Origin of the sequence: Clostridium sp. BIOML-A1, assembly GCF_009874105.1 — a bacterium.
In the GTDB taxonomy this organism is placed as follows: domain Bacteria; phylum Bacillota; class Clostridia; order Lachnospirales; family Lachnospiraceae; genus Coprococcus.
Map to the genome: position 1 here is coordinate 57,672 of NZ_WWTL01000002.1, position 115,343 is coordinate 173,014.

The 115,343-nt window shown below is 39.1% G+C and carries 114 protein-coding genes and 1 tRNA gene (2 of these 115 cut by a window edge); 39 read left to right on the forward strand and 76 right to left on the reverse strand.

Annotated features, from left to right (window positions below):
* The 27 genes from GT641_RS01785 to GT641_RS01915 all read left to right on the forward strand — a co-directional run.
* Nucleotides 1-385, forward strand: the 3' portion of a protein-coding gene (locus GT641_RS01785) for a DUF177 domain-containing protein (protein WP_161116690.1). Its footprint begins 131 nt before the window's first position; 385 of the gene's 516 nt are visible here — the last part of the coding sequence; its start codon lies off the left edge, out of view; the stop codon is at nt 383-385.
* Between the two features lie 13 nt (nt 386-398).
* Nucleotides 399-581: a 50S ribosomal protein L32 gene (gene rpmF / locus GT641_RS01790; RefSeq protein ID WP_008400890.1), complete on the forward strand. Its 183-nt coding sequence runs from the start codon at nt 399-401 to the stop codon at nt 579-581.
* 235 nt (nt 582-816) lie between these two features.
* Entirely contained in the window at nt 817-1,833 is a 1,017-nt protein-coding gene (plsX, locus tag GT641_RS01795; RefSeq protein ID WP_008400889.1) for a phosphate acyltransferase PlsX, read from the forward strand.
* Nucleotides 1,834-1,835: 2 nt separating this feature from the next.
* A complete protein-coding gene (gene rnc, locus GT641_RS01800; RefSeq protein ID WP_008400888.1) occupies nt 1,836-2,528 on the forward strand; it encodes a ribonuclease III in 693 nt (230 codons plus the stop codon).
* 3 nt (nt 2,529-2,531) lie between these two features.
* Nucleotides 2,532-6,089 (forward strand): chromosome segregation protein SMC, encoded by a 3,558-nt coding sequence (gene smc, locus GT641_RS01805; protein WP_161116691.1) that lies wholly within the window; start codon nt 2,532-2,534, stop codon nt 6,087-6,089.
* Between the two features lie 13 nt (nt 6,090-6,102).
* Nucleotides 6,103-7,077: a signal recognition particle-docking protein FtsY gene (gene ftsY / locus GT641_RS01810; protein ID WP_008400886.1), complete on the forward strand. Its 975-nt coding sequence runs from the start codon at nt 6,103-6,105 to the stop codon at nt 7,075-7,077.
* A 108-nt stretch (nt 7,078-7,185) separates the two neighbouring features.
* The gene (gene ilvA / locus GT641_RS01815) at nt 7,186-8,415 is read left to right on the forward strand and encodes a threonine ammonia-lyase (RefSeq protein ID WP_021943901.1); all 1,230 of its coding nucleotides are present in this window, start codon (nt 7,186-7,188) and stop codon (nt 8,413-8,415) included.
* Entirely contained in the window at nt 8,415-9,815 is a 1,401-nt protein-coding gene (locus GT641_RS01820; RefSeq protein ID WP_008400883.1) for an ASKHA domain-containing protein, read from the forward strand. The genes ilvA and GT641_RS01820 overlap by 1 nt, the downstream gene beginning before the upstream one ends.
* An 86-nt stretch (nt 9,816-9,901) precedes the next feature.
* Nucleotides 9,902-10,705, forward strand: a complete 804-nt coding sequence (locus GT641_RS01825) for an MBL fold metallo-hydrolase (protein ID WP_008400882.1) — start codon at nt 9,902-9,904, stop codon at nt 10,703-10,705.
* A 114-nt stretch (nt 10,706-10,819) separates the two neighbouring features.
* Complete coding sequence (locus GT641_RS01830; protein ID WP_008400881.1) at nt 10,820-11,092, forward strand: ACT domain-containing protein; 273 nt, start codon at nt 10,820-10,822, stop codon at nt 11,090-11,092.
* Between the two features lie 36 nt (nt 11,093-11,128).
* Nucleotides 11,129-12,493 carry a PFL family protein gene (locus tag GT641_RS01835; RefSeq protein ID WP_008400880.1) on the forward strand — a complete coding sequence of 455 codons (1,365 nt, stop codon included), beginning with the start codon at nt 11,129-11,131 and terminating at the stop codon, nt 12,491-12,493.
* A gap of 20 nt (nt 12,494-12,513) precedes the next feature.
* Nucleotides 12,514-14,382: a TIGR03960 family B12-binding radical SAM protein gene (locus GT641_RS01840; RefSeq protein WP_161116692.1), complete on the forward strand. Its 1,869-nt coding sequence runs from the start codon at nt 12,514-12,516 to the stop codon at nt 14,380-14,382.
* The gene (locus GT641_RS01845; protein WP_161116693.1) at nt 14,357-15,055 is read left to right on the forward strand and encodes a TIGR03936 family radical SAM-associated protein; all 699 of its coding nucleotides are present in this window, start codon (nt 14,357-14,359) and stop codon (nt 15,053-15,055) included. The genes GT641_RS01840 and GT641_RS01845 overlap by 26 nt, the downstream gene beginning before the upstream one ends.
* Nucleotides 15,055-16,221, forward strand: coding sequence for a ribonuclease E/G (locus GT641_RS01850; RefSeq protein WP_161116694.1), 1,167 nt, complete (start codon nt 15,055-15,057; stop codon nt 16,219-16,221). The genes GT641_RS01845 and GT641_RS01850 overlap by 1 nt, the downstream gene beginning before the upstream one ends.
* A 104-nt stretch (nt 16,222-16,325) precedes the next feature.
* Nucleotides 16,326-16,634 (forward strand): 50S ribosomal protein L21, encoded by a 309-nt coding sequence (gene rplU, locus GT641_RS01855; RefSeq protein ID WP_008400876.1) that lies wholly within the window; start codon nt 16,326-16,328, stop codon nt 16,632-16,634.
* 6 nt (nt 16,635-16,640) lie between these two features.
* The gene (locus GT641_RS01860) at nt 16,641-16,967 is read left to right on the forward strand and encodes a ribosomal-processing cysteine protease Prp (protein WP_119963684.1); all 327 of its coding nucleotides are present in this window, start codon (nt 16,641-16,643) and stop codon (nt 16,965-16,967) included.
* A 5-nt stretch (nt 16,968-16,972) separates the two neighbouring features.
* On the forward strand, nt 16,973-17,260 hold the full coding sequence (gene rpmA, locus GT641_RS01865) for a 50S ribosomal protein L27 (protein WP_004850948.1): 288 nt from the start codon (nt 16,973-16,975) through the stop codon (nt 17,258-17,260).
* A gap of 94 nt (nt 17,261-17,354) precedes the next feature.
* Entirely contained in the window at nt 17,355-18,644 is a 1,290-nt protein-coding gene (gene obgE / locus GT641_RS01870) for a GTPase ObgE (RefSeq protein WP_119963682.1), read from the forward strand.
* A gap of 66 nt (nt 18,645-18,710) precedes the next feature.
* Nucleotides 18,711-19,001 (forward strand): ribosome assembly RNA-binding protein YhbY, encoded by a 291-nt coding sequence (yhbY, locus tag GT641_RS01875; RefSeq protein WP_008400872.1) that lies wholly within the window; start codon nt 18,711-18,713, stop codon nt 18,999-19,001.
* A 16-nt stretch (nt 19,002-19,017) separates the two neighbouring features.
* Nucleotides 19,018-19,638: a nicotinate-nucleotide adenylyltransferase gene (gene nadD / locus GT641_RS01880; RefSeq protein ID WP_044945062.1), complete on the forward strand. Its 621-nt coding sequence runs from the start codon at nt 19,018-19,020 to the stop codon at nt 19,636-19,638.
* 89 nt (nt 19,639-19,727) lie between these two features.
* On the forward strand, nt 19,728-20,327 hold the full coding sequence (gene yqeK, locus GT641_RS01885) for a bis(5'-nucleosyl)-tetraphosphatase (symmetrical) YqeK (RefSeq protein WP_161116695.1): 600 nt from the start codon (nt 19,728-19,730) through the stop codon (nt 20,325-20,327).
* A gap of 71 nt (nt 20,328-20,398) precedes the next feature.
* Nucleotides 20,399-20,752: a ribosome silencing factor gene (gene rsfS, locus GT641_RS01890; RefSeq protein WP_021943889.1), complete on the forward strand. Its 354-nt coding sequence runs from the start codon at nt 20,399-20,401 to the stop codon at nt 20,750-20,752.
* Between the two features lie 19 nt (nt 20,753-20,771).
* Nucleotides 20,772-21,959, forward strand: a complete 1,188-nt coding sequence (locus GT641_RS01895; RefSeq protein ID WP_161116696.1) for an HD-GYP domain-containing protein — start codon at nt 20,772-20,774, stop codon at nt 21,957-21,959.
* A gap of 14 nt (nt 21,960-21,973) precedes the next feature.
* Nucleotides 21,974-22,735 carry a hypothetical protein gene (locus tag GT641_RS01900; protein WP_161116697.1) on the forward strand — a complete coding sequence of 254 codons (762 nt, stop codon included), beginning with the start codon at nt 21,974-21,976 and terminating at the stop codon, nt 22,733-22,735.
* 273 nt (nt 22,736-23,008) lie between these two features.
* The gene (locus GT641_RS01905) at nt 23,009-23,389 is read left to right on the forward strand and encodes a hypothetical protein (RefSeq protein ID WP_161116698.1); all 381 of its coding nucleotides are present in this window, start codon (nt 23,009-23,011) and stop codon (nt 23,387-23,389) included.
* Nucleotide 23,390: 1 nt separating this feature from the next.
* On the forward strand, nt 23,391-23,921 hold the full coding sequence (locus GT641_RS01910; RefSeq protein WP_119963670.1) for a HEPN domain-containing protein: 531 nt from the start codon (nt 23,391-23,393) through the stop codon (nt 23,919-23,921).
* Between the two features lie 2 nt (nt 23,922-23,923).
* A complete protein-coding gene (locus GT641_RS01915; protein WP_161116699.1) occupies nt 23,924-24,208 on the forward strand; it encodes a hypothetical protein in 285 nt (94 codons plus the stop codon).
* 119 nt (nt 24,209-24,327) lie between these two features.
* Here the strand turns inward: GT641_RS01915 and lexA are convergent, their stop codons facing one another.
* A complete protein-coding gene (lexA, locus tag GT641_RS01920; protein WP_161116700.1) occupies nt 24,328-24,951 on the reverse strand; it encodes a transcriptional repressor LexA in 624 nt (207 codons plus the stop codon).
* Between the two features lie 282 nt (nt 24,952-25,233).
* Here lexA and GT641_RS01925 point away from each other — a divergent pair, with 282 nt between their 5' ends.
* Nucleotides 25,234-25,560 carry a LysM peptidoglycan-binding domain-containing protein gene (locus tag GT641_RS01925; RefSeq protein WP_008400861.1) on the forward strand — a complete coding sequence of 109 codons (327 nt, stop codon included), beginning with the start codon at nt 25,234-25,236 and terminating at the stop codon, nt 25,558-25,560.
* Nucleotides 25,561-25,736: 176 nt separating this feature from the next.
* On the opposite strand, the gene GT641_RS01930 is transcribed toward GT641_RS01925, so the two are convergent.
* Nucleotides 25,737-26,492, reverse strand: coding sequence for an ATP-binding protein (locus GT641_RS01930; RefSeq protein ID WP_161116701.1), 756 nt, complete (start codon nt 26,490-26,492; stop codon nt 25,737-25,739).
* A gap of 510 nt (nt 26,493-27,002) precedes the next feature.
* Between GT641_RS01930 and GT641_RS01935 the strand changes: the two genes are divergently transcribed.
* The 6 genes from GT641_RS01935 (at nt 27,003) to GT641_RS01960 (ending at nt 34,725) form a co-directional block, all read left to right on the forward strand.
* Entirely contained in the window at nt 27,003-27,773 is a 771-nt protein-coding gene (locus GT641_RS01935) for a PD-(D/E)XK nuclease family transposase (protein ID WP_161116702.1), read from the forward strand.
* A gap of 365 nt (nt 27,774-28,138) precedes the next feature.
* Nucleotides 28,139-28,825 carry a TnsA endonuclease N-terminal domain-containing protein gene (locus GT641_RS01940; RefSeq protein ID WP_161116703.1) on the forward strand — a complete coding sequence of 229 codons (687 nt, stop codon included), beginning with the start codon at nt 28,139-28,141 and terminating at the stop codon, nt 28,823-28,825.
* A complete protein-coding gene (locus GT641_RS01945) occupies nt 28,806-30,725 on the forward strand; it encodes a Mu transposase C-terminal domain-containing protein (protein ID WP_161116704.1) in 1,920 nt (639 codons plus the stop codon). Before GT641_RS01940 ends, GT641_RS01945 begins: the two co-directional genes overlap by 20 nt.
* Before the next feature lie 13 nt (nt 30,726-30,738).
* On the forward strand, nt 30,739-31,764 hold the full coding sequence (locus GT641_RS01950; RefSeq protein ID WP_161116705.1) for an ATP-binding protein: 1,026 nt from the start codon (nt 30,739-30,741) through the stop codon (nt 31,762-31,764).
* A complete protein-coding gene (locus GT641_RS01955; RefSeq protein ID WP_161116706.1) occupies nt 31,730-33,109 on the forward strand; it encodes a hypothetical protein in 1,380 nt (459 codons plus the stop codon). Before GT641_RS01950 ends, GT641_RS01955 begins: the two co-directional genes overlap by 35 nt.
* A 560-nt stretch (nt 33,110-33,669) precedes the next feature.
* Nucleotides 33,670-34,725 (forward strand): tyrosine-type recombinase/integrase, encoded by a 1,056-nt coding sequence (locus GT641_RS01960; protein ID WP_008400858.1) that lies wholly within the window; start codon nt 33,670-33,672, stop codon nt 34,723-34,725.
* Between the two features lie 299 nt (nt 34,726-35,024).
* Here GT641_RS01960 and GT641_RS01965 read toward each other — a convergent pair whose 3' ends face one another.
* From GT641_RS01965 to GT641_RS02235, 54 genes are all read right to left on the reverse strand, one after another.
* Entirely contained in the window at nt 35,025-35,639 is a 615-nt protein-coding gene (locus GT641_RS01965; RefSeq protein WP_044944971.1) for a cytidylate kinase-like family protein, read from the reverse strand.
* Nucleotides 35,640-35,881: 242 nt separating this feature from the next.
* Complete coding sequence (locus GT641_RS01970) at nt 35,882-36,799, reverse strand: RluA family pseudouridine synthase (RefSeq protein WP_161116768.1); 918 nt, start codon at nt 36,797-36,799, stop codon at nt 35,882-35,884.
* A gap of 4 nt (nt 36,800-36,803) precedes the next feature.
* Nucleotides 36,804-37,319, reverse strand: coding sequence for a signal peptidase II (gene lspA, locus GT641_RS01975; RefSeq protein WP_119963313.1), 516 nt, complete (start codon nt 37,317-37,319; stop codon nt 36,804-36,806).
* A 99-nt stretch (nt 37,320-37,418) separates the two neighbouring features.
* Complete coding sequence (locus tag GT641_RS01980) at nt 37,419-38,162, reverse strand: DivIVA domain-containing protein (protein WP_119963314.1); 744 nt, start codon at nt 38,160-38,162, stop codon at nt 37,419-37,421.
* Nucleotides 38,163-38,224: 62 nt separating this feature from the next.
* On the reverse strand, nt 38,225-38,821 hold the full coding sequence (locus GT641_RS01985; RefSeq protein WP_008400853.1) for a cell division protein SepF: 597 nt from the start codon (nt 38,819-38,821) through the stop codon (nt 38,225-38,227).
* A gap of 12 nt (nt 38,822-38,833) precedes the next feature.
* Complete coding sequence (locus GT641_RS01990) at nt 38,834-39,529, reverse strand: YggS family pyridoxal phosphate-dependent enzyme (protein ID WP_161116707.1); 696 nt, start codon at nt 39,527-39,529, stop codon at nt 38,834-38,836.
* A gap of 13 nt (nt 39,530-39,542) precedes the next feature.
* A complete protein-coding gene (locus GT641_RS13095) occupies nt 39,543-40,934 on the reverse strand; it encodes an HlyD family efflux transporter periplasmic adaptor subunit (protein ID WP_243104442.1) in 1,392 nt (463 codons plus the stop codon).
* A gap of 69 nt (nt 40,935-41,003) precedes the next feature.
* Nucleotides 41,004-41,423 (reverse strand): hypothetical protein, encoded by a 420-nt coding sequence (locus tag GT641_RS02000; protein ID WP_008400848.1) that lies wholly within the window; start codon nt 41,421-41,423, stop codon nt 41,004-41,006.
* A 72-nt stretch (nt 41,424-41,495) separates the two neighbouring features.
* Nucleotides 41,496-42,467, reverse strand: coding sequence for a serine hydrolase (locus GT641_RS02005; protein ID WP_008400846.1), 972 nt, complete (start codon nt 42,465-42,467; stop codon nt 41,496-41,498).
* A gap of 15 nt (nt 42,468-42,482) precedes the next feature.
* Nucleotides 42,483-42,878, reverse strand: a complete 396-nt coding sequence (mgsA, locus tag GT641_RS02010) for a methylglyoxal synthase (RefSeq protein ID WP_008400845.1) — start codon at nt 42,876-42,878, stop codon at nt 42,483-42,485.
* A 10-nt stretch (nt 42,879-42,888) separates the two neighbouring features.
* Nucleotides 42,889-44,025 (reverse strand): FtsW/RodA/SpoVE family cell cycle protein, encoded by a 1,137-nt coding sequence (locus tag GT641_RS02015; protein ID WP_044944964.1) that lies wholly within the window; start codon nt 44,023-44,025, stop codon nt 42,889-42,891.
* Entirely contained in the window at nt 43,973-44,296 is a 324-nt protein-coding gene (locus GT641_RS02020; RefSeq protein ID WP_161116708.1) for a cell division topological specificity factor MinE, read from the reverse strand. The genes GT641_RS02015 and GT641_RS02020 overlap by 53 nt, the downstream gene beginning before the upstream one ends.
* 19 nt (nt 44,297-44,315) lie before the next feature.
* Nucleotides 44,316-45,107, reverse strand: coding sequence for a septum site-determining protein MinD (gene minD, locus GT641_RS02025; RefSeq protein ID WP_008400842.1), 792 nt, complete (start codon nt 45,105-45,107; stop codon nt 44,316-44,318).
* A gap of 55 nt (nt 45,108-45,162) precedes the next feature.
* Nucleotides 45,163-45,915 carry a septum site-determining protein MinC gene (locus tag GT641_RS02030; protein WP_133302410.1) on the reverse strand — a complete coding sequence of 251 codons (753 nt, stop codon included), beginning with the start codon at nt 45,913-45,915 and terminating at the stop codon, nt 45,163-45,165.
* Nucleotides 45,916-46,006: 91 nt separating this feature from the next.
* On the reverse strand, nt 46,007-48,844 hold the full coding sequence (locus GT641_RS02035) for a penicillin-binding transpeptidase domain-containing protein (RefSeq protein ID WP_161116709.1): 2,838 nt from the start codon (nt 48,842-48,844) through the stop codon (nt 46,007-46,009).
* A 43-nt stretch (nt 48,845-48,887) separates the two neighbouring features.
* Entirely contained in the window at nt 48,888-49,394 is a 507-nt protein-coding gene (mreD, locus tag GT641_RS02040; RefSeq protein WP_119963319.1) for a rod shape-determining protein MreD, read from the reverse strand.
* Nucleotides 49,395-49,411: 17 nt separating this feature from the next.
* On the reverse strand, nt 49,412-50,269 hold the full coding sequence (gene mreC, locus GT641_RS02045; protein ID WP_008400838.1) for a rod shape-determining protein MreC: 858 nt from the start codon (nt 50,267-50,269) through the stop codon (nt 49,412-49,414).
* Nucleotides 50,266-50,964 carry a DNA repair protein RadC gene (gene radC / locus GT641_RS02050; protein ID WP_008400837.1) on the reverse strand — a complete coding sequence of 233 codons (699 nt, stop codon included), beginning with the start codon at nt 50,962-50,964 and terminating at the stop codon, nt 50,266-50,268. Before radC ends, mreC begins: the two co-directional genes overlap by 4 nt.
* 83 nt (nt 50,965-51,047) lie before the next feature.
* Nucleotides 51,048-52,334 (reverse strand): methionine gamma-lyase family protein, encoded by a 1,287-nt coding sequence (locus GT641_RS02055; protein ID WP_008400836.1) that lies wholly within the window; start codon nt 52,332-52,334, stop codon nt 51,048-51,050.
* A gap of 20 nt (nt 52,335-52,354) precedes the next feature.
* On the reverse strand, nt 52,355-53,296 hold the full coding sequence (miaA, locus tag GT641_RS02060; RefSeq protein WP_161116710.1) for a tRNA (adenosine(37)-N6)-dimethylallyltransferase MiaA: 942 nt from the start codon (nt 53,294-53,296) through the stop codon (nt 52,355-52,357).
* 31 nt (nt 53,297-53,327) lie between these two features.
* Nucleotides 53,328-55,373 carry a DNA mismatch repair endonuclease MutL gene (gene mutL, locus GT641_RS02065; RefSeq protein WP_161116711.1) on the reverse strand — a complete coding sequence of 682 codons (2,046 nt, stop codon included), beginning with the start codon at nt 55,371-55,373 and terminating at the stop codon, nt 53,328-53,330.
* A gap of 9 nt (nt 55,374-55,382) precedes the next feature.
* Nucleotides 55,383-57,980, reverse strand: a complete 2,598-nt coding sequence (mutS, locus tag GT641_RS02070) for a DNA mismatch repair protein MutS (RefSeq protein WP_008400833.1) — start codon at nt 57,978-57,980, stop codon at nt 55,383-55,385.
* Between the two features lie 48 nt (nt 57,981-58,028).
* A complete protein-coding gene (miaB, locus tag GT641_RS02075) occupies nt 58,029-59,480 on the reverse strand; it encodes a tRNA (N6-isopentenyl adenosine(37)-C2)-methylthiotransferase MiaB (protein WP_192919784.1) in 1,452 nt (483 codons plus the stop codon).
* A 75-nt stretch (nt 59,481-59,555) separates the two neighbouring features.
* A complete protein-coding gene (locus tag GT641_RS02080; RefSeq protein ID WP_161116712.1) occupies nt 59,556-60,131 on the reverse strand; it encodes a 5-formyltetrahydrofolate cyclo-ligase in 576 nt (191 codons plus the stop codon).
* The gene (locus GT641_RS02085; protein WP_008400829.1) at nt 60,128-60,349 is read right to left on the reverse strand and encodes a DUF896 domain-containing protein; all 222 of its coding nucleotides are present in this window, start codon (nt 60,347-60,349) and stop codon (nt 60,128-60,130) included. Before GT641_RS02085 ends, GT641_RS02080 begins: the two co-directional genes overlap by 4 nt.
* A 103-nt stretch (nt 60,350-60,452) precedes the next feature.
* Nucleotides 60,453-61,310, reverse strand: a complete 858-nt coding sequence (gene proB, locus GT641_RS02090) for a glutamate 5-kinase (protein ID WP_161116713.1) — start codon at nt 61,308-61,310, stop codon at nt 60,453-60,455.
* Between the two features lie 15 nt (nt 61,311-61,325).
* Nucleotides 61,326-62,963, reverse strand: a complete 1,638-nt coding sequence (locus GT641_RS02095) for an FAD-dependent protein (RefSeq protein ID WP_161116714.1) — start codon at nt 62,961-62,963, stop codon at nt 61,326-61,328.
* On the reverse strand, nt 62,947-64,224 hold the full coding sequence (locus GT641_RS02100) for an aminoacetone oxidase family FAD-binding enzyme (RefSeq protein ID WP_161116715.1): 1,278 nt from the start codon (nt 64,222-64,224) through the stop codon (nt 62,947-62,949). Before GT641_RS02100 ends, GT641_RS02095 begins: the two co-directional genes overlap by 17 nt.
* 36 nt (nt 64,225-64,260) lie before the next feature.
* Nucleotides 64,261-64,701, reverse strand: a complete 441-nt coding sequence (locus tag GT641_RS02105; protein ID WP_161116716.1) for a hypothetical protein — start codon at nt 64,699-64,701, stop codon at nt 64,261-64,263.
* Nucleotides 64,702-64,810: 109 nt separating this feature from the next.
* Nucleotides 64,811-65,896, reverse strand: coding sequence for a DUF3048 domain-containing protein (locus tag GT641_RS02110; protein ID WP_161116717.1), 1,086 nt, complete (start codon nt 65,894-65,896; stop codon nt 64,811-64,813).
* A complete protein-coding gene (ybeY, locus tag GT641_RS02115; protein WP_008400821.1) occupies nt 65,883-66,395 on the reverse strand; it encodes an rRNA maturation RNase YbeY in 513 nt (170 codons plus the stop codon). Before ybeY ends, GT641_RS02110 begins: the two co-directional genes overlap by 14 nt.
* Before the next feature lie 9 nt (nt 66,396-66,404).
* Complete coding sequence (locus GT641_RS02120; RefSeq protein WP_119963367.1) at nt 66,405-67,433, reverse strand: PhoH family protein; 1,029 nt, start codon at nt 67,431-67,433, stop codon at nt 66,405-66,407.
* A gap of 22 nt (nt 67,434-67,455) precedes the next feature.
* On the reverse strand, nt 67,456-68,673 hold the full coding sequence (locus tag GT641_RS02125; RefSeq protein WP_161116718.1) for a sporulation protein YqfD: 1,218 nt from the start codon (nt 68,671-68,673) through the stop codon (nt 67,456-67,458).
* A 360-nt stretch (nt 68,674-69,033) separates the two neighbouring features.
* Nucleotides 69,034-69,216, reverse strand: coding sequence for a hypothetical protein (locus tag GT641_RS02135; RefSeq protein ID WP_119963328.1), 183 nt, complete (start codon nt 69,214-69,216; stop codon nt 69,034-69,036).
* A 343-nt stretch (nt 69,217-69,559) separates the two neighbouring features.
* Nucleotides 69,560-69,736, reverse strand: a complete 177-nt coding sequence (gene rpsU, locus GT641_RS02140; RefSeq protein ID WP_008400815.1) for a 30S ribosomal protein S21 — start codon at nt 69,734-69,736, stop codon at nt 69,560-69,562.
* A gap of 141 nt (nt 69,737-69,877) precedes the next feature.
* Nucleotides 69,878-72,511 (reverse strand): alanine--tRNA ligase, encoded by a 2,634-nt coding sequence (gene alaS, locus GT641_RS02145; protein WP_192919788.1) that lies wholly within the window; start codon nt 72,509-72,511, stop codon nt 69,878-69,880.
* Between the two features lie 45 nt (nt 72,512-72,556).
* The gene (gene hisIE / locus GT641_RS02150; RefSeq protein ID WP_008400812.1) at nt 72,557-73,819 is read right to left on the reverse strand and encodes a bifunctional phosphoribosyl-AMP cyclohydrolase/phosphoribosyl-ATP diphosphatase HisIE; all 1,263 of its coding nucleotides are present in this window, start codon (nt 73,817-73,819) and stop codon (nt 72,557-72,559) included.
* A 9-nt stretch (nt 73,820-73,828) separates the two neighbouring features.
* Nucleotides 73,829-74,422, reverse strand: coding sequence for an imidazoleglycerol-phosphate dehydratase HisB (gene hisB / locus GT641_RS02155; protein WP_008400811.1), 594 nt, complete (start codon nt 74,420-74,422; stop codon nt 73,829-73,831).
* Between the two features lie 110 nt (nt 74,423-74,532).
* Complete coding sequence (hisD, locus tag GT641_RS02160; RefSeq protein WP_161116720.1) at nt 74,533-75,822, reverse strand: histidinol dehydrogenase; 1,290 nt, start codon at nt 75,820-75,822, stop codon at nt 74,533-74,535.
* A gap of 2 nt (nt 75,823-75,824) precedes the next feature.
* Nucleotides 75,825-76,472, reverse strand: coding sequence for an ATP phosphoribosyltransferase (hisG, locus tag GT641_RS02165; RefSeq protein ID WP_008400808.1), 648 nt, complete (start codon nt 76,470-76,472; stop codon nt 75,825-75,827).
* A gap of 67 nt (nt 76,473-76,539) precedes the next feature.
* Nucleotides 76,540-77,796 carry an ATP phosphoribosyltransferase regulatory subunit gene (hisZ, locus tag GT641_RS02170; protein ID WP_044944955.1) on the reverse strand — a complete coding sequence of 419 codons (1,257 nt, stop codon included), beginning with the start codon at nt 77,794-77,796 and terminating at the stop codon, nt 76,540-76,542.
* Nucleotides 77,797-77,923: 127 nt separating this feature from the next.
* Complete coding sequence (locus tag GT641_RS02175) at nt 77,924-78,457, reverse strand: Holliday junction resolvase RecU (protein ID WP_008400805.1); 534 nt, start codon at nt 78,455-78,457, stop codon at nt 77,924-77,926.
* Nucleotides 78,458-78,515: 58 nt separating this feature from the next.
* Entirely contained in the window at nt 78,516-79,502 is a 987-nt protein-coding gene (locus GT641_RS02180) for an RluA family pseudouridine synthase (protein WP_161116721.1), read from the reverse strand.
* 9 nt (nt 79,503-79,511) lie between these two features.
* A complete protein-coding gene (locus tag GT641_RS02185; protein WP_161116722.1) occupies nt 79,512-80,087 on the reverse strand; it encodes a hypothetical protein in 576 nt (191 codons plus the stop codon).
* Between the two features lie 78 nt (nt 80,088-80,165).
* Nucleotides 80,166-80,924 carry an SDR family NAD(P)-dependent oxidoreductase gene (locus tag GT641_RS02190; protein WP_243143670.1) on the reverse strand — a complete coding sequence of 253 codons (759 nt, stop codon included), beginning with the start codon at nt 80,922-80,924 and terminating at the stop codon, nt 80,166-80,168.
* A complete protein-coding gene (locus GT641_RS02195) occupies nt 80,921-82,303 on the reverse strand; it encodes an RsmB/NOP family class I SAM-dependent RNA methyltransferase (protein ID WP_161116724.1) in 1,383 nt (460 codons plus the stop codon). The genes GT641_RS02190 and GT641_RS02195 overlap by 4 nt, the downstream gene beginning before the upstream one ends.
* Before the next feature lie 3 nt (nt 82,304-82,306).
* Nucleotides 82,307-83,107, reverse strand: coding sequence for a GTP pyrophosphokinase family protein (locus tag GT641_RS02200; protein ID WP_008400800.1), 801 nt, complete (start codon nt 83,105-83,107; stop codon nt 82,307-82,309).
* A gap of 27 nt (nt 83,108-83,134) precedes the next feature.
* Nucleotides 83,135-83,965, reverse strand: coding sequence for a hypothetical protein (locus GT641_RS02205; protein WP_161116725.1), 831 nt, complete (start codon nt 83,963-83,965; stop codon nt 83,135-83,137).
* A 15-nt stretch (nt 83,966-83,980) separates the two neighbouring features.
* Nucleotides 83,981-85,159 carry a phosphoribosylaminoimidazolecarboxamide formyltransferase gene (locus GT641_RS02210; protein ID WP_008400796.1) on the reverse strand — a complete coding sequence of 393 codons (1,179 nt, stop codon included), beginning with the start codon at nt 85,157-85,159 and terminating at the stop codon, nt 83,981-83,983.
* Nucleotides 85,160-85,186: 27 nt separating this feature from the next.
* Nucleotides 85,187-85,900, reverse strand: a complete 714-nt coding sequence (locus tag GT641_RS02215) for an IMP cyclohydrolase (protein WP_161116726.1) — start codon at nt 85,898-85,900, stop codon at nt 85,187-85,189.
* Nucleotides 85,901-86,014: 114 nt separating this feature from the next.
* Complete coding sequence (gene trxA, locus GT641_RS02220) at nt 86,015-86,332, reverse strand: thioredoxin (protein WP_008400794.1); 318 nt, start codon at nt 86,330-86,332, stop codon at nt 86,015-86,017.
* 333 nt (nt 86,333-86,665) lie between these two features.
* Nucleotides 86,666-89,155, reverse strand: coding sequence for a ferrous iron transporter B (locus GT641_RS02225; protein WP_161116727.1), 2,490 nt, complete (start codon nt 89,153-89,155; stop codon nt 86,666-86,668).
* Nucleotides 89,156-89,252: 97 nt separating this feature from the next.
* Nucleotides 89,253-89,474, reverse strand: coding sequence for a ferrous iron transport protein A (locus GT641_RS02230; RefSeq protein ID WP_008400791.1), 222 nt, complete (start codon nt 89,472-89,474; stop codon nt 89,253-89,255).
* A 161-nt stretch (nt 89,475-89,635) separates the two neighbouring features.
* The gene (locus GT641_RS02235) at nt 89,636-89,848 is read right to left on the reverse strand and encodes a FeoA family protein (RefSeq protein ID WP_117807586.1); all 213 of its coding nucleotides are present in this window, start codon (nt 89,846-89,848) and stop codon (nt 89,636-89,638) included.
* 261 nt (nt 89,849-90,109) lie between these two features.
* Between GT641_RS02235 and GT641_RS02240 the strand changes: the two genes are divergently transcribed.
* On the forward strand, nt 90,110-90,256 hold the full coding sequence (locus tag GT641_RS02240; RefSeq protein ID WP_008400788.1) for a FeoB-associated Cys-rich membrane protein: 147 nt from the start codon (nt 90,110-90,112) through the stop codon (nt 90,254-90,256).
* A 79-nt stretch (nt 90,257-90,335) separates the two neighbouring features.
* Nucleotides 90,336-90,713, forward strand: a complete 378-nt coding sequence (locus GT641_RS02245; RefSeq protein WP_008400787.1) for a metal-dependent transcriptional regulator — start codon at nt 90,336-90,338, stop codon at nt 90,711-90,713.
* A 48-nt stretch (nt 90,714-90,761) separates the two neighbouring features.
* On the opposite strand, the gene GT641_RS02250 is transcribed toward GT641_RS02245, so the two are convergent.
* The gene (locus tag GT641_RS02250; protein ID WP_008400786.1) at nt 90,762-92,459 is read right to left on the reverse strand and encodes a S8 family peptidase; all 1,698 of its coding nucleotides are present in this window, start codon (nt 92,457-92,459) and stop codon (nt 90,762-90,764) included.
* A 762-nt stretch (nt 92,460-93,221) separates the two neighbouring features.
* Here GT641_RS02250 and sigE point away from each other — a divergent pair.
* Nucleotides 93,222-93,959: an RNA polymerase sporulation sigma factor SigE gene (gene sigE, locus GT641_RS02260; RefSeq protein WP_008400784.1), complete on the forward strand. Its 738-nt coding sequence runs from the start codon at nt 93,222-93,224 to the stop codon at nt 93,957-93,959.
* Between the two features lie 7 nt (nt 93,960-93,966).
* Here sigE and GT641_RS02265 read toward each other — a convergent pair whose 3' ends face one another.
* The gene (locus tag GT641_RS02265; protein WP_243104444.1) at nt 93,967-94,188 is read right to left on the reverse strand and encodes a hypothetical protein; all 222 of its coding nucleotides are present in this window, start codon (nt 94,186-94,188) and stop codon (nt 93,967-93,969) included.
* Between the two features lie 76 nt (nt 94,189-94,264).
* Here GT641_RS02265 and GT641_RS02270 point away from each other — a divergent pair.
* Nucleotides 94,265-94,348 (forward strand) — tRNA-Leu (locus GT641_RS02270).
* Between the two features lie 237 nt (nt 94,349-94,585).
* On the opposite strand, the gene GT641_RS02275 is transcribed toward GT641_RS02270, so the two are convergent.
* The 8 genes from GT641_RS02275 to ruvA all read right to left on the reverse strand — a co-directional run bounded on the left by GT641_RS02275 (nt 94,586) and on the right by ruvA (nt 103,477).
* A complete protein-coding gene (locus GT641_RS02275) occupies nt 94,586-95,476 on the reverse strand; it encodes a class B sortase (protein WP_243143671.1) in 891 nt (296 codons plus the stop codon).
* Nucleotides 95,477-95,576: 100 nt separating this feature from the next.
* A complete protein-coding gene (locus tag GT641_RS02280; RefSeq protein ID WP_008400781.1) occupies nt 95,577-96,029 on the reverse strand; it encodes an NUDIX domain-containing protein in 453 nt (150 codons plus the stop codon).
* Nucleotides 96,030-96,173: 144 nt separating this feature from the next.
* Nucleotides 96,174-97,655: a penicillin-binding transpeptidase domain-containing protein gene (locus GT641_RS02285; RefSeq protein ID WP_243143672.1), complete on the reverse strand. Its 1,482-nt coding sequence runs from the start codon at nt 97,653-97,655 to the stop codon at nt 96,174-96,176.
* Nucleotides 97,597-98,982: an FtsW/RodA/SpoVE family cell cycle protein gene (locus GT641_RS02290; RefSeq protein WP_161116728.1), complete on the reverse strand. Its 1,386-nt coding sequence runs from the start codon at nt 98,980-98,982 to the stop codon at nt 97,597-97,599. The genes GT641_RS02285 and GT641_RS02290 overlap by 59 nt, the downstream gene beginning before the upstream one ends.
* The gene (locus tag GT641_RS02295; protein ID WP_161116729.1) at nt 98,982-101,363 is read right to left on the reverse strand and encodes a U32 family peptidase; all 2,382 of its coding nucleotides are present in this window, start codon (nt 101,361-101,363) and stop codon (nt 98,982-98,984) included. The genes GT641_RS02290 and GT641_RS02295 overlap by 1 nt, the downstream gene beginning before the upstream one ends.
* Nucleotides 101,353-101,754 (reverse strand): cell division protein ZapA, encoded by a 402-nt coding sequence (locus GT641_RS02300; protein WP_008400777.1) that lies wholly within the window; start codon nt 101,752-101,754, stop codon nt 101,353-101,355. The genes GT641_RS02295 and GT641_RS02300 overlap by 11 nt, the downstream gene beginning before the upstream one ends.
* 100 nt (nt 101,755-101,854) lie before the next feature.
* Nucleotides 101,855-102,856, reverse strand: a complete 1,002-nt coding sequence (gene ruvB / locus GT641_RS02305) for a Holliday junction branch migration DNA helicase RuvB (RefSeq protein ID WP_044945030.1) — start codon at nt 102,854-102,856, stop codon at nt 101,855-101,857.
* Between the two features lie 18 nt (nt 102,857-102,874).
* Nucleotides 102,875-103,477 carry a Holliday junction branch migration protein RuvA gene (gene ruvA / locus GT641_RS02310; protein WP_008400775.1) on the reverse strand — a complete coding sequence of 201 codons (603 nt, stop codon included), beginning with the start codon at nt 103,475-103,477 and terminating at the stop codon, nt 102,875-102,877.
* A 210-nt stretch (nt 103,478-103,687) separates the two neighbouring features.
* Between ruvA and GT641_RS02315 the strand changes: the two genes are divergently transcribed.
* Nucleotides 103,688-104,752: a ribonuclease H-like domain-containing protein gene (locus GT641_RS02315; protein ID WP_161116730.1), complete on the forward strand. Its 1,065-nt coding sequence runs from the start codon at nt 103,688-103,690 to the stop codon at nt 104,750-104,752.
* Between the two features lie 150 nt (nt 104,753-104,902).
* Here GT641_RS02315 and GT641_RS02320 read toward each other — a convergent pair whose 3' ends face one another.
* The 10 genes from GT641_RS02320 to GT641_RS02365 all read right to left on the reverse strand — a co-directional run.
* On the reverse strand, nt 104,903-106,855 hold the full coding sequence (locus GT641_RS02320) for a bifunctional 4-hydroxy-3-methylbut-2-enyl diphosphate reductase/30S ribosomal protein S1 (protein WP_161116731.1): 1,953 nt from the start codon (nt 106,853-106,855) through the stop codon (nt 104,903-104,905).
* Between the two features lie 20 nt (nt 106,856-106,875).
* Nucleotides 106,876-107,529 (reverse strand): (d)CMP kinase, encoded by a 654-nt coding sequence (gene cmk / locus GT641_RS02325; RefSeq protein ID WP_044944949.1) that lies wholly within the window; start codon nt 107,527-107,529, stop codon nt 106,876-106,878.
* A gap of 26 nt (nt 107,530-107,555) precedes the next feature.
* Complete coding sequence (locus GT641_RS02330; RefSeq protein WP_161116732.1) at nt 107,556-108,806, reverse strand: NAD(P)/FAD-dependent oxidoreductase; 1,251 nt, start codon at nt 108,804-108,806, stop codon at nt 107,556-107,558.
* Nucleotides 108,803-109,450: a TrkA family potassium uptake protein gene (locus GT641_RS02335; RefSeq protein ID WP_044944946.1), complete on the reverse strand. Its 648-nt coding sequence runs from the start codon at nt 109,448-109,450 to the stop codon at nt 108,803-108,805. Before GT641_RS02335 ends, GT641_RS02330 begins: the two co-directional genes overlap by 4 nt.
* A gap of 10 nt (nt 109,451-109,460) precedes the next feature.
* Complete coding sequence (locus GT641_RS02340; RefSeq protein WP_008400769.1) at nt 109,461-110,843, reverse strand: potassium transporter TrkG; 1,383 nt, start codon at nt 110,841-110,843, stop codon at nt 109,461-109,463.
* Nucleotides 110,844-111,014: 171 nt separating this feature from the next.
* Nucleotides 111,015-112,421 (reverse strand): oxaloacetate decarboxylase subunit alpha, encoded by a 1,407-nt coding sequence (locus GT641_RS02345; RefSeq protein ID WP_008400767.1) that lies wholly within the window; start codon nt 112,419-112,421, stop codon nt 111,015-111,017.
* A gap of 39 nt (nt 112,422-112,460) precedes the next feature.
* Nucleotides 112,461-113,591 carry a sodium ion-translocating decarboxylase subunit beta gene (locus GT641_RS02350; RefSeq protein WP_008400766.1) on the reverse strand — a complete coding sequence of 377 codons (1,131 nt, stop codon included), beginning with the start codon at nt 113,589-113,591 and terminating at the stop codon, nt 112,461-112,463.
* Nucleotides 113,592-113,629: 38 nt separating this feature from the next.
* A complete protein-coding gene (locus GT641_RS02355; protein WP_161116733.1) occupies nt 113,630-114,013 on the reverse strand; it encodes a biotin/lipoyl-containing protein in 384 nt (127 codons plus the stop codon).
* Between the two features lie 18 nt (nt 114,014-114,031).
* The gene (locus tag GT641_RS02360) at nt 114,032-114,964 is read right to left on the reverse strand and encodes an OadG family protein (RefSeq protein WP_161116734.1); all 933 of its coding nucleotides are present in this window, start codon (nt 114,962-114,964) and stop codon (nt 114,032-114,034) included.
* A gap of 16 nt (nt 114,965-114,980) precedes the next feature.
* Nucleotides 114,981-115,343: the end of a carboxyl transferase domain-containing protein gene (locus GT641_RS02365; protein ID WP_008400763.1), read on the reverse strand. Its footprint extends 1,050 nt past the window's final position; only the last 363 of its 1,413 coding nucleotides appear in the window; its start codon lies off the right edge, out of view; it ends in the stop codon at nt 114,981-114,983.

Sequence of the window (115,343 nt, forward strand, 5' to 3'; positions counted from 1 at the left end):
TACCGCCAGAAATGAAGGAAAGAGAAAAGCAAGTCTTAAGGGTGGCTGTGTTGTTACACTTAAGATGTTATGTGACCGTTGTCTGGATGAAATTACAGAAGATTTTGAAGTGGACATAGACGAGATGATCGATATGGCTATCTTTGAAACAGATAAAGTTGATGAGATCGAGGAATTAGATTATCTGGAAGATCACATTATTAATATGGACATGCTTTTACAGAAGGAACTAATGACTTTAGTCCCGATGCAGATATTATGCAAAGATGATTGCAAAGGTCTGTGCAAAGTGTGTGGAGCAAATTTAAATCATGAAACATGTGATTGTGATGATTTTGTTCCGGATCCAAGATTATCAGTTTTTGCAAACATCTTGAAAGGTTGAGGAGGTGTGATTAATGTCAATTTGTCCAAAGAATAAGAGTTCAAAGGCCAGAAGAGATAAGCGTAGAGCTAACTGGAAGATGACTGCTCCTGCATTAGTAAAGTGCAGCAAGTGTGGCGAATTAATGGTTCCACATAGAGTATGTAAGAATTGTGGTTCATACAACAAGAAAGAGATTATCTCAGTAGGTGAGTAATTATAAATAGAGCTTTCCGAGCGATCGGAAGGCTTTATTTTTTTGCGCCGATATCCCCTGTTGACTTTAAGAAAGGCAAAATATATAATAGCTTTGTGTATTTGTACGGTCAGAGCAGAGTCCTATTCCGACAAGCTTTCGGGCTGGTCTGCGTAGGAGTCTGGACTCCGATTCGTATAATAAGAAATATGGAAACACCGGAAAAGTTCCGGTGTAGAAAGGAAACAGGAATAAGATGAGCGAAGTAACAAGAGTAGTCGTAGATGCCATGGGTGGAGATTACGCACCGGAGTGGATCATAAGAGGTGCCGTAGAAGCAATCAATGAAGGCGCAAAGGCACAGGTAATACTGACCGGTAAAGAAGATGTAATAAAAAAGGAACTTGCAAAATATACTTACGATCAGTCAAAGATCGAGGTTGTAAATGCAACAGAGGAGATCACCTGTCATGAAGCCCCGGTACAGGCTGTCAGAAGCAAGAAGGATTCTTCACTGGTGGTTGGTCTGAATATGGTAAAGAACGGAGAAGCTGATGCGATCATTTCAGCCGGAAGCTCAGGTGCGATCCTTGCAGGAGGTCAGTTAGTAGTCGGACGTTCCAAAGGTGTAAAACGTTCACCGCTTGCTCCATTACTTCCTACATCAAAGGGTTATTCCCTTCTGATCGACTGTGGAGCGAATGTCGATGCGAGACCGGAGCATCTGCTACAGTTTGCCAAGATGGGTTCTATCTATATGGAGAATATTGAGCATGTAAAGAATCCAAGAGTTGCGATCGTAAATATCGGTGATGAAGAAGAAAAGGGAAATGCTCTAGTAAAAGAGACATATCCATTATTAAAAGAATGCAAGGACATTAATTTTGTCGGCAGTATCGAGGCAAGAGAGATTCCAAATGGTGCAGCGGATGTCATTGTCTGTGAAGCCTTTGTCGGAAATGTTATCTTAAAATTATATGAAGGTCTTGCAAAGATGCTCCTAGGTGAGATTAAGAATACGATCATGTCATCACTTAAGACCAAGATCGGAGGCCTTCTGATCAAGAGTTCATTAAATGGCTTAAAAGAGCGTTTTAATGCAAAGAACAAAGGTGGCGCACCTTTGCTTGGCTTAAAGGGCCTTGTTGTAAAGATCCATGGTAATTCTCATAACGAAGAGGTTAAGAGCGCTATTTTCCAGTGTATCGATTTCAAGGAAAATGGTGTAAATGAAAAAATTGCCGAGAATATTGGAAAAGAAGTGGCGAAGTAATTATGAATACAGAACGATTTCATAATATAGAAGATATCATTGGGTATACCTTTCGTGATCTGGATCTGCTTGTAACGGCATTAACACATAAGTCATATGCAAATGAACGCAAGATCAATAAGGTAGAATCCTATGAACGATCGGAATTCCTTGGAGATGCGATCCTGGAATTCGTTGTCAGTGAATATCTTTATCAGAATTATCCGGAATATCCGGAAGGAAAATTAACAAAGCTCCGAGCAAGTCTGGTATGTGAATTTACCTTATCCCAGATATCCAAGGAACTAAAGTTTGGACATTATGTTCTGCTCAGCAAGGGAGAAGATCTGACCGGAGGGAGAAATCGGAACTCGATCATGTGTGATCTGTTTGAGGCGGTTCTCGGTGCGATCTATTTGGATGGCGGATTAGATGAAGCAAAGAAATTTGTTCACCGGTTTCTACTTGATGATGTAGAGACTCATTCACTGTTTTATGATGCCAAGTCAACCTTGCAGGAGCTTGCGCAGAAAGAAGAAAAAACCCTTACTTATGCCTTGTTAGAGGAAAAGGGGCCGGATCATAATAAATCTTATGTATCCGAGGTGTGCATTAACGGGGAGCATGTTGCGACAGGTGAAGGAGCATCCAGAAAGGCTTCGGAGCAGACGGCAGCATATAATGCACTGTTACAAATAAAGAAAAAGCAGGGTTAATATATGTATTTAAAAAGTATTGAAGTAAACGGCTTCAAATCATTTGCAAATAAAATCGTATTCAAATTCAATCATGGAATAACCTGTATCGTTGGACCGAATGGTTCGGGAAAGAGTAACGTGGCGGATGCTGTCCGCTGGGTACTTGGTGAACAGAGCGCAAAGAGTCTACGAGGCTCTAAGATGGAGGATGTAATCTTCTCCGGTACACAGCTTCGTAAGCCACAGGGTTCTGCTTATGTAGCGATCACGTTAGATAACAGTGATCATCATCTGCCGATTGATTATAATGAAGTAACGGTTGCCAGACGTGTGTATCGTTCGGGAGAAAGTGAATATCTTATTAATGGTACAGTCAGTCGTTTAAAGGATGTAAATTCGCTGTTCTTTGATACCGGTATCGGTAAAGAGGGATATTCCATTATCGGACAGGGTCAGATTGAGAAGATCTTAAATGGTAAACCGGAGGAACGACGGGAACTGTTCGATGAAGCAGCAGGAATCGTAAAATTTAAAAAGAACAAAGCGGCAGCCGAGAAATCATTAGAAGCAGAGCGTGACAATCTAAGTCGTGTCAATGATATTTTATATGAGTTGGAAAAGCAGGTCGGTCCATTACAGAAGCAGTCAGAAACAGCGAGAAAATATCTGCTGTTTAAGGACGAACTGAAGAAACTGGATATCAATGCCTTTTTCCTTGAAATGGAGCATTTAAAAGAGATTCTTGATAAAGATACAGAGAATCGGGAAATCTTAAATAATGATCTCACGCAGAATAAAGAAGAACTGGAGCATACAAAGGAAGAATATGAGCGTATTGAGCAGGCATTAGAGGAGATCAATCAGGCAATCGATGCATCCAAGAATCAGGTGCATGAGCTCCGGTTAAAGAATGAACGTTTGGAAGGTGAGATCAATGTTATCAACCAGCAGATCTTGAACTCCCGACAGAATGATAAGAATATACAGGAACAGATCGACAGGATCAACCGTCAGCGGGAAACTGACCGGAAAGAGATGGAGAATTATCAAGGACAAAAGGATGCCCTTGGAGATCAGGTTTCAACCATTTCCGGTTCTCTGGATACTGCAAAAGGAGAAAGCAGCCGCTTGGATGCCTATATCCATGAATGTCAGGATAAGATCGAAGAATGTAAATCCGACATCATCGAATATATCCATGAGAGTGGAAATCTTCAAGCGAAGGTCGGAAGATATGATGCGATGCTTGAGAACATCAACTTCCGTAAGACCCAGTTAAACCAGAGATATCTGCAATTTAAAAGTGATGATAATAACGACCGGAAGGAACATGATGAGTTACAGGCAAAGCTATCTGTATTGGATCAGAATGTATCCGGCATTATCAAGGAACTCGAAACTGCAGAAAAGGATCTGGAAGAAAATCAGAGCAGAAATAAAGTCAATCGTGAGCGGATACATAATACAAACGAAGAATTATCAGCAACCAGATCCAAGATGGAAGCACTCCGGAATATTACAGAACGCTATGATGGCTATGGCAACAGCATCCGTCGTGTTATGGAGCAGAAAAAGAACAATCCGGGCATTATCGGAGTTGTTGCTGATATAATCGATGTCGATAAGAAGTTTGAGGTTGCTGTCGAGACAGCACTTGGCGGAAGTATTCAGAATATTGTTACAGAGGATGACAGCACGGCAAAGAAGATCATTCAGTTCTTAAAACAGAACAAATATGGTCGTGCAACATTTCTTCCGTTGAATACGATCACAGACCGTGGTCAGGTTCGAAATGAAGTTCTGTCAGAACAGGGTGTGATCGGTATCGCATCTTCTCTGGTAAAGGCTGATGCGAAGTTTGACCGTCTTGTTAAGAACCTGCTTGGCAGGATCGTGGTTGTAGATAATATCGATCATGCACTTGCAGTTGCGAGAAAATACAATCAGTCTCTGAGACTGGTTACGATCGAAGGTGAACTGATCAATCCGGGCGGATCAATGACAGGTGGTGCGTTCCGTAATTCCAGTAATCTTCTTGGACGAAAGAGAGAATTGGATGAGATCAGGGAAAAGATCGATGAGTTAAATCTGATCGCAAAGGATGCAGCCGGACTGGATGAAGAATTAAAGACATCAAGAGATGCACTTCGTGCGCAGATTGAGACCTTAAATACAAGACTTCAGCAGGCATATCTTGAGAAGAATACATTGTCTTTAAATATGGAGCAGGTAGCATCCAAGCTTGCAGAATCCGAGAAAGCATTTGCGTCGATCCAGAAAGAAATCAATGAGTTGAACAGTCAGATAGCGGAGATCAATACAAATAAAGATCAGCTTGCTGATAATAATAAGAAGCATGAAGCTGCCAAGGTTCAGTGCGAAGAAATGATCAAGGAACTGGAAGCCAAGGCTATCGAAGCACAGAGTAAGCTTGCAGCAGCAAATACAAAGGTATCTGAATTATTGATCGAATATAACTCGGTAAAACAGAAGGATGACTTTATTCAGGAGAATATAAGACGTATCCGGCAGGATGATGAGAAATTACAGGAAGAACTGGCATCCTATATAACACAGGTACAGGCGACAGGCACAGATATCACGAAGTTAGAAGAACAGGCAGAGGCGATCCGTAAGACGATCGAGGAAGATTCCGATGAAGTATCTGATCAGGAAGAACAACTGGTAGCATATCATAAAGAACGGGATGATATGACAGCCAGTCATAAAGAATTCTTTGCAATCCGGGAAGAATTATCCGAGAAGATCGCAGGTCTGGAAAAGGCAGTATTCAAGCTTGATTCAGCGATTGAGAAGAATACAGAGAAGTCGGATGAACTGTCGAATTATATGTGGGCAGAATATGAATTGACATTAAATATGGCGGCAGAGTTCCGGGATGAGGAATTAAACGATCTTTCATCCTTAAAGAAAGAGATTACTGCAGTAAAAGCAAAGATCAAATCACTTGGTGATGTCAATGTCAATGCGATCGAGGACTATAAAGAAGTATCAGAACGATATGAGTTCTTAAAGGGACAGCATGATGATATCGTTCTTGCAGAGAAGAATCTGTTAGATGTGATCGAGAAATTGAATGTATCCATGCAGGAACAGTTCAATACGAAGTTCAAAGAGATCCAGGTTATGTTCGACAAGGTCTTTAAAGAGCTGTTCGGTGGTGGACGAGGCGCACTGGAACTGGTTGACGATACCAATCTGTTAGAGACCGGTATCCGTATCATTGCACAGCCGCCGGGAAAAAAATTACAGAACATGATGCAGCTTTCCGGTGGTGAAAAGTCACTGACTGCGATTGCACTGTTATTTGCGATCCAGAGTCTGAAACCATCACCATTCTGTCTGCTGGACGAGATCGAAGCAGCACTGGATGATTCAAATGTAAGACGATTTGCACAGTATCTGAACCGACTGACAAAGGACACACAGTTTATTGTCATTTCACATAGAAAGGGAACCATGGAAGCAGCCGATATCCTGTATGGTATTACGATGCAGGAAAAGGGTGTATCCACTCTGGTATCCGTAAATCTGATCGAGAACGATCTGGACAAATAAGGAGGTACAAGCTATGGCTGAGGAAAAGAAGGGATTTTTCAAACGATTAAAAGAAGGACTCAGTAAGACAAGAAATAGTATCGTAGACAGTTTTTCTTCCGTGTTCGGAGCATCCCATATTGATGATGATTTTTATGAAGAACTGGAAGAGACATTCATCATGGCTGATATGGGATATGAGACAACGGAAAAGGTGATTGAGAACCTGAAAGAACGTGTCAAGGAGGCCAGGATCAAAGAACCTGCGGCATGCAAGGAACTGATCATCAATATCATAAGAGATCAGATGATGGTGGATGAAAGTGCATATGATTTTGAAAAGAAAAAATCAGTTATACTTGTGATCGGTGTAAATGGTGTCGGTAAGACAACTACGATCGGTAAGCTGGCGGCCCAGTATAAGAAGAGCGGTAAAAAGGTTCTGATCGCAGCTGCTGATACATTCCGTGCAGCCGCGATCGATCAGTTAAAGACCTGGGCGGATCGTGCAGGTGTAGAGATGATCTCTCATAATGAGGGTGCAGATCCTGCGGCAGTTGTATACGATGCGGTATCTGCTGCAAAGGCAAGAAATACCGATATCTTATTGATCGATACAGCCGGAAGACTTCATAATAAAAAGAACCTGATGGATGAGCTGGCTAAGATGCGCCGCATCATTTCCAGAGATTATCCGGATGCAAATGTAGAATCCCTGATCGTGTTAGATGGAACGACCGGACAGAATGCATTAGAGCAGGCAAGACAGTTCAGCAATGTAACGGAGATTGATGGTATCGTGATCACAAAGTTAGACGGTACAGCCAAGGGTGGTATCGCGATTGCAATTCAGGCAGAATTGAATGTTCCGGTTAAATTTATCGGAATCGGTGAGAAGATTGACGACTTACAGCGTTTTGATCCGTCCGCATATGTGGAAGCACTGTTCTCAGGCTTTGACGAAGACCGAAGCGAGCTTGACATTCTTATGGATGGAGCTGATCTATAATTATGAAAATAGTGCAGTTTATTATAGTAGCTGTTTGGAAATAAAAAAGATATGACAATGGTGGATGATAACTGTCTGAATATGAAATACAGAAAAAGGAGACTGACAATGGCAGAAGAACTTACATTAGAGAAATTTGAAGAGGCATATAATATAATTAAAAAAGTTGTTTTACCAACAAAGCTGGTAGAGAGCGAATATTACAGCAACCTGACAGGAAATAAAGTATTTTTTAAACCGGAAAATATGCAGCTTACCGGAGCATATAAAATCCGTGGAGCATATTACAAGATCAGTACGCTGACAGACGAAGAAAGGCAGAAGGGTCTGATCACTGCATCAGCCGGAAATCATGCACAGGGTGTTGCATATGCAGCAAAAGCATATGGGGTAAAAGCAACAATCGTTATGCCATCGTCAACTCCTCTAATCAAAGTAAACCGAACCAAATCATATGGAGCAGAGGTTATCTTATATGGAGATGTATACGATGAATCCTGCGCATATGCATTAGAGCTTGCAGAAGATAAGGGTTATACCTTTATTCATCCATTCGATGATCTGGATGTTGCGACCGGACAGGGCTCTGTTGCAATGGAGATCATCAAGGAGCTTCCGTTTGTAGATTATATTCTTGTTCCGATCGGTGGTGGCGGACTGGCTACCGGTGTATCTACACTTGCCAAGATGATGAATCCGAATATCAAAGTGATCGGTGTAGAACCCGCAGGTGCAAATTGTATGCAGGTTTCTTTGAAAAATAAGAAAGTAACGACACTTCCAATGGTAGACACGATCGCAGATGGTACGGCAGTTAAGACTCCGGGATCAAAGATCTTCCCATACATTCAGAAGAATCTGGATGGCATCATCACCGTAGAGGATAATGAGCTGATCGTCTGCTTCCTTGATATGCTTGAAAATCATAAGATGTTGGTTGAGAACTCCGGCCTGCTTACCGTTGCGGCCTTAAAGCATCTGAATGTGAAAGGACAGAAGGTTGTCAGCATCTTAAGTGGCGGTAATATGGATATGATCACATTTGCATCCTTAGTACAGCACGGATTGATTGCCAGAAGCCGTATCTTCACAGTTTCAACCTTGCTTCCGGATAAGCCGGGCGCGTTGATGAATATTTCCAAGATCATTGCAGATTTACAGGGAAATATCATCAAACTGGAGCATAACCAGTTCGTATCGATCAACCGTAATTCGGCAGTTGAACTTGTGATCACACTGGAAGCATTTGGTCCGGAACATAAGCAGCTGATCATTAATACGCTTGCAGAACATGGTTACAGACCAAAGGAAAAAATGACAACAGGAATTTATAATTAATGATAAATGTAACTGTAAACGGAACAGAACAGATCAAATGTAATAAAGGAGATAATTTGTATCAGGTATTGACTGCGGCAGGACATGTCTTTGCAGGAAACTGCGGCATGAAAGGACGCTGTAACCGGTGTCTGGTATGGAATCAGGATACTGGCAGTTTTGTAAAAAGCTGCCAGTACATTGTAGATAGGGATATCTCGATACGGCTGGAGGAAGAACAGCTTACCGGTATCACAGGGCATAAGATGAATCTGCCAACCGAACAGAGAAAGAAGTCTGTTACTTCCGCATATGGCATTGCCATTGACATCGGTACGACTACGATCGGTATGGAGCTTGTGGATCTGAACGAGAAAGCGGTTAAATGCTCATTCAGTACGCTTAACTCACAAATTGCGACAGGTGCTGATGTCGTAGCGAGGATTCAGGCGGCAGATACAAAGGAAGGTCTGGAGCATCTGCGGTCACTTTTGTTTTCGGATATTCAAAAGGGTGTTGACCATATGCTTATAAATACGCCGAAAGCTGTAGATCATATCCGCAGATATGTTCTGGCAGGAAATGCAACGATGCTTTCGATCGCAGAAGGGCTTACGACAGAGAATCTGTTTGGATACCCGTTTACACTTAAGAATTCGGATATCCGGGTGATAGAACAGAATGACTTTATCGCTTCTCCATCTTTTGAGAATGCGGCTTCGGATGTTATCTGTCTGCCGAATATTGCGGCATTTTCCGGCGCAGATATTGCAGCAGGCGCAGTTGCCGCAGAGATTGATCGGGATTTCTCATATCGTATGCTGATCGATCTTGGAACAAACGGGGAGATCATTCTCTGTAATAAGGAATACGGAGTGGCGACCTCTGCTGCCTGTGGTTCGGCGTTTGAAGGATGTTTTCGAACAGCAAATATATTCGGATCGAATATATTTGACATGCTGGCATTACTGTTAAAACGGGGACAGATGGATGCAGATGGAGTGCTTGCGGAACCATATTTTGAATCCGGTATCTCGATGGGTAACAATATGAAGATCGACATGGAGACGATCCGGGCATTTCAGCTTGGAAAATCAGCGATCCTTTCAGGAATTCTGATGCTTGTAAGAGAGATCGGTATTGAATTTTCCGATATCGCTGAAGTCTGTATTGCGGGAGGTTTTGGATTTCATCTGAATCTGACAAATGCAGTTACACTGGGACTATTTCCGCAGAGCTTTCAGGGAAAAATGAAGGTTCTTGGTAATACTTCACTTGAGGGTGCATATTTGTCCTTGATTGAACCGGGTTTTATTGATACAATAAACAGGTTTAAAGAGAAGATACGTTATGTGGATCTGAGTAATCGTTCGGATTTTAATACAATATATATCGAGCATCTGCCGTTTCGGACATATTAGACCGGAATATGTATGGAAGATAGAATAAGCTGATATCCTGAAAGCTTTTTCATACATTTTGGAGATGTAGAGTTGAGGCGTAGAATATGGATTTACTGAGTATCGCCAGCGGTAGCAGCGGGAACTGCTATTATGTAGGCAGCGAAGAGACACATCTGCTTGTAGATGCAGGTGTGAGTGGTAAGAAAATTGAATCAGCGTTAAATGAGATCGACCGAAAGCCTTCGGATCTGAATGGAATCCTTGTGACACATGAGCATATCGATCATGTGAAAGGACTGGGCGTTATGGCGAGGAAGCATGGCATACCGATCTATACAACTGGGGGAACGATCTCAGAGATTAAGAAAATGTCATCCGTTGGAACGATTGATGACAGCTTGTTCCATGAGATCGAACCGGATGAACCATTCTTTATCAACGATCTGTCGATCGATGCATCAGCGATCTGGCACGATGCTGCTGATCCGGTATGTTACAGTATCAGTGACGGAAAAAGTAAATTTTCCATTGCAACAGATATGGGGAATTATGATGAATATGTTGTAAATAAATTAAAGAATTCCGATATCATGGTGATCGAAGCAAATCATGATATACGGATGCTTCAGGCGGGACCGTATCCGTATTATCTGAAGCAACGTATTCTGGGAAACCGCGGACATCTGTCTAACGAGCGTTCCGGGCAGTTGATAAAGGCGTTGTTAAACAGCCATATCAAAGCAATCCTGCTTGGTCACCTGAGTAAGGAAAATAATTTTGAAGAGCTGGCATATGAAACGGTAAAGCTTGAGCTTTCAGATAATGAATATGCATCGGATGTCAGGGAATTCGGTCTAGAGGTAGCGAGGCGCGACCGGCCCGGTGCTTTGCTCACAGTCGGAAATTAATAATAATGAATTGTTTTTCAGTCAAAAATACTATTTGAAGAAGATTCTTTTGCATATCAAAAGAATTAATTATAAAACCAAATAAATGGTGATATATAGGAGGATACATACATCATGAAAAAAAGAATTATTACAGTAGTTGGTAAAGACAGCATCGGAATCACAGCAAAGGTCTGTGTATACCTTGCAGAGAACAGTGTCAATATCCTTGATATTGCACAGACAATTGTAGGCGGGTACTTCAATATGATGATGGTCGTTGATATACAGGAATCTTCAAAGTCAACAGAAATTATCGCAAATGAGCTGAAAGAGATCGGTGATGAGATCGGTGTACAGATTAAGGTACAGCATGAGAAGATCTTTGAAACCATGCACAGAATCTAAGATTTAGAATAGAAATAGGCGAAAAGAGGTCACACTATGATTAGTATAAATGAAGTAATTGAAACCAATGCCATGATCAGCAAGATGAATCTGGATGTCAGAACGATCACAATGGGTATCAGCCTGTTAGACTGCGTTGGTGCGGATGTAGGAGAAACCTGTGAGAAGATCTACACCAAGATCACAACAAAGGCAAAGGATCTTGTATTTATCGGAAATGATATCGGAAGAAAATATGGTATTCCGATCGTAAATAAAAGAATCTCGATCACACCGATCGCATTGATCGGAAGCTCTGTTTGTAAGTCAACAGATGATTATGTAACGATCGCAAAGACCTTGGATAAGGCTGCAGATGCCGTAGGCGTAAACTTTATCGGTGGTTATTCCGCTCTTGTATGTAAGGGCATGACTCCATCCGATGAGCTTCTTATCCGTTCCATTCCGGAAGCACTTGCATGTACCGGTAAGGTATGCAGTTCTGTAAATGTTGGTTCTACAAAGACCGGTATCGATATGGATGCTGTAAAACTGATCGGTGAAATGGTAAAAGAGACAGCAGAGCTTACAAAAGAGGAAGATTCCCTTGGATGCTGTAAGTTCGTAGTATTCTGTAATGCACCGGATGATAACCCGTTTATGGCTGGGGCATTCCACGGCGTTACTGAGGGCGATTGCGTTATCAATGTCGGCGTCAGCGGTCCCGGTGTTGTTAAGAGTGCATTGGAAGAAGTTCGTGGTGAGAACTTTGAGGTTCTTTGTGAAACGATCAAGAAGACAGCATTTAAAGTTACAAGAGTTGGACAGCTTGTTGCAAAGGAAGCATCCGAGCGTCTCGGTGTTCCGTTTGGTATCGTAGATCTGTCACTTGCACCTACACCTGCAATCGGAGACAGTGTCGGTGAGATCCTTGAGGAGATCGGTCTGGAATATGCCGGTGCTCCGGGAACTACAGCAGCACTTGCCTTATTAAATGATCAGGTAAAGAAGGGCGGTGTTATGGCTTCTTCTTATGTTGGTGGTTTAAGCGGTGCATTTATCCCTGTCAGCGAAGATCAGCGTATGATCGATGCTGTATCAGCAGGAGCACTTTCCCTTGAGAAATTAGAGGCAATGACCTGTGTATGTTCAGTTGGGCTTGATATGATCGCAATTCCCGGTGATACATCAGCGGCTACCATTTCCGGTATCATTGCAGATGAGATGGCACTCGGTATGATCAATCAGAAGACAACGGCTGTACGTCTGATCCCTGTTATCGGTAAGGGTGTTGGTGATCAGGCTGAATTTGGTGGACTGCTTGGCTATGCGCCGATCATGCCGGTCAACCGGTTTTCATGTGAAAAATTTATTAACCGTGGAGGCAGAATCCCTGCGCCTATCCACAGTTTCAAGAACTAATATAAATAACGGAGAACAAAATGAGAAAGCTTGCATTATCAGATGAGATTTTAATGAGTATCGAAAAACCTGCCAGATATATCGGAGGGGAATATAACAGTGTCATGAAGGACAAGGAACAAGTCGATGTCAGATTTTGCATGTGTTTCCCGGATGTGTACGAGATCGGAATGTCCCATCTCGGCATCCAGATTTTATATGACATGTTCAACCGGAGAGAAGATACCTGGTGTGAACGTGTCTATTCTCCGTGGCCGGATCTGCATAAAGTTATGAAAGAACAGCACATTCCGTTATTTGCCCTGGAATCTCAGGATCCTTTAAAAGAGTTTGATTTTCTTGGAATCACTCTTCAGTATGAGATGTGTTATACGAATATTTTACAGGTGCTTGATCTGGCTGAGATACCGATCTGGTCGAAGGACCGGAAAAAAGGGGATCCGATCGTGATCGCAGGTGGTCCCTGTTCTTACAATCCGGAACCGATCGCTGATTTCTTTGATATTTTTTATATCGGAGAGGGCGAGACGGTGTATGGTGATCTGATCGAATTATATAAGATCTATAAACATTCCGATATGACAAGAGAAGAATTCCTGATCAAGGTGTCACAGATTCCGGGGCTTTATGTGCCGGCTCTTTATGATGTCACTTATCATGAGGATGGAACGATCGCATCATTTGGACCAAAATACGAAGAGGTTCCAAAGACGATTCTGAAGCAGGTAGTTACGGATATGTCATCTGCTGTCTATCCGGAGAAGCCGGTTGTTTCTTATATGAAGGTTACACAGGACCGTGTTGTATTAGAGATCATGCGTGGCTGTATCCGTGGATGTCGGTTCTGTCAGGCGGGTATGATCTATCGTCCGACCAGACCGAAGGATGTAAACGTACTGAAGCATTATGCAGAGGCTATGTTAGACAATACCGGTCAGGAGGAGATTACCTTCAGTTCGCTTAGTTCCAGTGATTATCAGTCACTTCCTGAGCTTACGGACTGTCTGATCGAGAAGATGGACAACAATCATGTCAATATCTCCCTTCCATCCCTCAGAATCGATGCATTTTCCCTTGATGTTATGCAGAAGATTCAGGATATCAAGAAGAATTCCCTGACATTTGCACCGGAAGCCGGAACACAGCGATTAAGAGATGTTATAAATAAAGGTCTGACAAAAGAGAATATATTAAACGGTTCGTTACAGGCGTTCCTTGGTGGCTGGAATAAGGTCAAGCTGTACTTTATGATGGGACTTCCGACAGAGACTTATGATGATATTACAGGTATTGCAGACCTCTCAGAGGAGATCAGTGAACTGTATTTTGCAAATATACCAAAAGAAAAACGGGATGGCCGTGTCATGGTATCAGCTTCCGCATCTTATTTCGTACCAAAACCATTTACACCATTCCAGTGGGCGCCGATGATAACACCGGAGGAATTCCAGAAGCGTGCGTATTTTGTTAAAGATAAATTCCGCGAAGCAAAGAACCACAAGAGTCTGAAATTCGCATATCATGAGGCGGATATTACGATCCTGGAAGGACTGCTTGCCAGAGGTGACCGCAAGCTCTGTCAGGTGATCTACGATGTCTATCAGTCAGGACAGATCTTTGATGCGTGGACGGAATATTTTGATAAATCAAATTGGGACAATGCGCTTGAAAAAAATCATATTGATATCGGCTTCTATACCTATCGTGACAGAAGTGTAGATGAGATCCTTCCGTGGGATTTCATAGATATCGGAGTGACAAGAAAGTTTATGGAAAAGGAATGGGAGCGCGCACAGGCAGAGGTCGTTACACCAAACTGCCGGATGCAGTGTTCCGGCTGCGGCGCAGCGAAGTTTGGAGGAGGTGTTTGTTTTGAAAATAAGAATTAAATACTCCAAGCTTGGGAATCTGAAATTTATCGGTCATCTGGATGTCATGCGATATTTCCAGAAGGAGATCCGTCGGGCGAAGCTGGATATCAGTTATTCCAAAGGTTATTCCCCGCATCAGATCATTTCATTTGCAGCTCCGCTTGCACTTGGGATTACATCGGATGGTGAATATTTTGACGCAGAATTTAATTCTGTGACAACTTCGACTGAGATGATTGAAGCTTTAAATGCGGTATCCGTTGGTGAGATACATGTTACGAAATGTGTGCAGATCCCGGAGGATGCAAAGAATGCTATGTCGATTGTTGCTGCATCGGATTATGAGATCACATTTCGGGAGCAGAATGATCTAAGCGAAAAGCTGCTTGCTTCTGTGGATGAACTGAATAAACAGGACGAGATCATTGTATTAAAGAAAACAAAAAAGAGTGAAAAAGAAGAAAATATTCGTCCGGGTATTTTAAAGCTGGAACGGAGAGGTGACGGTATCTACATGCTGTTACAGACAGGAAGTGTCTATAATCTGAAACCGGAATTAGTGGTAAAGGCATTATATGACCTTTGTGGTGAGACCTATGATTTCTTCCGAATCTATATTCACCGACTGGAAACTTATTATGACAAAGACGGCTCATTACAGCCGCTTTATATGGCAGGTGAAGAATTCTGATGAATAAGCTTGTAATAACAAATTATGAAGATCATATACTGGAAGCGGTTTATTCGGATGGGAAGCTGTCAGATCTGATGTTATTTGACCGTCAGTCCATTTTATCGAATATCTATGTCGGCAAGGTAGAAAATATCGTGGCCAATATTGATGCTGCTTTTGTCGATATCGGCACAGGGCTTCCATGCTATTACAGCATCAGTGATAATAAACATATATTTTTAAATGCAAAAAAAAATTCTGTGTTAAAAGCCGGAGATGAGATCCTTGTGCAGGTGAGCAAGGACGCGATCAAGACAAAGAATCCGGTCGCTACGTCGGAAATTGAATTGAAGACAGAAAATCTGCTTTTGAATACATCAGGCAGGATCGGTATATCCGGAAAGATCCGAAAGAAAGAGACAAGAGATCATCTGCACCAACTGGCGAAGAGGGTATTGCCGGATGGATTTGGCTGTATCTTGCGGACAGTATGTCAGGAACTGCCGGATGAAGCGATATTGTCTGATTTGAGCGAACTATCCGAACAATTAAAACAGATCATACAGACAGCAAAGACCAGAACCTGTTATTCCTGTCTGTATAAGAATGATGCAGAATATCTCGATTATTTTATATTAAAGCATAATGCCGGACTTCAAGAGATCGTAACAGATCAGAAGCTGGTATTTGATGAATTTGCAATGTATCTGTCGGAAAAACAGATCACGGATGTGAAGCTTACCATGTATAATGATAAGAACTGTAATCTGTTGACTTTATATAATCTACCAAGAGATCTGGAAAATCTGAAAAAGGAAAGGGTATGGATGAAGTCGGGTGCCTACCTGGTGATCGAACAGACGGAGGCAATGGTCGTGATCGATGTAAATACCGGTAAATCGGTCGATAAACATTCCTTTGAGGAGCATCTGCTCCGTATCAATTCTGAAGCGGCAGTAGAGGTGTGCAGACAGTTAAGATTGCGGAATCTGTCGGGGATCATTGTAGTTGATTTTATAAATATGAAGCAGCCGGGCTCGATGGATGTTATAAAAGATATTCTCGAACAGGAGCTTGCAAAGGATTCTGTTCCTGCAGCATTTGTGGATGTTACTAAGCTTTCCCTGGTGGAACTGACCCGAAAAAAAATTCGCAAATCGTTGAAAGAACAGTTGACAAAATAAAACCAAAATGGTAAAGTGTACTAGTGTGCCGCACAGTGAGGTATAAGTTTGCATATTTTTATGCGACACCACAACTGGCGAGTTTGATTAAGGAGGTAAACCCTATGTACGCAATTATAGCAACAGGCGGTAAGCAGTACAAGGTAGCTGAAGGAGACGTAATCAGAGTTGAGAAGCTTGGAGCAGAAGCTGGCAGCGAAGTAACATTTGACGACGTTATTTTAGTAAGTACTGATTCAGACGTTAAATGTGGTGATGCAGTTGCAAACGCAACCGTTACAGCATCTGTAATTGGTGATGGCAAGGCTAAGAAGGTAGTTGTTTACAAGTACAAGAGAAAGACTGGCTATCATAAGAAGAATGGTCACAGACAGGCTTATACACAGGTTGAGATCAAGTCAATCAACGCATAATCTGTTATGATAAAGGTAACCATTTATAAAAATGCTAATTCAGACACGATGGGATTTTATTTATCCGGTCATGCAGGATATGCAGATTCAGGATCTGATATCGTATGCAGTGCTGTATCGGCACTTGCGATCACAGTTGTGAATTCTGTTGAAAGCTTTTGTGAGGAAGCATTTCATGTAGACAGCGATCAGAAAAACGGAGATATGAAGTTTCTGTTTGATGAACAGCCGGGACATGATGCCTTACTGATCATGGGAGTGTTTGAGACAGGTATTACGGATATCAGTGAATCCTATAGTGATTTTGTTTGTATAACCTTTAAGGAGGTGTAATTGAAATGATGAAGATGGAACTTCAGTTTTTTGCTCATAAAAAAGGTGTTGGTTCTACTAAGAACGGCAGAGATTCCGAGTCTAAGAGATTAGGAGCTAAGCGCGCTGACGGTCAGTTCGTTAAGGCTGGAAACATCCTTTACAGACAGCGTGGAACAAAGATTCATCCAGGTCTTAACGTTGGTATCGGCGGAGATGATACATTATTCGCTACAGCTGATGGTATCGTTAGATTTGAGAGAAAGGGTAGAGATAAGAAGCAGGTTTCTATTTACCCTGTAGTAAATGAGTAATATTACTTAGTTTATGCATGTTATTAGCCGGAGTAAATATAGTTTATTCCGGCTTTTTCTTTACATACGGATGTATGTATAAAGGAGGAAAGCAATGTTTGCAGACAGAGCCAGAATATTTATCAGAGCAGGAAAAGGCGGAGACGGACATGTATCCTTCCGTCGGGAGAAATACGTGCCGGACGGAGGTCCGGATGGCGGAGATGGCGGCAAAGGTGGAGACGTGATCTTTGTAGTAGATGAAGGTTTGAACACCCTGACTGATTTCAGACATATAACAAAGTACAGAGCACAGGATGGCGAACCGGGCGGTAAGAGAAACTGTCATGGCGCAAATGGTGCAGATGTTGTATTAAAAGTTCCACCTGGAACTGTCATTAAGGATTCTGAGACAGGGAAAGTGATCCTTGATATGGCAGATAAGAAAGAGCCGGTCGTACTGTTAAAGGGTGGACGAGGCGGACGAGGTAACCGTAATTATGTTACGTCAACCATGCAGGCTCCAAAGTATGCACAGCCGGGACAGCCGGCAAAAGAATTGATCGTTGATCTGGAACTTAAGTGTATCGCAGATGTCGGTCTTGTTGGTTTCCCAAGCGTAGGAAAATCAACATTTCTTGCAAGAGTTACAAATGCAAGACCAAAGATCGCAGAATACCATTTTACGACACTGACACCGAATCTTGGCGTAGTAGATCTCGGAGAGCATAACGGATTTGTTATTGCAGATATTCCGGGAATCATCGAAGGTGCAGCAGAGGGTGTCGGACTTGGTCTGGAATTCCTGCGTCATATCGAACGTACAAAGGTGATCATCCATATTGTCGACGCAGCTTCGATCGATGGCAGAGATCCGGTGAATGATGTAAAGATCATTAATGAAGAATTGAAAAAATATAATAAAGATATCGAAAGCCGTCCAACGGTTATAGCGGCAAATAAGATCGATGCCTTAGACGAGATTGGTTATGAGACCGTGATCGAGATGTTAAAAGAAGAATTTGAAAAAGACGGTGTAAAGATATTCCCGATCTCAGCAGTATCCGGCAAGGGTATTTCCGAGCTTTTATGGTATGTCAACGACCTTGTAAAGAATGCACCGGATGATGTGGTTGAATTCGAACCGGAGGTTGATCTCGACTTCCATGATAACCCGGATCTTCCGTTTGAGGTAAGCTACAATGAAGAAGATGAAGTATATGTGATCGAGGGACCTCGTATTGAACGTATGCTTGGATATACGAATCTGGAATCAGAAAAAGGATTTGAGTTCTTCCAGAAATTCTTAAAGACAAATGGTATCTTAGACCAGCTGGAAGCACTTGGAATCGGCGAAGGTGATACCGTTCGTATGTATGGACTGGAATTTGACTATTATAAATAAAGATAAATGTGATAACAAACCGGCAGGCGATCCTGCCGGTTACAGGATATAAGTTAGGAGTATACTATGACAAGTAAGCAGAGAGCATATTTAAAAGGACTGGCAATGAATATCGATCCAATCTTAAACATCGGTAAGAGTTCCCTGACACCGGAATTTACACAGTCTGTAAATGAAGCGTTAGAGGCAAGAGAGCTGGTTAAGATCTCAGTATTAAAGAATTGTCTGGATGATCCGAGAGAAATGGCTGCCATGATCGCAGAACGAACCAAATCAGAAGTTGTTCAGGTTATCGGCCGTAAGATCGTATTCTATCGTCCATCCAAAGAGCATAAGAAGATTGAACTTCCAAAATAATATGAAAGATCAGAATATGAAGATTGGAATTTTAGGCGGCAGCTTTAATCCGGTTCATAACGGCCATCTGGAGCTTGCAAAACAGGCTCTGGAGCAGTTTGCACTGGATCAGATCTGGCTGATGCCGAATCATATCCCGGCATACAAGAAGTGGGACAGATCGGTTACAAATGAAGACAGACTCCATATGGTAGAACTTGCAGTAAAGGATCATGACGGACTTCGTTGTTCGGATCTGGAATTACAGCGTGGCGGAGTTACCTATACCGTTGATACACTGGCACAGCTACATGAACAGTATCCGGATACGGAATGGTATTTTATCATGGGTGGGGATTCAATCCTTGCATTTGACAGCTGGAGAGAGCCGGGCAGGATTCTTTCTCTCTCTAAATTGATCGTTACAACAAGAGATCAGATCCAGGCGGAAGATGTCGATGCTAAGATCCGGCATTTAAAGAAAATATATGCAGATGCGGATATCAGACAGATGCAGATCCATCCGGTTGATGTGTCATCGTCCGGCATCCGGGAAGCTGTTAAAACCGGACAGGATATATCAGGAGCCGTACCAATGGCAGTATGCCGCTATATTAAGGAATATGGGCTATATCAGACGGATGAAAACCTTGATTAAATCCTTGTTCAACAGACAAATAATTGACGCAGATTGGTAAAACAGTATAATATAGTGCAGGAATAGTTTACAGGAGAAGGGGCAGAACAATGAACAGACAGGAAATGAGAGAGAAACTTCAGAAAAAACTGACAGATCGAAGATTTGAACATTCATTAGGGGTAGAATATGTATCTGGCTGTCTGGCTATGGTACATGGTGTAAATGTAGAAAAAGCAATGACTGCCGGACTGTTACATGATTGTGCAAAGTGCCTTTCACCAGAAGAAAAGATCGAGCGTTGTACGAAGAATAATCTTCCAATCAGCGAATGTGAATATAATAATCCTGAACTCCTACATGCCAAGCTTGGGGCATTTTATGCAAGGGAAAAATATGACGTAAAGGATCCTGATATTCTGTCTGCGATCGCATGTCATACCACAGGAAAACCGGCAATGAACATGCTTGAGAAGATCCTGTTTGTTGCAGATTATATCGAGCCGAACCGGAAACCATTAAAAGAGATCGAGGAGATCCGGAAGGAAGCATTTGCCGATATTGACAAATGCATCGTTCATATCCTGAAAAATACTTTATCGTATCTTGATACTACAACGGATGATACCGATCCGATGTCGATCGATACCTATAATTATTATGTTGCTCACCAGGCGGTAGCGGATAAGCTGAAAGAAGTCGATATTTAAACAGGCAACAATAAATAAACGAATGGGATACAATATTAAAACCAATATACAGAGCAGGAGGAGCGTCATATATGAATACAGCACAGGAAATGGCAGCAATTGTTTATAAAGCCCTGGATGATAAAAAAGCCTTTGATATTAAGATCCTTGATATTAAAAAGATCTCTGCTGTAGCTGATTATTTTGTTATTGCAGACGGAACAAACAAGAATCAGGTACAGGCGATGTGTGACAGTGTGGAAGAAGAAATGCACAAAGCCGGATATTCCTTAAAAAGTGTGGAAGGATATTCACAGGGAGGATGGATTTTGTTAGATTATTATGATATAATTGTTCATATCTTTTCGGATGAGGCACGCAGATTCTATGATATCGAACGTATATGGAATGATGCAGCCGATGTAACAAAGGATTTACTTTCATAGATATGTTTTTGGGGTAGGTATGAACGATAACAGATTATTAAAAGACAATTATATAAAGATCAATCATATAGCAGCGAAGTGTATGCGTTTTTTTGTTGCACTGGTAGTTGCGTTATGGGCATTCGCATTTTTCAGCAGAGAATGTAACCTTGTGGTGGTTACGATATGTATGGTTCTCTGCTGTATTTTTTCGCTTATTCCGACGCTTGTTATTGACTTTTTCAAGCATGACAGGAATGAGGCGATCAAATATGTAGTCATATGTATCGCAGTTTTTAACTGTATGATATTGAGCTCTGTATTTTCCCATATGGCACTGGTTGTCTGGATCTTCCCGATTCTGCTGACATCATTATATTATAATAAGACGCTGGTCGTATTTACCGCGCTGATGTCTACTGTTGGTGTTATCCTTGCAGATTTTATCAATCTTACATACTGTGATTTCATGGTTGCGCCGATTTATATGGACTATACAGACAGCATGGTCTTGTCGGTATTTCCATGTGTGATCACAATCCTGATCCTGTCACTCGTTGCATACTTCATCGTATCCAGAAACTCTACGATGCTGAATTCTGTAATTGATAACGCAGAAGAAGTAAAGAGCAATCAGAAAGAGCTGATATTTGCATTTGCTGAATTATCCGAGAGTAAATCCAAATATACAGGAGAACACATCAAACGTGTAGCAGATTACATGCGGGTGCTCGGAAAGGCATCCGGTTTTGATGATGATTACGTTGATAAGCTGTCAACGGCTGCCATGATGCATGACATCGGAAAGCTTATGATCAGTGAGGAGATCCTGGATAAGCCCGGTAAACTGACAGATGAAGAATTTGCGATCATGAAAAGTCATGTTCTCTATGGTGATGCACTTCTGGAGCATTGTCCGGGTGAGATCATGCAGATTGCAAGAACAATTGCAAAGGAGCATCATGAACGCTGGGACGGAACAGGATATCTAGGTATGAAAGGTGAGGAGATTGCCTATATCAGCCGTTTAATGGCGGTATGTGACGTTTTCGATGCACTTACCTCTGAACGGTACTACAAGCGCGGATGGTCCGTAGAAGAGACGTATAATGAGATCGTAAGCCTGTCCGGAAAGCATTTTGATCCACAGGTTGTAGAGCTGTTCAAGCAGAACTTTGATGCATTCAAGGAGATCGCAGAGAGACAGCCGGATAAACAGGTATATTAAGAGAGAGGGATTTTATGAGAGGATTTAAAAGAACTGTTAGTTTATTAATTGTTATATGTGTGATGATCACATGTTGTTCTGTAAACACGAATACTGCTGAAGCTGCTGCAATTACAGTTAAAAAAGGCAGCGATATTTCGGAAATAAAAATTAATGAAACAACTCAAAAGGTTACTGCAAAGGAAATAAGCCATAAAGCCGGCTGGTATAAAAAGTCAGGTGTGCAGTATTATTTTAATAAGAATAAAACGACGGCATCTTATAAATGGGAGAATAAGACTCTTTATCAGTGGAAAAACGGTAGTTTTAAAAAATATAATGGTGTCTGTAAATTAAGTGATGGTAAATATTATTACTTTAAAAAAGGTAAGAAAACAGCATATTCTGTAAAAAGTAATAAATGGAAAAAAGATAAGAAATCAGGACAGCAGTATTTCTTTTATAAAAATTCAAAATCTGCGTCTTATTTATATGATTCAAATAAAAAGACTGTTAAGAAGTGGGATAAATCTAAAAAGCAATATGCCCTGTGTACCGGATATGTAACATTAAGCGATGGTAAACGCTATAAGTTTACCAATGGTAAAAAAGATGTAACAAAAGTTACTCCTGCAAAAAAATACAATGATCCAGGTCCTGTAAATAATATTTTAAATAGTGGAAGAGCATATGGTTCAACATATGATAAAAATGGCAATGTAACATGTCATGTAGATAATTATGGATATGTTTACGATAAAAATGGAAATTATGCTGGATTTAATGTATATTATTAAAGGCGTATTTCTGAATATTGATAAAATAAAATGGAAAGCAGCTATTTGAATTATTCGGATGCATTCCATTCTATTTGGATGTATTGAAAGAATATTAAAGATTAAATAGTTTTATCGAAAGCTAAAATTCATTTTTGAAAGCCATTATTAGAATTTATATAAATGTCTGGACCTTATATAAATGTCTGGACCTTTTGCAAATATCTGAATCTCTGTTATAAATAATATGAATAGTTTAAATATTATATCTGATGTGAATTTGAGGTGAATAAAATGCAGAATGATCATATAGATCTGGCAGAATTAATAAATGCGAACAATCCTAATCTATGGGATTTTGAAATCCTAGATGGCATCAGTTTTATGAATTGTAACCGGATTCACCCTTTAAAGCAAAAAGAAATCCAGAAATTAGTAAATAGCTGTGCCGAGGATAACGGACTTGATGCGTTAATTATATTTGGAAGTTCGGTTGAATTTCGTTGTAACTCAAAAAGTGATATAGACATGGTAGTTATACGAAATGATGGTTGTAAAAAAGTGCCGAATGTTTTTTTTGAAATAAATAGTGACGTCGATATTTTGTTTGATATTGGTGAACGTTTAAAAAAGATTTTATGGGAGCATGGTGTATTAGTTTACAGGAGGGGATAGTATGTGTGATATTCGATATTTCAGAATGGCACGACATCATTTTATATCAGCAAAAGAAGCATTAAAATGTTTTAGTTGGGATGAACTATTTATTAATGATACTGCTTACAAACTTCAACAGTGTGTGGAATTTACATTAAAAGCCTTTTTGGAATGTAAAGGTGTAACAGTGCCGGAAACTCATCAGCTAAATAAACTGATTCGTATGTCGAAGGATAACGGATCGGCATGTATAATAACAGAGTGGTTGGAGAAAAATGCAATTCAAATAACAGAATGGGAGAGTCAGACCAGATATAATTTTGATTACTATCTTGAATTACAGCAAATTCAGGAAGCAATATCTGAAATTGACAAATTTCTGAGCGTAAACGGCTTAACAGATATTAGGGATCCGGAAATAACGAAGGATATCGAAGAAAAATTGTTAAGCATAATTCCTAAAAATTACGCTCCTACAGACAATTTTGAATTAAATGTGTATTATCATATATTTAAGAAAAGATTGAGTCAGAAAAAGGTTGCTGAATAAAAATGCATTCAAAAAAATTAAAACGGCTATGTGAAGCAGCAAATGGTTCGGACTGGATGCCATGCCTGATGCAGGAACTGCCAACAGATACGGAACCATTTAACCTGCTTATGATCGTTACGGGTAAAACGGATGAGATATGCGGTAAATATTCCTATCAGCTAGATGATTATATGCATAAACGCGGTATCGAACATATCTTTTATGATACCACAGGCGGTCATCAGACGGTAGTATGGCAGAATGCCTTATATAATTATGCAAAGAAGCTGTTTGTAAATCAATAAAATGCACCTCTGAAATGATCAGCATTTATTATGCCGGTCATATTGAGGTGCATTTTTGATGTGCAAAATATATTTCTGTACTAATCGTTTTTATCCGGAAAGCACTTATCTAAATCAGATCAGATAAAATTACGGAACAGACCGATCACACGTCCGAGAATCTCACAATTTTCAACAATGATCGGGTCCATATAATCATTTTCCGGCTGTAAACGAATATAACCATTTTCTTTATAAAAGGTCTTAACTGTTGCAGAATCCTCGATCAATGCAACGACGATTTCGCCATTTCTGGCAGAAGAGCACTGCTCAACAATTACAAGATCCTTTTCATAAATACCTACATTGATCATACTGTCACCCTTTACACGAAGCATAAAGGTCTGGTTATTCGTATTATGAATATATTCCGGTGGAACAGGAAAGTAGTCTTCGATGTTCTGTTCTGCAAGGATCGGCTGACCACAGGAAACCGTTCCAACTATAGGAATATTTACCAGTTCCCGTTTTGTCAGTGAAAAATCATCGTCTATGATCTCAATCGAACGGGACTTTGTCAGATCCCTTCTGATATATCCCTTTGCCTCTAATGATGATAACTGAGCGTGTACAGAAGAAGTTGACTTCAGATCAACAGCCTGACAGATCTCTCTGATTGATGGCGGATACCCCTTTGCAAGAATCTCATGACGTATATATTCAAGGATCTGAGTTTGCTTATCCGTGAGCTTTTCTTTTCCCATATGTAAATCCTCCTAAATGTATTAAAAAAACTTATATGAATAATAGTAGCACATAATTGTTCGTTTTGCAAACAAATGTTCTCTTTCTTGTGTGCGTTTTTTTACTCATCCATACTGGTATTATAAAGAAGTCATCGGGATATGACGAATATATTTTCGAATAATCCATACAAATGTTCGGAAATATATTGACAAATGAACAACTGTTCGATATAATTTATTCAAACATTTGTTCAGAAGATTATATTACATATAGATTTTAATTCTAAGGAGGAAGAGAACATGAAGAACGTAGTAAGATTTATCAGTACAAAAAAGATTTTCATTATAGCAGGTATTATCCTGGTTACAGTATTATATATCCTTATATCCCATAAGGATTCACCAGCAACCAGCGCGTCGAACGCAAGTAAGAAATATTATAAATGTATCACCATAGAAGAAGGAGATACCCTGTGGGATATCGCAAATGAATATAAGACAGAAGAGTATGCTTCCACACAGGCTTATATCGATGAAGTGCTTGCGATGAATAATCTGAATACAGATGTCATCGTAGATGGAACTAATTTACTGATTCCATATTATAAAGTAAATGATTACGAATAAATAATAAAAAGTATCTGTTATAAAATGTTATATGGTTTATCTGTTTAAAACAGATTTGCCTTATAAGAGGATAAAAACAGATACTTTTTTATTCAAAATATAACTATATATATTTATAATACACAGAATTCGTGGTATAAAGAATCATAATTATCGAATTACATAATAGAATGTGCTCATTTGGCATCTTTATTGTAAAGTCTTGGATTGTCGATCTTTACAGGCCAGCCATCCGGAGTTCCCCGTTCGATAGCGGAAAAAATCCGCTGCTTGCAGCCGGGAGTTTCCTTTTCCAACTTCGCCAGAGTTTGTTTTGCATATTCACGTTTCGTATATCCATCGGCAGGACAAGGGCTCTTGATAACAGGAAGCTGCATATCATTTTTAAAAGAGATAATTTCACCTTCGTTTATATACATAAGAGGGCGAATAACCATCAATTCACTTTTATCCAGATATGTTTTAGGTGAGAATGTATGGATTCTGCCTTCATATAATAATGACATAAGGAAGGTTTCAATAAAATCATCCTTATGATGCGCATAAGCAATCTTGTTACATCCAAGATCATTTAATTTCTGATTTAATGCGCCTTTTCGCATTTTAGCGCATAAAGAACATGGATTTTTCTCTTTTCGGACATTGAATACAATATCATATATTTCTGTATCTACAATATAATAAGGGACATCCAGTCCTTTACATAATTGTTCGATCTTTGCAGTATCAAAATTATCAAAGCCGAGATTAACTGTAATAGCGATCAGATCAAATTTTTTTGGATAGAATCGTCGTAATTCAGCCAGAGCATAGAGTAAAGTCAGGCTGTCCTTACCACCGGAAATACCAACTGCAATTTTATCACCATTATCGATCATTTCATATGAATCGATGGCACGTCTTGTATAACTTAATAACTTTTGTAATTTCATATAATTACCTCAAAATGAAAAGATTTGTTTCATAACCGTGTATATTATACTTATAAAAGAAATTGGTTTCAAGAAAATATTGATGAAAGAATTGCTGTCGATTAAACTAATTTTGGGACAAAGCAGAAGATAATAATATCAAGAATATAGGTTATTTTCTGTTTGTCCAATTTTTTTGTCCTGAATTTAACTTAAATAAATAAACTCAAAGTCCGGACAATGTAGATTCATTTAAGTGAATTTGGGACAAAGTAGAAAAATTAAACCAAAGTCCGGACAAAGTAGAAGTATATCATATATTTAAGGTATTTAAAATAGTGTAACGGAAACTATTCATATGTTCTATTAATTATGGTATAATTAATATATAATTAATCATCCGAAATACGGAGTTATACAGACAGGAGTGGAATGATGGCAACAATGCCAAAACGGGCAAAGGCATTGTTAGGGTTTCCCTTCTTTGCTTTTATTACGGTTTGGCTTTTGTAATAAACGAAGGAGGAAAACATGGAAGATTTTAGGAAGGAAGTTTTGGAAACGGCAAGGGGATTGAGGTTGATGGATGATGTCTTTTTTCGCCTGATCGGAGAGAGAAAAGATGTTGTTGAAGAAATTCTCAGAACCCTACTAGATGAAAAGGATCTGGTTGTAATTGAGTGCAGCACACAGAAAGTAATATCCAATTTATTCAGAGGTGTTACCCTGGATGCATTATGCAAGCTCAAAGATGGACGGTATGTGAATGTGGAAGTCCAGAAAGATTCTGGTAATGATGATATTCGCCGATGCCGATTCCATCAATCTATTATTACAGCGAAGGTTACACCAAAGGGAACCAAATTCAAGGATATTCCGGATGTAATCGTTATATATATCACAGGATATGATGCATTAAAGAACGGTCAGGCAATAACCTGTGCTGAAATGTGTCAACTGGTAAATGGTATATATCAGCCGCTTGATGATGGCGCAAAAACCATTTATGCAAATACAGTCATAAATGATGGAACAGATCAATCTGAACTGTTGGCGTTGTTTGAAAAAAGAGATACTTTTAGCAGTGCAAAATTTCCGAAACTCAGTGAAGCAATTAAGTATTATAAGGATGATGAGAAAGGGGCTGGTAGTGTGTGTAATAGTGTTGAGGAACTTGCAAAATTATATGCAGATGAACGGATTATTGGTATTGTAAATAATCTTATCAAACAAGGTCTTACAGATGAACAGATAGCTTCTGCAACAGGGCTTACACCAGAAGCAGTTCACGATCTCAGATAAGGTGAATATTTATTGCAACTTAAAGACAGAGATATGGTAATACATATTTCTGTCTTTTTTTATTGCATTTTTTTGTATATTCATGTAGAATTAAACAAATTAAACCATATAAAAAGAACAGCTAAACTTTGGCCGGTTGCGCTGTTCTCCTTAAATGATATTAACTAAAAGGCATAGTCTGCCTTGTCGTTACTTTTTTATGACATAAATTATATGTAATAATTATCTGCTATTTATTATTACATATTAGTGTTACAATGTCAATCGTTTTTCTACGAAATTCCCCTGTAATTGTACAGTTAATATTCATGGAAAGTATATGTGGTCTAATCTTTTTAAATTATTAAATAAGGAGGATTACGACTATGAAATATAAATTTTCTGAGCCGTTAGAGATGCCACGGGCAACCCATTATGGTAGTAATTATTGGATGTTTGAATCCAGAAAACTTCATCGGAGAGTTACTGCCTATTCAAATTTAGAATATGAAAATCTGCTTATACTGGAAATGAGCCATCATATTGAATTTTTTTGTGAACAACCTTATAAAGCAACCGTATTTATTGGTGATAAAGAAATAAATACCATTTTTGATGTTTATGTGGTTTATAGAGATGGGAGAGAAGAATTTCAAGAGGTGAAATATCAGGAAGAAATTGATTCTGATAACTCTAAAGGTGAGCGAAGTCGGAATCAACTTGTAGCTCAAAAGATATGGTGTATGCAAAATGGATTTGATTATAACCTTCGTACAGACAAAGAAATTGAAGATGGAAAATTTTATATAAGAAATTTAGCATACTTAGCTGCAAAAGCAAGACGGTTTCATATTAATTCAGATACAGCGGATGAGGCAATAATAAATTATCTTTCACTTGTAAATAAAACGACTATAGGCTTCCTTGTAAGTAGCGGACGTTTTGAATATGGTAGAACGATGGATTATCTTGCTGATCTGTATTATAGAGGAATTATTGATTTATCAGATATCCACAATGAATGTATAAGTAATAGAACTGAGGTGATTTTTAATGGCAGAAAAAAGATTTGATATTAATGAATTGAGAAGTATTCGAGAAAACTGGAATGATATACCATCAGAAGTGATACCAGAAAAATATCGGGAAATATATATAAAACGTAAAAAGGCCGTTGATATGTATATTGATGGATATTCAACCCAGACTATTTTGGATAGAACAGGTATTGGACATAATCATATTACAGAATTTATCTTGAAATGTATAACTATGGAAGATGAAGGATTTATTGGATATCAGGGGCTTATTCCTTACACTAGAATAACTCCGAAGCCCCAAAAAGAATCTGGCAATTTTTCTAAATTGATTAAGACATATCCAACACTTAAAGACTTTATCGCAGGCAATTTCTTTGGAGATAAAAAATATACCCTAGAAAAAAATATGAATTTCAAAACATTACATAATAAATTTTTATCAGAGTGTTTGAAACTGGGTATTCAGCAACATGAATATCCATTCAATACATCAACGAAAGGGTATGTATCTCTTTGCAAATATGTAAAGACATTGCAGAAGGAAAATATCAGTAAACAAGCAGAACGGGAATCGAAAGATAACAGACAGAAGCTTCATTCTACAGGTATTGGCAAAAGATATACTCATAACGCTTTGATTCCTTTTTCTGTTGTTCAGGTGGATGGACATATTATGGACATCCAATACAATGTTGAAATATATAATACAGATGGAACTATAAGTAAAATTGTTGCCACAAGAGCGTGGCTATTTGCAGTAATAGATGTTGCCACAAGATGTATATTGGGATTTTCTGTATCCCAGGAATTTAATTACAATCAGTATGATGTGATTGAGGCAATAAAAAACGCCATCGTTCCTCGTGAAAGAATGGCATTTACAACAAAAGGTTTTAGATATCCCGAAAATGGAGGATATTATTCTCTGGCTTTTCCAGAGCTTAGATATGTATTGTTTGATACTCTGATGCTGGATAACGCAAAATCGCATTTAGCCGGACATACCGTAAATAAAATTGTTGATGAACTTAAATGTTCTATAAATTTTGGATCGGTAGCAACTCCAGAAACAAGAGGGATTATAGAGCGTTTTTTTGGTGGATTGGAAACGAGAGGATTTCATAAATTACCATCTACAACAGGATCTAATATAAGAGATTTAAAGAGGAGAGAACCGGAAAAGGCTGCCGTTAAATACGATATAACCTATGATGAGATATTAGAATTACTTGAGGTTTTAATAGCTGAATATAACAATACTCCTCATGGTGGACTAGATAATCTTACTCCTCTCGAATCTATGAGAAAGAAAATTTTTGAAGCTGGTATGAGTCCAACACTTGCGGATGCTTCAATGATAAAAGCTATAGAACAGCTTGATTATAGAACGACTACCAGAAAAGTAGTTGGAGGGAAAAATGGAAAACGTGCATACATAAATTTTCTGGGAAGCGAGTATAGAAGTAACGAATTATCATTGACAGGAACATATATTGGCCAGACTATTACAATTATATATAATCCGAGAGATATATCGTCTGTGGAAGCATATACAAAAAACGGATTATATATTGGAACACTTATAGCAAGAGGGGAATTTGGAACAAAATCTCATTCGGTAAAGACAAGAAAAAATGTAAAAAAATTTGCCCGTGAAAGAGGACGGGAAAAACTTGAATTTGATACGCCTATCACAGCTTATGAACAATCTTTATATGATAAAGGAAAAAAGGACAGAAGATCTGCCACGAAAGCAGATATTGTACGAAGGGAACAGGGTAAAGACATTCCATCTGTAGCAAAGCAGCAAGAAAATGTTTCAACTGATATTAGCAAGTTAAAACCCGAAGTACAAAATGCTAAAGATTTAAAATATGAAGATATAAAGGATCTTGATGCATATGCCTTATATAAAATAATGTTTGGATCGTAAGGAGAGGGTAGTTATGAATAATATCAAAATAGAAGTCCAAAATGGAGACTCATACGAAAATATTTCTAATATGACATTGAGATATATTTCATCCATTAATTTTATCATTCCAACCAAGAATATTCTTGAACTAGAAAAAATCATTTATACATGGGTCCGGATTGGAGCGACTGGGGCATGTATATGGGGGAGACCAAGGCTTGGCAAAACCTATGCTGTTCAATATATAACAGATGGTATTCATAAAAAATTTGGTGATAATTTTCCTGTGTTGATATGGAATATAACAGATCATGCTGATACTGAGAGAAATTTTTATGCTTCAATATTATTAGCTCTGGGGTATTCTATAAATTTGGCATATAGAATGAATACTGCATTAGTGCTTAAAGAAAAACTGTTGAATATACTTGAAACTATGGCGTGTGATACACCGCATAGAAAGATTATATTTATGATTGATGAAGCTTGGAAACTTTGTGATAAAGATTTTTCATGGCTTATGGATTTATATAATAATCTAAATAATAAAGATGTTCAGCTAGTATGTTTTTTATTTGGTACCAGGGAATTAAAAGATCTGAAAAACGAATTTAAGCTCCGCGGAAAAGATCAAATAGTAGGGCGCTTTATGATTTACGAAAAACAGTTTATGGGAATAAATAATAAATCTGAATTGGCTTTTTGCCTATCTGCATTTGATTCATTACATATGGTAAATTCTAACCGGCTTGAATTACAAGAAACAATAAAGGAATACTATTTCCCTAATGCACATAAGAATCAAAGTTTTTTCAATTTGGCGGATGATTACTGGAATGCGTTTCAAAGTGTAAAAGCCAAATATAATATAATGGCAGAAGATATTCCAATGAAATATTTAATTGACAGTTTTAATATCTGTCTGGATCTATTTGGAATTGATAGTATAACTCCGGTAGTTTTTCCAACATTGGAAGAACTTATCGAAAGTATTGAATTTTCCGGGTATGGTGAATCTGACGATGAATACGAACACAAGAAAAAGCATAGAAGATAATAGGGATAAATTACATTGGTATTTATGGAGAAAAGAATGGGTTCGACCATATGAATCTATTTTTAGCGTAATAAGAAATTTTTGTAAAATCAATGTAATTAATGCCATTGACCTATTAAATAAATTAGAACTAAATCAAACAAATTCCGGGCTCTTTAATGGGTATTTGATGTGTGGTTGCAATATTACATTAGAAAAGCAAAAATTAAAGCCTTTATTTGATATTTTGTTACCGGATAATTATTTCGATACCTTAAAGATCTTTAACACAAATAATGAAGAATTAAACCGAACAATTATAGAACGGCAATTTGTGTATTGTCCCAAATGTATGTCAGAAAATTATCACTCGATGTATCATAATATTGTAAATATGGATTGTTGTGTTTTTCATAAGCAGCCATTGATACATAGTAATATTTCATTTGATCTACGTTCTATTAGATATTCAGATGGTAAAGATGCTGATATGAATGTTCGCAATGCAATATTGCCATGTGAGAGAAAGTTCAAGAATAATGTTTTTAGCCTACGCAGAGAGAAATATGATATTTTTATTCCGATTGCAAAGAAAAAACAGGAAAATATAAATTATATAAACATCGAAAAACCTTTTAAAGACGATAACACGGCAGATAGAGAATTTAAAATACCAGTTTATAAAAATTCGCTGTTTGAGTTTAACGAAAGATTTTTAAACTGGTTTATAGTGGAACAGAAGATGTGTCATTCCCTGGTATATGAATCACAAGGAAATAGATTTAGAACCAGTGATATATCCGCATTAGTAAGTAATTCTCATTTTAAAGGATATAGTCATTATGTGAATTTGTTTTTATACTATAAATTCAGAGAGGCCATAAGAGCATCAGGCATGGATAAGTATATTAAAGACAAGGAAAACAATATGCCAATACTAAAGGATCCTGAATTATATATAAGTGTAGAAGATAAAGAACTTATATGTGGGAGCTTTATTGCTGCAGTATTAGGAACCTGGCATCTTGCTGACACATTTAATTCATATTGGGTAATGCATCCAACCAGTAGTTTAAATGGACTCAGAAAAAGAAACAAGGAAATAAATCTATTATCCATAATAGATGATATTCCCCAAAATTGCATAGGAATAAATGATTGTACGATGGTTCAAATTATATTGGCAATATTGAACGATCAGTATGATTATATGTATACACAGGCATTTAATAAAGTGCTGGTAAATAAAAAAGTTGTAGCTTATAATATTGATATGGGATTGGTGTTGCCTGAATATTATATATGTCATTGTGAAAAGGATGATTATTATAAAATCCTTAGATATAATAAAAGTAAGGAATATTAATTGCTTCAATTTAACGAAATAATTAAGCGTACATTGTCCCAACTTTAGGTTAAATATTCTACATTGTCCCGAATTTAAGTTTAATATTTTCTCAAAATATTCTACTTTGTCCGGACTTTGAGTTTAATATTCTACATTGTCCCGAATTTGAGTTTAATATTTTTTCAAAATATTCTACTTTGTCCGGACTTTGAGTTTAATATTCTACATTGTCCTGAATTTAGGTTTAATTATTAAAGTGGAATTTGGGACAAAGTATTCTAAATTCATATAAAAAGGGGATTGTCCTAAATTTGGTTTATTTATTGTCCCAAATTTAGTTAAATAGACAATTGCACTCAGAGGCAGAGTGTGATATAACTAATTTAGCAGATATAACTTTTCGCAAAACTCAGGTTTTACGAAAAAACATAATTAAATATACACCACATTTAAATGATATTCTGCAATTACATCAATTTTTGATATACATTTAACAGATATTATATATAAAAACATACACGGAATCAATAAATAATATATAAATATATTGTTAGTAGAAAGGAAAAAGGTAATTCCAAATGGCAAACGAATATACAAATGACATCAATATAAAAAATACAATTCTTCTACGAAATATTCTAGCAGAGCTTCCTTCATATGTTAAGATTGTTTTTCGTGGGATTGAAAATCGAACTTCATCCAGAACACGGCTTGGATATGCCAGAGATATAAAAACATTTTATAACTTTTTATGCAGCGAATGCCCACAGTTTCGAGGACGAAAACCGATTGATATCACATTGGAGGATATATCAGCCCTCGAAGCTGAAGATATTGAAGAATATCTGGAATATCTTAAGTATTATGAAAAGGATGGAAAGGTCTATACGAACGCTGAACGGGCTATTAAACGTAAATTATCTGCATTAAGGGTATTCTATGCATATTTGTATAAAAACGACCGTATAAAGTCAAATCCGGCTGAAAAAGTGGATATGCCAAAGATTCATGGTAAGACAATAACCAGACTGGATACAAATGAGGTCGCAGATTTCTTAGATGCTGTTGAATATGGTGATCATTTAACCAAACACCAACAGGCATATCATGCAAAGACAAAGGTTCGTGATCTTGCAATTTTGACGCTCATGCTTGGAACAGGTATCCGTGTATCTGAATGTGTTGGAATCGATCTTAAAGATGTGGATTTTAATAACAGCCGCGTAAAAGTTACCAGAAAAGGCGGTTATGAATCTTATGTTTATTTTGGTGATGAAGTTACAGACGCATTAACAGATTATCTTGAGGAACGCAAACATATAGAGCCGGTATCAGGATATGAAAATGCTCTCTTCCTCTCCAGCCAAAAAAAACGAATGTCTGTTCGATCTGTTGAAATGCTGGTAAAAAAATATTCAGAAGGCGTTATCCCTTTGAAGCATATTACTCCGCATAAATTAAGAAGTACCTATGGCACAGAATTGTACCGAGAAACCGGTGATATTTATCTGGTTGCGGATGTTCTTGGTCACAGCGATGTAAATACAACAAGAAAACATTATGCAGATATGGATGAGGACAGGCGGCGAAGTGCCAGGAATCGTGTTCAATTACGAGAAAAACGTGATGATTAAATCAGTTGTAACTCCCCTATGCAATAAAGTATAAACGTTATTAGAATAAAGAACATTCTTTGAAAATTAATAAAAGAATAATATTAAGTATATGATATGAAAAATGCGCCGGGAAATATCTCTCAGCGCATTTTTTCATTATGTAATATCGTGAGCATAACTCACTCAATGCATTCGAAAAATCGTCCCTTGCAAGCAAGCGATTTTTCATCATTATATCATGTGCTTCGCACATTCTATGCATTTCGCAAAATCAGCATCCTTGCGAGCAAATAATTTTGCGTTCATTATATCATGGTCTAATACTTTGTAACGGCATCGTATAACATATCTACACAATTATCAATTCCAAACTGGCTGGAATTCAGGCAGATGTCATAGCCTTTCATCTCACCCCAACGCTTGGACGTGTAATAATTGTAATAGGATGCTCTTGATTTGTCTTCTTTGCGGATCAAATCCTTTGCTTTCGCATCTGTAAGTTCGTATTTCTTTGCAATACGTTTTATACGATCATCAATATCTGCATATATAAATGCATTTACAACGTTAGAATAATCTCTTAAGGCATAATCTGCACAACGACCTACAAATACACAGGTACCATCTTTTTCAGCAATAGATTTGATAGTGTCAAATGCAGCCAGAAAAACTTTATGATTTAATGGCAATTCACCGGATGTTCCGAATCCTAATGAATATGGATCCATAACTAATGTATAGAGAAAACTGTTTGTTGGTTTCTCGTCAAAGTTCTCAAATAATTCTTCGCAGATACCACTGTCTCTTGCTGCGATCTTTAAAAGTTCCTTATCATAAAACGGAATACCAAGTTTTTCAGCAAGTTTCTGTCCAACTTCTCTTCCGCCGCTTCCAAACTGTCGTCCTATTGTTATAATTTTATTGCAAGCCATAATAAAAGCCCCCTTTGCAAGTATGATTTTTATTTGCTGTAAAAAACAAACTACGGTTTTCTGTATAAAAACCATAAAATTGTTTATTTTTTATAATAAAAATTATAACATTTCCACAAAAAAATGTAAATCAAAAAATTCGTTTTATATCTAAAAATAATATAAAACGAATTTAATAAATTAATGGAAGAATATTCAAACGAATATCTTTTTAGGAATGAGATTTTACTATCCTCAGACATTTAAAGCTCTAACTGTTTTAACAACTTTTGGAAATACTCAGGAAGTTCACTTGAAAATTCTACATATTCTTTTGTGGATGGATGAATAAAACCAAGTACACCGGCATGAAGTGTCTGTCCCTGCAGATGATATGGCTGATTTTTAGGTCCATATATGGCATCTCCTAACAACGGATGCTTAATATATGACATATGAACACGAATCTGATGCGTTCTTCCTGTCTCTAACTGACATTCAATCAGGCAGAAATTGTTTTTTAGCTTTTTCAGAACTTTATAGTGAGTTACTGCATTTCTACCATTTTTATAGTTGACTGCCATTTTTTTTCGATCTGTCGGATGTCTTCCGATAGGCAGATCAACGATACCTTCATCTTCTGTAAAATAATTAAAACAGATTGCATAATATTTTCTTGTGATTGAATGGACAGCAAGCTGTTCTGACAGAAAATTATGAGCAGCATCATTTTTACAGACAACAAGGAGCCCGGTTGTATCCATATCTATTCGATGGACAATACCGGGGCGAAGTTCTCCGTTGATCCCTGACAGAGAATCTTTAAAATGATACATTAAGCCATTCACAAGTGTACCGGAATAATGCCCGGGAGCCGGATGAACAACCATTCCCTTTGGTTTATTTACAATAATAATATCCTCATCTTCATATACGATATCAAGTGGAATATTCTCCGGTTCAATCTCAACGGATGCAATACTCGGAATCGTAATGTCTATTCTGTCACCGGACGCGATTTTCAGACTTGGTTTTGCTTTTTTATCATTCACCAGTATATTCCCATCATCTAACAGCTTTTTCAGAAAAGAGCGTGAATAATTGTCAAAATAATCGGCTAAGGCCTTGTCAACTCGCTTATCTGTCCAGTTTTCATCTGCTTCTATATTATAAGTTTCCATATATTTATTCTTGATCAGAGCCCTTTTTAGACCTTCCAAACAGATCTTCCAGTTCATTATCCTTATATTTAAACAAGATAAGGATAAGCAGAATGATCATACTACAAGTTACATAGATATCGGCAACATTAAAGACAGGAAAATTAATCAGACGGAAATCAAACATATCTATAACGTAACCAAGGCGGATGCGATCGATCATATTGCCAACTGCGCCCGAAAATACAAATAAAAACAGGATCCTGAGATCTTTATATTTATCCATCTTTAACATTTTAATATAAAAGTATACGAGGAATATCAGTACAAGCAGTGTAACAGCTAATAGCAAGATACGTTTTCCCTGTAAACTACCCCATGCTGCTCCACGATTCTGGATATAGGTGATGTGAAATACATTTTTTATGACTGGTATTGTATCGGATAACGCCATATGGCTTGTGATCAGGAATTTTACAAGCTGATCCAGACCAATCAGTAAGAATACACTTACGATTGCAAATATACTGTTTTTTTTCATTCTGATTTCCTTTCTATGATTTTTTTGCATTTATCAGTAAAATCCCTGTCTGAAACAATATTCAGGCAGGGAATCTTTATTTGTTATTTGATTTTAGATTTACTGGTTTTTATATTTGAACGGATCTACGAAAGAACCGCCACCAAGATTCTTTGTATATACTGAAGAATCACTTGAAAGATTACCTCCGGATGATCCGCCAAGTGTGGAATCTCCCATACCGGAACCTCCTCCTCCGCCAAGTGTAGATTCTTCACGTCCCTGCGGATCGCCACTGAAAGTAGAAAAACTGCCTGAACCTGCCCCCTCGCCATTAGAACCTGCAGGAGCATATGCTGCAGCATTTCCATTAAAATACTTGGCATCCTTCATAATTTCGTCAAAATCAACACCTAATTCTTCGTTGATCGGATTCGTTGCAAGAAATTGAAGATGTGAATCCATCAGATTTTTAAATGCCATCGTGTAATCTCTGTATTGTTGCTTAATGCCCTCAATACTGTCTTCAATTCTTTCCAACTCTTCTCTTGCCTGATGAACAATATTATTTGCCTTGATTTTTGCATCGTTCTCAATAATCTTGGCCTTGTCATTTGCATTCTTTGTAGCTTCTTCTGCGTTCTTCTCTGCAAGCATAAGTGATTTCTGAAGCTTTGATTCTGTAGTCCTGTAATGCACCAGACTATCTGTAAGTGTCTTGACCTGATTGGTCAGTTCAGCATTTGATTTATACAACTCTGTATAACTCAAAATAACAATATCAAAAAATGAATCAACATCTTTTTTGGTATACCCCATACCATGCTGAAATTTCTTTTGTTGTAAATCAACAGGTGTAAGCATTTGTAATCCTCCCTTAACATTCCTTCAGAATCTGCAAGTGCAGATCATTATTTAGTCATTTATTAGTACTTGCTTAATTCTGGAGACAAGAATGCATCATTCAATAATTCTTCTCTGAGGTCACCGGATACATAGATATCTGCCGGAGCTGCAATGAAGATATTACCGGAAATTGCCTGTAACGATCCATCAAGGGAATAACATGCACCGGCAATAAAATCGATAATTCGCTGTGCTGTAGACAGCTCCATTCCCTCCATATTGATCACGATCGCCTGTCCGCCTTTTAAATGGTCGATGATCATCTGTGCATCATCAAATTCATCCGGTTTAATAACAAATACCTGCTGGGAACCGCCCTGACTTCTGTTGTTAAATGAAACAAGTTTTGTATTATTGGAAGCTGTAGCTGTATTCTTTGCCGGTTTTACAAATTTTGATTTTTTAGCAGCAGCGCCGGCACTCTGTGTAGCAGCTGCTGTATATGTAGATGCAGATGATCTTCCATTTACAGCCTTTGGCTTTGGCTCATATTCTTCATCAAAATCATCTTCATCGTCATCATATTCATCATCATCAAATAAATCATCTTCATATTCATCGCTGGAGTCATTTATTTTAAAATAATCCAGAAAGCTTTTTTTTCCATTCTTTGCCATAATGGTTCTCCTTTAAATATTATAGTTTCTTGCACCAAAAATTCCTGTACCCACTCTGACCATAGTGGCACCCTCCTCAACGGCAACTTCATAGTCATTTGTCATGCCCATCGAGAGGACATTCATATGGACATTATCAATGTTTTTAGAATTGATGTCAAGTAATAATTCTCTCAGGCGTCGGAAATGAACCCGATTATCCTCAGGATCATCAACAAACGGCGCGATCGTCATCAGACCTTCTATCTGTATATGAGGAAAATCCTTGATCTGCATAATAAGATCTTCTGTTTCTTCAACAGAAACACCGAATTTGCTCTCTTCTCCGGCGACATTTACTTCGATTAATACTTTAACTACAACATTATGTTTTGCAGCTTCTTTTTCAATCGTTTTTGCAAGATTTATTGAATCAACAGAATGAATCAGACAGACCTTATCAACGATGTATTTTACTTTATTTGTCTGTAAATGACCGATCATGTGCCAGTTTACTTTGCGGGAAACGGTTTCATACTTATCAACCAGTTCCTGTACTTTGTTCTCGCCAAAATCTATAGCGTCTGTCTCTGCAAGCAGTTCTTCAATATCACTTAAAGGCTTTGTTTTGCTGACTGCGATCAGTGTAACATCTTTTCTGTCTCTGCCTGCCCGTTTGCAGGCTTCTGTAATCTTCTGATCTACTAACTCATAGTTTTCTTTTAACATTTTTCTATCACTCCTAATATATGATCTGGTTTTCCTTTACAGATGTACCATCCAGTACAATACGATCATATGCTGATATTCCATATGCTGTATTAGGATCGATTATTGAATAATCATCTCCATTTACGGTTATATCGATCTGTTTGAATAGCGCTGTTCCCTGTGTGATACAATAAACACCTTTTAGCTTATAGATTCCCGCTGTTGATACATTAAAGGTGATATCCGATTCATTTGCGGCGAGAACCGCATCTTCCTTGATATCTGCCGGATCAACATAGCAGAAATGATCATCTGTAAAATATATAGTAGGGGATATCTGTACAACCGAAGTTGAGCCATCCTCTGTTAATACGATCTGGTTAAAATATTTCTTTTCCGTCGTTCCGCTTCCGCCGGACAGATATCCGACCGGTATCATAAGAACATCTTTTTCAACAATCGCTGAATTTGGGATCTTAAGTCCTTTTGTTTCGGAGAAGATAAATGTAAGATTCAGATAACGTTCTGAAACATATTCAGCAAGATATCTGCTCATGTCAATGATAATAAAATAATTTCCATCCTTTTCAATTGTCTCGTATTTGGCTGAAATCTTTTTACTTGAGTCATTGATTCGAAATCGAACATGTTCATCTTTTTTTACTTTGCTGTATTCTTCTTTTGTAAGCATGACAGCAATCTTCCAGTCCTCATCATCAATAATCTTATATACAGGTTTTCCGGATTCAACAATATCGCTTTTTTTTAACAATTCTTTTGAATACTTGGTTTTATCAAAATCATCAGCCGATAAATTGTTGATATCAAAGTCTTCGTAACCATCCATATAATAGGATACAATTCCACTGGCCGATGATTTAACCGCTGTAAATGTCGAATCAAATGATTTGTCTGAGGATAACTGTTCTAAAGCCATATCCTCATACATTTCAAGAACCTTATTATCAATTGTATTTTTAAATTCATATACTTCTGAAAAATCAGAAGTCGAAAATCCAGTTTTGAAAATCTGTATCTGTTTACTCAGATCATTATAATCGTTTGCTGATAACGAAGTATTGTTACTGTTCTGTACTTCATAAAGTGCATCATACATAGAACCTGTCTCATCAACAGAATATACACTGGATCCTTTTGCTACTTTTTCGCCATCCCGGATATAATAACAGATATAGCCGGAGGTTGAACTGTAGTTCAATGTCTCTTTTCGAACAGCAAGCCCCGGAACAGTAAAGTTAGTATCATAGCTGCTTTCTTCTACCTGAAATACACTCAGGTCGTGATCATTCATTGATATAATGATACGGATCAGCATATATATAAACATGATCGCAAAAATGATAAACCCGAAACTGATCTTGACAGGCTGTCGTTTCCTGACTTTTCTTTTTATGGAAGTCATATATATCTCCTTTAGTCTGTGTACTGATCCTGAATCAGAGACACAGTACCCTTCGCAGGTATATTTTTATTATAATGCGGCAATGATATTGTCCTTATATGTATCAGGAACTTCGGAGCTGTCTGTTGCAAAACAGAGAACGATACCGATGTTATATTTTTCACTGATCTTGTTCATGAGATCAAGAGCATAGCTGATCTGCTCCGGCTTTACATATGTTACAGATGTAAAGTTGTCAATATAAATCTTTTCAATATCTTTATTCTGAGAAATAATACCAAGAATAAAGCCTGCAAACATTTCCAGATTATCCACTTCGTAGTTTGTACAGTTAATCATTCTGACGCGATTACTGAGCTCATATAAATGCTTGTTATTATTATCAATAAAGACAACAGAACCTGTTACAACTTTTACCTCATTGTTAACCTTGTCAATCAGAACCTTTGTTTTTCCTTTACCCTTATCACCTGTAATAATCTGAATCATAATAAAACCTCCTGAATTATATTAAAACAGTTATATATTTTGAGTGGACAAAATGTCCACTCAGATAGCTGTTTATTTTGCAGTATTAATTAACATAGTCATATCATTATATAACGTATCCCTGTCTTCTGCTCCGGCAATAACAGCAACATATTTATCACCTGTATCATCTTTTACAAATTCAAGGATCAGACAGTTGCCGGCTGCTGTGGTCGTACCGGATTTCCAGGAACCTAACGAATACCCCTCCGGGAATTTAAACTCACCGGATATATAACCATTTGTTGCCTGTAATGTGACACTTTTCTCTGCACCTGTTTCATCTGTATATGTAAAATCATATGAATCGAGTGAATCAATCAGATATGCCATGTCATGTTTTATGAATTCTGAAAAGATCAGATAGAGATCATATGCAGTCGTATAATGATCGTCTGAATGTAATCCATGGCAGTTCACAAAATGCGTATTTGTAGCACCTAATTCAAATGCTTTTTCATTCATTTTCTCAACAAATGCATCCTCACTTCCTGCAATCTTTTCTGCAAGCAGAACACCGCAGTCGTTGTATGAACGAATCAAAAGGCCATATAACAGATTCTTTACTGTTACAGAGCATCCTTTTGTAAGATCGCTCACACCTACATTATCTTCCTGAAATGTAACAGTATGTGATAATGTAATCGTGTCATCTAAAGATAAAGTTCCGTCTTCGATACTTTCCATAACAAGAAGACCTGTCATTAATTTAGTCATGCTTGCAGGGTAAATACGATCATGTGCGTTATGTACAACTAAAGCCTCTTTTGTTGAGTCATTTATCAAAACTGCCGACTTAACCGCGCTGTAGTTCTCATCAGCAAGAGCCTCTCCATCGGGTATGACTGTATACTGGTCACCAAAGCTGTCAGAGCTGTATAAAGGCAGATTCTCAGATATTCCAAGTGCAAGTTGATTGCTTGTATCATAACTTCTTTTTGTGCATCCGGATAAAACAAGAATGGGAATCAGCATGACTGCCATCCATTTTGTCAATTTTTTCATCTTTATATCTCCAAATTATTTATAAAATTCCCGCCAGTCGAGATCTCCTCGGTCTAAAGCTTTGATCAGGAGCTCTGCAGTTGCAAGATTTGTTGCAAGCGGAATATTATGCATATCACATAATAAAAAGATATTGTTGATATCCGGTTCATGTGCCTTTGGATGCAAAGGATCCCGGAGAAAAATAACCATATCAATATCATTGTTCTCAATCTGTGAACCTAACTGCTGTTCACCACCCAAATGTCCCGCAATATATTTATGAACGTTCAGATTGGTAACCTCCTCAATCAATCGTCCCGTTGTTCCTGTCGCATATAAATCATTTTTACTTAAAATTCCTCTGTAAGCAATACAGAAGTTCTGCATCAGTTTTTTTTTCGCATCGTGTGCTATTAACCCTATATTCATAACTCTCCTCCTAGTATTTCTTCTTTTGCAGATTTATATTTAATACCAATCCAATACCGGCACTCATACTTACAAGAGAACTAAGTCCGTAACTGATAAACGGAAGCGGAAGGCCTGTATTCGGTAATAATGCAGTTGCAACTCCGATATTAATGAATGTCTGAAAAGCAACCAGTGAACCGATTCCCGCTGCTATATACATACCCTTTTTGTCCTTTGCGTGCCTAGCAACCCGAATACATTGTAACACTATCAGGCATAAAATTGCAATAATAATCACACTTCCAATAAAACCTAATTCTTCACCTACTGCCGAGAAGATAAAGTCTGTCTGCTGCTCAGATATCAGGTTCGTATCCTTAACGGTTGCTACGGTTGAGTTATTAATACCCTTACCGGATAACTGACCGGAACCGATCGCCATAACTGAATTATCCTGTTGATCGGAGGATGCACCATATTCACTTCCGTATATATGTCCCAGAATACGATTAATCTGATAAGTTTTCAAAAACTGAGGCAGATTATCCTGTTGGATATACCAGATAAATCCACCAAAACATGGAACAAGAATCAGGATCATAATACCTATGAGTTTCAAACTGAGTCCTGCTACAAATATAACAATAAATAGTGTGACCATAATACAGATCGAGGTAGACAAATCGGGTTCTGCCACGATCAGACCAACAGGAACAGCCAAAAATACCGCAAGCTTTGCAAGTACCTTTGGCGTGTTCAAATCTTCGTAGTTTTTTTCCAGAAAAACTGCTGTACAAATGATCAAAATAATTTTAGCAAATTCTGATGGCTGTATTGTGAAAGAGTCTGATATATAGAACCAACGGCGAACGCCCTGATCTCCTCCTCCGGAACCGACCAACAGAACTAGCAGAAGCAAAAGTATATTTCCCGCATAAAGGATCATATAATATTTGCATATAAAATTGTAATCGATCAATGATACAATGATCATTCCAATTACACATGCGCCTACACCGATCAACTGTTTCGTCTGAAAATCCGGTCGAACGCTGCAGATTGTGATTGTTCCCATAATCATAGCTGCGATCACAAATAATACAAGCTTAAAATTATAGTTGATCAGACTGTATTTTTTTTCCGTTGACATGTCCATCTGTTTCATGTGTTTCATCTTTTTCTTTGTCCTTTTTCATATGTATTCCTACAACCGGGATTCGTGCAATGATAAATGAATCCGAAAGCTGTACTGTCATATTTGCTGAATCGATATTAACATAGGCCGCAACGCATTTTCGCATATCATCCCGAATTCTTGTTACGACATCCGGAGTACAACCTATTCGATCAGCCATTAATATATTTTTTAATCGTTCTCTGGCATAATGCCCGGAATTATAGCTTATCACATTCGATACTGCTCTGTTTTCTTTCATAATATTAAACTTCACCCCTTTATGCATGTTTTTTTCTGAATAAACGCTTAAAAGGTTTTCGTTTAAAAACATTAAAATCTGTAAGAGGAATGCTGTCACCAAGTATCCGTCTGCAAATATCGATATAAGCATTTCCTGATATGGTATTACTTCCCGCGAGTGGTTCTCCTTTATTTGTTGAAATAACAATCTGCTCATCATCCGGGATAACCCCAAGCAAGTTTACTGCAAGGATATCGACAACATCATCTACAGACATCATATCACCTTTTTTCACCATATCATAACGGATACGATTTATGATAAGGTCGATCTTGTCTATTTCATTTGCTTCTAATAATCCTATAACACGATCCGCGTCACGAATTGCAGATACCTCCGGTGTAGTAACTACGATGGCACGATCTGCTGCGGCAATAGCATTTTTAAATCCCTGTTCGATTCCGGCCGGACAGTCGATAATAATATAATCAAAATCAGCCCGCATTTCGTCGACAAGCTTTATAATCTGTTCCGGTGAAACTGCAGTCTTGTCTCTTGTCTGTGCGCATGGCATCAGAAAAAGATCCGGGTTGTTCCGATCCTTGATCAAAGCCTGTTTATACCGACAGTTTCCTTCTACAACATCAACAAGGTTATATACAATCCGGTTTTCCAGTCCAAGGACAATATCCAGATTTCTGAGACCAATATCGGTATCTATCATAACGACTCTCTTTTTCAACCCTGCCAGTCCGGTTCCGATGTTGGCTGATGTAGTTGTCTTGCCAACTCCTCCCTTTCCTGATGTTACAACAATTACTTCACTCATAAAACACCTCCGTCAATATCTTTTCCTGTTTTAAAATATGCATTGAAATTTTATCTTAAAGTGAAGTCTGTGACAGCGCCTGAAAAAGAAGTTGTCCATTTTCGCAGCTTGCCATCATCGCATCATCTGTATGAAATTGTTTTCGGTTCTGTTTTGTTTTATTATAAACAGCTGAACCGATCTTTATATGAACCGGCTCCATCTGAAGAGCCAGAACAAATCTGTTTTTTAAGTGATCCTGTCCGGCAATCACGTTTCCTGAAAGTTTTCCGAGAACAATGACATTTCCATTCGAAATAATCGTTGCTTTTTTCTCTATATTTCCGAGTATGATTATACTCTTTTTTACCTCCAACGTCTGACCTTTTCGTAAATTCCCGCAAAAAAACTGAATCGTATCATTCTTAAATATATCCGGTGGTAATGCTTTTTTTTCTATTGTTGAAAACTGTTTGTCAGACAATTTCTTTTGAACATTTTTTTTGACTTGTTTTTTTTCAGGTGGACTCTTTGCTCTGTGAGGTGGAATATCGATCTGACTACACAGATCCTGTTTTGAAGCTTCCAGACAGAATTCCACTTCGGTATTTGGAAGATGATTCAATTCATATAGGATCTGTTCCTCTTCTCCGGAGGATAACAGTCTCCCTTCAAATGTAACCGGTACTCTTCCGCTTTTTTTCAAAAATACTTCCTGACTGTATAATTTCTCTCTGATATCAGAAAGAATCTGTTCCATTGAATTATCTTCATTCAGAATGATACGTATTCCATGGCTGTTTGCCTTCATAACAACGTCGGTATTCATATTCAATCCCTCATCATAATAAAATGCCTGCAAACCAAGGCTCTTTTATCTGGTGTATCTGATATCCAAATTGTTATATTCAATCAGGAATTTAATCGGAAAGTGCATTGTTACCGGTAATAGTTGTATTCTCAAGAACATCAGGATCATACAAATATGCATATACGAGACCTGAAAGCTCGACTGCATTACCGGAAGAATATCCAAATGGTATTACACTTGTAACCGTTACCTCAGGATTTTCATATGGTGCAAATGATACAAATAACGCATGGTTCGGTCTGGCTTCGCTCTGCTGGGCAGTACCTGTTTTGCCTGCTACTGCGACATTGATCTGATTGATCAGTGCACTGCTGCTTGTATGAACGGAAACAACCTGTCGCATACCCTGTCTTACAACATTCCATTGTTCTGCAGGAAAATCAAGTTGGTTATGAACCTTATGCTCATTTTTATATACAACATTGCCATCAATATCCTTTATTTCCGAAACAAGGCTTAAGTCATAACATGTGCCGCTGTTTGCAAGGGTTGTAACATACCGGGCAAGCTGAGTTGCAGTGAAGTTATTCGTACCCTGTCCAATCGCAGTACGGATTGAATCCGCATCTGATATCTGAGGTTTACTTTCAGGCAGTTCAATGCCTGATGTGCTGTCAAATCCAAACATACCTGCATATTCCTGAAGCCGTTCCACACCGGTGATATCGCTGTAGGTTCCTGTATCTTTTGTTGCCATCCGATATCCAAGTTCATAGAAGAAATAGTTACAGGATTCCTCAATTGCCTTAGATATACCGATTGTTCCATGTGCAGACGGATAAATCCAACATTTAGCAGGTGTCTCTGTTTTATCAAAGTATCCTTTGGTCTGGATCACATCGTTGACCCCGATAACGCTCTCATTCATACCGGCAAATGCGGTGATCATTTTGAATGTAGAACCGGGCGCTGTCTGCTGCATAGTTGCCCTACTGTACATTGGTGTTGTTTTGTCTGTCGTAATCTTCGAATAATAATCTGCATCAATCATATTGGTAAGACGATTATTATCATAGCTTGGATAACTTGTCATTGCTTTAACTGTCCCATTATTCGGATTCGTAACGACAATTGAACCGGAGCAAGGATCAAGCGCCAGCATTGCCGGAGTAATCTCAAGATTTTTAATTTTTTTACATATGAAGTCATAGCTTCCCATAACACCGGCTTTATAATCGGAATAATCTGCGTCTGTTGCCATATTAAGGATACCCTGGTCATATAACAGGTTAATTACCTGACTTCCTGTAAGTTCTCCTGATATTATCATATATTTAAAAACAAGTTTGTCGAAACTGGTATTATTTTCAAATTCTTTTAAGATATATTCTGTCAGTACGTTGTAAATCTCATCTGTATCATAATAATCGCTCTTTGTTGATATGCCGGAGATGTCGATGGCGCCCTGGCTGATCGCATATTTCAGATATTCGCACAGCGAAATACTGTTGTTTATATACGAAACATAAGCAGCATCAGATTTGTCAATCTTGCTCGGGTTGTAAATTCCCATCTCACTTAACTGTTCACAGATAAATTCCATATAATCCTGATACTGTAATGTCAGATCATGTAATGGAGTATGACTGACGTTTAATATATCATCCAGTCTTGAAAGTGTATTTTGTTTTGCGGACTGGAAGTAAGAATTAACGGACTGTTCCAGTTCAGATGCATCTTTTGCCGCAAGGTCATCAATGCTTATAACATTATTATCAAATAAAGCAAAATATACATCGGTGATCGGAATATCATCCTTATCCGTGGATGTCGTTACATTCTTTATATGGGCAAGAAGAATGGATGCAATTTCTGTTTCAAGCGCATTATAACAATATTTTTGCAGATCGGAATCAATTGTCAAATAGATATCATTACCTGCGACAGGATCTTTGGAATCGATCACTTCTATTACCTTACCCATATTATCGACATACATCTTCTGATATCCATCTTTGCCGCGCAAATAAGATTCAAACTCACTTTCAAGTCCCATTTTACCGACCATATCATTTGCACTGTATTTTTCTGAATCATCCAGAGTTTCATTATATTTTTCCAGTTCCTCATTGGAGATATTTCCGATGTAACCTATGATCTGAGCAAAATATACAGAATCATTATATACACGATGTGATTCAACACTTACCTCCATGCCGAGAAGTTCATCCGAATTTTCTTTGATTGCTGCATAGCTTTCTTCACTGATACCATCAGCAAGCTGAACAGACATATACTGCTGGTAACGATTCAGCCATATCTCATATCGTACCGCGAGGATCTTTAATGCCGCCTCATCGGAATATGTTTCGGAGATATTGAATAAATCTTTTCCACGCATATATTTAAATATATCATCGGCAGTTGAAGACGCCTGCTCTTCTGTCAGACTGTCGACAGAGCTTGCACCATATACATTCATTAAAAAAGTATTTAACGTATTTCCGGATACAGTAAATTCAAAGCCCTTCGAGGTTAACTTCAGAGGAAGACTCACTGACATCTTATCTCCGTTTTGTTCAAGGATCAGAATAGTTTTATATACTATGTCATTACGCAATTCATTCGAAGTCGTTTCCTTTGCGGCAGCCGCTTCCGTCAGGTCCGTTCCACTTATATAAGATAAAGTATAGGATGCTTCGTTATAAGCCAGAAGCTTTCCGTTACAATCGTATATATTTCCCCTGGTCGCTTTTACCGCTACTGTCTTTACGGATTTATAAGTAAAACTCTCCTGATATTTTTCGCCATTTACGATCTGCAGATCGAACAAACGATATATAAGTATTCCAAATAGAACCAGAAACAAGACCGTTACAACAAACAGACGATGCTTGACATGTTCAATTATTGATTCTTTTATCAAACTGAAAAATTCTTTAAACATTCTTACGTTCCTTTCACGATCATATGATCAGACAATTGCCGGATCATTCACTTGCTTTTTCCATTTTTTTCAATGTCTTATTTACAAATGCAAAAAACTTGAATACGATCAACGTGATAAGTGCTGTGTAGATCATTTCGGGTAATATGATATCTTTTAAATAAGTTGCGAACTCCAGTCTGTTCCGCATAAGGAAGAAAATTACATAGGTTGCAAAATTAAAAATAAGATCATCAACTAAGATTATAATTATTGGAAGAAGAACATCTTCTACCAGATAAAGTCTGTGGAAAAAACCATTACAATAGCCAAGAATCATATATAAGATCATAAATGGTCCGATGGCATATCCAAAATATACATCATATAAAAAACCACAGAAAAACCCAACCAGCATACCTTCTTTTCTTCCCCGCATCAGTCCGAAGGAAACAGTAAGGATCAGCATAAGATCCGGTGCAATACCTGCTATTTCAAGAAACGGGAAAAGGGCAGTCTGCAAAACAAAACATATTGTTATTAATATTCCAAGTATTATTACTCTTTTCAATGTTACACTTCTTTCTGTTAATCCGTGATATTTTTCTTAGTCTGTAAAATTACGAGTACTTCTTCGATGTTTGAGAAGTCGGCAGCAGGTATAATATAGGCAGTCTTCGTCAGATTGTTGGAATCACTCTCAACCTTTGACACATAACCAATATTAATACCTGAAAGATATTTGTTTGAGACATAGGATGTTACAACCTGATCTCCTTCCGATATTTCGGCATCTTTATCAATATTTTCAGCAATCATATATCCGTCTGCGTAATTCGTCAGACTTCCTGACACATTACAGATGGATCTGCTTGGAAGGATCATGGCATTAACATTTGATGTATCATCAATAATCGTACGAACTTTTGCATAGGATTCACCGATTTCTGTTATGATACCACAGAGTCCGTTACCATACAGGACATTACATCCAACAGATAAGCCATCCTTTGTACCTTTATCGATATAAAAGACATCAAACCAGTTGCCGGTATCCTTTGAGATTACGCGGGCTCCGGTCTTTTCATAATCTGTATAAAGAGCATCTAATTCATATAATTTCTGAAGCCGGTCAAGCTCATAGGAATCCTGCTGATACTGTGCAAGCTTTGTTTCGTAGGAAGATATCTTCTCCTTAAGCTGTTCATTTTCAGTTACTACACTCTCGTAATTGTGGAAGGCTTCTACCTTGGATTCAACCCATGTACCTACTGTATTAACTCCCTTTTGCATCGGTACAATAAAAGTATTAGTTACATTTCTGACGGATGACATCATTCCGTCAAAAAATAAAGAAGTAACCATCAGCACCACACACAAGATTGTAAGTGCCAGCAAAAAATATTTTGGTGTAATTTCTATTCTTTTACGATTACGTCGTCTCATTCTATGATTCCTCTTTCTGCCAGGCTGACAAAACAATTATTCCCTAATATAATATGATCCGATAAACGTATCCCCAGTGTTTTTCCCGCTTCCTCCACACGCTTGGTCAGAAGAATATCCGGGTTGCTGGGTTCCGGATTCCCTGAGGGATGATTATGCAATAGTACGATATATACAGCCTGATATTTTAATGCATCAATAAAAATATCCCTCGGCGATACAACTGCATGATCGACCGTTCCCTCTGACAGTCGACACTCTTTTAACAAATGATGGCTCGAATCAAACATTAATACATATACCTGTTCTTTGCACAAATATTTGGTGCGCTCCATATAATAGTCTGCAATACTTTTCGGATTACCAAAGGTAACTCCTGACCGGTGTTCTGATCTTGCCATTCTTCTGGACAACTCAGCGATACACTGCATCTGAATTGCTTTTACTTTTCCGATACCATCAACATTCATAAGATCATCAACCGACAGATAATTCAATCCGATGATCCCTTTATGAACCGGGTGTGCAGCTAATATTTTCTGCGCAGTCAACAAAGCATTCCCATGTCTGCTTCCACATCGAAGTATGACTGCCAGAAGTTCCGCATCTGATAAGACGGCTGCACCTTCCAACAGACATTTCTCATATGGGCGTTCACATTCCGCCATATCTTTCATTGTAAATTCTGATCTCATTTTTCCTCCTTCGTCTCCGTCTCTCCACGAATCGGTAAGGAGTATTTACCGTTTTTTCTTTTCGGCTTTTGTTCTAAAATAATCTACCACACTATAAGGTTATTTTCTACCATTTTTTGCAATGTCATTACAATTCCAAATTTTGCATGCTGATAGGTAAGTCCTCCCTGAAAATATACAGCATACGGTTCTCTCATAGGGGCATCCGCACTAAGTTCAATTGAAGAACCGGATACAAATGCACCGGCCGCCATGATGACAGGAGAATCATATCCCGGCATATCCCATGGTACAGGCTTTACATAGCTGTCAACCGGTGCAGCCGCCTGAATCCCTTCACAGAAAGCAACTACACGTTCCGGTGTCTGAAGTTCAACTGCCTGTATGATATCAAAACGATCCTCTGTCTTATTCGGAACTGTCTTAAAACCAAGATTTTCATATACATTTGCAGCAAAGATCGCACCCTTTAAAGCACTTGCCGTAACCGATGGAGCCATGAATAAGCCCTGTGCAAAAGCCTTTGTATTATTTAAAGATGCACCAACCTCTTTGCCAAGTCCCGGAGTTGTAAGACGATATGCGGCATTTTCCACATATTCCTTCTTACCACAGATATAACCACCGATCGGAGCCAGTCCGCCACCCGGATTCTTGATCAGGGAACCTGCGATCAGATCTGCGCCATAGTCTGTTGGTTCTTTATCTTGCACAAATTCGCCATAACAGTTATCTACCATACAGATGATGTCCGGACGGATACTCTTTACAAATGCGATTGCTTCTCCGATCTTCTCACAGGATAAAGTCGGACGTACGGCATAACCCTTGGAACGCTGGATCTCTACAAGCTTTGTGTGTTCATTGATCGCATTTCGGATTCCGTCAAAATCAAACTCTCCTTCCGGTGTCAGATCTACCTGGGCGTATGTAACACCATATTCTGCCAAAGAACCCGGTGAAGGGCGAAGTCCGATGATCTCATCCATCGTATCATATGGTTTTCCTGAAATTGCAAGCAGTTCATCTCCCGGTCTTAAGTTACCAAATAACGCCGTACAGATCGCATGTGTTCCACAGGTGATCTGAGAACGGACCAGCGCATCTTCCGTATGGAATACATCTGCATAGATCCGTTCGAGTGCATCTCGTCCGTCATCGGTATAACCATATCCGGAGGAACCTGCAAAATGCGCTTCTGCCAGACGATTATCCTGCATGGCTTTGATGACCTTCATCTGGTTGATTTCACAAATGGCATCGATCGCTGCAAAACGGTCCTTTAAGCTGTCTTCAATCTTCTGACAGTAATCAAATACCCGTTCATCAATGTGTAAGGATGTATAATAATCTTTTAATAATGTGTTCATTTTATCTGCTCCATTTTATTTTATGAAATAATTCCCTTTGACCGCAACTGTTCAAGCATGAAATCCATAATGGTATCTTTTGATGTGAATTCACTCTTATCCACCCAGGTGACTTCTTTTTCCCTCTTAAACCATGTGATCTGACGCTTGGCAAAATGTCTGGTATCACGTTTTAAGATATAGAGGGCTTCATCCAGAGATGTTACACCATCCAGATAATCGAGGATCTCTTTATATCCAAGTCCCTGCATGGATATTAGATCTTTTGTATATCCCTGATCCTTTAATGCCTTTACCTCTTCGATCAATCCCTGTTCTACCATGATGTCAATTCGCCTGTCTATTCTATCATATAATTTTGATCTTGCATCATTTAACACAAAATATTCAAAATTATATGGAGAAATCCGTTTGGATTCTTTCTCGTTATGTTCGGAGATCGGGATTCCTGTCTCTTTATAGAATTCCAATGCCCGGATCACACGTTTGCGGTTGTTATAATGAATGGCTGCGGCTGACGCCGGATCCACTTTTTCAAGCATCTGATGAAGGCAGAGATTTCCATGTTTTTCCGCAAGCTGTTCCAGATAAGTACGGTAGCTTTTATCATCGTCATTTTCATCGAAATGAATATCGTATAAAACTGCCTGAATATAAAAGCCGGTTCCGCCGACAATGACAGGTATCCGTCCTCTGGCATAGATAGCATCCATCGCCTTTGTTGCAAGTTTTTTAAATAATACAACATTAAACGGCTCCTTCGGATCTAATACATCGATCAGATGATGGGGAACTCCATCCATTTCCTCCGGCATGATCTTGGCAGTTCCGATATCCATCTTTCGATAGACCTGCATGGAATCTGCAGAAATGATCTCACCATTTATTCTTTTTGCAAGACCGATCGACAGATTTGTTTTACCTACGGCTGTCGGTCCGGTTAATATAACAAGAGGCTTCATTTGCTGCTCCGTTTCTATATAAGTTTAATTACTAAACAATTCGTTTGAATTTCTTTTCTAGTTCTGTCTCTGTCATGGAGATCAGGGTTGGTCTGCCATGCGGACAGGTATATGGATTTTCAAGCTTCATCAACTGGTCGATCAGGGTGTCTGCCTCCTTAAAGCTAATGGAAGTATTCCCTTTTATCGCAGCTTTACACGCCATTGTGGAAAGTTTGCTGATAAAGGTGTCAATCGTCTGTTTCTGTCCGTTTTCGGATAACTCTCCGATAAATTCCAGAAACAGTTCCCTGCCGTCTAATCCGAACAGATTTGCCGGAACGGCTGACAGCTTATATTCCTTTCCTCCGAAGCCCTCGATCTGAAATCCCAGATTCTGGAAAAATTCCAGATTTTCCCGTAAGAACTCTGATTCTGTTCCGCTCAAGGATACGATCGCAGGCGGCATCAGGTACTGTGGAATGGCTGTCTTGTTCTTATAGTTTGCCATTAATTCCTCAAATTTTACCTTTTCATGTGCGGCATGCTGATCCATGATAAAGAACTTGTCTTCATACTCGATCAGCCAGTATGTCTTAAATAACTGTCCGATGATCCTGTGCTTTTTCTTAGCTTCCGGGGTCAGAAACTTATCTTCAAACATATCCATCTGCTCGTATTTGACCTTAGCTTCCGGGGTGATCGGTTCCTGTTTCTTCTGTTCTGATGTTTCGTTAGTCTGTAAACTCGCTTCAGCAGGATTTAATGCTGCCTTTGTCGGTTGTGTCAAATACGGAACAATATTTTCAGCAACCATATTATTTGTGATATTTTTACCAGACTGGTTATCTTCTTTCAAATATTGGATTTCAACCGGCGAGCTACTTCTGTTTTCCATCGTAACAGATGGTGTCGGCGTTGGTTGAGCAGATATACCTGAATTTGCCGGTTGCATTGGCATGCTTGGCTTTTTCTGCTGCGCTGGCCTTGCCGGCTGCGGAGGAAGCTCTGCGGCTCTCCTGTTAGCTTCGAATGGCTCCGGGCGTTTCTCCACCTTGCGTTCTGCCAGTGTCTCCGGCCGCATATCCTTTCCCGGTGTAACAGTCGGGATCAGCTCTTTAAATAACAGGGCCTTTCTAACGCTGATATAAGTAAAATCATACATATCCGGTTCATTTATGAACTTCAATTCCCGTTTTGCAGGATGGATATTCACATCGATCAGAGATGGATCAATCTCAAAATTGATAACTGTAAATGGAAATTTATGAACCATAACAAAGGTACGATATGCATCTTCGATTGCCTTTGTTAATATATTGCTCTTTATATACCTTTGATTCACATAATAATCCTCGAATGAACGGTTACCTCTGGATATACTCGGTTTTGCAAGATATCCTGTGATCTTTACCTGATCATTTGCTGCATTGATCTCCAGAAGGTTATTCGTAATATCTCTACCATATATATGATAGATGATCTCTTTTAGTCTGCCGTTGCCGGATGTAAATAGCTTATCTGTCCCATTCATAATGAACTTAAATGAAACATCCGGATGTGACATTGCCATACGGCAGACAAGATCGTAAATATACGAGCCCTCTGTTGCAGGCGTCTTCATGAATTTCTTTCTGGCAGGTGTATTATAGAACAGATTTCTTACAACGATCGTTGTACCAAGCGGTGCGCCGATTTCCTCATTTGAGATCTCTTTTCCGCCATGGATCTGATATCTGGTTCCGGTAAGCGCATCTTCCTGCTTGGTGATCAGCTCTACCTGGGCAACTGCGGCTATACTAGATAACGCCTCGCCACGGAAGCCTAAGGATGCGATCTTTAACAGATCATCCGCCGTCTGAAGCTTGCTGGTTGCATGGCGAAGGAAGGCAACCGGGACTTCTTCTTTTGAGATACCGCATCCATTGTCTGTGATACGGATAAAACTCATTCCGCCTTCCTTGATCTCGATGGTGATCGCGGTTGCACCCGCATCGATGGAATTCTCCACTAATTCTTTTATAACCGAGCCGGGACGCTCGATCACTTCACCGGCTGCGATCTTATCAATTGTATATTGATCCAGTAATTTAATCATAGGTTCTCCTTAACGGATTCGCTCCTGTAATTCATTCAGGTATAACAATGCTTTCATCGGTGTCATGTTGGATAGATCCGCATTCTTGATCTCCTCTAAAATAGCACTTTCTTCAGGATTTGCCAGAAATGACATCTGGGTATCGGAAGCACTTTTATGAAAATCATTTGTTATCTTGATATCTTTTAATTTCGTCGTTATATCCGTATCGATAAGCTGGTTGCAGATCTCATTTGCACGATCGATCACGATATCCGGTACTCCGGCAAGTTTAGCTACCTGAATACCATAGCTTCGATCCGCTCCGCCTTTTACGATCTTTCGTAAGAATACGATATCATCACCGTCTTCTTTTACTGCAATACAGTAGTTATTTACAGAGGATAACTTACCCTCTAATTCTGTCAGCTCATGATAATGGGTGGCAAATAACGTTTTTGCTCCAAGCAGTTCACTGTTACTGATATATTCCACAACTGCCCATGCAATACTAAGTCCGTCATATGTACTGGTTCCTCGTCCGATCTCATCTAAGATCAGCAGACTGTTCTTCGTTGCATTTCGAAGAATATTTGCAACCTCACTCATCTCTACCATGAAAGTGCTTTGCCCGCTTGCAAGATCATCGGATGCCCCTACTCTGGTGAAGATACGATCACAGATACCGATATTTGCTGAAGCAGCAGGAACAAAGCTTCCGATCTGCGCCATTAAAACGATCAGAGCCGTCTGACGCATATAGGTAGATTTACCAGCCATATTCGGTCCGGTTATGATCGATATCCTGCTCTCAAAATTATTCAGATAGGTGTCATTTGATATGAACATACCGTTGTTCATCATCTTCTCAACGACAGGATGGCGACCTTCTTTGATATCAATTACACCATCTTCGTTTATCTCCGGACGAACAAACTGATTGGCAGATGCCACATATGACAGCGAACAGAGACAGTCTAATAAAGCAATCTGTCTTGCTGTATTCTGCACACGCAGGATCTCACCCGCAATCTTATCTCTGAGCGCAATATAGGTTTCATATTCCAGTGCATATAATTTATCTTCAGAACCAAGAATCGAGCCTGCAAGATTGTCCAGTTCTTCTGTTGTATATCGTTCTGAATTTGCAAGTGTCTGTTTTCTTATAAAATATTCAGGTACCAGATCCTTATAGGAATTAGTCACCTCAAAATAATAGCCAAATACTTTATTGAACTTGATGCGAAGATTCTTTATTCCTGTCTTCTGCTTTTCCCGTTCCTCCAATTCTGCAAGCCATGTCTTGCCATCTGTCTTTGCCGATTTTAAAGTATCAATTTCTTCCAGATAACCATCCTTGAAAATACCACCTTCACGGATCAGTATCGGAGGATCGTCGTTGATCGAACGCTCTAACAGGTCATAAATATCCTGTAATTCATCCATTTTCTCATAAATATCTGCAAGAAGCCCATCCGGATAGATCTGTAAAAGCTGTCTGATATACGGCAGATATGAAAGGGATGTCTTAAATGCAATCATATCGCGTGGATTTGCGGATCGTAGGGAAATCCTTGTCATCAGTCGTTCCAGATCATAGATCGGGTTCAGATATTCCCGCATCTCATCACGATTGATCATATCATTATTTAACTGTTCTATTGCATCAAGTCTTGCTTCGATATCCTTTTTATATATCAAAGGCTGCTCGATCATGCTTCGAAGCATTCTCGCACCCATTGCTGTCTTGGTTTTATCCAATACCCATAACAAAGAACCTCGTTTCTGCTTGTCACGAAGTGTCTCACAAAGCTCCAGATTTCTTCTGGTTGCGGAATCAAGAATCATGAAATCGTCGATGGAATACAGCACGATATGATTGATATGTGCAAGGAAATTCTTCTGTGTCTCATGCAGATACTGAAGCAGGACTCCGGAGGATAAGATACAGTCAGGGAAATCCTTCAGTCCAAGCCCGTCCATATTATTAACGCCGAACTGCCTCATAATTGCATCTTCACATAGCATTTGATTGAAATAATGCTCCGGCGCTTCAGAAATGGAAATTTTCATTTTCTCCCTCAGATAAACGAAATCCAGATCACAATTCATGAAAGAATGATTGCCGATGATCTCGGCAGGAGAATATTTGTTGATCTCATCTGTAAGCTTTGATAAGGATGGAACTCTCGCTGTCTTAAACTCACCGGTCGTGATATCTACCAGTGAGATTCCGAATGCACCATCGTTTTCAAAAATACTCATCAGATAATTATTTCTTGTTTCATCAAGAATTGCATTTGACATATTTGTACCCGGTGTTACCACCCGGATAACCTCACGTTTTACTATGCCTTTTGCAAGCTTTGGATCTTCAACCTGTTCACAGATCGCTACCTTAAAACCATTCTCGATCAGCTTATTTAGGTAGACATCGCAGGCATGATATGGAACGCCACACATCGGTGCACGTTCCGGCTGTCCGCAGTCCCTTCCGGTCAAAGTGATCTCAAGAACCTTGGATGCGGTCAGGGCATCATCAAAAAACATTTCATAGAAATCACCAAGTCTGTAAAATAATATACAGTCCTTGTACTGATTCTTCACTTCCATATACTGCTGCATCATTGGTGTTAAAGCTGCCACTGTTTTTTACCCCTATTCTATAAATTCGGTTTATACAAGATTTCCCATATAATAAAAGCCTTTACATTCATCCAGCGAAACATCCCGGATCTCGCCGATCATAGACGGATCACCTTTAAAATGTACCAGAATATTATTTGACAGACGACCGGTTAAGAGTTCCGGATTCTGTTCGCTGACGCTTTCAATCAGTACAGGCATGACCTGACCTTTATAACGGCAGATCTCCTCACCGCTGATCTCTGATACTCGCTTGATCAGACGGTCAAAACGGTTCTGGATCTCTTCCTTTGTTGCGTGATCCTCAAATGTTGCCGCCGGTGTTCCGGTGCGCTTGGAATATATAAATGTAAATGCTGTATCAAACCTTACCCGATTCACTACATCCATTGTCTCTAAGAAATCTTCTTCTGTTTCTCCGGGAAAACCGACAATAATATCGGTTGTAAGTGATATTTCAGGAATCTGTCTGCGGATCTTGTCTACTAATTCCAGATAAGATTCTTTTGTATAGCGACGATTCATCTGATTTAATATCCTGGATGAGCCGGACTGCATCGGAAGATGAATGTGACGGCAGATCTTTTCATTTGCTGCGATCACATCGATCAGTTCATCGGACAGATCCTTTGGATGGGAGGTCATAAAACGAACACGTTCAATTCCATCAACTTCTGTCACCTTCTGCAATAATTCGGCAAATGTCATCGGTTTCTCTAACGTCTTTCCATAAGAATTCACATTCTGACCAAGGAGCATGATCTCTTTTACACCCTCCTCTGAAAGCCGCTTAACCTCTCTTATGATGTCCTCCGGTTGTCTGCTGCGTTCTCTGCCTCTGACATATGGCACGATACAATATGTACAGAAATTATTACATCCGAACATAATATTGACACCGGACTTAAATGGGAATTCCTTCTTAACCGGAAGATCTTCCACAACAAGATTGGTATCCTTCCAGATATCCACTACCTGTCCGCCGGCTTCGATACGGTTGCAGTAGATTTCAGCCAGTTTAAATACATTATGCGTGCCAAATACCATGTCTACAAATCGATATTTCTTTTGAATTGTAGCTACAACATCCGGTTCCTGCATCATACATCCGCAAAGCCCGATCATCTTATCTGGATGTGTCTCTTTGTCATGTTTCATGATTCCAAGATGTCCGTAGACTTTTCGATTCGCATTCTCACGGACTGTGCAGGTATTATATATAACAAGGTCTGCATCCTCAGAATCACTGCTTGTATATCCGATTTCTTCCAGAATACCGGTCAGCTTCTCGGAGTCTCTTACATTCATCTGACATCCATAGGTCTGGATTGAACAGGTCAGGTTTCTTCCTGCTTTTTTCGCAAGCTCCCGGTAATACCCCCTTGCTTTTTTTATAAAATAATATTGCCGAAATGGTTCTTCGGCAGGACAAGGTTCTGTTATATCGATTGTATCTATTTTATTATCAATTTCATTAATCATATTGTTCTCCGGTATGTGTTTAATGTTCTTGTTGAATTTCTGTATAAATTCGTTTTCATTATTCTGATAAGTTTATTAACCAATATTCTTCTCCATAAAGCTGTATATCTCTGACGGAGTCAGAAGCTGATCCGGTCTTTCGTCAAATGATTCGCATGAAATCTCCGGCAACACCTGATAATCATAGGCAAATGCAACCGCAGTAAGTTCCGGATGAAGCTTCATATAACGGTCATAATATCCTCCGCCATATCCGATCCGATGTCCGTTTTTATCAAATACAATTCCCGGAACGATCAGAATTCCTTCCGTCGGATGAAGCATATCACAGCCGACAGGCTCTAAGATGCCATATGCACCTACCTTTAGATCGCTCATTCCATGAATCCGATGAAAATGCATATGATCTCCGTATACCTTTGGCACAGCAACGATTTTGTCATCTGTAAGTGCCTGCTTTATAATCTCGATCGTATCCACTTCATTATCCTGACTGACATAGATCAGCAGATGATTGCAGTCTTTATATTCATCTGAATTCATAAATCGCTTTCTGATCTGTGCTGAAGCAGCGGTCACCTGCTCCGGTGTTAAAGCACGCCGCTTTTGTTTATATTGTTTTCTTAGTTCTGCTTTTGTCTGTTCCATCATACTTTTTTTGTTGGATCGATATCTTCCAGTCTGGTAATACTACCATCCGGTTCTTTGATATCAATGTTATTTAATACACTTCTCAGATTCTGCTTCATGGCAAAAATATATTCCTGTCTGAGATTTTTCTGTTCTTCCTTTTCAGCCGGCGTAAGTCCTGCCGGAGTCTTGGATTTCTTATATAATTCATTGATTCTTGCAATCTTTTTTTCGTCCATTCTTATTCACCTGTTCATTACTGTTATTTCTGAATCGTGTACTGCTTCTGTTTGATCAGATACCATCTTATATATGATACAATGGTACACACTATATCCATTGCTACTGCAGATATTCCTTATGTGTAATGTATCTTACGACATCAAAATCCGGCTCTTTATATGCTTTAAATAAGGTTCCGACGGATTCGCCATTTAATGCCCGACCGAGATTCCCTATATCATCTCCTGATAAAATAAGCATATCTGCTCCTGAATTTGCAGCAATCTTCGCTGCAGAGATTTTTGTCGTCATACCACCGGTTCCATATCCGGAGCCGGCGCCCTTTGCCATTGCTTTGATCTTATCGTCGATACGTTCTACGACAGGGATCAATGTTGCATCCGGATTATTTCTCGGATCGTCCGTGTACAAGCCATCAATATCTGTCAATAATAATAAAAGGTCAGCATTGATCATGTTGGCTACGATAGCGGAAAGGGTATCATTATCTCCAAAGTTTATATCCACTTCTTCAATTGCAACTGTATCATTCTCATTAACTACAGGAATAACATCCATTTGTAATAATTCATTAAAAGTATTTACAGCGTTATGTCTTCTTTCCTGAGATGTGATTACATCAAATGTCAGAAGAACCTGTGCTGCAATCTGGTGATATTCATAGAACAGACGCTGGTATACCATCATGAGCTGTCCTTGTCCAACTGCTGCACATGCCTGTCTGAGTGATGTTGTCTTTGGTTTTTTCTGAAGCCCTAATGACTTCGAACCGACACCGATCGCACCGGAGGATACCAATACAACATCCTTATCCTGATTTTTCAGATCACTGATGATCCGTACCAGTTTTTCAAGTTTTATGTAATCAAGCCCACCCGTCTCCTCATGGATTAATGAAGATGAACCAATCTTGATCACGATTCTTTTTTTATTTTTTAAGTATAAACGATCTTCCATTTTATATCTGAAACCTCACATTCTCTGATTTCCGGTTGATGCTTCCGGTATCATAAATTTCGACATAACCGCCTCAAAAACTTTTATTCCGTCAACGGCTGCGGATGTTATACCTCCCGCGTAACCTGCACCTTCTCCACATGGATAAATACAAGTATGTGCAGATGTCAGATCTGCATCGCGTAGTATCTTTATCGGCGAAGATGTTCTTGCTTCCACGCCGCTTAATATTGCATCATCATCTGCAAAACCGGATATCACCCGGTCAAATGACAAAACACCATCTATTATAGCATCTCTGATATACTCTGGCAAACAACAATTCAGGTTGGAAAACGTATAAGCCCCCTTTATGCAAGGCTTGATCTTGCCGGCTTCCGTAGACATTCTGTTCATTCTAAAATCACCGAAACGTTGTACCGGAACTGCTCCTTTTCCTGCCTGATACGCCTTTTCTTCAAGCTCTCTCTGAAAATACATACCGGCAAGCGGATGATCTCCCGGATAATCTTCCGGCGTAACATTCACAACGATCGCACTGTTTGAATTATCCGCTTTCCGGTCACTGTAGCTCATACCATTGACACATATCCTTCCGGATTCTGAGGAGGCATTTACAACGTAACCACCGGGGCACATACAGAAGGAGTAGACCGCCCGTCCGTTTGCTGCCTGATGCACCAGCTTATAATCTGCTGTCGGCAGTAAATCTTCATAATCGGGATGATATCCATATTGTGCTTCATTGATAAAGGTTCTTGGATGTTCGATCCGGAGTCCCATTGCAAACGGCTTCTGTTCCATCGGAATTCCACGCTTATAGAGCATTTCAAAGGTATCTCTTGCACTGTGACCGATTGCAAGTATCACCGCATTGCTTTTTAATTCATATGTGTCTTCCGGTTTCAAAAGCTTCTTTATATGTAAGAGCGTTGTCTCAGAATCTATCACTTCTATATCTGTTACAAGCTGCTCAAATCGCACCTCTCCACCCAGCCTTATAATCTCATTTCTGATATTCTTGACTACAGTCAATAACACATCTGTACCGATATGAGGCTTATTCACATATAGGATTGACGGATCTGCACCAAATTCGACAAATGTCTTAAGAACCGCAGTCCTTCTTCCTGATTTATCCTTAATTACGGTATTCAATTTACCGTCAGAAAATGTTCCGGCTCCGCCTTCCCCAAACTGAACATTGCAGTTTGGATTTAACGGATGTTCCTTTTTCCAGTATCCATTTACATAGGCTGTTCGTTCATCAACCGCCATACCACGTTCCAGAATAATCGGTCGATAGCCCTCTCTTGCGAGAAAAAGTCCTGCAAACAAACCTGCCGGGCCGCTTCCGATAATAACCGGTCGATACTGCATCGGCGTAGTTCCCGGCTCCGGTATCAGGTATATCGTTTCTTTTGTTAACATAATATTGTTATTGTGAACTTTTTGCAATATTTTTTCTTCGTTGTCGCAAATTACATCTACAGCTGCCACATAATGGATCTGATCTTTTTTACGGCTGTCAATCGATAATTTGGCAATTTTATATGCAGACACATACGAAAGCTTCAGATTTTTCTTAATTACAGCCTCTATATCATCTGCCGTATAGCCGATTTTTAATTTGATATTATTTATACGAATCATATATACTCTTTCCTGCTTTCATTCCTGTGATAACTGCCCACATAAGATTGTATCCGCCGCATTTACCATCTACATCTAATAGTTCTCCTGTAACATAACATCCGGGGACCATCTTTAATCCCATTGTTTCAGGATTTACAAATCTTGTGTCTGCTCCTCCGCGTGCTACCTGTGCCTCTGTAATCTCTGCTGTGTCCGTGATCTCAAACCGTAGATCAAAGAGTATACCTGCCAGCTCTACCAGTTCTTTTTCTGATAATTGCTGCACACTCTTTTTCTCTGTGCCGCATTTTTTTATTATATAGGCTCCGAGCTTTTCATGCACCAGACCGTTCAGACAGGCCTGAATATTCCGCTCAGGATTGTTCTTTACAAATGTCCTCAGATACTTTAATACATCTGCTTTATTCATCGTCGGTATCGGTGATATGTGGAGCCTGACATGTTCGCCGGCTTCTAAGGCTTCACCGATGATATGGCTCTGGTTGAATACGACAATGCCGGAGATACAGGTATCAGTAAACTGTACCTCGCCAAATTCCTTCTCGTGATCAGAAGTCGAATTTTCTCCATATTCAACATAAACGCCTGCTTTGCATCGAACACCTGATAATTCAGATATATCTTCTGCGCATTTTACCTTACATAATGCCGGATGGAACTGATAAACAGGAACGCCTAACTGTTCCAGCAGATCTAAACCGGCATCTGTTCCTCCAAGAGCCGGGGCTGCCGATCCGCCACATGAAAGAACAACATTTTTTGTATGATACACGGCATGATCTGTTTTTATCTCATAGATATGGTCCTTGTTTATGGATATCTCTGCAACCTGTTCTCCGGTATGAATCTCGATTTCATTCTTTTTCAGAACATCATTAAATGCCCATACAACAGTCGAAGCCTGTCTGGACATCGGGTAATAATATCCATTTTCATCTGACACCAATACACCCACCTGTTCAAAAAATGAAATTACTTTTTTATAATCATCCGCAGCGATTACCTTATAAGGGAAAAACTCATTGTTACTGAAATAACAGTTTATATCAAATGCCTGATTTGCGATATTACACTTTCCGTTTCCTGTCGCATAGATCTTCTTCCCGATCTTTTTATTTTTTTCAAGCAGCAGAATTTTAAGTTGTTTTTTCGATGCCGGATCAGTTTTTTTATCTGAAATCATATTCGGATCTGCTGCACAGGCAGCCGCTGTCATGCCGGATGCTCCCGCACCGATAACGATCATATCATATATCATTTGTTCTCTCCTTTTAAATCATCCCATATTCTAGCATTAACTGGAACATGATTCAAGGAAAGTAAATAATTCTTTCGCTTTTTGAAATTTTATTCCATTTTCTATTCGTTTTTTCATATCATTTTCCAATTGATCCATCCGAATGTCGGTAAATTCATATAAGCTTCCCTTTTCTGTAAAAACTGCAACATAACCATTCAGATCACTGACCAGAAAATGATAGTCTTTTTCTGCAGCTTCTTCTGTTTCGAAGTTTTCTTTTTTTGATATGGTTTCAACCGTCTCTACCCTGTCAATCGTATCCGTGGTTTCTTCTGAATCTGTTCTGTCAATCGTCCAGATATATTCTTCGATATTAGACTGTCCTTTCGTTGTATCATTGCATCCACGAGAATTCTTATAGATCGAATATGAACAGTAAAATGCAAATAAAAAAAGTAACACCGCTCCACCGATCAAAAAAAACACTTTTTTCATAATAATCACCTCTTATCAGTGATTATCTGCATTTTACGGCTAAATATACAAAAAGATGCCTGCCATATCATAACCGATATGACAGACATCTTAAAAGTCTGATTAAATTTTAGTTCCAGGTTACACTGTCTGCTTTATCTTTTTCAAAAACAGTTACCCATGTTTTTCCCGGATTCAGTTTTAATTCATTGCCGTCTTCTGTGTAGTACTTTGTTATAGCATTTTCAGAAGATTTTTTCCATGTTACAGGAATGATCACACCATTTGATGCGTAAAGGCCTGTGCCTTCACCGACCAGATCAAGCTGCTGTCTGTCGTGATCGTCAATGCTTGTATAATGAGCAAACTGGATCAGGACGTTTTCATACTTAAGCTGTTCGCCTGTATTTCCATCGGTCTGTTCTCCGCCATACTGGAATCTGTAATAGAGACCATCATCAGCATGATATTCAAACCAAGGTGATGTATAGTTGCTGATTGGTGTCTTGATCTCGTTAGCGGTTTCCCCACCGGCAGGTGTTGTGATCTCATCATTGAATGAAAATACACTTTCAAAGCTGTCGCTGTGTTTTGTTTCATAGCCCTTCTGTTCGATTCCGGCTTTGATCTTCTCGGTATCTGTGAATACATTATGTGGAGATACCCGGTCAGATGCTCTGTAGTATGTTACGCCACCTTCTGAGCTTAAGCCACTCAGATTATTGATCCCTGAGCTTGCAAGCTTATCTTCTCCCTGTGGAGACTGACCATAATGCATATAGATAGCATCATATTCCATAGCAACTGTTACATAATATGGACGGCAGCTTCTGATTGAACCCAGTTTTTCAAGATTGGAATAATCATTGAAGATTCCAAGCAAACGTGTGATTCCACCTTCTACCTTCATCTCATAAACAATATCTGCCTTTCCTATATCACACTGCGGCATTGCGTCAGAAATGTTATTTAACATAACTGCGATCGGGCGGCCATATTCTTCTGTACGGTCTGTAACCCATTCTCCGGTCAGGTCGTTGTACACGCCCTCAGGCTGAGCTTCTGTTGCTGCCTCTGTAGTTGCTTCTGTTGTTGCTTCTGTCGTTGTGGTTCCTGTGGTTGCCTCTGTTGTTGCCTCTTTCTTTCCACATCCCATAACACCAAGTGATAAAACTCCTAATGCTGCTAATGCAATTGCATATTTAGTTTTCTTCATAATCCCTTGTGTATCCTTTCTCATTAAGTATTTGTTCCTGAAGATCTTCCATCTGTTTGCGTTCTTCTTCATCTATATGATCATAACCAAATAAATGAAGCATACTGTGTGCAACCAGAAATGCCAGTTCTCTGGTGTTCGAGTGATTGTAACTTTTTGCCTGTTCATATACTCGATCCATGGAAATAATAATATCTCCAAGCATCAGTTCTCCTGATTCCGGATTGAAATAATCACAGGTATCCCCGTCTACAACACTAAAATCTCCGGGTTCTTTATAATCAATCAGAGGAAATGACAGCACATCTGTAGGTGCATCGATATTTCTCTGACAATTATTGATAGTCTGTATGCCCGAATTGTCTGTGAGTAATACATAAATCTCACATTCATATGGGCATTTGATAAAATCCAGCGCCTGTCCGATCACAGTCTCTATTACATGTTCATAATCAGGCACACGGATCTCTCCGAATTCATTTTCAATATTTAAAGACATTGTACATCCTTACCTTTTTCTCTTATTATTGCGGTTATCTCCGTAACGCTTGCTGTCACTTATCTCATGCTTTGTCTGATCGGATCTTTTCTTCTGTCTGTTCTGCTTTTCCTCATACACTTCGTAGGCATTGACAATCTTCTGTACAAGCGGATGTCTCACAACATCAAGACTTGTCAGATGACAAACACTGATTTCTTCGATGTTTTTAATAACCATCAGTGCAACTTCAAGTCCGGATCTTGTCTCAAACGGAAGATCTTTCTGTGAAAGGTCACCGGTAATGATGGCTTTTGATCCAAATCCGATACGGGTTAAGAACATTTTCATCTGTGCAGGAGTTGTATTCTGTGCCTCATCAAGCACGATGTACGCATTATCCAGAGTTCGGCCTCGCATATACGCAAGTGGGGCAACCTCAATCAATCCTTTTTCCATATTTTTAGCGAAAGATTCCGGTCCCATGATCTCATAGAGCGCATCATAAAGCGGTCTTAAATAAGGATCGACCTTGCTTTGCAGATCGCCGGGCAGAAAACCTAATTTCTCGCCTGCTTCGATCGCCGGACGTGTCAATATAATACGATTCACTTCACCGTTTTTGAATGCAGTGATCGCTTTCGCCATTGCCAGATATGTCTTACCGGTTCCGGCAGGACCTACACCGAATACGATCATGGATTTATCGATTGCATTTACATATGCTTTCTGTCCGTGTGTTTTTGGTTTGATCGGTTTGCCGTTGATCGTATGACAAATGATATCCCGATCCAACTCAGCGATATTTTCCTGTGTTTCCTGAGGATGATCCTTAGACATGGCTATCGTATAATCGACCTTCTGTTCATCAATCGCAGTACCTCTGGCTGCAACTGCAAATAACTGGATCAGTACATGAACCGCCTGCTCCACGTCTTTTTCTTCTCCTGAAATCTTCAGCTTATCATCGCGCAGGATCATAGAAACATGAAATGCTTTTTCAATTTTTTTTGCATGTACATCAAATTGTCCAAATACATTTTGAACGTATTCGGACATAACAGTAATTGATTTGCTGAATTCACTCAAGTGTCTGCTCCTCACTTATTATCTGTAATTCATGCGGGACACCGATCAGCTGTTTTACAGTGATATCTCCAACTGCATGGCATGCGTCCTCGCTACATGTTATTTTAACATTTTTTTCTATTATTTGCACCCCTTTTTCTTGCAAATTGCCAATATAGTGATTTAATTTTTCCTGCATTTTATCTGTAGCATCTTTTTCGGACAATTTTTTCATCATCAATGTGTATTCTTTGACTGTAGTCTTTTTTATCTCAAATGGCAGATAAAGATTTTTTCCTATGTGTAATCTCTTATCATCACTTAATCGGTCGAATGTATCATAAGGACATTTCGGTACATAAGGGGTAAAATCATACTTTAACAATCCAAAGGAATAATATTTTTTCTCGTTTCCGGTATACTTTTTCACATAATTTGTTCTTGGTATACTTTCATCATAATGATACACGCAGATGCCATAAACCTCTCCCTCTGCCGACACATAATTTGTATCCATCACTTCGTTATTGTCATCATACAGATAGACAGCTCCGGATATCAGGACATCCCCTTTTTTTACGTCATCCCCTGATTTAACCACCGGTGTACCGGAAGCGGTTACGATCTCTGCGATCGTACAGTTCTTTGATGCAATGATGTTGCATGGTCCTTTCATGGAGGTGTCCGTACATACATTCAATGTTTCCGTAATCTCTACAGACAACTTTGTTCCTGTAAGCGCACATGATATCCATGCGATATCTTCAAAATCTTTTCGGAGGTTCTTCTCAAGCTCGGCGCAATCTACTTTTGATTTCGGAGTTCCTGTCTGCACATAATATTCATTGATATGCTGTAGTATCTCATCCGATGTATAATCTGATTCACCGGAAACGGAAATTTCCCATATAAATAACGATTGTATATAGACCAGAATTGTAAACAAGATAAACCCAATCACAAACGGAATTCTTTTTTTATTTTTTCGAATAAACTGTCGAATACCATATTCTTTCAGAATTTCGACTTCACTTCCGGTTTTGAGTGCCGGCTCTTTTAAGTGCGCTATATCCTTAGAGGCAACAAAAAAGAAGATTTCATTCTCTTTCTGCTCCAGATCCCAAAGTTTAATATCTCTCGCTTTGCATAGATTAACAAAACGGTTGATATGAATGCCGCGAAGATGAATTTTTGCAAAGCCATACAGATACCTTAATATAATATCAAACATCCGGTTTCTCCCTTCTATGTACACAACATTATCATTCATAATTGATATATAGAATATTGCCTGATATCTTCAGTTCTTCCGGGCAGTAATATTCAATTTTCAGGCAAATTCCATTTATCGATATGGTATTCTTTTTAGTTTTAACAAGGATCTGAGTATCTGAACAGGATATAATACATTTATAGTTTTCAATATAGATAATGTGGTTATCATGAATTGTGATTTTAGACGAACTTTTTTTAATGTCCGGTGTGACATCCGGCACATCATATAGACTGTTATGATTAAATGGAAGCTGCATGATCTGATACCCAATTGACTTTATATCTATACTATGTTGGTTGGGTATCGGATTATGACTTACTCTTTATTCTCTTTAAGATTATGGACACAGATAAAATTAACCAGAACGGCATTTCCTACAATCAATCCATAGGTAACTGCCTTAAATATATTTCCGGTCATATCGCCAAATGCAAAAATACTTAAGATCAGTGCTCCCCAGGCAAAGATTATTGCAAGAATATTAATTGCGTTTTTCATATTCGTTTGTCCCTTTCGTTTTCGTATATTAATTTCATCATATATTATAGTGATGTCAGCGTCAACTTTTTTGCGTTTGTAAGAACATTTCATGTTCTCACACCGCACCATCATACCTAATTGTTTCGCATACGTTTTATATATTCTTTTTTTGCGTAAGTGAGCCAAGCACAGATAGATACTTCCGCAACCACAAGAAAATTACTTTGTAATTTTCTTGTGGTTATCGCGGCAGTCGCCGAGGTCTCGTGTAAACACAGACTTCGGCTCGTTGCTCGCGTAAAAAAAGAGTACCGATTGCTCGGTACTCAAAAAAATCATATTTACTAATCCAAACTATAGATTATTTATATTTGCGCTTTCTAGCTGCCTCTGATTTCTTTTTACGTCTAACGCTTGGCTTTTCGTAATGTTCTCTCTTACGAATCTCCTGCTGGATACCAGCCTTCGCACAATTTCTCTTGAATCTGCGAAGAGCGCTATCTAATGTTTCGTTTTCTTTAACTATTACATTTGACATTCTCTCACCTGACCTCCCTCCAGTTGTGTACTATGCTAATAAAATAACAACTGTTTGGGTATTATTTAAGCACGAAGTCAATTATAACATATATTATTAAAACGTCAACAAAAAATTTTATTATTTTCTATTTTTCTATTTTTAGGCATTTAACTGTTCTTTGGCTGTTTCAACTGCTTTTGCAAGTGCATCTACAATACCGGCAGGATTCTTTCCCCCGGCCTGAGCCATGTTTGGACGACCACCGCCGCCACCGCCTACAAGTGCTGCAGACGCTTTGATAATATTTCCTGCATGTGCTCCCTTCTTTACAGCATCGTCTGTTGCCATAGCGATCAGATTTACCTTGCCATCCTTTGCGGAAGCAAGAATGATAACCGATGTACCAAGCTTGTTCTTGAAATCATCACCCAAATTACGAAGTGCGTTCATATCGGTATCTTCTACGCTGGTAGCAAGAACCTTTACGCCATTTATATCTATTGCATCTGCAAGTGCATCTCCGGCAGAATTCTTTGCCAGCTTATCCTTCAGCTTGGAATTTTCAGATGTCAGCGCCTTGATCTCAGCGAGCATTGTCTCGATCTTTTCAGCCAGCTTTGCAGGTTCAACTTTTGCTGCCTTTGCTGCTGCTTTCAACTCGTCTTCCATCTCTTTATAATAATTAAATGCGCCAACAGAAGTCAGTGCTTCAATTCTTCTGACACCGGCAGCAACACCCATTTCAGAGATGATCTTAAATGTACCGATCACACCGGTATTCGGAACATGAGTACCACCACAGAATTCAACGGAGAAGTCATCCATAGATACAACACGAACCTTCTCGCCGTACTTGTCACCAAACAATGCCATAGCACCTGTCTTCTTGGCATCTTCAATACTCATAACCTCTGTCTTAACCTTAAGGTCTTTATCAATCTGTTCATTTACGATTGCTTCAACCTTGGCGATTTCCTCAGGAGTCATAGCCTGAAAATGTGTAAAGTCGAATCTTAAACGGTCTTCGGATACATAAGAACCAGCCTGTTCTACATGATCACCAAGGACCATCTTTAAGGCTTTCTGGAGCAGATGTGTAGCGGAATGATTCTTACAGATCAGTGCACGTCTGTCTGCTGTTACAGAAAGCTTCGCTGTGCTTCCATTCTTTAATTCACCGGATTCAACATAGCCAAGATGTGCGATCTTATCACCGGCAACCTTGATCGTATCTTTAACGATGAAACGTCCGTTCTCTGTCTCGATCACACCGGCATCACCGATCTGACCACCCATAGTAGCATAAAATGGTGTCTCTGCTGTGATGATCGAACCGTTTGTGCCTTCGGAAATAACATCAACCAGTTCGGATGTTACCTGATCGCCTTCTTTATATTCTGCTGTTATGGCAATGATATTGGAAGATGCTTCTACCTTGTCATAACCAATGAATTTACTTGTAAGAGCTGTGTCGATGTCTTCATAAATAGTTGAATCTGCTCCCATGTAGTTTGATACTTTTCTTGATTTACGAGCAGTCTCTCTCTGCTTGTCCATAGCCTTATTAAAGCCTTCGGTATCAACCTCGATACCCTTTTCTTCCAGAATCTCTTTTGTAAGATCAAGAGGAAAACCATAGGTATCATATAACTTAAATGCATTTTCGCCATTTAATACTTTTTTGCCGCTGTTATTTAACTCCTCAACGAAGCCGTTCAGGATTGATAAGCCCTGATCGATCGTCTTATTGAAGTTTTCTTCTTCTGTATTGATACAGGTAAAGATATGTGCTTTCTTTTCTTCCAACTCCGGATATGCATCCTTAGAAACCTCGATCACTGTCTTTGAAAGCTCTGCAAGGAATCTGCCTTCGATACCAAGTAATCTGCCATGTCTTGCTGCACGACGGAGAAGACGTCTTAATACATAACCTCGTCCTTCATTTGATGGAAGGATACCGTCAGATGCCATAAAGGTAACAGAACGGATATGGTCGGTAATAACACGGATCGAGACATCTGTCTTCTCATCTTCCATGTACTTTACGCCAGCCATCTCACATACTTTATCACGTAACGCTTTGATCGTATCAACGTCAAAGATGGAATCTACATCCTGAACAACAACAGCCAGACGCTCCAGTCCCATACCGGTATCGATATTCTTCTGAACCAGTTCTGTATAGTTATTATGGCCGTCATTTTCAAACTGGGTAAATACGTTGTTCCATACTTCCATGTAACGGTCACAGTCACAACCTACTGTACAGCCAGGCTTACCGCATCCGTACTTTTCGCCTCTGTCATAATAGATTTCGGAACATGGACCACAAGGACCTGCTCCATGCTCCCAGAAGTTATCTTCTTTCCCAAAACGGAAGATTCTCTCCGGTGCAATTCCAATCTCTTTATTCCAGATATCAAATGCTTCGTCATCATCCTCGTAGATAGATGGATATAAACGATTTTCATCTAAGCCTACAACCTTGGTCAGGAACTCCCATGACCATGAAATTGCTTCATGCTTGAAGTAATCGCCGAATGAGAAGTTACCTAACATCTCAAAGAATGTACCATGTCTTGCAGTCTTACCTACATTTTCGATATCTCCGGTACGGATACACTTCTGGCAGGTGGTCACACGTCTTCTTGGCGGGATCTCCTGTCCTGTAAAGTAAGGCTTTAATGGTGCCATACCTGAGTTGATCAATAACAAACTATTATCATTATGTGGAATCAGTGAGAAACTGTTCATCTTCAGATGTCCCTTGCTCTCAAAAAATTCCAGAAACATTTTTCTTAACTGATTTACGCCATATTTTTCCACTGTTTTCTCCTCCTACCTTCTATCAGCCAGTTCTTTGGTAATATCAGTCCAACTGACACCTCTTTCAACCATAAGAACCATAAGGTGATACAGGAAATCTGATATCTCATATTTTATTTCATCTGAATCAGGATTCTTGGCAGCAATTACAATCTCTGTTGCCTCTTCGCCAACCTTTTTCAGTATTTTGTCAATTCCTTTGTCAAACAGATAATTTGTATAGGAACCTTCCTTTGGATGATTTCTTCTGTCAACGATAATATCGTATTCTTCTTCAAATACCTTTAACGGATTGGTATTATCGTATTCCTTCTTAACCAGATCGGTAAAGAAGCAGGTCGGGCTGCCGGTGTGGCATGCTGCACCAATCTGGGAAACCTCTGCAAGCAGGGTATCTTTATCACAGTCTAATTTTAATGATTTTAAGAACTGGAAATGACCGGATGTCTCTCCCTTTGTCCAAAGCTCCTGTCTGCTTCTGCTGTAATATGTCATTCTGCCGGTTGCGATCGTCTTTTCAAAGGATTCCTTATTCATGTATGCCATCATAAGAACTTCCCCAGTCTTATAATGCTGTGTGATACATGGAATCAGCCCGTCAGAATTCAGCTTGAATTCATCAAAGGATACTGCACTTTCAAACGTATTAACCGGAATGCCTTCTTTTCTGCATTCCTGCTTTATCTCCATTATATCCATTTGTTTCAGATTATATAAAGAAATGGATTCAGCATTTGTCTTTTCAAGCATCTCACAGATTGCTTCCCCATTTGTTGAATAGGTGGAAACAATAACAGGAAGTGCTACACGATTTTTGATCTCATTTACGATATCCATATATTCCGGAACCATATTATTATGTAATAACAGGAGCTCACCTGCTCCGAGTTCCTTAAGCTGCTCTGCATAGGCTACAGGCTCTTTACATTCGCTCAGGTCGATCGTTACGATGATACGTTCTGAACCAAAACGGTCAGCGGCTTCCGTTACAAGCTCCGGTGTATTTAATGCTGCTGATTTCATACAAACCTTGGAAGCACCTGCGTATAACATCTTCTTGATATCTTCCAGTCTTCTTACTCCACCACATGCGATCAATGGAATATCGACATTCTTGCAGATCTCTTTGATAACTGCAATATTCGCTTCTCTGCCTTCCTTTGTTGCTTTACTGTCAAAATATGCAATCTCATCTGCACCGGCATCATTATAGAACTTTGCCATTTCGAGTGCATTCTCAAGATCCAGACATGGAATAATTTTCTTATAACTCATAGTACCTCCTTAAAGTGAACCTTTGGTAGATAACACTTTACCATTTAATCTGTCGTCTATAGAAGTTGCTTCATCTAAAGCTTTTGCAAATGCCTTAAAAGCTGCTTCGATGATATGATGGTCATTGGAACCGGAGAACTGCTTCAGATTCAGGTTCATCTCTGCTCCATAGGATACTGCATAGAAGAATTCCTTTACCATCTGTGTATCAAAATATCCAACCCGTTCTGTTGTCAGGTTCAGATCATAAACAAGGTATGGTCTTCCGGAAAGGTCGATCGCACACATAACAAGCGTTTCATCCATAGGAAGAAAGAAATTACCGAAACGCTTAATGGATTTCTTATCTCCAAGCGCACCCTTGATCGCTTTTCCGAGAACAATTCCCGTATCCTCGATCGTATGATGACAATCCACATACAGATCACCTTTTACAGTCAGATTCAGATCAAAGAATCCGTGTTTGGCAAAGCTTGTCAGCATATGATCGAAAAATCCGATACCGGTATCGATTTTTGCATTTCCCTTTCCATCCAGATTTAATTCCAGAACAATATCTGTCTCGCTGGTTTTTCTTGTGCATTTTACTGCTCTATCCGCCATATCTTTTCTCCCTTGTTTTTATACATTTTTCTTCCGATACTTTGGCAACTACAAGCACAGGCGGACTGATAATACAGACGCCTGTGCAATCTTGGTTTCATATTATACCACTATTCAAATCTTACTGCAATAGAATTAGCATGTGCTGTAAGCTGCTCTGATTTTGCAAAGCTTTCAATGTCCTCATGTACCTCTTCAAGAGCTTCTCTGGAATAATAGATGATACTGGATTTCTTAATGAAATCATCCACACTTAACGGGGAGAAGAACTTCGCTGTTCCGTTTGTTGGAAGTACATGGTTCGGTCCGGCAAAATAATCACCCAATGGTTCGGATGAATATTCACCGATGAAGATCGCACCGGCATTCTTGATCCTTGTCATGACATCAAATGGATTTGCAGTTACAATCTCCAGATGTTCGGAGGCAATTGCATTTGCTGTTTCAACCGCATCTGCCATATTATCGGCTAATAAGATGTAGCCGTATGTATCAATAGATTTCCGTATGATCTCTTTTCTGGATAATACTTCTATAAATTCATCAACCTGTGCTGATACCTTTTCGGCAAGTTCTTTTGAAGTTGTGATCAGAATGGCGGATGCCATCTCATCATGTTCGGCCTGCGATAACAGATCGGCAGCAACATATCTTGGATTTGCAGTCTCATCTGCAATTACAAGGATCTCGGATGGACCTGCGATCGAATCGATGCTGACATGTCCGTATACCGCACGTTTTGCAAGTGCAACGAAGATATTTCCGGGTCCTACGATCTTATCAACCTTTGGAATGGATTCCGTTCCATATGCAAGAGCCGCGATTGCCTGTGCGCCGCCTGCCTTGTAGATAGCAGTCGCACCGGCTTCATTTGCTGCAACCAGTGTAGTCGCATATACTTCACCCTCGCTGTTACAAGGAGTGGTCATTATAATATTTTTAACACCTGCTACCTTTGCAGGCATAATGTTCATCAATACGGAAGATGGATACACAGCTTTTCCGCCCGGTACATATACTCCGACAGATTTCAATGCTGTTACCTTCTGGCCAAGCATGATACCTTTCGGATCAGAATCAAACCAGCTGTACTGACGCTGTTTTTCGTGATAGGTACGAATGTTTTCTTTTGCTTTTCTGATAACCTCGATCAGCTTCTCATCAACCTGTGTATAAGCATATTCAATCTCTTCTTTTGTAACCAGAACATTTCCGGCATTGATATCTGCTTTATCAAACTGCTTTGTATATCCAAATAACGCCTCGTCTCCACGATCTCTGACATCATTTACGATCTTCTCTACTGTATCTGCATAAGATCCAAAATTGCTTGGGCTTCTTTTTAACAGATCTTTTAAAATGTTCTTTCTGGTTTCTTCCGTCAGATTTACAATTCTCATTTTTATGCCTCCTTATTAATTAACGAATTCAGATCAGCAAGCAGCTTTCTAATTCTCTCATTTTCCATCTTTAAGCTTACCTGATTTACAACCATTCTTGCAGATAACGGACAAACTTCTTCTAAAACTTCCAGTCCGTTTTCGCGAAGGGTGCTTCCGGTCTCGACGATATCAACGATCACCTCCGATAAGCCAACGATCGGCGCAAGCTCGACCGAACCGTTTAATTTGATGATCTCAACCGTCTGGTTCTTCTGATTATTAAAATAATCTTTTGCAATATTCGGATATTTGCTGGCAACACGGATGATCTCATTTTTCTTCAATAATTCTTTTGCTTTATGAGGACCGCAGACACACATCCGGCATTTGCCGAATCCGAGATCCATTACCTCGTACAGGTTTCTGCCTTCTTCTAATATCGTATCCTTACCAACTACACCAATATCTGCTGCACCGTATTCTACATAGGTTGGTACATCTGTTGCCTTTGAAAGGAAGAACTTCAGCTTCAGTTCTTCATTTATAAAAATCAGCTTTCTGGTATCCGGGTCTTTCATCTCATCGCAGGTAATTCCTATCTGTTCAAGCAATGCAAGGGTTTTCTTTGCAAGTCTGCCCTTTGCAAGCGCAAATGTTAAATATCTCATTGATTTATCTCTCCAATCTATCCATCGATCAAATTCTAATTTTGAATTTCTTTCTGCTTTTGTCCGCTTATTTCAGGGATGCGATTGCCACCTCGTTCTCATCACCGGACACAAGATCAAATACCTTGACCGTATCACTGTTTTCAAAATAAAACAGTCCGGAGAAATGCTCTCTTTTTGCATATTCCAGATAATCGTCCACTGACTTTCTGACAGATTTGCGTATCAATTCAATCTTCTTATCATTCTGGCGCATAGACTTACCAAGGCTGATCGCAGGCTCCTGATTCTCGATATCATAGAGAATGATCGTATTCGAATATTCAACCGAAACCTCGATATTCTGTCTGGACAGTGCCATGATCAGTTCTTCTACGGTAAATGCAAAACCAATAGACGGTGCATCTTTGCCGAACTGCTTTAACAGGTTATTATATCGTCCACCTTTTACAACTGCATCTCCGGTTCCGTAGGTGTATCCGCGGAAGATCACGCCGGTATAATAGTTATAACCATTTAACATACTGAGATCAAAGCCGATATATTTGTCATATCCATAACAGCATAACGCTTTATGGATTCTCTGTAATCTGTGAACGGCTGCAAGTGATACCGGATTCGTAACCAGCTTCTCTGCTTCCTCTAACATGGATTCTCCACCGAATAAAGAGTCAAACGCAAGAAAGGCTTTCTTTAAAACAGGGCTCATATCCAGCTTCTTTAAATATTCCTCCAAACCAAAGAAGTTCTTGATATTGATATATTCTTTGATCTGAAGCTCCTCAGCTTCTGTAATTCCGGCTTCTGCGACGATTCCCTTAAAGTAATCGATCTGTCCGATCTCGATCTGGAACTCATCGATTCCAAGTGCCTTAAAAGAATCAACAACGGTTGCTATGATCTCTGCATCTGCCGCAGATGAATCATCATTTATAAGCTCGGCACCGATCTGTGTTACTTCCTTTAATTTACCCTGTAATTTTCTCGGGTTTGAATAAGTATTACCCGTATAACACAGACGGATCGGTAACTGTTCGTCCTTATAATATTTTGCTACACATCTTGCAATACTCGGTGTGATATCGGGGCGTAATACCAGTGTATTATTATCACGATCAAAGAATTTGTACATTTCATTTGACGGTGCAGATCCCTTATCACGGTTAAATATATCAAAATATTCAAATGTAGGTGTCTCTATATCATGATAGCTGTATAACTCCAGAGTATGATGCAGTTTTTCAATAATCTTTCTTTTCTTTTTACATTCTACATCATAAGTGTCTCTTACTCCATCCGGAGTCTGCAACAGTTTGTCCTGCATCTTTTTTCCTCCTTGTATCCACGTATCACTTTACTGCATTGAAGTGATAACATGGTAATTAGTTATTTTAACAACGTGCTCATTATAGGGGAGCAGTCGATATTTGTCAAGATTTTTTCCTGAACCCTTATGCTCTTAACTGCAAATCTTTATCGAGAAGCTCAAGATAATGAACCAATGCACCGTTTTTTGCATGAATAAAGAAATCCGGATTCAGTTCTTCATATTTGAAATTTTTTGCATGTCCCTCATTCACGCGATCCATATAAGTCTTTAATTCCGAAAAACGTAAATAGTAATATTTGTTTCTATGCGTAAAAAATATGATCAGGAAGCTGACTCCCTGCTGTTCCTCATACTCTTTCATAAAATGATACTGATGCTCATGTATATTCTGTAAGGAAAACGTATCAACCGCACATTCCTTCGCATCGAAGCATATCGGAATGCCCTGTACGACACCGATGTAATCGACCGTAGAATCTTTTTCAAAATACGCCAGTGTGATCTGGCTGCTGTCTTTATCCATACGGATCGGTTTGATCGGAGTCGGGATCTTCTGGACAACTGCCAGCTTCTTTTCCCGATAATATTCATTTGTATAATTAATCAGTTCCTCAAGTGAGGAACCACGAAGTCCTCTGGAATTCCAAGTTGCCATCCGATTCTGCCTCTTTATCTTTTATCTGATTCTGATCTTACTAAAGTTATTATCCAAATTACCCAAATAAATCTTTTTCGATCGTCCGAAACGGTTCCGGAAGAAATGCCGAATACTCTTTCCCGCCCAGATAAGAAAGCGGACCGTCTGTTTCTTTAAATATAATGTTTCCGCAATGAAGAAGCTGATGCTTTACATGATAAGAATCTGAAAAATACCGGTTCACTTCAGGTATGCCATACTTTGTATCACCGACTACCGGGTATCCCAGATGCTTTAATTGCGCACGGATCTGATGAGACTTACCTGTGATAAGCTCAACCTTTACCAACGTATAATCATCATTTTTTTTAACCGGATAAAAGATTGAATGGATTTCTTCACTCTTGCCATGTTCCCATGGGCGATCCGATATCCGAACTTTGTTTTTTGCATTATCCTTCTGTAGATAACAGGTACTGTCAAGCTTCTGCGTCAGGCGTCCCCGTACAAGTGTATAATAATATTTATGTAATAGATGTTCTCTTATAATTCTGGATAATTCCTGACTTCCGGTAAGACTCACCCCACAAAGAATGAGTCCGGATGTATTGCGGTCTAAACGGTTGCATACAGACGGACGATATGTTCTTAATTCTTCAGTTGTGATATGACCACTGTCGAGCAGATAGTCGATCAATGCTTCATTAAAGGAGTAGTCATCTTTTGATGCTTTCTGTGACAAAACGCCGGCCGGCTTATCTGCGATCAGAATATTTTCATCCGAATAGATGATCTCGACCGGAATCTTCTTTTTAGAGGAAGTGCTGTCTGTCCCGCTGACATTTTCTCGGAAATTGGCGATCGTTTCATCGGACATATAGATCTGGATCGTATCTCCGATATAGATGTATTCGTTTCCTTCAATTTTCTTATTGTTCAATTTGATGTTTTTCTTTCGCATCATCTTATAAACAAAGCTTGACGGTGCCTTATTCAGATATTTCAAAAGAAATTTATTTACACGCTGTCCTGCTTCATTCTGCGATATAATGATCTCTTTCATGTCCGGCTCCTATACACCAAGTTCAAATATTTTTTCACGCATAGACTGATCCTTTACTACGTAATCTTCATCCGGTTCTTTGATCGTCTCTGCCTTTTTTATAAATTCATCTACGGTTAACGCTGTAATAATGATATACGGTTTCTTTATCATTTCAAAGGAACGTGCAATTTCTTTTTTCAGGAATTCCACATCAGGAATCTTCTTATCAAATGCTTCCTGATACAAGAACAACATTCTGCCATCCCGTACGATCACGGCAGGGAAAAACATCATTCCCTCGTATCGACTGATTGAGATATCATACAGGATGCCGTCCCGGTTCTCATAATGGATCCCTTTTTCTATTTTCTTGTGTTCTTCCTCTGTTAAAGGCTTGAATTTGGAGCACATGATAAGTGCTACGATCTGTTTGGCAAATGGCAGGCTGATCAATATCGGAAGTATGATGATCAAGGTTTTTGTTGTTTTAAACATGACAAGCGAAAGAATTACTCCTGTAAGGATCATAACACCAAGTATAATAATACTGGTTATGATTTTTTTCTTATGTTTTTTTATATATCCATACTGTCCTTTTTCCATTGTTTTTGTCCTGTTCTGTTTTTATTATAATGTTCTTCAAATCCCCGGTAAATCTTTGTATTAACCGGATATCTGTCTCTATTTGATCATGGAAACGATCCAGTCATTCGGCAGCAGCTTTGTTACGACCTTGAACGCTTTCATCGTTATGCTGTAGGTAGATTCTGTCTTCAGATAATATGCATCAAATAAGGCACGTTTTACTACATTTTTTGCTTCTACACGGAACAATCTTTTAAATGCCTTTGTTTGGGAATATTTCTCGGCTACATCAAAAAACTCAGTATTAACCGGTCCAGGACATACTGCTGTCACTGTAATGCCTCTGTCCTCCAATTCTTTATTTAATGCCTTGGAAAAGCTTCTTACCATTGATTTTGTTGCTGCATATACAGCGAAGGATGGCTGTGGCAGATATGCCGCAGATGATGCAATATTAATGATATTGCTCTGTTCTTTCATATATGGCAGAGTAATCTTCGTCATGGCAACTAAAGCCTTACAGTTAACATCGATCATTCCTGTAAGTTCCTCGCATACAACATCCTCTACATGTCCCATAATGCCATAACCGGCTGCGTTTACCAGAACACGCACCCATGGATGCTCCTTTGCAAGCATCTTCTTATAGGATTCAAGATCATCCTGCTTTGTTACATCCAGCGGAAGAACAATAACCTTCTTGCCTTCAATCTCTCTTTCTAAGGCATACAAGCGTTCTGTACGTCTGGCAATCACCCATATTTCATCTATCGTCTTATATTTTTCACTGATCTGAACAACAAACTCTCTGCCCAGTCCGGAAGAAGCTCCGGTAACGACTGCTATTTTACTCATGACATCATCCTCCATCCAGATAAATACTTATTTTTTAACGTTCCGTTTGTATTTTTTGCCCATCCAAGCGGATATCCGTCCACCAGAACAAGCACATATCCATTTTTAATTTTCTGATCCGATGCTTCAATCGTCTCGCCTTTCAGATATCTAAAAACACGGTCATCTGAAGAAATCAGATTTACTTCATTATCAAACTGTCCCTGCCGCAGATACATGGCAAGTGACTGACTCGGTTCAAACCGGTTCTTCTTGATCTCGCCAAGGAACAAGCCCTGTCTTAACATCCGAAGCCCAGATACATCCGGCATACATTCTGCCATGTAATACAGTCTTCCGTTATTTTCCTCAATATATGCAGACTTAATTCCTGCATCAGCCGAAATATGTGTAAAAAATTCTTCTGCATTTTTATCCGGCTTACAGCCTCTGTGTATCCATGACTGAAACACCTGTGTCTGCTCTGCCTCTTTTTTATGGATAAGTGCAACGAAATGGCCTTCCCCTTCGATATGATGCGGCCATAATCTTGCACATTTCTCAAGCTCTGCATTTTCGGTCTTTCCCCATGCCGGATTTCCATTGCAAAAGCCCGGATACTTCGGAACTTCGATTAATTCTAATGTATCATCCAGTGATAAAAGATATTCGATTGACTGTTCATTTTCTTCCGGAGAAAACGTACAGGTCGAATACAGCATGGTTCCGCCCGGCTTTAACATTTTTACAACTTCATTTAAAATTCCTCGCTGTAAACCGGCAAATAACTCAACGCCATTGTTCTCCCACGCTGTTACCATTGACTGGGATTTACGGAACATTCCTTCACCGGAGCAAGGCGCATCAATCAAAATTTTATCAAAGGTCTGATAGAATTTTGTGCTCAGCTTATTCGGAGCTTCACTTACCACACACATATTACCGATTCCAAATAATTCCAGATTCTTTAGCAATGCCTTGGCTCTGGAATTACTGATATCATTTGAGATCAGGAACCCGGTTCCATGAAGTTTTGCTGCAAGCTCGGTTGATTTACCTCCCGGTGCTGCACAGATATCAAGAACCACATCCCCGTCTTCAACAGGAAGAATACTCGCCGGTGCCATCGCACTCGGTTCCTGAATATAATAAAGCCCTGCATAATAATATGGATGTTTGGATGGTGTACATGCTTTATCATCATAATAAAAACCATTTGTTGTCCATGGTACAGGCTTTAATTCAAATGGAGAGATCTTTAAGAAATCTTCCACACTGATTTTATTTGTATTCACACGAAGTCCATGATGCATGCCCTGATCCAGACAATTCATATATGCTTCATATTCGTCTCCTAATTGTGTCTTTATCCTGTTTGTAAATGACTCCGGTAAGTTCATAATCTATAACCCCTGTGCTTTGTATCCTTCTGCGATAATATCAAGCTGTTTGGAAAAATCCTCCAGCTTTTCCAGATCATCCTTCTGGTAAATATCATAAAATTCATTCTGTATCTTTACAACCTCTCGCTGATTACCGACATAATACAGATTTTGTATATTAGTCAGTATATCTGCTACTACAGATGCCTTATAATTAAATGAATTCTGTGCATCCATAATCTCGCCACGGACAGATGACATCTCTTTATCCAGTGCAACGGTTGCATTTGCTGCATTTAACAGTTTTTCCCGGATATGCTCCGGCATATTGTGACGATATTTATACTGAAGAGAATGTTCGATCGTCGCCCAGAAATCCATTGCCATTGTACGTATCTGGATCTCTGCCTGGATTGTCTGCAGTCCCTTGATCGTATAAACATCATAATTCAGTATAATATGATAACTTCTGTATCCGCTTGCCTTTACATTTGTAATATAGTCTTTCTCTTCCCGGATTGACATATCCTTGCGATTTCTTATGATCTCTACAACTTTGTAGATATCCTCTTCAAACTGGCACATAATACGGATTCCCGCGATATCATCCATTTCTTCCACGATATGATCCATCGGAATATGTTTCTTCTGCATCTTATCCAAAATACTTGAAATTCTTTTCACACGTCCGGTCACATTCTCAATCGGAGAATACATTCCCTGACTGCGGTAATCTTTTATGATATGCTTAAATTTCAGAAGCAGTTCATCTACTGCCTGCTCATACGGAGATAGAATCTCCTTCCATAATTGTATTTCCATGAATAAAATGCCTCCTGCCAATTCTACCTATTCATCATCATGGGATACTCTGGTATAAAGGAAATTATATTCATCTGCACCCGCCTGATAATCGGGATACAAATTATATAATTCTTTTGCAAGCTCATATGCTTTATCATAATCCTGTATCTTCTCATAATATGTGATCTCCTGTAAACGGAGTTCCTTTTGGAATGTGTTATCACTGGCCAGACCATTATTGATATAGCCATATGCGTTATCCAGTTCGCCGATACTGATATAATATGCCGCATATTGTGCATACAGATAAGAATTATATCCATATTTTTTTATATACTTCTCATAATTTTCAAACATATGCTCAGAATCATTCATGGAAGCATAACAGGTTCCGATATAAAGATATAATTCCGGATAATCTTTAACATACTGTTCCAGAACCGGAAGTGCTCCGGCATAATTCGAATCTGAGAAATCCGATAACGCCTGAGCAATTTCCTGCATCTTCTTCACATCCTTCTTATCCGCTGATGTCTTCTGAAGGATCGTATCGTATTCATCTACCGCTTTTTTATAATCTGCAGTTTTCATATAGATATCTGCAATATAAAGTCTGGTATTCTTATCCTTGTTTTGAGAAAAAATCTGTTTTTCCGAAAGAGCTTCTGTGAATTTATCAAGAGCTTTGTCATATTCCGAATTCTGATAATATGTAAGTCCTTCATCAAAATACCGATCTTTATGTGATATTAATTTTGAAAGAATCACAACAGCAGCAAAAATAATGATCGCACATGCAAGCAAAAATATAAATACTTTTCCAAAATCAATGTTGGATCTTTTCTTTCTGCGTCGTCTTCTGTTTCTTTTTGCCATATCTGCCGCTCCTGATTAGTGATGGAATAAACGGATACCTGTAAATACCATTACCATTCCATATTTATCACATGCTTCGATCACAAGATCATCTCTTACAGATCCACCCGGCTGAGCAATGTATGCAACACCACTCTTCTTCGCACGTTCAATGTTATCTGAGAATGGGAAGAATGCATCAGAACCAAGTGTAACATTCTGATTTCCGGCAAGCCATGCTTTCTTTTCTTCTGCTGTAAATACTTCCGGTTTTACCTTAAAACGCTTCTGCCATTCACCGTCACGGAGAACATCCTCATATTCATCACCCATATATACATCGATCGCATTATCTCTGTCTGCACGTCCAAGACCATCAACAAACTGAAGCCCCATAACCTGTGGAGACTGACGCAGCCACCAGTTATCAGCCTTCTGACCGGCAAGTCTTGTACAGTGGATTCTGGACTGCTGGCCGGCACCGATACCGATTGCCTGACCGCCCTTTACATAGCACACGGAATTAGACTGTGTATATTTTAATGTGATCAGTGCAATCTTCATATCGATAAGAGCTTCTTCCGGTATATTTTTATTCTCTGTTACAATATTGGATAAAAGATCCTTATCAATATTCAGTTCATTTCTTCCCTGTTCGAATGTAATTCCAAATACCTGCTTGCGTTCAATCTCAGCAGGAACATAATTCTCATCGATCCGGATAATATTATAATTACCTTTCTTCTTCTGCATCAGAAGCTCCATAGCTTCGTCTGTATACCCGGGAGCAATTACACCATCTGATACTTCACGCTTAATGAGACGGGCTGTATCCGCATCGCAAACATCTGACAATGCAATGAAATCACCAAAGGATGACATACGGTCTGCACCTCTGGCTCTTGCATATGCGCATGCAAGTGGTGACAGTTCGCCCAGATCATCTACCCAGTAGATCTTTGCAAGTGTATCTGTAAGAGGAAGTCCTACTGCAGCACCTGCCGGTGATACATGCTTGAAAGATGTAGCTGCCGGAAGTCCGGTTGCTGCCTTTAATTCTTTTACAAGCTGCCAGCCGTTAAATGCATCCAGAAAATTTATGTAGCCCGGCTTACCATTTAATACGGTAACCGGAAGATCACTTCCATCCTCCATATAGATTCTTGATGGCTTCTGATTTGGATTGCATCCGTATTTTAATTGAATTTCGTTCATTCTGTATTTCCTCCCGATTCGTGATAATTACTTGTTCTTATTGATGATTCTTGTCTCATACTTTCCTGTTGCGATATCGATATATCTGACAAACAGGGATACCTTATTGTCTTCATTCAGGCTTTCCCATACCATATTTGCAAATGCATCGATATCACCTGATATACCAACTAACTTCGGTTCTCCCTCAAAGCTTGGAAGTGGATTGTCATCATGCATATATGTATGAATAAAATGTCCTTCTCCGTTTGCGGGATTCTCATATGAAAATGTATATCGGTTGCATGCCGACGGATCTCCGTTATTGCTCTTTAAGATAGACATTGCATAGTCATACTGTCCGCCTTCGATATGCATAACTCCGGAAATTCTCGGTGTATAGTTTGGACCATCCGGTTCAAACTCGCGGCATCTGAGTGACTGTTCAAATGTAAGCTCTTTATCCATTCCATCATAGATCGTATCGGTCTGGTCACCATTTGTTACGATCGTTCGGTTACCAAGAACCCGAACCGGTGCGTAAATGATAAGACTCGGATCTTCAAGCTTGGATGGATCAAATGCTTCTGTACGGATTCCTTCGCCCTCTGTAACAAATACACGATTTCTGGAATTCACACTTCTACCCATGATAAAGTATGCGGTAACTGCCTTTGTTCCGTCTTCCGAACGTCCGATCACAATTCCTCTGCCGGGATAAGAATTACCCTTAAGTTCCTCTGATAATGATAACATTTTCATTTGTAAACCTCCGTTTAGTAAATTAGTCAATTCATGTACCCATTTATCTGGTCGCTGTCTTTCATCTTATAATAATATGCTTTCTTTTGCAAGCGTTTTGGACTGCATTCTTATCTACTGAAACTGGCGGATTGCCTGAATCAGCTCGGATTTTGGAACTGCTCCCACGATTTTCTTTATAACTTCTCCATCTTTATATAATAAAAATGTCGGAATTGATACAACCTTGTTTGCAAGTGCAAGTTCCTGATTCTCATCTACATCCACCTTGCATACCTTTACCTCCGGAAATTCGTCAGCCAATTCTTCAACGATCGGTGCAACCATTCTGCATGGTCCGCACCAGGTCGCCCAGAAATCAACCAGCGTAAGTCCCTTTGCCTTTAAAACCTGATCTTCATATTCTTTTTCATTTAAATGTATAACTGCCATAGTAAAAACCTCCAATTCGTCATTCGTTAATTATATAGGCATCTCAATCATCTTACATCTGTACTTTCAAAAAACATTTCTGACAAGCAGGTGTTCTTGTATTATAGTATACATTCATTTTCCTCTATCATACATTTATTTGTCAACTCATTTCACGGAGTTTTAATAAATATCTACATTTGTCATCTTGTCTGTCAATTCGATGAACGCCGGCCGACAGACAGGAATTTATATAAATCTGATTTCTGAATAATAACCGATACACGAAATGCGCGCTGCCACAAAGGGAAGCGCGCATCGTATTGTATGTGTATTATATGTTAGCCTTTATAATTATGCATTTAAGAATTCTTTGCTTGTCTTAACCTTCTTGTTTGGATCCGGACGGAATAACAGGAAGAAGAAAGCAACGATGATCAGGATCGCTACAACAGTGCCGATACCAAATGAACATGCACCTGTGAAGAGACCTGCGATTCTGTAAACAACAAGGGATACAAGGTATGCGAAACCACACTGATATCCGATTGCGAACCAGAACCATTTTGCACTGTTCATCTCTCTCTTAATAGCACCCATTGCTGCGAAACATGGAGCACAGAGTAAGTTGAATACGAGGAATGAGAAACCACTTGCTGTTGTGAATGCTTTTGCAAGCTCACTGTATACCGTGCCTTCTCCACCACCGTAAAGGATACCCATAGTACCAACGATATTTTCCTTAGCAACAAGGCCTGTAATAGATGCAACAGTTGCCTGCCAGTCGCCCCAGCCCTGTGGCTTGAAGATCCAGCAGATTGCTCCACCGATCTTAGCTAAGATACTGTGGTCGATCTGATCCTCTGAAAGCATCTGGAATTTGCCATCCAGAACACCGAAGTATGTTGTGAACCATACAAGGATTGTTGAAAGGAGGATGATGGTACCGGCCTTCTTAATGAATGACCAGCCACGCTCCCACATACTTCTTAATACAGAACCGATTGTCGGGATATGGTAAGGAGGTAACTCCATAACGAATGGAGCCGGATCTCCTGCGAACATCTTTGTCTTCTTTAAGATAATACCGGAGCAGATAATTGCTGCAATACCGATAAAGTAAGCACTTGTAGCAACCAGTGAAGATCCACCGAAGATCGCACCTGCGATCATTGCAATAAACGGAACCTTGGCACCACAAGGAATAAACGTTGTAGTCATAACTGTCATACGACGGTCTTTTTCATTTTCAATCGTACGGGATGCCATGATACCAGGAACACCACAACCTACACCTACAAGAATAGGAATGAATGACTTTCCTGAAAGACCGAATTTTCTGAAGATACGGTCCATGATGAATGCGATACGTGCCATGTAGCCACAGTACTCAAGAATTGCAAGTAAGATGAACAATACAAGCATCTGAGGTACGAAACCAAGTACAGCACCAACACCGGCGATAATACCGTCAAGGATCAGTCCCTTTAACCAGTCAGCACATCCGATCTTATCAAGACCTCTTTCCGCAAGATCAGGAATAGACGGAACGAACACACCATAATCAGCAGGATCGATCTCTGCCATTTCTGTCTTGTTGAAGTATTCTACTGCATCTAAATAAGACATAGCATTTGTCTTATCTTTTTTTGCACCGGCAGGTACTTCTGAATAATATACATCGATATCGTAAGTATCAAGAGTTTCTTCATCTTCCATCTGATACTTAACACTTGCTTCTGTATTTGTATTTGCTTCGATAGCTGCCTTTGTTGCGTCAACATCTATAGCATCTTCATCATCTGTTACAAGTACGCCATATGCATCAAGTGCATTTGTAGCTGCATCGTAATCGCCGGATGCTTCTTCATAATCTTTGGTTCCGATACCGAATAAATGGAAACCGTCACCGAACAGATTATCATTTGTCCAGTCCGTGCACCATGCACCGACTGTTGACATTGCAATATAATAAACCAGCCACATTACAATAATGAAAATCGGAAGTGCAAGGATACGGTTGGTAACGATCTTATCAATCTTATCTGAGGTTGTAAGCTTTTCACCCTTTGTATTCTTCTTTACACATTTTCCAATGATAGATGAGATATATGCATATCTCTCACTGGTAATAATACTCTCTGTATCATCATCGAATTTATCTTCCAGTGCTTTGATCTCATCTTTACAATCCGGCACACTGTCCATCTGCTCTGCAATCTTTGTGTCTTTTTCAAGAAGCTTGATCGCAAAGAATCTCTTCTTTCTTTCTTCGACTGTAAGCTTTGCACTTACGCTGTCGATTGCATCTTCAACAGCCTGATCGAAGCTATGTACACGCTTATTCTGTACTTTCTTCTGTGCTGCCGCAACTGCTTTTTCTTTTACTTCATCAATTCCTGTACCCTTCAATGCCGAGATCTCTACAACCTCGCATCCAAGTGCATTGCTCAGGTTCTTGATATCGATCTTGTCACCATTCTTCTTTACAAGATCCATCATGTTAACTGCCATGATAACCGGGATTCCCAGCTCGATCAACTGTGTTGATAAGTACAGGTTTCTTTCGATGTTCGTACCATCAATAATATTGATGATCGCATCCGGATATTCCTTGATCAGATAATTTCTGGCAACAACTTCCTCTAATGTATATGGAGAAAGTGAATAAATACCGGGAAGGTCAGTGATGATAATATCTTTGTGACCCTTTAATTTTCCTTCTTTTTTCTCTACTGTAACACCAGGCCAGTTACCTACATACTGGTTTGAACCTGTAAGTGCGTTAAATAATGTTGTCTTTCCACTGTTTGGATTACCTGCCAACGCTATTTTAACTGACATTTTTATGCTCCTTCCTTTTTGTCTGTCATTTTCTATGATTCATCAAATAAGTAAATCATCTGCTTCGTTGTATGTAGGATCGGTACGATCCACACATTTATTCAACAACGATCATTTCGGCATCTGCTTTTCTTAAAGAAAGCTCATAACCGCGTACTGTTACTTCAACCGGATCACCAAGCGGCGCAACTTTTCTGACATAGATTTCTACACCTTTCGTGATTCCCATATCCATGATACGTCTCTTTACAGGCCCTTCGCCAACAAGTTTTGTTACCTTAACTGTCTGACCGACGGCAACCTCTCTTAATGTCTTCATACCATTTCGCTCCTTCTTTTTTCTTTATACATATAAGAAAGTCTCCACATATTCAGACCGGATTCTGTGACGGCTTTTCTTCTTATACATTTGTGTATATAAACAATTGCACCGGCAGCTACCAATGTGCAAATACTTATATTTCTGTTTTTTCGGCATCCTTATACCATAATTTTGGCTGCCATATCTTTTCCGATGGCAACTCTGGAATCTTTTACATTTACGATCATATTACCGTTTATCTCTGAAACAACTGTTACTTCTCCACCTACGACAAAGCCAAGCTTCTCAAGAAACTGTCTTGTTTCATTTTTTCCACCAACTTTGGTAATGGTCTTTGTTTCTCCAATATTCATAAAAGTTAAAGGCATCATATTCCATCTTCTTTCATAATCGTATAAATTTATCATTAAGCAATATGCTGTTTCAAATTTCATCGTTAGTATATACTAACCCTCATTAGAAGTCAATAACATTTTTTAGAAAAATATAACATCATTTAGAAGCTTGTAACGTATCTTAGTTGTATATAACAAAGTTATATTCTTAAAATGCAAATTTATTTATTATGCTTGACATTTTCATATGGTTAGTTTAAACTAATTACGATTATAAAATTGAAAGGTTGGATTATTATGGAGAAATATATAGGTACTATTATTGTTGCTGCTATTATTATACTTGTGTGCGTACTTGCGATCCGTTCAATGGTAAAAGATAAAAAATCCGGAAAATCTGTTCAGTGCGGAGGAAACTGTAACAATTGTCACGGATGCCATTAGTTTTATCTTTCTTTCATTTGAACCTTATTCCGGTTTGTGATATAATGTTCTGTAAATAATTTTTTAATGGGGTAAAGCTATGTTAACAACGAATGAATCAGTTGAAAACTATCTGGAAACAATATTGGTATTAAGCAAGAAGCTGCCTGTTGTCCGTTCGGTTGATATCTCAAATGAACTTGGTTATAAGAAATCAAGCATCAGTGTTGCTATGAAGAATCTTCGTGAGAACAACTACATAACGATGAGTGATGCAGGATTTATTTCACTCACCGATTCAGGAAAAGAAATTGCTGAGATGATATATGAACGGCATGAGCTTCTCTCTGCCTGGCTTATACAACTTGGTGTTGATCCCGATATTGCATCTGCCGATGCCTGCAAGATCGAGCATGTAATCAGCAAAGAAAGCTTTAAAGCAATTAAAGATCATGTATTAAGCGGAGCCAATCACTAGCTTTTCTAGTGACTGGCTCTTTTTATGTGTTCCTTACGGCTCACATTTCTAACGGATAGAATTTTCTACACATAAAGTTCCCCAACCGATATATATGTTTGGATACTCTCTCGCTGATTTTATCCTTTTTGCTCCGCGGATCAACGAAGCCTTCAGCTTTTCTCCATACAGAAACGGATCGTTTCCGTTTACAATTCCCCACTGCATCAGCAAGCATGCAGATCCGGATACAAACGGAACAGCCATAGATGTTCCCGATGCAAAGGAATAATCATTTCCCGGATATGCAGTGTAAATATCCACACCGGGTGCAGCAAGATCCGGTTTGATCCTGTCATTTGCCGTATAACCTCTTCCTGAAAAATATGCAAAATCATCCACATTCTGATCATAAGCCGCTACCGTAATCAACCCTTCGGCAGTAGCGGGAATCGTAAGTGTCCCAAATTCTGTTGGATTCAGGAATTCCACATTTCCTGTAAGACTTGCCCGAATCGGCAGATAGGCATCTATCACCCCACTAACAATTTGCTTCGGGTGAATCAAGACCTTCCACTGCCCTTTATCTATATAATTTTTCTGTCCCTGAAATGATACAAATATTTCCTGATTACGGTTATACGGATTTGGCGTTCCATAGATTCCTTTTACAAAAGTGTTTCGATAGGATCCTGTTCCGATGTTTTGCGACTCACTTAAGGTCAGTATGATGTCTCCGTTTGGCGCAATGATTACAATATCAAAGCGGTCATTATAATTTTTCCATAACTGAAGATTAAATGAAGCTACATAGTCGCTTACAAGCAGATCAATCATACGATATGAAGTATTTCCGAGAATTACACGCTGATGCCTTCGGTTGATCGCATCATTTCCTGTTCCCGTCGATATTGAGCAGATAGCAAATCTGGACACATCGTTGATATAATTTTCAAGCAGCGAATCACCTTTATGGGAGCCGTAATTATTTCCATAACTGAGATTTATCGATATCGGTCGATTCATTTCGATTCCCGTCCGGATTGCATAGTCAATTCCAAGGATAAGACCAAGTGTAGTTGGGAGCTTAGATGCGGTATCGCTTCCAATCTTTACAACCAAAAGCTCTGTCTGAGGAGCAACGCCAATATTCGTACCGGCCGCAATAGCCGCAACCTGTGTTCCGTGCCCGGAACGATCCTCAGATGGAAGAATTCCTGCATAACTTCCATCCAGTATTGAATTCAATTCTTCATTTGTATAAATACGTCCCAGCTTATAAGTATTTGCATATGTATCCTGATATACCGCCTGCTGATCCCAAAAAGATAAAATTCTGCTTTTTCCATCCCTGACAAATTCATTATGTCTATAATCAATTCCCGAATCAATAATCGCAAAGATTGTTCCGTCACCATCCAGGCCGTAATTATTGATGAAAGTTCCGGACAGACAGGATGCATACTGAGCATAAGACACCTGCTGTTCCACACTTTTCGGTTTATCTATATAGATAATTCTGGGATCTGCTGCAAATGCATTCAAATACGCTTCTGAAATCTCAATAATTGCATAGCCTGCCAACAGATAATATATCTGCATCCGATACCGTTCCACCAGATCAGATATATCATCATTATATCGAATCAAAAGCTGCCATGTACTCTTCTCGGAACTGTATCCGATATACAGCTCTGCCTCGCTCTCGTTGTATGTATTTCTTGTCGATATCGCAAGCTCCAATTGCGTATCAATATTATTTTCCATTTTCAACTTCCACCCTGTTTTCAGGTATAATCTTTATCTGTTAATCATATGTTTTTTTACAGCAATTTAGAATATTCAAATCATTTTGTAAAATGTTGTTAATTGTTTGAAAACATCGAAAAATATAAATAAAGTTAGAACTTTTCCACATTATCAACAGATTTATACACAAAAATAAGATTTTCAGTCTAAAAAACAGGTATTTCATCCTATATTTATCCACATTTGTCATATACAGTCGGGATTCCTTGTTTTCAAATTCCCTAATACGACGAAATATTTCCCTGTATGTATATATAATTGCATTTGCAAAATAAAAGAAAGTAAATCATATGAACTATTTTTTTAATTTATTTATAGGCAGAAAACATCAGACAATACAGGCAAATGGCTTTATGGATACCGGAAATACCTTAAAAGACATTTCAACAGGAAAACACGTCGTCATTGCATCCCCTGAGATCATGTATGATCTTTTGCCCAGACAATACCATTACATTGTATATGACTACACAAACGGCACCCAGTCTTTCGATCGAAAATCAGCTTTATCAATGCCGGAAGGCATCCATCTGGTTCCATACCGGACAATCAGTTCTGAATCGGACCTAATGCTTGCTTTCGACTGTGATTTCTTCTTTATTAACAATCGGCTGATTCGAAACCGACCATTGATCGGGCTTAGCAGGCATACCTTACAAATCAGTCATATGTCCAAATGCATATTATTAAATTCAGCATATTTGAGAAAGGTAAGAAAAAATGATAAATACATTAGCAAATAACGATTTTAAATTTTCAGTAGTTTCAAATATTATGACTTTATTACCTGTATCCCGAAAGGATGTCCATTACATAGGCGGCTGTGATGTACTGCCGGCTCCTCTTGAACCTTATGAAGAAAGTGCAATGGTTGCAGGTCTTGGAAACGGCGACGATCAAGAAATCAAAAAAATACTGATTGAACGAAATCTCCGTCTTGTAGTTTATATTGCAAAGAAATTTGACAACACCGGAATCGGTGTGGAAGATCTGATCTCGATCGGTACGATTGGTCTGATCAAAGCTATCAATACCTTTAAATGTGATAAAAATATTAAACTGGCAACATACGCCTCCAGATGTATCGAAAATGAAATCCTTATGTATCTGCGCAGAAACAGCAAGCTTCGTATGGAGATATCCATCGACGAACCGCTAAATGTTGACTGGGATGGCAACGAATTACTGTTATCCGATATTCTCGGCACGGATGAGGATACCGTCTATCGAAATATGGAAACCGAGATGGATCATTCTTTATTGGAGACCGCCGTCTCACATCTGTCGGAAAGGGAACGGACTATTATAGAACTGCGCTATGGGATTAATACTATCAATGGGATAGAACGTACCCAGAAAGAGGTGGCCGATCTTTTAGGGATCAGCCAGTCCTATATCTCAAGATTAGAGAAAAAGATAATAAAGAAATTGAAAAAAGAGATTATGAAAATGAGCTGACGCCATCTTAATGATGGTAATCAGCCAACTTTCTCTTATAATCGTCTACCATCCGGCGCATCTTCTGATAATCTTTTTCTTTCAGATCACCGGATGCTTTAAAATCCTCTACCATCCGATCCAGTTCCTTTAAAGCATCATGAGCCAGATCTTTATAGTTATTGGCAAGATTCATATTCATTTCCGTAAGCTTCGCGTTCAACTGTTGTTTTATATTACGTTTCATCATTGTTTCATACCTCATTTCAGGAAATAATTATTGACACTGTTTTTACCATGTGTTACTATTACAAAGGTTCACAAACGCCGGCATGTCGGAATTGGCAGACGAGGCAGACTCAAAATCTGTTGGTGGCAACATCGTGCGGGTTCAAGTCCCGCTGCCGGCACTTTCTAAATTTTTCCCAACTATGAATATAATTGAAAAAAGCTAGGTTTTAAGCCGTTTCTAGGCGCTTCATATTGTATCACATATGCAATTAAATGTAACATTTTGCCCCTAAATTGCCCCTTAATGCAATATGTTTGCCCACCTTTTGCCCACCAGATTTGGTGGCTTTTTATTTATATGAGACTTAAGCTGCTCTGCAAATGTAATTTTGTTTCCTATCGGTGCGCTGTCCCTGTTACTGTAATCGGCTGCTGTTATCAATCTTCTTTGCAACGACTACAAACCGTCCGTTATCTGTATGATATGCACAGGTTGATAATGTCAGCAGGTGATCACCATAAGAAGCTGTTTCTTCTATTGTATATGGTGTATTTACTTTTGCGCGGCTTACATAATCATCAAATGCTGTTTCCGATTCGGCATTAATAAAACTATATATATTATAATGCTCTGTATCATCTTCCGGATATGCCTTGGTATAAAAGGCTGCAATCACGGTATAAGTACCCGGTCCATCTAAAGTATCAAAAATGATCGTCTTATGTTCCTTATAGAAATTTTCATCCTCATATTTTAACAGATCGTGAAACATGCTTCCGGCTTTCATATTGTGACCATACAGGATAACATTATCAGATACTTCACCTGTCGGGCTGCAGTTTGCCGCTGCAAATAAAGTACCTGCCGCACTGTATTCTCCATTAAAGTTTCTGTGAATATAATACTCCTCGTCATTCGGCGTATACATAACCGGATAATCGATCCTCGTTCCATAGATATAGAGCCAACCGATAAAATCAGGATTCTCCTCATATACCGAAGCATATTTTTTATAAACCTGCTTCTTCTGTACTGTTACATAGACAGGTTCTCCTTTATCATCTGTGCAGTCACCATCTTCTACCGTTTCCTTAATAGCCGAAAACGCTGTTTCCGCTTTATAATTCGTATAAAAATAGATACCCAGATAACCGCCGCAGCCAAGGAAGACCAGAATACACAGCACAAGTATGATATTTAAAAATAATCCATTCTTTTTTTTCATATTTTTTAACGAATCATCATAATCTGAATTCTGATCCGGCTGTCTCTTATCCATGTCTGCCTTTTCTTTTGATTCTTTCATTCGAATCGAGATCCTCCTTATGTAATTTTTATGCAACTGTAATTTATTATTATAAAGTAAAAATCTGACTATTTCTAAATAAACAGTCAGATTTTAAACCTTAAAAATACTTTCTGCTTCCCCAAAGATTATTCCGTTTCAGTTCTACATACTCTGCATATGCCTGTTCCAGAATATCCTTTTCATTCGGAAACTTCAGAAGGTGGTAGGCTTCATGATACTTGTAGTAACCGGAATCCACAAAATATTCTTCACGCTGCGGTTTGCTGTAATAGCTGTCCGCCATCATCAGATACCAGTGTACATCCTTGTTTACCACATCAAAAGCAGTATTAAATGTATAATTGCTTTTTCCTACATACTTAATAATAGATGCGCTAACACCTGTCTCCTCTTTTACTTCTCTGAGTGCAGTCTGGTTATGCTCTTCACCTTTTTCAACTGTACCCTTCGGGAGAACCCATCCTTCATATTTGTTTTTGTAGTTTTTGTACAGTAATAATACTTTTCCTCTGAAGATTACCACACCTCCGCAGCTTGTTGCTTCGATCACAGCAAATCCTCCTGTCTTTTCGGTGTTGTAAATGCTTCAAGTTCTACTCACATTCGACTACGAATAAAACTCTGAACCGACTTACATCTGCCAGCCCTTAATTGGTTATAAGTATATCAGTATTACTGCATTATTTCAAGCTGATTAATCATAATATGCATCAAATATCTTTCTGGCTATGGACGTCGCCGAAGTTCCTGTATTACTCGCATTCTCCACCAGAACGCAGACCACCAGATCAGGATTGTTAATATTTGAAAACCCGATAAACCAGGAATGGGAGTCCTTATTTTCATTAAATTCCGCTGTTCCCGTTTTGCCGGCTACCGTATAATCTGCACCTGAAAAATAATCAGAAGCTGTTCCATAGTCCGTAACAGACCGCATAAGATCCGTTAATGTCTGTGCCTCTTTTGCGGAAATGATCCTGCCATAAGAGCTCTTAGAGAATTTCTTTACAACGCTTCCGTCACAATTCTCAATTCGATCCATCATATACGGCTTCATAAGAACACCGCCATTTGCGATCGTACACATGATCATCGCATTGTGAAGCGGCGTAATCAATGTCTTTCCCTGCCCGATCACAGTCTGAGGAATCAGAGATTTATCTGTCTTTGATGTCAGTGAATAGCTGGATTTATAATAATATCCGTCATACGGAAGTTCTTTATTATACAGAAAATCCTCACATAGCTTGTTTAAAGCATCCATATCAAGCTTTGTACCTATATTGGAAAATGAAGTATTACAGGAATATGCAAGTGACTGTTCCAGATCCACCGTTCCATGCACTTTATGATTATAACAATGTATGGATACACTGTTAAAGATTCCCTCACCCTCACATTCATAAGAATATGATTTATAATTTGGATTTTCCCTGATATATTCAAGGGTTGTAAGTATCTTAAATGTAGATCCCGGTGGATACATTCCCTGTGTTGCGCGATTTAACAGGCACGAACTATCTGAATTTGCTGTTTCTTCTATAACAGATGAAATCTGGTTTGGGTCAAAATCCGGTTTGGAAACCATCACCTTGATCTTACCGGTAGACGGCTCTATCGCAACAATCGCGCCATCATTGCTTCCCAGTGCATTATAAGCTGTACTCTGAAGATCATAATCTAATGTAGTTATAACATTATTTCCCATGTTCTTTTTATTTGATAATGCATGGTACACACGATATAGGATATTCTGATTCGAGGTCAACAGATAATAATTTGATGCCATCTCAAGTCCTGCCTGACCATTGCTGTCATATCCGACTGCATGGGCGAACATATTGCTGTACGGATAAACTCTTGTTTCATTTCCATCGTCATCTGTCTTTGTCTCCGCAAGAACAACACCATCATCCGAAATAATCTGTCCTTTGATAACTGTCTCCGCATACAGGTTCTGTCTTTTATTGTAGGAATTTGCGATATCAGAATCTGAATCCACGATTACATATTTGATCAGATGCGCCATCATTCCAATAAAGATAAAGACAACAAAATATGTCACTATAAGTACAGGAACGTTCTTTTTATCATTTTTCTTTTTTTCGATTTCTTCTCTACTCCCCTGAGAATACTTCTTCATGATTGCTTTGTTTGTAGATCGTTTGTTCTTCATTGCCACCAACTCCATTATTTTCAAGTACACAGATTCCCTGAATAATACCAAACAGGAATAATGTGCTCACTACCGAACTTACACCATAACTGACAAGCGGAAGTGTTACACCGGTAGAAGGAATAAACTTCGTTACACCGCCAATATTTAAAAATGTCTGGAATATAAAACATATTGTAAATCCAAATGCTACATTTTTATAAAAAGTATTTCTTATCTTCATTGAGATATTAATAAAATAAATAAAACAACTGATATACATAAGGATCAGACAAAGTGCAAAGATTACGCCGAACTCCTCACAGATTGCTGAAAAAATAAAATCACTGGATGCAACCGGTATCGCAGTCGGTAAACCTTTTCCCAGACCGCGTCCTTCCATTCCACCCGATCCAATAGCAAATAACGACTGACAAATCTGATAACCTGCATCATTAATATAAGAAAATGGATCTAACCATGCATTGATTCGGGTTGTCACATGACTGAATTTGTTCTTAAATATCATATATCCTACAGTTGCAAGAACCGCCGTGCCGCCAAGTCCTCCAATCAGGATCATCGTCTTCTGTGTTGCAAGATATACCATCATGATAAAGATCATAACAAAGATAGCCGCACCACCAAGATCCTTTTCTGCAACAAGCACCAGCATAAATAATCCGGATACAACCGTGACCTTTATCAAATCCTTAAAACTCCTCGCTTTATTAAGCGCACTTGCAAGGAAAAATACAAATATTATTTTAACAAATTCCATCGGCTGCAAAGAGATCGATCCTATCTGGATCCAGTTCGTAGAACCATATTTGGATACTCCAAGAAACGGAATAAAGACCGTACTTAGGAAACCGATTCCTAATACTGCATAAAAAATATCCCAGTTCTTAAGATTCTTGCATTTGACAATAACAAGCGGAATAAATGCAGTAATAACTAATGTGATTGTAGCGAAAGCAAACTGCTTTTTTGCCAGATCAAAATCCAGTCTGGTCAGCATAACATATCCGATCAAAAGTAAAAATGACATGTTATTTGTGATCAATCTGGATGATTTCTTATATATTCCGTGATAAGACACCATATATACAATGGATACGATCATCTGTAACAGATAAAAAATAATAATACTGACTGTTTTATATTTTAAAAACAGGGTCAGATAACACAGAAAATGTATGATAAATACATAGAAAATCTGTACATTAAGTGCATGATTTTTTTTATCTTCTCTTACAGGCTTCAAGACCGTAAAACATTTAACTGTATATAAAAGCATAAAAAATATAATCAAATATTTTGAAATTTCAGTAATTATTGTTGCCATTATTCAATACCCTTTATATAATGTCCTCTTGTATAATCTAACTCATCCGATTCTATATCAGTTTCACCGGTCTGAATCTTTTCCAATCGATCCATGACCTTTTTCGTCTGATCTACGGATTCAATCGTAAAATCAATCAAATATTCATTGGTTATATCAGTATTTCTGTTATTTGTCAACTGCTTCACATTATCTGTCGGTACGCCGTTATAGATAATTGAATAACAATCTCTGCAATTATTTACACTGAAAAAGCGATTACCCTTTTCATCCCGGAACGAAAAGCGCTTGCTTCTGTTATAACCGCAGCCATCCAGATAATTATTGATAAAACACTGTGCCGTGATCATTACCGGCTGATATCCGTATAACCGTTCTACCGTACCGGTACAAAGACTTTCTAATTCATGATGAGTCAGTTCCACCGAGCCCACGAATATTACATTATCAAATGTATCCTTATAGAAGCGAATTGCTTCATCATTATAAGCATACAGGAAAGAATCTAACAGAACAGTTCCCTTATATCCGTATTCTTTAAGAAGCCCCAGTTCATCTATATTTTTTACATAGATTCCATCTGTCATTCCGGCCAGAAAATAAAGATCCTTCATGTTATGCTTTTTGTTTTCACGTAAGATATCAGGAAACGCCACATAAATTTTCTTCTCACTGTTCATCTTCCCGACTTCTGCTTCACGTATTATATTATAATCGATAATGATATGACGTACAAATTCATAATTATTAACAATTTGAAATTGTTCCATTGTTTTTACAGACACATAGCAACCTGCAGCTCTTTTAAGATCGGTTTTCATCTCATTTTTTCGCTTGATATCTTCCCGACTGTTATATAGTGGTTTCATCTCATCTGATACCCTTCGTCTATATCGTCCGATCAGCGCCTGCTCCAACCGGCGAACAGCTTCCCGCCTTAATACATTCAGACTTCCAAGAGATATAAAGATATTCTCATCGCATTCTGATTCCAGATAAAAGTTAAAACCGGTTCCTCCTGTTTTTGACAGCTTATCTATGATCTGCGTCACCTCAACCGGACGTTTTGCAGCCTGTGATACACATTCTCCTTTAACTTTTACCGAGATATCGTCCACACCTGAAAACAGCTCCAAAGTGATCGGCTCTCCGATTTTTGCTGTTACCTTTCCATAAATATCCGTCTGTTTTTCTTTCTGTATAAAACGTACACCGATATCTTCGATCAGCGCATTGTTTCTTGTCCGGTATACATGCATATCTTTTCGAATCTGCCGGAGATTATTTGCATTCAGTCGAATCTTCTGTCCTGCCTGTGCAGTTACATTGGATGTCAGTTCAATATTCTGTTCTGTACCGGTACGGATCTCCAAGACATCTTTTGCCTGAATTCCACGTTCCAGACGAATATAAACAAATGGTGCTTCCACCGCTTCTACTTTACCGATTAAAGTTCCGGTATGATTCGGGCGCTTGTTCGCAAGCATTTCTTTTCCGTTCTTCATATAATAATAACCGGACGAAAAACCGCCCCGGTTATAGATATCCATTAGCCTGTCTGTATGATATGCGATCCGCTTCTCATTCAAATGTCCGTTTATACATTCATCTGTAATCTCTGAATATGCATAAACCGCTGCAGCCACATATTCTGGTTTCTTCATTCTGCCTTCAATCTTAAAAGAGTCAATACCCGCCTCAATCAGCTGTGGCAAGCTTGCAAGTGTACACATGTCCTTCATGCTGAGTGCATATTCATGATTAAATTGTTTGCTGTTATAAGCCTTTCTGCAAGGTTGTGCGCAACGTCCACGATTGCCGCTTCTGCCACCTGCAAAACTGCTCATCAGGCATTTTCCGGAATAACAAAAGCACATCGCCCCATGTACAAAGGTCTCTATCTCGATATCAACTGCTTCTTTTATAGATTTTATTTCATTTAATGATAATTCCCTTGCAGGAACAAATCTTGTCAGCCCAAGATTTTTAAGAAATTCTGCCCCATAGGTGCTGCATACACTCATCTGTGTACTTCCATGTAATGGCAGATCCGGATATGCCTGTGAAAGACTTCTTATAACGCCGACATCCTGTACAATAATCCCATCTACACCTTCCCTGTAAAAAGGCTCAAGGTAAGGAATCAGTTTCTTCATTTCACTATTTTTGAGCAAAGTATTAACTGCCATATATAACTTCACATTATGAATATGGCAGTAATCAATTGCTTCCAGTAATTCTGTTGTATCAAAGTTTCCGGCAAATGCACGGGCGCTGAACATATCGCCTCCGGCATAGCATGCATCAGCGCCTGCACTTACCGCAGCTTTCAGCGCATCCATAGAGCCTGCCGGAGCTAAAATCTCAGGTCTATTTAACATTATTTTCTGCTTCCAACTTTATTATTTCTCTCTGCAGAGCATTGACTTTTTCTTTATATTCATCAATCATTTTCTGTGCAGATTCATATTTGATCTGTGTCTCGATCACTTCATGTCTGAGGTCATAAATCTGTTTGTCCTTATCGTCATCCTCCGTCAGCATCTGATTCACCTGAAGCTTCGCTTTGAAATAATCATCTGCGATATTAAGTGCAAGTAATACACTCTGATATTCCGCATTAAAACGGCGATAACTTTCGGAAGACTGACACTCCTGAATCTTACCATTGATATAAGACGCTACATTCTGGAGATATTCTTCACTTTCAAATCCGCTCAATGTATACACTTTATTGTTAATAACCACCGGGATATCATTTTTCTGTGACATAACTCTCCTCCTTTATATATTCATTTTATTTCTTTTATATTTGTTATATCCGTGCATATCATGCAGGTATTTATTTTTCGTTATTCTACTAATATATTTCCTATTCGATAAATGCATCCAGTCCGAAATGCTTATAACACCGCTCGGTCACAACCCGACCTCTTGGAGTCCGGTTAATAAAACCGTTTTTAATAAGATATGGTTCATATACATCTTCTATCGTTCCGGAATCTTCGCCGATGGCTGCAGCCAGAGTATCAAGTCCTACCGGTCCGCCTCCAAACTTTTCTATCATTGTCATCAAGATATTCCGGTCTGTATTATCAAGCCCCATAGAATCAACCTCAAGCTTATCGAGTGCAGTCTTTGCGACCTCATAATCGATACAGCCATTGTGGCACACCTGAGCAAAATCCCGACATCTCTTTAACAGACGGTTGGCAAGTCTTGGGGTTCCTCTGGAACGCTTTGCAATCTCAAGGGCTCCTGCATCATCTGTTTCTACACCAAGCACATCTCCGGAACGAATTACAATCTGCTTCAATTCCTCCGGTGAATAGAACTCCAATCGATCTACCATTCCAAAACGATCACGAAGCGGTGCTGTAAGCATACCGGCTCTTGTCGTTGCACCGATCAATGTGAATTTGGGAAGATCCAGACGGATCGATCTTGCTCCTGCTCCTTTACCGATCACAACATCGATCGCAAAATCTTCCATTGCAGGATATAAGACTTCCTCTACCTGACTGTTTAATCTGTGAATCTCATCAATAAATAATATATCATTTTCTGAGAGATTATTTAAAATAGCCGCAAGTTCACCCGGCTTCTCGATTGCCGGTCCGGATGTGATCTTGATATTGACACCCATCTCATTTGCGACAATAGATGCTAGTGTCGTTTTACCAAGTCCCGGCGGACCATATAAAAGCAAATGATCTAAGGGTTCATTTCTTCTCTTTGCCGCCTCTATAAAAATCTTCAGATTCTCTTTTACTTTATTCTGTCCAATATATTCATCCAGATACTTTGGTCTCAGACTGTATTCGCTATTTAATTCTTCTATATCTGCTTCTGTTGAAATAATTCTGCCCACTATGTCCACCTGTATCCGTTTTTATATTAATTTCTTCAATGCTGCCTTTAATATAGCTTCTGTGTCCATCTGTCCGATATCGCCGATCTTTTTTACGGCAAGTGCTGCTTCCGAATTCGAATAGCCAAGATTTACAAGTGCAAGTATCGCATCCCTTGCTGCATTTACATCCTGTGTATTCTGTGCGATCGACTGCTCATAGGCTGCATCCATCATATCTTCCATCTTTAACTTATCTTTTAATTCCAGTATGATCCTTGATGCACCCTTGGTGCCGACACCATTTGCTTTTGATATCGTCTTTGCATCCTCTGAGATCACCGCGAGCTGAAGCTCCTGGATCGTAAGAGCTGTAAGGATCGCCATAGCGACCTTCGGGCCTACCCCGCTGATTCCGATCAGAATACGGAATACAGATAATTCCTCTTCTGAATGAAACCCATATAATGTCAATTCATCTTCTCTTATATACATATGTGTGTATACTTTAATCTGCGTTCCATATGCCGGAATGCGCTCAAGGAACTTACCGGATACGAAGATCCGATACCCCATTCCGTGGTTATCGATTACTATATAATTCTCTCCTGCACTAACAAGTGCTCCTGCAATATATGCTATCATAATGATATGTCTCCGAATTTTACTATGCCAAGTATAACACAGTTTTCTCGTTATGGAAATATCTGATTGATTTTTTGACCGCAGAGGCATATCATGAAATTATTCGATTGATTTTTTACATATAAGGATGTATTTTAAATTACTACTATAAAACTAATTTAATTTTCAATCTAAATTACATGATATATTTTACATTTGAGGTTAAACACTATGATTCAATATAGCTATACCATGCCGCTTTCTTCGGTTAACCTGAACTGGATGAAAGAAACGTCGGATCAATATCTGTTCTTCGACATCGAGACAACCGGATTAAGTGCTGCCCGATCAGATCTCTATCTGATCGGATATGGAACGATTTTAAATAATGAACAGCTTCGCATCACTTTATTATTCAATGATGATGGCTGTTCCGAACCAAAGATACTCGCTGTATTTAAAGATATATTGTCTGACTACAAATATCTTGTTACATATAACGGTGACACCTTCGATCTTCCATATATAAAGGAAAAATACAGACAGTTCCGGCAAGAGATATCCTTCGATTCAATTATCAGTATTGATGTATACCGTAAAATAAGAAAATATAAAAAGCTGCTCCGGATGGATTCAATGAAACAATCCGCCCTGGAATCTGTTATGGGAATAGAACGGGACGAATTTCACTCAGGTGGCCTTCTGATCGATACATATCATGACTACCTAAGTACAAAGGATACGCAACTACTGGATATGCTTCTGTCTCATAATAAGGATGATATCTATGGCTTGTTTTATGTATCAGGTGCACTTACCCTTACTTCTTTCTTTGATGGCGACTTTGAGATATCGGAAACCACCTGCACCGATACACAGTTTATGATCTGTATGCAGACAAGAAAACTTGCGATTCCATTTGATACCAACTGCAATGATATACATATTTCAGGCAAAGATGAAATCGTGACGATCAATATTCCGGCTATCCATGATACACTGAAATATTTTTATAAGGACTATAAGAATTATTTCTATCTGCCATTAGAACAGACTGCCATCCACAAGGATGTTGCCTGTTATGTAGAAAACGCCTATAAAGAAAAAGCCCGCCCGGAAACTGCGTACACAACAAAGTCAAGTGTATTCATCCGACAGAACAAATTTAAAATGCCTCATATATTCAAATACGAACATACCGATAAAGACGGATACATCGAACTGGATGATGCTTTCATCAATGACAGGATACAGTTAAAAGAATATCTCCTCAATATTTTAAAGCAGATCAAATAGTTCCGGGACATACTGCAAAAGCGGAAATTGCAAGAATGCGGAATAAGAGCAAGGTTATAGGCAAAATATAATATACATAAAACAGTAAAATACCCACTGATGAAATTTCAACAGTGGGTATTTTTACATTTTATAAGAAATAATCTTTGATTATTCTTCTACAGGAGCTTCTTCAACTTCCTCTGTTTCCTCCGGAGCCGGAAGTAATGCCTTTACGCTCAGGCTGATCTTCTTCTCTTCCGGTTTGAAATCAACAACCTTAGCTTCGATCTCATCACCAATCTTATATACATCTTCCGGTTTTGCAACATGATCATATGAAATCTGTGAAACATGAAGTAATGCGTCAACGCCTGGCTCTAATTCAACGAATGCACCAAAGTCAGTCATACGTGCGATCTTACCTGTTACAACTGTTCCAACAGCATATTTCTCTTCTGCATTTAACCATGGATTTGTCTCATCAAACTTTAAGCTTAACGCAATCTTGTCACCATTGATGTCCTTAATGAATGCCTTAACAGTGTCACCAACCTTGAACATCTTCTTAGGGCTTTCTACTCTGCCCCATGACATCTCTGAAATATGAAGAAGTCCATCAGCACCACCGAGGTCAATGAATGCACCGAAATCTGTTACATTCTTTACTGTACCTTCTACTGTCATGCCAACTTCAATCTTTTCGAATAATTCTTTTGCAGCTGCAGCTTTTCTCTCAACGATGAGTTTCTTTCTGTTACCAATGATTCTTCTCTTCTTAGGATTGAACTCTGTAAGCTGGAATTCGATATCCTGGTCTAAGTACTTATCAAGGTTCTTTTCATATAAGTCAGATACAAGACTTGCTGGAATGAAAATTCTTGTCTCTTCGTAAAGAACATTTAAACCACCATTTACAACCTGAACAACCTTACCTGTAAGGATATCACCATTATTAAATGCTTCTTCTAATTTCTCGTTTACTTTCTCTGCTGCAACTCTCTTGTATGAAAGAGCAACCTGTCCTTCGCCATCATTTGTCTTGATAACCTTAACAGTGATTGGATCCCCAACTTTTACCAACTCTGTTAAATCAGCGTTTGGAGTATTTGTATATTCATTTCTGGTAATGATACCATCTGACTTATACTTGATATCAACTACGATCTCATCCGGCTTAACACCGATAATTGTTCCATCGATAATCTCTCCCTGTCTGATTGACGCCTTGCTTTCATCATTTTCTAACATCTGTTCAAAACTTAACTCTGCCATGCTACTATGAACCTCCTTAATAATATAATTTGGGGTAGATGCCCCCGCAGTAATACCTACCCTACTAACGGATTCAAAAGTAGTCAAATCCAAATCAACGAGTGTCTGTATATAGTAAGTATTCTCACATTCTTGTTTACTAATATCATATAGCTTCTGAGTATTAGAACTATTTCGACCACCTATAACGATCATGGCATCTACAGTCTTTGCAATGTTCCTTGCTTCCGTCTGTCGAACTGCCGTTGCATTACAGATTGTCTCATGAACAAACACATTATACAATTTTTTTCGAATAATATCAACAATATCTTTAAATTTATTCTTATTAAAGGTGGTCTGTGATACTAAACTAAAGTTAATTTGCTCAAAATTCGGCTCATTTTCTATATTTTTCACCAAATCTTCTGTCTCTGAAACGCTCTGTACCGTATATGCTTTCGTCTCACACCAGCCAATAATACCCTCGACTTCCGGATGATCCCTGTTACCAACTATGATAATACGGTTTCCTTTTTTGCTCTCATCCTGTGCGATCGTATGGATTTTTTTTACAAACGGGCAGGTCGCATCTACCACGTTGACATGTCTGGCTTCCAACTGATCCATAACATCTTTCGATACTCCATGTGACCGGATAATAACCGTTGCATCTTTCTGCTGATCAAGTTCGGCAAGATCATCGATCACCAATATTCCTTTTTTTCTCAGGTCTTCGATCACTTCTTCATTATGAATGATCGGACCATAAGTATATACATGCTGTTTCCCTGCTTCTTTATACGCTGTATCAACGGCTCGCTGTACACCAAAACAGAATCCTGCCGACTTTGCTAATATAATTTCCATATTTTGTCCATACTCCGGTTTTATTTTTCTGCAATGCTGATGATCTTAGCTACAACCTCATCGATACTCATATCTGAACTGTCAAGATATACAGCATCCTCTGCCTGCTTCAGTGGTGCAATCGGACGTTCCATGTCTTGTTTGTCCCTTGTGATAATGTCTGTTTCGATTTTATTGATATCCGGTGTTTCTCCCTTGGCTGTCAGTTCATCATATCTTCTCTTTGCACGAACTGCGGAAGAAGCGGTCAGATAGATTTTTACTTCTGCATTTGGAAGAATGTTTGTACCGATATCTCGTCCATCCATAACGACATCATTTTCTCTTGCAAGCTTTCTCTGAAGATCTAACAGCTTTTCTCTTACACATGGGATTGCAGATGATCTGGATGCCATGTTACCCACCTCTTCTTTTCTGAGACTTCCGGTTACATTCTCGCCATTCAGATATACCTGCTGTGCATGATCTTCATAACAGATTGTGATCTCGATCCCTGCGATCTCTTCGGCCACTGCATCTGCATCCGTTACATCTGTCTTTGCATTCAATAATGCAAGTGCAACTGCACGATACATTGCTCCGGTATCTACATAGATATATCCGAGTTTTCCTGCTACCAATTTTGCTATTGTACTTTTTCCTGCTCCTGCAGGTCCGTCAATTGCTATATTCATTTTTTCTCTCCTTTTATCCATTTACTTTAGTTACTACCTTCTGAACATGCAAGTCCCGCCAGATATCCGGTTGACCATGCGATCTGCAGATTAAATCCACCTGTCAGTGCATCTACATCCAAAACCTCGCCTGCAAAATACAGATGATCTACAAGTTTTGATTGCATTGTTGACGGAACAACCTCCTTTACGTTGACGCCGCCTTTTGTAATGATTGCCTCTTCAAAACCGCGAAGTCCCCGGAACGAAAGTGTAAACTGTTTGAGTACGGTTACTAAATTCTTTCGTTCTTCCTTTGTGATTGAATTCACCTTCTTATACGGATCGATTCCTGAACGTTTTATGACTACATCGATCAGTTTGACCGGAAGCAGATCACCAAGTGAATTATGAAAATCTTTATTAGCATATTTGCTAAAATCCCGAAGGATACGATCATCCAGCATTTCTTCTGTCATCGCAGGCTTCAGATCGATATACATGCTTAAATCCTTATCCAGATATTTATGAAGATATGCCGATGCCTTTATTACCAGAGGACCGCTGATGCCAAAATGTGTAAACAACAGCTCTCCCTGTTCTTCAAACAGACACTTCTTTCCACATTTAATCACAAGCTCTACATTTTTTAACGATAGTCCCATAAGTTCTTTGCAGAATTCATCCTTTAATTCAAATGGAACAAGTGATGGTAAAAGCTCTTTGATCGTGTGCCCTGCGCTCTCGGCAAACCGATATCCGTCTCCGGTTGATCCGGTAAGCGGATACGATATCCCGCCGGTTGTTATGACGACTGCATCTCCATACACATCTTTCTTTCCATGTGCCGTCTTGATCTGTACGCCTTTTACTACCTGATCTTCTATAATAAGCTTCTGAACTTCCGTCTGTAGTTCTACCATGATCTCCTGATTTCGGTTTAATTTCGTTTTTAATACTCCGATCACGTCAGATGAATGATCGCTGACCGGAAATACACGATCTCCGCGTTCTACCTTTGTCTTTAGTCCAAGTTTCTCAAAGAAATCAATCGTCATCTGATTATCAAAGGTATAAAACGGACTGTACATGAATTTACTGTTTGTTGTCACCGACTGAAAAAAGCGGTCTGCATCCCCTGCATTTGTCAGGTTGCATCTCCCCTTACCTGTAATGAATAACTTCTTTCCAAGGCGATCATTCTTTTCAAATAATACAACCTCGCAGCCATTTTCCGCAGCTGTGATCGCAGCCATCATGCCGGCCGCACCACCACCGACTACTATTATTTTTTTCATTGCATCATCCTCTTTAAACCTTCATTCGATATAGTCACTAACAGTCTGTAGCTTTCTTTTAACTGTAGCTCCGGGGTGATATGGTCAATCGAACGTCCGTCTTCCTTTACCAGAATGATATTCATATTATAACTTCTTCTGAAATCAAGTTCTTTTAATGTCTTGCCGACCCATTCCGGTCGAACCGAGATCTCTGCTACATTGATGTTATCCGAAATCTCAAAGAATTCCAGAAAATTGCTACATAAGAGCTTTTTTGCAACATTAATTCCGGCATCCTTTTCCGGATAGATAACTTTATCCGCTCCGATCTTGGACAGGATCTTTGCTGCTTCATCGTTATTCGATTTAGCAAGAATATATGGAACACCCAGTTCTTTTGCTGTTATGATCGTCATTGCACTGGCTTCCAGATTATCACCCATTGCAACTACAACACCATCCATATTCTCAAGTCCTGCTTCTTTCAGACTCTCTGTCTCGCATACATTGATCGTCACCGCACAGGTAACCTGTGATGAAATCCGCTTCACACATTCAGGATTACTGTCGATCGCCAGAACCTGCGCACCGGATTCCATCAAAGTGAGGGCAACATTTGTTCCAAATCGCCCAAGCCCTACTACCGCAAATGATTTTTTCATACTTTCCTCCTTATCCAACGATCACATCTTCTTCCGGATAATGAAGAAGCCGATGTTTTCCGTTCTGTGTATTAAATGCTACCACCATAGATATCGGTCCAACTCGTCCGATATACATACAGATCATAATGATGATCTGTCCTGCCGTATTCAAAACAGGCGTCAGATTTCTGGATAATCCAACTGTACAGACAGCACTTGCAACCTCAAACAAGGCATCCAGCAGATTCACATCATTGGTCGCCATCAATAATATCGTCATTATAAATATTGTACTCATACTTAAGAATACAATTGCAACTGCTTTTTTTACAACGGATACCGGAATATTTCTCTTGAAGACCTCCGTATCCTCATGATTTCTGATCATGGCAGCAAATGTAAAGAAAATAACTGCAATGGTTACGGTCTTCATTCCTCCAGCTGTTCCAACCGGCGAACCGCCGATCATCATAAGTAACGCCCCGAAGAAAGCCGTTACCGGTCGAAGTGCTGCCTGTGGTACAGCCGCAAATCCTGCCGTACGAAGTGTTACCGACTGAAAAAAAGCATTTAATATCCGGTCTTTTTCGGATAAATTACCAAGAGTGTCCGGATTAGAGCGTTCAAGGAAATAGATAACAACTGTACCACCGATCAATAACAGCAATGTCATAAAAATTGCGATCTTCGTCTGTAAATGAACACCATTCCATGCCGACCGGATACTGCATTTCTTTGTACGGATTCTTCGAAACGCTTCAACCGTATCCCACCATACAATAAATCCGATTCCACCCATAATGATCAGAAAAGAAGTATTCAGCATCATCAAAAGATTGGAATGGTAAGGAATCAAACTGTCCGCACCCATAATGTCGAGACCGGCATTACAAAATGCTGAAACGGCATGAAATACTGAAAACCAGATTCCCTTTAATAATCCGTATTCTCTGCAATAATAAAAACTGTAAATAAATGCTCCAATTCCTTCGATCAGAAACGTTCCCTTTATTACTTTTATCGTAAACTTCAAAAGTCCTTGCTTACTGTTCAGATTAAATGCATCCTGCAACAGCATTGTACTTTTCAAGGTTATCTTCATTCTGAATAACAACATAAACAGTGTGATGATCGAAACGATTCCGAGTCCGCCGATCTGGATCAAAATTAATATCACACCTTTACCAAACAAACTCCAATAGGAAAATGTATCAACGACTACCAGACCTGTCACACATACGGATGTCGTCGATGTAAACGCAGCCGTCAGGAGATCTGTCCATGTTCCGTTTGCAGATGCAATCGGCAATGATAATAATATCGTTCCTACAATAACTGTGATAAGAAAGCCCAATGCTATAATTCTTGTTGTTGTAAGATAATTTCGGTTCACATATTTCTTCTTATTCATGATATACCCATAGACCTCTACTCAATGCAATCCCCCTGTCTCCGCCTTATCCGACAGATAACAAAATTCATGATATAAACATGGGAAGATACAGACCGGATACCACCAGTCTGCTCTTCCCATAGTATACCTGCATATGCCATTTTTCAAACGACATAACACTTTATAATCTTATACCGGATATGCCTTATCCTCTTTGTTTACAAGTGTTGCATCAACCTTTGTCTTCTTTGCTTCTCTTAACTTGAAGAAATCAACAGCAACCTGTGGGAACAATGCATATGTTAATACATCTTCATCCTGTTCCTTGTACTGAATCATTTCCTTCTCGATCTTACCAAGCTCGTTTTCAAGAAGATCAGCAGGACGACATGTGATAGGCTCCTGATCACCGATTACTTTCTTTCTAACTTCCGGATCAACAGGCTTTACAGACTGACCATACTCGCCGGCAACCAGTGCTTTTGCCTCTTTTGTACACATCTTGTATCTCTCGCCTGTAACAACATTTAATACAGCCTGAGTACCAACGATCTGGCTGGATGGAGTAACAAGAGGTGGTTCACCGAAGTCTTTACGAACTCTAGGGACTTCTTCCAGAACCTGTTCGAACTTATCTTCTGCGTTCATTTCCTTTAACTGTGATACAAGGTTTGATAACATACCACCCGGTACCTGATATAATAATGTCTTAACATTAACACCAAGAACCTTTGGATTCAGAAGGCCGGACTTAATCCACTCTTCTCTTAATGGTCTGAAGTAATCAGCGATCTCTGCGAGAAGGTTCTGATCAAATCCAGGATCATATGGTGTGCCTTCAAATGTCTTAGCCATAACTTCTGTTGCAGGCTGGCTTGTACCAAGTGCTAATGGTGAAATTGCTGTATCGATGATATCACATCCTGCTTCAACAGCCTTCATATATGTCATGGAAGCAACACCTGATGTATAATGTGTATGAAGCTGGATTGGAAGGGAAGAACCTTCCTTTAATGCCTGAACAAGCTCGGTTGCCTTATACGGAACAAGAAGACCTGCCATATCCTTGATACAGATAGAATCTGCACCCATATCCTCAATTCTCTTAGCCATATCTTTCCAGTAATCAAGTGTATAAGCATCACCTAATGTATAGGAAAGTGCAACCTGTGCATGACCTTTTTCCTTATTACATGCCTTAACAGCAGTTTCAAGGTTTCTGATATCATTTAAGCAGTCGAAAATTCTGATAATATCAATACCATTTGCGATTGACTTCTGAACAAAATACTCAACCACATCATCTGCATAATGACGGTAACCAAGAATGTTCTGGCCTCTGAATAACATCTGAAGCTTTGTATTCTTAAAACCATCTCTTAATTTTCTAAGTCTCTCCCATGGATCTTCCTTAAGGAATCTGAGACATGCATCGAATGTAGCACCACCCCAGCACTCAACAGAATGATATCCAACCTTATCCATCTTATCGATGATTGGAAGCATCTGTTCTGTTGTCATACGGGTAGCGATCAGTGACTGATGCGCATCACGTAATACAGTTTCGGTAATCTTAACCGGTTTCTTTTCTGCCATTTCGAACCTCCTGAATATATTCTCATATGATTATGATCATTACTGTACATTAAAGATTGCAAGGAATGTTCCTGCTGCAACTGCTGTACCGATAACACCTGCAACATTTGGTCCCATTGCATTCATCAGAAGGAAGTTCGTAGGATCATACTGGGAACCTACCTTCTGAGAAACTCTGGCTGCCATAGGTACGGCAGATACACCGGCTGAACCGATCAGCGGATTAACCTTACCCTTTGTTACCAGGCACATTAACTTACCAAATAATACACCGGCTGCTGTACCGAATGCAAATGCGATCAGACCAAGTAATACGATCTTTAAAGTACTGATCTTTAAGAAAGCTTCTGCACTTGTACTTGCACCAACAGATGTACCAAGTAAGATAACTACGATATACATCATAGCATTGGATGCTGTCTCTGTAAGCTGTTTTACAACACCACACTCACGGAACAGGTTACCTAACATCAGCATACCAACCAGTGGTGCTGTTGTAGGAAGGATCAGAACAACTACGACTGTAACGATAATTGGGAAAAGGATCTTTTCCAGCTTGGTTACAGGACGAAGCTGTGGCATTCTGACCAGACGCTCTTTCTTTGTTGTAAGTGCTTTCATAATAGGTGGCTGGATGATCGGAACCAGTGACATATAAGAATATGCTGCTACTGCGATTGGTCCAAGTAATGTACCACCCATTCCAAGTTTACCGGCAAGGAAGATAGATGTAGGACCATCTGCACCACCGATAATAGAAATAGCTGCTGCTTCCTTACCATTGAATCCCATCAGGAAAGCAAGGAAATATGCGCCGTAGATACCGAACTGTGCTGCAGCTCCAAGAAGAAAGCTTGCAGGGTTTGCGATCAACGGGCCAAAATCTGTCATGGCACCTACACCCATGAAGATCAGTGAAGGAAGAATACTCCATTCATCCAACATGTAGAAGTAATGTAATAATCCGCCTTCTGCCATTATATCTGGAAACATGTTAACAAGTAACATACCAAATGAGATTGGTACCAGAAGAAGTGGCTCAAAACCAAACTTAATTGCAAGGAACATGAAAACGAACGCTACAAGGATCATAACGTAATTTTTCCAGTCAAGACTTGCAAAACCTGTCTGATTTGCTAAATTTGACAATACGTCAACTATACTACTCATTTAGTCGTTCCTCCTATCAGATTTATACAAGTACAGCATTAGTTCAGAGTTGCTAATGTATCTCCTGCTTCAACAGTTGCACCTGATGCAACGTCGATGCTTGCTACTGTACCATCTTCCGGAGCAACAACTTCGTTTTCCATCTTCATAGCTTCAAGGATCAGAATAACCTGTCCCTTCTTAACTGCATCACCAACATTTGCCTTAACATCAAGGATCTTGCCAGGCATCGGAGAAGCAACCTTAATGGAACCTGCGCCTGCTGACTTAGCTGCCGGTGCTGGTGACGGTGCTGCCGCTGGTGCCGGTGCAGCTACAGGAGCTGCTGCAACTGGTGCTGCTACAGGGGCAACGCCACCTGCTAATTCTTCAACTGAAACATCATATGATGTACCATTTACTGTAATTCTATAATTCTTCATCGATATATCCTCCTATTATTATCTCTTAATACGTCTGATCGGGCGTGTCACAAGCTTATCTTTGCTTGGATACGTTGTATATGCATTCTGTCCTGCTGATGCAGCAGCAACTGCGGCTGTGATAACTGCAACCAGTTCAGAATCATTCATTACGCTTTCACCTGTTTCTGTCTTAACGATGTCAACAATCTGTCCTGCCGGTGCAGATCCTGCATCTTCTTCCTTTGTCTCAGCAACAGGCTCTGCCTTAGCTGCTTCTGCTGCTTTTTTAGCTGCCTTCTTGGCTGCTTTTGCTTCTTTATCAAAGAAGCCGGGAACAAATTTTAACAGATAGATGATAAATGATATAAAGATAAGAACAACGAATACAGTTGCCATACCGATCAGGGTGTTGGTTCCGGCTGCCTTCATCTTATCTTCAAATGTCATGTTTGCTGCAATCTCAACATCAGTTGACTTATATGGATACATGCCCTGTGAAGCAAGGGCTTCATCAGCCTGCTCTTCACTGTAACCATACTGATTCATTAACTGATATCTCTGTAAGTTATATGTTGCACTGTTGTCTACAAATGTTACCTTGATCAACGCTTCTTTTTCTGTACAGTCAGCATAAAGAGTTACAATTACATTTCCTTCTGTCTCTGTAATCTTGTATTCACCTGTAAAATCTTTAAACTCACCGCACTCATCACCGATATTACGGAATGACTTGACTGCTTCTATCTCATTTTCAGAAACCCCTGCATCCTCGCCTGCTTCTATAACATAGTTATAGGTCTCATCTGCGCTTGCATATTTCTGATATGTCTCACAGGCATCTTTTGCTACCTGAGCGATCTCCTGATCGTTATAAGCAAATTTTACTCCGTTATCATCAGAAGCACTACATCCGGCAAACATAAAAGTAACAGCTAACATAGAAACTATTAATAATAATTTTTTCTTCATTTAGTTGTCACTCCTTTTATATAGTACCGTGTTTCTTATAAGGTCTCATTTCTTCCTTTGAAAGGAGCATCTGGATCGCTGCGATCACTCTCTTTCTTGTAGCATCAGGCTCGATGATATCATCGATATATCCTCTGGATGCTGCCGAAGCTGCTCCTGAAAGAGCTGCAACATATTCTGCTTTCTTCTCCTTGATGAATGCAAGCTTGTCGTCTGCTGCTGCAAGTTCATCTTCATACATGATCTTAACTGCCATCTCAGGATCCATAGTACCGATCACTGCATCCGGCCATGCATATACCATATCAGCTCCGATTGCCTTGGAGTTCATAACCGTATATGCTGTTCCATAGGCCTTGTCCATAACAACCGTAACCTT

Coding starts and splice junctions, on each gene's coding strand:
- GT641_RS02120 (WP_119963367.1), bottom strand. CDS start 67,433: ATGTCCGAATACGTTCAAAATGTATTTGGACAATTTGATGTACATGCA.
- lexA (WP_161116700.1), bottom strand. CDS start 24,951: ATGGGAAAAGAAAAGCTCACGGATAAGCAAACTCAGATCCTTGAATAT.
- ruvA (WP_008400775.1), bottom strand. CDS start 103,477: ATGATAGCATATATTGCAGGAGCACTTGTTAGTGCAGGAGAGAATTAT.
- GT641_RS02135 (WP_119963328.1), bottom strand. CDS start 69,216: ATGAAAAACGCAATTAATATTCTTGCAATAATCTTTGCCTGGGGAGCA.
- GT641_RS02335 (WP_044944946.1), bottom strand. CDS start 109,450: ATGAAAAAATCATTTGCGGTAGTAGGGCTTGGGCGATTTGGAACAAAT.
- sigE (WP_008400784.1), top strand. CDS start 93,222: ATGATAAATACATTAGCAAATAACGATTTTAAATTTTCAGTAGTTTCA.
- ftsY (WP_008400886.1), top strand. CDS start 6,103: ATGGCTGAGGAAAAGAAGGGATTTTTCAAACGATTAAAAGAAGGACTC.
- GT641_RS01825 (WP_008400882.1), top strand. CDS start 9,902: ATGGATTTACTGAGTATCGCCAGCGGTAGCAGCGGGAACTGCTATTAT.
- hisIE (WP_008400812.1), bottom strand. CDS start 73,819: ATGAGTTATAAGAAAATTATTCCATGTCTGGATCTTGAGAATGCACTC.
- proB (WP_161116713.1), bottom strand. CDS start 61,310: ATGGAAGATCGTTTATACTTAAAAAATAAAAAAAGAATCGTGATCAAG.
- GT641_RS02020 (WP_161116708.1), bottom strand. CDS start 44,296: ATGAAAGAAAACAGAGCAGTATCGAATGTGATAAGCTATAATTCCGGG.
- GT641_RS02330 (WP_161116732.1), bottom strand. CDS start 108,806: ATGAAAAAAATAATAGTAGTCGGTGGTGGTGCGGCCGGCATGATGGCT.
- GT641_RS02185 (WP_161116722.1), bottom strand. CDS start 80,087: ATGGAAAAAGGACAGTATGGATATATAAAAAAACATAAGAAAAAAATC.
- mutL (WP_161116711.1), bottom strand. CDS start 55,373: ATGATTAAATTACTGGATCAATATACAATTGATAAGATCGCAGCCGGT.
- GT641_RS01940 (WP_161116703.1), top strand. CDS start 28,139: ATGAAATATAAATTTTCTGAGCCGTTAGAGATGCCACGGGCAACCCAT.
- GT641_RS02340 (WP_008400769.1), bottom strand. CDS start 110,843: ATGAATAAGAAGAAATATGTGAACCGAAATTATCTTACAACAACAAGA.
- GT641_RS02000 (WP_008400848.1), bottom strand. CDS start 41,423: ATGATTCAGATTATTACAGGTGATAAGGGTAAAGGAAAAACAAAGGTT.
- GT641_RS01955 (WP_161116706.1), top strand. CDS start 31,730: ATGAATACGAACACAAGAAAAAGCATAGAAGATAATAGGGATAAATTA.
- GT641_RS02235 (WP_117807586.1), bottom strand. CDS start 89,848: ATGATGCCTTTAACTTTTATGAATATTGGAGAAACAAAGACCATTACC.
- GT641_RS01935 (WP_161116702.1), top strand. CDS start 27,003: ATGGAAGATTTTAGGAAGGAAGTTTTGGAAACGGCAAGGGGATTGAGG.
- GT641_RS01840 (WP_161116692.1), top strand. CDS start 12,514: ATGAGAAAGCTTGCATTATCAGATGAGATTTTAATGAGTATCGAAAAA.
- GT641_RS02315 (WP_161116730.1), top strand. CDS start 103,688: ATGATTCAATATAGCTATACCATGCCGCTTTCTTCGGTTAACCTGAAC.
- GT641_RS02355 (WP_161116733.1), bottom strand. CDS start 114,013: ATGAAGAATTATAGAATTACAGTAAATGGTACATCATATGATGTTTCA.
- GT641_RS01960 (WP_008400858.1), top strand. CDS start 33,670: ATGGCAAACGAATATACAAATGACATCAATATAAAAAATACAATTCTT.
- GT641_RS01925 (WP_008400861.1), top strand. CDS start 25,234: ATGAAGAACGTAGTAAGATTTATCAGTACAAAAAAGATTTTCATTATA.
- rnc (WP_008400888.1), top strand. CDS start 1,836: ATGAATACAGAACGATTTCATAATATAGAAGATATCATTGGGTATACC.
- GT641_RS02350 (WP_008400766.1), bottom strand. CDS start 113,591: ATGAGTAGTATAGTTGACGTATTGTCAAATTTAGCAAATCAGACAGGT.
- GT641_RS02360 (WP_161116734.1), bottom strand. CDS start 114,964: ATGAAGAAAAAATTATTATTAATAGTTTCTATGTTAGCTGTTACTTTT.
- obgE (WP_119963682.1), top strand. CDS start 17,355: ATGTTTGCAGACAGAGCCAGAATATTTATCAGAGCAGGAAAAGGCGGA.
- GT641_RS02250 (WP_008400786.1), bottom strand. CDS start 92,459: ATGGAAAATAATATTGATACGCAATTGGAGCTTGCGATATCGACAAGA.
- GT641_RS01980 (WP_119963314.1), bottom strand. CDS start 38,162: ATGCTTACACCTGTTGATTTACAACAAAAGAAATTTCAGCATGGTATG.
- GT641_RS02085 (WP_008400829.1), bottom strand. CDS start 60,349: ATGGACGAAAAAAAGATTGCAAGAATCAATGAATTATATAAGAAATCC.
- smc (WP_161116691.1), top strand. CDS start 2,532: ATGTATTTAAAAAGTATTGAAGTAAACGGCTTCAAATCATTTGCAAAT.
- GT641_RS02110 (WP_161116717.1), bottom strand. CDS start 65,896: ATGAAGAAAACTAAATATGCAATTGCATTAGCAGCATTAGGAGTTTTA.
- GT641_RS02175 (WP_008400805.1), bottom strand. CDS start 78,457: ATGGCAACTTGGAATTCCAGAGGACTTCGTGGTTCCTCACTTGAGGAA.
- GT641_RS01910 (WP_119963670.1), top strand. CDS start 23,391: ATGTGTGATATTCGATATTTCAGAATGGCACGACATCATTTTATATCA.
- GT641_RS02210 (WP_008400796.1), bottom strand. CDS start 85,159: ATGAACGAAATTCAATTAAAATACGGATGCAATCCAAATCAGAAGCCA.
- GT641_RS13095 (WP_243104442.1), bottom strand. CDS start 40,934: ATGACTTCCATAAAAAGAAAAGTCAGGAAACGACAGCCTGTCAAGATC.
- GT641_RS02095 (WP_161116714.1), bottom strand. CDS start 62,963: ATGATTCGTATAAATAATATCAAATTAAAAATCGGCTATACGGCAGAT.
- hisZ (WP_044944955.1), bottom strand. CDS start 77,796: ATGCAGGACAAACTGTTGCAGACTCCGGATGGAGTAAGAGACACTTAT.
- alaS (WP_192919788.1), bottom strand. CDS start 72,511: ATGTTTCTGGAATTTTTTGAGAGCAAGGGACATCTGAAGATGAACAGT.
- nadD (WP_044945062.1), top strand. CDS start 19,018: ATGAAGATTGGAATTTTAGGCGGCAGCTTTAATCCGGTTCATAACGGC.
- ilvA (WP_021943901.1), top strand. CDS start 7,186: ATGGCAGAAGAACTTACATTAGAGAAATTTGAAGAGGCATATAATATA.
- GT641_RS02035 (WP_161116709.1), bottom strand. CDS start 48,844: ATGTTTAAAGAATTTTTCAGTTTGATAAAAGAATCAATAATTGAACAT.
- GT641_RS02105 (WP_161116716.1), bottom strand. CDS start 64,701: ATGAAAAAAGTGTTTTTTTTGATCGGTGGAGCGGTGTTACTTTTTTTA.
- GT641_RS01985 (WP_008400853.1), bottom strand. CDS start 38,821: ATGGCAAAGAATGGAAAAAAAAGCTTTCTGGATTATTTTAAAATAAAT.
- GT641_RS01945 (WP_161116704.1), top strand. CDS start 28,806: ATGGCAGAAAAAAGATTTGATATTAATGAATTGAGAAGTATTCGAGAA.
- GT641_RS02205 (WP_161116725.1), bottom strand. CDS start 83,965: ATGGCAAAAAGAAACAGAAGACGACGCAGAAAGAAAAGATCCAACATT.
- mgsA (WP_008400845.1), bottom strand. CDS start 42,878: ATGAATATAGGGTTAATAGCACACGATGCGAAAAAAAAACTGATGCAG.
- GT641_RS01915 (WP_161116699.1), top strand. CDS start 23,924: ATGCATTCAAAAAAATTAAAACGGCTATGTGAAGCAGCAAATGGTTCG.
- GT641_RS02230 (WP_008400791.1), bottom strand. CDS start 89,474: ATGAAGACATTAAGAGAGGTTGCCGTCGGTCAGACAGTTAAGGTAACA.
- hisD (WP_161116720.1), bottom strand. CDS start 75,822: ATGAGAATTGTAAATCTGACGGAAGAAACCAGAAAGAACATTTTAAAA.
- GT641_RS02290 (WP_161116728.1), bottom strand. CDS start 98,982: ATGGCAACAATAATTACTGAAATTTCAAAATATTTGATTATATTTTTT.
- ybeY (WP_008400821.1), bottom strand. CDS start 66,395: ATGTCTTTAAATATTGAAAATGAATTCGGAGAGATCCGTGTGCCTGAT.
- GT641_RS01900 (WP_161116697.1), top strand. CDS start 21,974: ATGAGAGGATTTAAAAGAACTGTTAGTTTATTAATTGTTATATGTGTG.
- GT641_RS01905 (WP_161116698.1), top strand. CDS start 23,009: ATGCAGAATGATCATATAGATCTGGCAGAATTAATAAATGCGAACAAT.
- GT641_RS02225 (WP_161116727.1), bottom strand. CDS start 89,155: ATGTCAGTTAAAATAGCGTTGGCAGGTAATCCAAACAGTGGAAAGACA.
- radC (WP_008400837.1), bottom strand. CDS start 50,964: ATGAGATCAGAATTTACAATGAAAGATATGGCGGAATGTGAACGCCCA.
- yqeK (WP_161116695.1), top strand. CDS start 19,728: ATGAACAGACAGGAAATGAGAGAGAAACTTCAGAAAAAACTGACAGAT.
- rpsU (WP_008400815.1), bottom strand. CDS start 69,736: ATGTCAAATGTAATAGTTAAAGAAAACGAAACATTAGATAGCGCTCTT.
- hisB (WP_008400811.1), bottom strand. CDS start 74,422: ATGGCGGATAGAGCAGTAAAATGCACAAGAAAAACCAGCGAGACAGAT.
- GT641_RS02190 (WP_243143670.1), bottom strand. CDS start 80,924: ATGAGTAAAATAGCAGTCGTTACCGGAGCTTCTTCCGGACTGGGCAGA.
- GT641_RS02100 (WP_161116715.1), bottom strand. CDS start 64,224: ATGATATATGATATGATCGTTATCGGTGCGGGAGCATCCGGCATGACA.
- GT641_RS01895 (WP_161116696.1), top strand. CDS start 20,772: ATGAACGATAACAGATTATTAAAAGACAATTATATAAAGATCAATCAT.
- GT641_RS02195 (WP_161116724.1), bottom strand. CDS start 82,303: ATGAACTTACCGGAGTCATTTACAAACAGGATAAAGACACAATTAGGA.
- lspA (WP_119963313.1), bottom strand. CDS start 37,319: ATGAAAAAAAACAGTATATTTGCAATCGTAAGTGTATTCTTACTGATT.
- GT641_RS02320 (WP_161116731.1), bottom strand. CDS start 106,855: ATGGAAATTATATTAGCAAAGTCGGCAGGATTCTGTTTTGGTGTACAG.
- GT641_RS02005 (WP_008400846.1), bottom strand. CDS start 42,467: ATGAAAAAATTGACAAAATGGATGGCAGTCATGCTGATTCCCATTCTT.
- GT641_RS02125 (WP_161116718.1), bottom strand. CDS start 68,673: ATGTTTGATATTATATTAAGGTATCTGTATGGCTTTGCAAAAATTCAT.
- mutS (WP_008400833.1), bottom strand. CDS start 57,980: ATGATGCAGCAGTATATGGAAGTGAAGAATCAGTACAAGGACTGTATA.
- plsX (WP_008400889.1), top strand. CDS start 817: ATGAGCGAAGTAACAAGAGTAGTCGTAGATGCCATGGGTGGAGATTAC.
- GT641_RS02080 (WP_161116712.1), bottom strand. CDS start 60,131: ATGATGGAACAGACAAAAGCAGAACTAAGAAAACAATATAAACAAAAG.
- GT641_RS01820 (WP_008400883.1), top strand. CDS start 8,415: ATGATAAATGTAACTGTAAACGGAACAGAACAGATCAAATGTAATAAA.
- rplU (WP_008400876.1), top strand. CDS start 16,326: ATGTACGCAATTATAGCAACAGGCGGTAAGCAGTACAAGGTAGCTGAA.
- rpmF (WP_008400890.1), top strand. CDS start 399: ATGTCAATTTGTCCAAAGAATAAGAGTTCAAAGGCCAGAAGAGATAAG.
- GT641_RS02300 (WP_008400777.1), bottom strand. CDS start 101,754: ATGTCACAGAAAAATGATATCCCGGTGGTTATTAACAATAAAGTGTAT.
- GT641_RS02345 (WP_008400767.1), bottom strand. CDS start 112,421: ATGGCAGAAAAGAAACCGGTTAAGATTACCGAAACTGTATTACGTGAT.
- rsfS (WP_021943889.1), top strand. CDS start 20,399: ATGAATACAGCACAGGAAATGGCAGCAATTGTTTATAAAGCCCTGGAT.
- GT641_RS01950 (WP_161116705.1), top strand. CDS start 30,739: ATGAATAATATCAAAATAGAAGTCCAAAATGGAGACTCATACGAAAAT.
- GT641_RS01930 (WP_161116701.1), bottom strand. CDS start 26,492: ATGAAATTACAAAAGTTATTAAGTTATACAAGACGTGCCATCGATTCA.
- GT641_RS02240 (WP_008400788.1), top strand. CDS start 90,110: ATGGAGAAATATATAGGTACTATTATTGTTGCTGCTATTATTATACTT.
- miaA (WP_161116710.1), bottom strand. CDS start 53,296: ATGAAGCCTCTTGTTATATTAACCGGACCGACAGCCGTAGGTAAAACA.
- GT641_RS02215 (WP_161116726.1), bottom strand. CDS start 85,900: ATGAAAATGTTATCATTATCAGAGGAACTTAAGGGTAATTCTTATCCC.
- miaB (WP_192919784.1), bottom strand. CDS start 59,480: ATGATTAATGAAATTGATAATAAAATAGATACAATCGATATAACAGAA.
- GT641_RS01965 (WP_044944971.1), bottom strand. CDS start 35,639: ATGGCTTGCAATAAAATTATAACAATAGGACGACAGTTTGGAAGCGGC.
- cmk (WP_044944949.1), bottom strand. CDS start 107,529: ATGAATATAGCAATTGACGGACCTGCAGGAGCAGGAAAAAGTACAATA.
- GT641_RS01990 (WP_161116707.1), bottom strand. CDS start 39,529: ATGTTAAAAGAAAACTATGAGTTAGTAGATCAGAAGATTACAGAAGCC.
- yhbY (WP_008400872.1), top strand. CDS start 18,711: ATGACAAGTAAGCAGAGAGCATATTTAAAAGGACTGGCAATGAATATC.
- GT641_RS01850 (WP_161116694.1), top strand. CDS start 15,055: ATGAATAAGCTTGTAATAACAAATTATGAAGATCATATACTGGAAGCG.
- GT641_RS02245 (WP_008400787.1), top strand. CDS start 90,336: ATGTTAACAACGAATGAATCAGTTGAAAACTATCTGGAAACAATATTG.
- GT641_RS02275 (WP_243143671.1), bottom strand. CDS start 95,476: ATGAAAGAATCAAAAGAAAAGGCAGACATGGATAAGAGACAGCCGGAT.
- rpmA (WP_004850948.1), top strand. CDS start 16,973: ATGATGAAGATGGAACTTCAGTTTTTTGCTCATAAAAAAGGTGTTGGT.
- GT641_RS02055 (WP_008400836.1), bottom strand. CDS start 52,334: ATGAACACATTATTAAAAGATTATTATACATCCTTACACATTGATGAA.
- hisG (WP_008400808.1), bottom strand. CDS start 76,472: ATGAGATATTTAACATTTGCGCTTGCAAAGGGCAGACTTGCAAAGAAA.
- GT641_RS01970 (WP_161116768.1), bottom strand. CDS start 36,799: ATGGAAACTTATAATATAGAAGCAGATGAAAACTGGACAGATAAGCGA.
- GT641_RS02180 (WP_161116721.1), bottom strand. CDS start 79,502: ATGAAAGAGATCATTATATCGCAGAATGAAGCAGGACAGCGTGTAAAT.
- GT641_RS02285 (WP_243143672.1), bottom strand. CDS start 97,655: ATGAAGAACAAACGATCTACAAACAAAGCAATCATGAAGAAGTATTCT.
- GT641_RS01835 (WP_008400880.1), top strand. CDS start 11,129: ATGATTAGTATAAATGAAGTAATTGAAACCAATGCCATGATCAGCAAG.
- GT641_RS02030 (WP_133302410.1), bottom strand. CDS start 45,915: ATGAATACCGACGTTGTTATGAAGGCAAACAGCCATGGAATACGTATC.
- GT641_RS01860 (WP_119963684.1), top strand. CDS start 16,641: ATGATAAAGGTAACCATTTATAAAAATGCTAATTCAGACACGATGGGA.
- GT641_RS01830 (WP_008400881.1), top strand. CDS start 10,820: ATGAAAAAAAGAATTATTACAGTAGTTGGTAAAGACAGCATCGGAATC.
- minD (WP_008400842.1), bottom strand. CDS start 45,107: ATGAGTGAAGTAATTGTTGTAACATCAGGAAAGGGAGGAGTTGGCAAG.
- mreC (WP_008400838.1), bottom strand. CDS start 50,269: ATGAGACGACGTAATCGTAAAAGAATAGAAATTACACCAAAATATTTT.
- GT641_RS02295 (WP_161116729.1), bottom strand. CDS start 101,363: ATGTTAAATAGACCTGAGATTTTAGCTCCGGCAGGCTCTATGGATGCG.
- GT641_RS02015 (WP_044944964.1), bottom strand. CDS start 44,025: ATGAAACAGATGGACATGTCAACGGAAAAAAAATACAGTCTGATCAAC.
- GT641_RS02200 (WP_008400800.1), bottom strand. CDS start 83,107: ATGGAAATACAATTATGGAAGGAGATTCTATCTCCGTATGAGCAGGCA.
- GT641_RS02265 (WP_243104444.1), bottom strand. CDS start 94,188: ATGATGAAACGTAATATAAAACAACAGTTGAACGCGAAGCTTACGGAA.
- trxA (WP_008400794.1), bottom strand. CDS start 86,332: ATGGCAGTTATACATTTAAATGAAAAAGAATATGAAGATCAGGTTTTA.